The 115,343-nt window shown below is 61.3% G+C and carries 107 protein-coding genes and 1 tRNA gene (2 of these 108 cut by a window edge); 47 read left to right on the top strand and 61 right to left on the bottom strand.

The features are described 5' to 3' along the window. Together IE166_RS04795 and IE166_RS04790 are read left to right on the top strand one after the other, a co-directional pair. Positions 1–1,019: the 3' portion of a GNAT family N-acetyltransferase gene (locus tag IE166_RS04795; protein ID WP_189502076.1), read on the top strand. Its footprint begins 181 nt before the window's first position; the window shows 1,019 of its 1,200 coding nt (coding positions 182–1,200); the start codon falls outside the window, past its left edge; it ends in the stop codon at positions 1,017–1,019. 76 nt (positions 1,020–1,095) lie between these two features. Further along, a complete protein-coding gene (locus IE166_RS04790; RefSeq protein ID WP_189502074.1) occupies positions 1,096–1,524 on the top strand; it encodes an HIT family protein in 429 nt (142 codons plus the stop codon). On the opposite strand, the gene IE166_RS04785 is transcribed toward IE166_RS04790, so the two are convergent. The 4 genes from IE166_RS04785 to clpS all read right to left on the bottom strand — a co-directional run bounded on the left by IE166_RS04785 (position 1,521) and on the right by clpS (position 5,558). Then, positions 1,521–1,868 (bottom strand): AzlD domain-containing protein, encoded by a 348-nt coding sequence (locus IE166_RS04785; RefSeq protein ID WP_189502072.1) that lies wholly within the window; start codon positions 1,866–1,868, stop codon positions 1,521–1,523. The two genes, IE166_RS04790 and IE166_RS04785, sit on opposite strands and share 4 nt — an antisense overlap. After that, positions 1,865–2,602, bottom strand: a complete 738-nt coding sequence (locus tag IE166_RS04780) for an AzlC family ABC transporter permease (protein WP_189502070.1) — start codon at positions 2,600–2,602, stop codon at positions 1,865–1,867. The genes IE166_RS04785 and IE166_RS04780 overlap by 4 nt, the downstream gene beginning before the upstream one ends. Before the next feature lie 134 nt (positions 2,603–2,736). After that, positions 2,737–5,190 (bottom strand): ATP-dependent Clp protease ATP-binding subunit ClpA, encoded by a 2,454-nt coding sequence (gene clpA, locus IE166_RS04775; protein WP_189502068.1) that lies wholly within the window; start codon positions 5,188–5,190, stop codon positions 2,737–2,739. Positions 5,191–5,198: 8 nt separating this feature from the next. Continuing rightward, positions 5,199–5,558 (bottom strand): ATP-dependent Clp protease adapter ClpS, encoded by a 360-nt coding sequence (gene clpS / locus IE166_RS04770; protein WP_244641329.1) that lies wholly within the window; start codon positions 5,556–5,558, stop codon positions 5,199–5,201. Between the two features lie 319 nt (positions 5,559–5,877). Between clpS and IE166_RS04765 the strand changes: the two genes are divergently transcribed. Continuing rightward, positions 5,878–7,278 (top strand): D-alanyl-D-alanine carboxypeptidase, encoded by a 1,401-nt coding sequence (locus IE166_RS04765; RefSeq protein WP_189502064.1) that lies wholly within the window; start codon positions 5,878–5,880, stop codon positions 7,276–7,278. Positions 7,279–7,339: 61 nt separating this feature from the next. On the opposite strand, the gene IE166_RS04760 is transcribed toward IE166_RS04765, so the two are convergent. The 4 genes from IE166_RS04760 to IE166_RS20785 all read right to left on the bottom strand — a co-directional run bounded on the left by IE166_RS04760 (position 7,340) and on the right by IE166_RS20785 (position 10,489). Beyond that, complete coding sequence (locus tag IE166_RS04760) at positions 7,340–7,990, bottom strand: DnaJ domain-containing protein (protein WP_308430511.1); 651 nt, start codon at positions 7,988–7,990, stop codon at positions 7,340–7,342. Positions 7,991–8,265: 275 nt separating this feature from the next. After that, complete coding sequence (locus IE166_RS04755; RefSeq protein ID WP_189502060.1) at positions 8,266–8,697, bottom strand: DUF1489 family protein; 432 nt, start codon at positions 8,695–8,697, stop codon at positions 8,266–8,268. 73 nt (positions 8,698–8,770) lie between these two features. Beyond that, complete coding sequence (locus IE166_RS04750) at positions 8,771–10,174, bottom strand: L-serine ammonia-lyase (protein WP_189502058.1); 1,404 nt, start codon at positions 10,172–10,174, stop codon at positions 8,771–8,773. A gap of 183 nt (positions 10,175–10,357) precedes the next feature. Beyond that, positions 10,358–10,489 carry a hypothetical protein gene (locus tag IE166_RS20785; RefSeq protein WP_280514856.1) on the bottom strand — a complete coding sequence of 44 codons (132 nt, stop codon included), beginning with the start codon at positions 10,487–10,489 and terminating at the stop codon, positions 10,358–10,360. A 241-nt stretch (positions 10,490–10,730) separates the two neighbouring features. On the opposite strand from IE166_RS20785, the gene IE166_RS04745 reads away from it, so the two are divergent. Next, entirely contained in the window at positions 10,731–11,474 is a 744-nt protein-coding gene (locus IE166_RS04745) for a DUF599 domain-containing protein (protein ID WP_189502056.1), read from the top strand. Here IE166_RS04745 and IE166_RS04740 read toward each other — a convergent pair. The 4 genes from IE166_RS04740 to IE166_RS04725 form a co-directional block, all read right to left on the bottom strand. After that, positions 11,426–12,223, bottom strand: coding sequence for a YdcF family protein (locus tag IE166_RS04740; RefSeq protein ID WP_189502054.1), 798 nt, complete (start codon positions 12,221–12,223; stop codon positions 11,426–11,428). The two genes, IE166_RS04745 and IE166_RS04740, sit on opposite strands and share 49 nt — an antisense overlap. A 29-nt stretch (positions 12,224–12,252) precedes the next feature. Next, positions 12,253–13,734, bottom strand: coding sequence for an Asp-tRNA(Asn)/Glu-tRNA(Gln) amidotransferase subunit GatA (gatA, locus tag IE166_RS04735; RefSeq protein ID WP_189502052.1), 1,482 nt, complete (start codon positions 13,732–13,734; stop codon positions 12,253–12,255). A 57-nt stretch (positions 13,735–13,791) separates the two neighbouring features. Beyond that, positions 13,792–14,079 (bottom strand): Asp-tRNA(Asn)/Glu-tRNA(Gln) amidotransferase subunit GatC, encoded by a 288-nt coding sequence (gatC, locus tag IE166_RS04730; RefSeq protein ID WP_189502050.1) that lies wholly within the window; start codon positions 14,077–14,079, stop codon positions 13,792–13,794. Between the two features lie 82 nt (positions 14,080–14,161). Beyond that, a complete protein-coding gene (locus IE166_RS04725; RefSeq protein ID WP_189502048.1) occupies positions 14,162–14,863 on the bottom strand; it encodes a metal-dependent hydrolase in 702 nt (233 codons plus the stop codon). Between the two features lie 68 nt (positions 14,864–14,931). On the opposite strand from IE166_RS04725, the gene ruvX reads away from it, so the two are divergent. After that, positions 14,932–15,396 (top strand): Holliday junction resolvase RuvX, encoded by a 465-nt coding sequence (ruvX, locus tag IE166_RS04720; protein WP_189502045.1) that lies wholly within the window; start codon positions 14,932–14,934, stop codon positions 15,394–15,396. Between the two features lie 3 nt (positions 15,397–15,399). Here the strand turns inward: ruvX and IE166_RS04715 are convergent, their stop codons facing one another. Further along, positions 15,400–17,013 (bottom strand): acyl-CoA dehydrogenase family protein, encoded by a 1,614-nt coding sequence (locus IE166_RS04715; protein ID WP_189503245.1) that lies wholly within the window; start codon positions 17,011–17,013, stop codon positions 15,400–15,402. Between the two features lie 154 nt (positions 17,014–17,167). Between IE166_RS04715 and IE166_RS04710 the strand changes: the two genes are divergently transcribed. From IE166_RS04710 to rpmG, 9 genes are all read left to right on the top strand, one after another. Next, complete coding sequence (locus tag IE166_RS04710) at positions 17,168–18,127, top strand: aspartate carbamoyltransferase catalytic subunit (RefSeq protein ID WP_189502043.1); 960 nt, start codon at positions 17,168–17,170, stop codon at positions 18,125–18,127. Then, positions 18,124–19,407 (top strand): dihydroorotase, encoded by a 1,284-nt coding sequence (locus IE166_RS04705; RefSeq protein ID WP_189502042.1) that lies wholly within the window; start codon positions 18,124–18,126, stop codon positions 19,405–19,407. The genes IE166_RS04710 and IE166_RS04705 overlap by 4 nt, the downstream gene beginning before the upstream one ends. 20 nt (positions 19,408–19,427) lie before the next feature. After that, the gene (gene plsY, locus IE166_RS04700; RefSeq protein WP_189503244.1) at positions 19,428–20,039 is read left to right on the top strand and encodes a glycerol-3-phosphate 1-O-acyltransferase PlsY; all 612 of its coding nucleotides are present in this window, start codon (positions 19,428–19,430) and stop codon (positions 20,037–20,039) included. Beyond that, on the top strand, positions 20,036–21,193 hold the full coding sequence (gene dprA, locus IE166_RS04695) for a DNA-processing protein DprA (RefSeq protein ID WP_189502041.1): 1,158 nt from the start codon (positions 20,036–20,038) through the stop codon (positions 21,191–21,193). Before plsY ends, dprA begins: the two co-directional genes overlap by 4 nt. A gap of 466 nt (positions 21,194–21,659) precedes the next feature. Beyond that, positions 21,660–24,296, top strand: a complete 2,637-nt coding sequence (gene topA, locus IE166_RS04690; protein ID WP_189502039.1) for a type I DNA topoisomerase — start codon at positions 21,660–21,662, stop codon at positions 24,294–24,296. A gap of 5 nt (positions 24,297–24,301) precedes the next feature. Beyond that, complete coding sequence (gene rnr / locus IE166_RS04685) at positions 24,302–26,605, top strand: ribonuclease R (protein ID WP_189502037.1); 2,304 nt, start codon at positions 24,302–24,304, stop codon at positions 26,603–26,605. Further along, the gene (locus tag IE166_RS04680; RefSeq protein ID WP_189502035.1) at positions 26,605–27,063 is read left to right on the top strand and encodes a DUF983 domain-containing protein; all 459 of its coding nucleotides are present in this window, start codon (positions 26,605–26,607) and stop codon (positions 27,061–27,063) included. The genes rnr and IE166_RS04680 overlap by 1 nt, the downstream gene beginning before the upstream one ends. Continuing rightward, positions 27,060–27,803 carry an NUDIX hydrolase gene (locus tag IE166_RS04675; protein WP_189502033.1) on the top strand — a complete coding sequence of 248 codons (744 nt, stop codon included), beginning with the start codon at positions 27,060–27,062 and terminating at the stop codon, positions 27,801–27,803. The genes IE166_RS04680 and IE166_RS04675 overlap by 4 nt, the downstream gene beginning before the upstream one ends. A gap of 129 nt (positions 27,804–27,932) precedes the next feature. Then, the gene (gene rpmG, locus IE166_RS04670) at positions 27,933–28,100 is read left to right on the top strand and encodes a 50S ribosomal protein L33 (RefSeq protein WP_006201775.1); all 168 of its coding nucleotides are present in this window, start codon (positions 27,933–27,935) and stop codon (positions 28,098–28,100) included. Positions 28,101–28,266: 166 nt separating this feature from the next. Here rpmG and IE166_RS04665 read toward each other — a convergent pair whose 3' ends face one another. Both IE166_RS04665 and IE166_RS04660 read right to left on the bottom strand, forming a co-directional pair. Beyond that, positions 28,267–29,637: a PleD family two-component system response regulator gene (locus IE166_RS04665; RefSeq protein ID WP_189502031.1), complete on the bottom strand. Its 1,371-nt coding sequence runs from the start codon at positions 29,635–29,637 to the stop codon at positions 28,267–28,269. 21 nt (positions 29,638–29,658) lie between these two features. Next, positions 29,659–30,015, bottom strand: coding sequence for a response regulator (locus tag IE166_RS04660; RefSeq protein WP_280514864.1), 357 nt, complete (start codon positions 30,013–30,015; stop codon positions 29,659–29,661). Between the two features lie 212 nt (positions 30,016–30,227). Between IE166_RS04660 and IE166_RS04655 the strand changes: the two genes are divergently transcribed. Together IE166_RS04655 and IE166_RS04650 are read left to right on the top strand one after the other, a co-directional pair. Next, positions 30,228–30,518 (top strand): DUF3572 domain-containing protein, encoded by a 291-nt coding sequence (locus tag IE166_RS04655; RefSeq protein ID WP_189502028.1) that lies wholly within the window; start codon positions 30,228–30,230, stop codon positions 30,516–30,518. Continuing rightward, positions 30,515–31,180 (top strand): hypothetical protein, encoded by a 666-nt coding sequence (locus tag IE166_RS04650; RefSeq protein ID WP_189502026.1) that lies wholly within the window; start codon positions 30,515–30,517, stop codon positions 31,178–31,180. The genes IE166_RS04655 and IE166_RS04650 overlap by 4 nt, the downstream gene beginning before the upstream one ends. On the opposite strand, the gene lpxB is transcribed toward IE166_RS04650, so the two are convergent. The 15 genes from lpxB to IE166_RS04575 form a co-directional block, all read right to left on the bottom strand. Further along, entirely contained in the window at positions 31,181–32,347 is a 1,167-nt protein-coding gene (gene lpxB, locus IE166_RS04645) for a lipid-A-disaccharide synthase (protein ID WP_189502024.1), read from the bottom strand. After that, positions 32,344–33,240: an LpxI family protein gene (locus IE166_RS04640; RefSeq protein ID WP_189502022.1), complete on the bottom strand. Its 897-nt coding sequence runs from the start codon at positions 33,238–33,240 to the stop codon at positions 32,344–32,346. The genes lpxB and IE166_RS04640 overlap by 4 nt, the downstream gene beginning before the upstream one ends. Next, positions 33,215–34,051, bottom strand: coding sequence for an acyl-ACP--UDP-N-acetylglucosamine O-acyltransferase (gene lpxA / locus IE166_RS04635; RefSeq protein WP_189503243.1), 837 nt, complete (start codon positions 34,049–34,051; stop codon positions 33,215–33,217). Before lpxA ends, IE166_RS04640 begins: the two co-directional genes overlap by 26 nt. 7 nt (positions 34,052–34,058) lie before the next feature. Next, the gene (fabZ, locus tag IE166_RS04630; protein WP_189502021.1) at positions 34,059–34,532 is read right to left on the bottom strand and encodes a 3-hydroxyacyl-ACP dehydratase FabZ; all 474 of its coding nucleotides are present in this window, start codon (positions 34,530–34,532) and stop codon (positions 34,059–34,061) included. After that, positions 34,525–35,580 carry a UDP-3-O-(3-hydroxymyristoyl)glucosamine N-acyltransferase gene (lpxD, locus tag IE166_RS04625; RefSeq protein WP_189502018.1) on the bottom strand — a complete coding sequence of 352 codons (1,056 nt, stop codon included), beginning with the start codon at positions 35,578–35,580 and terminating at the stop codon, positions 34,525–34,527. The genes fabZ and lpxD overlap by 8 nt, the downstream gene beginning before the upstream one ends. A gap of 51 nt (positions 35,581–35,631) precedes the next feature. Beyond that, positions 35,632–37,995 carry an outer membrane protein assembly factor BamA gene (bamA, locus tag IE166_RS04620; protein ID WP_189502016.1) on the bottom strand — a complete coding sequence of 788 codons (2,364 nt, stop codon included), beginning with the start codon at positions 37,993–37,995 and terminating at the stop codon, positions 35,632–35,634. A 217-nt stretch (positions 37,996–38,212) separates the two neighbouring features. Then, positions 38,213–39,352: an RIP metalloprotease RseP gene (rseP, locus tag IE166_RS04615; protein WP_189502014.1), complete on the bottom strand. Its 1,140-nt coding sequence runs from the start codon at positions 39,350–39,352 to the stop codon at positions 38,213–38,215. Between the two features lie 88 nt (positions 39,353–39,440). Next, complete coding sequence (locus tag IE166_RS04610; protein WP_244641328.1) at positions 39,441–40,316, bottom strand: phosphatidate cytidylyltransferase; 876 nt, start codon at positions 40,314–40,316, stop codon at positions 39,441–39,443. Further along, entirely contained in the window at positions 40,313–41,032 is a 720-nt protein-coding gene (locus IE166_RS04605) for an isoprenyl transferase (RefSeq protein ID WP_189502012.1), read from the bottom strand. Before IE166_RS04605 ends, IE166_RS04610 begins: the two co-directional genes overlap by 4 nt. 41 nt (positions 41,033–41,073) lie before the next feature. After that, complete coding sequence (gene frr / locus IE166_RS04600; RefSeq protein WP_189502010.1) at positions 41,074–41,634, bottom strand: ribosome recycling factor; 561 nt, start codon at positions 41,632–41,634, stop codon at positions 41,074–41,076. Positions 41,635–41,677: 43 nt separating this feature from the next. Then, positions 41,678–42,400 carry a UMP kinase gene (gene pyrH, locus IE166_RS04595; protein WP_189502008.1) on the bottom strand — a complete coding sequence of 241 codons (723 nt, stop codon included), beginning with the start codon at positions 42,398–42,400 and terminating at the stop codon, positions 41,678–41,680. Positions 42,401–42,553: 153 nt separating this feature from the next. Then, entirely contained in the window at positions 42,554–43,477 is a 924-nt protein-coding gene (gene tsf, locus IE166_RS04590) for a translation elongation factor Ts (protein ID WP_189502006.1), read from the bottom strand. Positions 43,478–43,594: 117 nt separating this feature from the next. Continuing rightward, the gene (gene rpsB, locus IE166_RS04585) at positions 43,595–44,389 is read right to left on the bottom strand and encodes a 30S ribosomal protein S2 (RefSeq protein ID WP_189502004.1); all 795 of its coding nucleotides are present in this window, start codon (positions 44,387–44,389) and stop codon (positions 43,595–43,597) included. 210 nt (positions 44,390–44,599) lie between these two features. Next, positions 44,600–44,687, bottom strand: a tRNA-Ser gene (locus tag IE166_RS04580). A 164-nt stretch (positions 44,688–44,851) separates the two neighbouring features. After that, positions 44,852–45,409, bottom strand: a complete 558-nt coding sequence (locus IE166_RS04575; protein WP_189502002.1) for an OmpA family protein — start codon at positions 45,407–45,409, stop codon at positions 44,852–44,854. A 198-nt stretch (positions 45,410–45,607) separates the two neighbouring features. Between IE166_RS04575 and IE166_RS04570 the strand changes: the two genes are divergently transcribed. Continuing rightward, complete coding sequence (locus IE166_RS04570; protein WP_189502000.1) at positions 45,608–48,037, top strand: heavy metal translocating P-type ATPase; 2,430 nt, start codon at positions 45,608–45,610, stop codon at positions 48,035–48,037. Between the two features lie 73 nt (positions 48,038–48,110). Here IE166_RS04570 and IE166_RS04565 read toward each other — a convergent pair whose 3' ends face one another. From IE166_RS04565 to pcsA, 7 genes are all read right to left on the bottom strand, one after another. Then, complete coding sequence (locus IE166_RS04565) at positions 48,111–48,761, bottom strand: YrbL family protein (RefSeq protein WP_189501999.1); 651 nt, start codon at positions 48,759–48,761, stop codon at positions 48,111–48,113. Positions 48,762–49,003: 242 nt separating this feature from the next. Continuing rightward, positions 49,004–50,074 (bottom strand): BMP family ABC transporter substrate-binding protein, encoded by a 1,071-nt coding sequence (locus tag IE166_RS04560; RefSeq protein WP_189501997.1) that lies wholly within the window; start codon positions 50,072–50,074, stop codon positions 49,004–49,006. Positions 50,075–50,125: 51 nt separating this feature from the next. Then, the gene (locus IE166_RS04555) at positions 50,126–51,094 is read right to left on the bottom strand and encodes an ABC transporter permease (protein WP_189501995.1); all 969 of its coding nucleotides are present in this window, start codon (positions 51,092–51,094) and stop codon (positions 50,126–50,128) included. Positions 51,095–51,096: 2 nt separating this feature from the next. After that, positions 51,097–52,182 carry an ABC transporter permease gene (locus IE166_RS04550; RefSeq protein WP_189501993.1) on the bottom strand — a complete coding sequence of 362 codons (1,086 nt, stop codon included), beginning with the start codon at positions 52,180–52,182 and terminating at the stop codon, positions 51,097–51,099. Further along, positions 52,182–53,747: an ABC transporter ATP-binding protein gene (locus tag IE166_RS04545; RefSeq protein ID WP_244641400.1), complete on the bottom strand. Its 1,566-nt coding sequence runs from the start codon at positions 53,745–53,747 to the stop codon at positions 52,182–52,184. The genes IE166_RS04550 and IE166_RS04545 overlap by 1 nt, the downstream gene beginning before the upstream one ends. A gap of 132 nt (positions 53,748–53,879) precedes the next feature. Continuing rightward, a complete protein-coding gene (locus tag IE166_RS04540) occupies positions 53,880–54,857 on the bottom strand; it encodes a quinone oxidoreductase family protein (RefSeq protein WP_189501989.1) in 978 nt (325 codons plus the stop codon). Continuing rightward, a complete protein-coding gene (pcsA, locus tag IE166_RS04535) occupies positions 54,854–55,603 on the bottom strand; it encodes a phosphatidylcholine synthase (RefSeq protein WP_244641327.1) in 750 nt (249 codons plus the stop codon). Before pcsA ends, IE166_RS04540 begins: the two co-directional genes overlap by 4 nt. Before the next feature lie 251 nt (positions 55,604–55,854). Here pcsA and IE166_RS04530 point away from each other — a divergent pair, with 251 nt between their 5' ends. After that, a complete protein-coding gene (locus IE166_RS04530; RefSeq protein ID WP_308430510.1) occupies positions 55,855–57,066 on the top strand; it encodes a UbiH/UbiF family hydroxylase in 1,212 nt (403 codons plus the stop codon). Here IE166_RS04530 and IE166_RS04525 read toward each other — a convergent pair. After that, positions 57,034–57,993 (bottom strand): AEC family transporter, encoded by a 960-nt coding sequence (locus tag IE166_RS04525; RefSeq protein ID WP_189501987.1) that lies wholly within the window; start codon positions 57,991–57,993, stop codon positions 57,034–57,036. The two genes, IE166_RS04530 and IE166_RS04525, sit on opposite strands and share 33 nt — an antisense overlap. Before the next feature lie 134 nt (positions 57,994–58,127). Between IE166_RS04525 and hspQ the strand changes: the two genes are divergently transcribed. Continuing rightward, on the top strand, positions 58,128–58,460 hold the full coding sequence (gene hspQ, locus IE166_RS04520; RefSeq protein ID WP_189501985.1) for a heat shock protein HspQ: 333 nt from the start codon (positions 58,128–58,130) through the stop codon (positions 58,458–58,460). A gap of 112 nt (positions 58,461–58,572) precedes the next feature. Here the strand turns inward: hspQ and IE166_RS04515 are convergent, their stop codons facing one another. Next, positions 58,573–59,208 carry an invasion associated locus B family protein gene (locus tag IE166_RS04515; protein ID WP_189501984.1) on the bottom strand — a complete coding sequence of 212 codons (636 nt, stop codon included), beginning with the start codon at positions 59,206–59,208 and terminating at the stop codon, positions 58,573–58,575. A gap of 214 nt (positions 59,209–59,422) precedes the next feature. Between IE166_RS04515 and IE166_RS04510 the strand changes: the two genes are divergently transcribed. The 3 genes from IE166_RS04510 to lexA all read left to right on the top strand — a co-directional run bounded on the left by IE166_RS04510 (position 59,423) and on the right by lexA (position 62,744). Further along, positions 59,423–61,240 carry an extracellular solute-binding protein gene (locus IE166_RS04510; protein WP_244641326.1) on the top strand — a complete coding sequence of 606 codons (1,818 nt, stop codon included), beginning with the start codon at positions 59,423–59,425 and terminating at the stop codon, positions 61,238–61,240. Beyond that, positions 61,237–61,878, top strand: a complete 642-nt coding sequence (locus IE166_RS04505) for a DsbA family oxidoreductase (RefSeq protein ID WP_189501983.1) — start codon at positions 61,237–61,239, stop codon at positions 61,876–61,878. The genes IE166_RS04510 and IE166_RS04505 overlap by 4 nt, the downstream gene beginning before the upstream one ends. A 149-nt stretch (positions 61,879–62,027) precedes the next feature. Continuing rightward, positions 62,028–62,744 (top strand): transcriptional repressor LexA, encoded by a 717-nt coding sequence (gene lexA / locus IE166_RS04500; RefSeq protein WP_189501982.1) that lies wholly within the window; start codon positions 62,028–62,030, stop codon positions 62,742–62,744. Here the strand turns inward: lexA and IE166_RS04495 are convergent. Next, positions 62,701–64,926: a ComEC/Rec2 family competence protein gene (locus IE166_RS04495; protein ID WP_189501981.1), complete on the bottom strand. Its 2,226-nt coding sequence runs from the start codon at positions 64,924–64,926 to the stop codon at positions 62,701–62,703. The two genes, lexA and IE166_RS04495, sit on opposite strands and share 44 nt — an antisense overlap. A 351-nt stretch (positions 64,927–65,277) precedes the next feature. Here IE166_RS04495 and gltX point away from each other — a divergent pair, with 351 nt between their 5' ends. Then, entirely contained in the window at positions 65,278–66,699 is a 1,422-nt protein-coding gene (gltX, locus tag IE166_RS04490) for a glutamate--tRNA ligase (protein ID WP_189501980.1), read from the top strand. Between the two features lie 166 nt (positions 66,700–66,865). After that, positions 66,866–68,155, top strand: coding sequence for a citrate synthase (gene gltA, locus IE166_RS04485; protein ID WP_244641325.1), 1,290 nt, complete (start codon positions 66,866–66,868; stop codon positions 68,153–68,155). Positions 68,156–68,271: 116 nt separating this feature from the next. On the opposite strand, the gene IE166_RS04480 is transcribed toward gltA, so the two are convergent. From IE166_RS04480 to IE166_RS04470, 3 genes are all read right to left on the bottom strand, one after another. Then, positions 68,272–69,255 (bottom strand): DUF2156 domain-containing protein, encoded by a 984-nt coding sequence (locus IE166_RS04480; protein WP_189501977.1) that lies wholly within the window; start codon positions 69,253–69,255, stop codon positions 68,272–68,274. A gap of 69 nt (positions 69,256–69,324) precedes the next feature. Further along, positions 69,325–72,846 carry a DNA polymerase III subunit alpha gene (gene dnaE / locus IE166_RS04475; protein WP_189501975.1) on the bottom strand — a complete coding sequence of 1,174 codons (3,522 nt, stop codon included), beginning with the start codon at positions 72,844–72,846 and terminating at the stop codon, positions 69,325–69,327. 102 nt (positions 72,847–72,948) lie between these two features. After that, positions 72,949–74,961: an acetyl-CoA carboxylase biotin carboxylase subunit gene (locus tag IE166_RS04470; RefSeq protein ID WP_189501973.1), complete on the bottom strand. Its 2,013-nt coding sequence runs from the start codon at positions 74,959–74,961 to the stop codon at positions 72,949–72,951. 189 nt (positions 74,962–75,150) lie between these two features. Here IE166_RS04470 and IE166_RS04465 point away from each other — a divergent pair, with 189 nt between their 5' ends. From IE166_RS04465 to IE166_RS04430, 9 genes are all read left to right on the top strand, one after another. Further along, the gene (locus tag IE166_RS04465) at positions 75,151–76,278 is read left to right on the top strand and encodes an S-(hydroxymethyl)glutathione dehydrogenase/class III alcohol dehydrogenase (RefSeq protein WP_189501972.1); all 1,128 of its coding nucleotides are present in this window, start codon (positions 75,151–75,153) and stop codon (positions 76,276–76,278) included. Between the two features lie 2 nt (positions 76,279–76,280). Continuing rightward, complete coding sequence (locus tag IE166_RS20930) at positions 76,281–76,532, top strand: hypothetical protein (RefSeq protein ID WP_385964476.1); 252 nt, start codon at positions 76,281–76,283, stop codon at positions 76,530–76,532. 24 nt (positions 76,533–76,556) lie between these two features. After that, entirely contained in the window at positions 76,557–76,820 is a 264-nt protein-coding gene (locus tag IE166_RS20925) for a hypothetical protein (protein WP_385964473.1), read from the top strand. Between the two features lie 55 nt (positions 76,821–76,875). Continuing rightward, complete coding sequence (locus IE166_RS04455; RefSeq protein WP_189501970.1) at positions 76,876–77,646, top strand: hypothetical protein; 771 nt, start codon at positions 76,876–76,878, stop codon at positions 77,644–77,646. Positions 77,647–77,655: 9 nt separating this feature from the next. Beyond that, the gene (locus IE166_RS04450; protein WP_189501969.1) at positions 77,656–78,120 is read left to right on the top strand and encodes a YaiI/YqxD family protein; all 465 of its coding nucleotides are present in this window, start codon (positions 77,656–77,658) and stop codon (positions 78,118–78,120) included. Positions 78,121–78,176: 56 nt separating this feature from the next. Further along, positions 78,177–78,443, top strand: a complete 267-nt coding sequence (locus IE166_RS04445; RefSeq protein WP_189501967.1) for a FitA-like ribbon-helix-helix domain-containing protein — start codon at positions 78,177–78,179, stop codon at positions 78,441–78,443. Next, entirely contained in the window at positions 78,440–78,838 is a 399-nt protein-coding gene (locus IE166_RS04440; protein ID WP_189501965.1) for a type II toxin-antitoxin system VapC family toxin, read from the top strand. The genes IE166_RS04445 and IE166_RS04440 overlap by 4 nt, the downstream gene beginning before the upstream one ends. Beyond that, entirely contained in the window at positions 78,835–79,671 is an 837-nt protein-coding gene (gene fghA / locus IE166_RS04435) for an S-formylglutathione hydrolase (RefSeq protein ID WP_189501963.1), read from the top strand. Before IE166_RS04440 ends, fghA begins: the two co-directional genes overlap by 4 nt. A gap of 310 nt (positions 79,672–79,981) precedes the next feature. Beyond that, the gene (locus tag IE166_RS04430) at positions 79,982–81,223 is read left to right on the top strand and encodes a M23 family metallopeptidase (protein WP_189501961.1); all 1,242 of its coding nucleotides are present in this window, start codon (positions 79,982–79,984) and stop codon (positions 81,221–81,223) included. Between the two features lie 52 nt (positions 81,224–81,275). Here IE166_RS04430 and prfB read toward each other — a convergent pair. From prfB to IE166_RS04415, 3 genes are all read right to left on the bottom strand, one after another. After that, positions 81,276–82,407 (bottom strand): peptide chain release factor 2 gene (gene prfB, locus IE166_RS04425; protein WP_189501959.1). Its coding sequence is split into 2 segments (ribosomal slippage): positions 81,276–82,340 and positions 82,342–82,407, totalling 1,131 coding nucleotides; the frame shifts between segments, so codons are not numbered across the junction. Between the two features lie 123 nt (positions 82,408–82,530). Further along, the gene (locus tag IE166_RS04420; protein ID WP_189501958.1) at positions 82,531–84,975 is read right to left on the bottom strand and encodes a penicillin-binding protein 1A; all 2,445 of its coding nucleotides are present in this window, start codon (positions 84,973–84,975) and stop codon (positions 82,531–82,533) included. A 195-nt stretch (positions 84,976–85,170) separates the two neighbouring features. Next, complete coding sequence (locus IE166_RS04415; protein WP_189501955.1) at positions 85,171–86,403, bottom strand: N-acetylmuramoyl-L-alanine amidase; 1,233 nt, start codon at positions 86,401–86,403, stop codon at positions 85,171–85,173. A gap of 658 nt (positions 86,404–87,061) precedes the next feature. Between IE166_RS04415 and IE166_RS04410 the strand changes: the two genes are divergently transcribed. Then, positions 87,062–90,229 (top strand): ribonuclease E/G, encoded by a 3,168-nt coding sequence (locus IE166_RS04410; protein WP_189501954.1) that lies wholly within the window; start codon positions 87,062–87,064, stop codon positions 90,227–90,229. An 89-nt stretch (positions 90,230–90,318) separates the two neighbouring features. On the opposite strand, the gene IE166_RS04405 is transcribed toward IE166_RS04410, so the two are convergent. Both IE166_RS04405 and IE166_RS04400 read right to left on the bottom strand, forming a co-directional pair. Beyond that, complete coding sequence (locus IE166_RS04405) at positions 90,319–90,567, bottom strand: hypothetical protein (protein WP_189501952.1); 249 nt, start codon at positions 90,565–90,567, stop codon at positions 90,319–90,321. Positions 90,568–90,632: 65 nt separating this feature from the next. Next, positions 90,633–91,811: a pyridoxal phosphate-dependent aminotransferase gene (locus IE166_RS04400; RefSeq protein WP_244641324.1), complete on the bottom strand. Its 1,179-nt coding sequence runs from the start codon at positions 91,809–91,811 to the stop codon at positions 90,633–90,635. A gap of 99 nt (positions 91,812–91,910) precedes the next feature. Here IE166_RS04400 and IE166_RS04395 point away from each other — a divergent pair, with 99 nt between their 5' ends. The 8 genes from IE166_RS04395 (at position 91,911) to IE166_RS04360 (ending at position 98,740) form a co-directional block, all read left to right on the top strand. After that, the gene (locus IE166_RS04395; RefSeq protein WP_189501949.1) at positions 91,911–93,308 is read left to right on the top strand and encodes a M48 family metalloprotease; all 1,398 of its coding nucleotides are present in this window, start codon (positions 91,911–91,913) and stop codon (positions 93,306–93,308) included. Positions 93,309–93,345: 37 nt separating this feature from the next. Next, entirely contained in the window at positions 93,346–94,134 is a 789-nt protein-coding gene (locus IE166_RS04390; protein WP_189501947.1) for a DsbA family protein, read from the top strand. Positions 94,135–94,241: 107 nt separating this feature from the next. Next, entirely contained in the window at positions 94,242–94,679 is a 438-nt protein-coding gene (aroQ, locus tag IE166_RS04385; RefSeq protein ID WP_189501945.1) for a type II 3-dehydroquinate dehydratase, read from the top strand. A 35-nt stretch (positions 94,680–94,714) separates the two neighbouring features. Further along, positions 94,715–95,179, top strand: a complete 465-nt coding sequence (accB, locus tag IE166_RS04380) for an acetyl-CoA carboxylase biotin carboxyl carrier protein (protein ID WP_189501943.1) — start codon at positions 94,715–94,717, stop codon at positions 95,177–95,179. Positions 95,180–95,183: 4 nt separating this feature from the next. Next, complete coding sequence (accC, locus tag IE166_RS04375) at positions 95,184–96,527, top strand: acetyl-CoA carboxylase biotin carboxylase subunit (protein ID WP_189501941.1); 1,344 nt, start codon at positions 95,184–95,186, stop codon at positions 96,525–96,527. 11 nt (positions 96,528–96,538) lie between these two features. Then, complete coding sequence (aat, locus tag IE166_RS04370) at positions 96,539–97,153, top strand: leucyl/phenylalanyl-tRNA--protein transferase (protein ID WP_189501940.1); 615 nt, start codon at positions 96,539–96,541, stop codon at positions 97,151–97,153. A 160-nt stretch (positions 97,154–97,313) separates the two neighbouring features. Further along, entirely contained in the window at positions 97,314–97,940 is a 627-nt protein-coding gene (locus IE166_RS04365) for a PilZ domain-containing protein (RefSeq protein WP_189501938.1), read from the top strand. A 191-nt stretch (positions 97,941–98,131) separates the two neighbouring features. Beyond that, positions 98,132–98,740, top strand: a complete 609-nt coding sequence (locus tag IE166_RS04360) for a transglutaminase-like cysteine peptidase (protein ID WP_189501936.1) — start codon at positions 98,132–98,134, stop codon at positions 98,738–98,740. A gap of 93 nt (positions 98,741–98,833) precedes the next feature. On the opposite strand, the gene IE166_RS04355 is transcribed toward IE166_RS04360, so the two are convergent. After that, positions 98,834–99,358 (bottom strand): gamma carbonic anhydrase family protein, encoded by a 525-nt coding sequence (locus tag IE166_RS04355; RefSeq protein ID WP_244641322.1) that lies wholly within the window; start codon positions 99,356–99,358, stop codon positions 98,834–98,836. A gap of 145 nt (positions 99,359–99,503) precedes the next feature. Here IE166_RS04355 and IE166_RS04350 point away from each other — a divergent pair, with 145 nt between their 5' ends. Continuing rightward, positions 99,504–100,175: a hypothetical protein gene (locus tag IE166_RS04350; RefSeq protein ID WP_244641321.1), complete on the top strand. Its 672-nt coding sequence runs from the start codon at positions 99,504–99,506 to the stop codon at positions 100,173–100,175. Positions 100,176–100,224: 49 nt separating this feature from the next. Here IE166_RS04350 and IE166_RS04345 read toward each other — a convergent pair whose 3' ends face one another. Continuing rightward, positions 100,225–100,431 carry a DUF3126 family protein gene (locus IE166_RS04345; protein ID WP_189501931.1) on the bottom strand — a complete coding sequence of 69 codons (207 nt, stop codon included), beginning with the start codon at positions 100,429–100,431 and terminating at the stop codon, positions 100,225–100,227. Positions 100,432–100,525: 94 nt separating this feature from the next. After that, positions 100,526–101,374: a serine O-acetyltransferase gene (gene cysE, locus IE166_RS04340; RefSeq protein WP_189501928.1), complete on the bottom strand. Its 849-nt coding sequence runs from the start codon at positions 101,372–101,374 to the stop codon at positions 100,526–100,528. Positions 101,375–101,503: 129 nt separating this feature from the next. Between cysE and IE166_RS04335 the strand changes: the two genes are divergently transcribed. Beyond that, on the top strand, positions 101,504–102,304 hold the full coding sequence (locus tag IE166_RS04335; protein ID WP_189501927.1) for an enoyl-CoA hydratase-related protein: 801 nt from the start codon (positions 101,504–101,506) through the stop codon (positions 102,302–102,304). Between the two features lie 6 nt (positions 102,305–102,310). Here the strand turns inward: IE166_RS04335 and IE166_RS04330 are convergent, their stop codons facing one another. From IE166_RS04330 to IE166_RS04320, 3 genes are read right to left on the bottom strand one after another with little or no spacing between them, the layout of a single operon-like run. After that, positions 102,311–103,069: an alpha/beta fold hydrolase gene (locus IE166_RS04330; RefSeq protein WP_189501925.1), complete on the bottom strand. Its 759-nt coding sequence runs from the start codon at positions 103,067–103,069 to the stop codon at positions 102,311–102,313. Between the two features lie 19 nt (positions 103,070–103,088). Further along, positions 103,089–103,592: a DUF192 domain-containing protein gene (locus IE166_RS04325; protein WP_308430509.1), complete on the bottom strand. Its 504-nt coding sequence runs from the start codon at positions 103,590–103,592 to the stop codon at positions 103,089–103,091. Between the two features lie 32 nt (positions 103,593–103,624). Then, complete coding sequence (locus IE166_RS04320; protein ID WP_244641320.1) at positions 103,625–104,188, bottom strand: cold-shock protein; 564 nt, start codon at positions 104,186–104,188, stop codon at positions 103,625–103,627. A 261-nt stretch (positions 104,189–104,449) separates the two neighbouring features. On the opposite strand from IE166_RS04320, the gene IE166_RS04315 reads away from it, so the two are divergent. Next, positions 104,450–104,890 (top strand): VOC family protein, encoded by a 441-nt coding sequence (locus IE166_RS04315; protein WP_189501921.1) that lies wholly within the window; start codon positions 104,450–104,452, stop codon positions 104,888–104,890. A 96-nt stretch (positions 104,891–104,986) separates the two neighbouring features. Further along, positions 104,987–106,519 (top strand): acyl-CoA carboxylase subunit beta, encoded by a 1,533-nt coding sequence (locus IE166_RS04310; RefSeq protein ID WP_189501919.1) that lies wholly within the window; start codon positions 104,987–104,989, stop codon positions 106,517–106,519. 22 nt (positions 106,520–106,541) lie between these two features. Here the strand turns inward: IE166_RS04310 and IE166_RS04305 are convergent, their stop codons facing one another. Continuing rightward, positions 106,542–108,317: an SLC13 family permease gene (locus tag IE166_RS04305; protein WP_189501917.1), complete on the bottom strand. Its 1,776-nt coding sequence runs from the start codon at positions 108,315–108,317 to the stop codon at positions 106,542–106,544. A 139-nt stretch (positions 108,318–108,456) separates the two neighbouring features. Between IE166_RS04305 and IE166_RS04300 the strand changes: the two genes are divergently transcribed. Beyond that, complete coding sequence (locus IE166_RS04300; protein ID WP_189501915.1) at positions 108,457–109,452, top strand: heparan-alpha-glucosaminide N-acetyltransferase; 996 nt, start codon at positions 108,457–108,459, stop codon at positions 109,450–109,452. Between the two features lie 3 nt (positions 109,453–109,455). Here IE166_RS04300 and IE166_RS04295 read toward each other — a convergent pair whose 3' ends face one another. From IE166_RS04295 to IE166_RS04270, 6 genes are all read right to left on the bottom strand, one after another. After that, on the bottom strand, positions 109,456–109,752 hold the full coding sequence (locus IE166_RS04295; RefSeq protein ID WP_189501914.1) for a hypothetical protein: 297 nt from the start codon (positions 109,750–109,752) through the stop codon (positions 109,456–109,458). Between the two features lie 43 nt (positions 109,753–109,795). After that, a complete protein-coding gene (locus tag IE166_RS04290; protein WP_189501912.1) occupies positions 109,796–110,977 on the bottom strand; it encodes a glycosyltransferase family 4 protein in 1,182 nt (393 codons plus the stop codon). 78 nt (positions 110,978–111,055) lie between these two features. Next, positions 111,056–111,541, bottom strand: a complete 486-nt coding sequence (locus IE166_RS04285) for a DUF4112 domain-containing protein (protein WP_210312936.1) — start codon at positions 111,539–111,541, stop codon at positions 111,056–111,058. Between the two features lie 186 nt (positions 111,542–111,727). Next, positions 111,728–111,934 (bottom strand): glycine zipper 2TM domain-containing protein, encoded by a 207-nt coding sequence (locus IE166_RS04280; RefSeq protein WP_189501910.1) that lies wholly within the window; start codon positions 111,932–111,934, stop codon positions 111,728–111,730. Positions 111,935–113,329: 1,395 nt separating this feature from the next. Next, positions 113,330–114,295 (bottom strand): IS5 family transposase, encoded by a 966-nt coding sequence (locus IE166_RS04275; RefSeq protein WP_189501909.1) that lies wholly within the window; start codon positions 114,293–114,295, stop codon positions 113,330–113,332. Between the two features lie 539 nt (positions 114,296–114,834). Continuing rightward, positions 114,835–115,343, bottom strand: partial view of a hypothetical protein gene (locus IE166_RS04270; protein ID WP_189501907.1) — the 3' portion only. 16 nt of this gene lie beyond the right edge of the window; 509 of the gene's 525 nt are visible here — the last part of the coding sequence; its start codon lies beyond the right edge, outside the window; its stop codon occupies positions 114,835–114,837.

Raw genomic sequence — 115,343 nt, 5'->3', positions numbered from 1 at the left:
GTGCCACGCGCAAGACCGGTTGGCTCGGTCAACATCTGCGCCTGGAAGCACCAGACGGCACGCTACTCGGCGCCGTCGCTGGTTACTTGAAGTCCCACAGCCAGGGTGAATACGTCTTCGATCATGGCTGGGCCGACGCCTTTGAGCGCGCAGGCGGCCAGTATTATCCGAAGCTCCAGATCTCCGTACCTTTCACGCCTGCTACAGGGCCGCGCCTGCTCGTCGCCGGCAACTACGCACCGGACACGATCCAGGCAGCACTTGGCGAGGGCATCAAGGCTCTGACCGATCAGCTTGGCGCCTCATCCGCCCACGTAACCTTCGCCAACGAAGCAGACGTCGCGGTACTCGAAAGCGCCGGCTTCCTTCATCGCACAGACCAGCAGTTCCATTTCTTCAATGAAGGCTATTCAAGCTATTCGGACTTTCTCGATGCCCTCGCCTCGCGCAAGCGCAAGACGCTTCGCAAGGAACGCGAATCTGCCTTGGCATCCGGCATCTCGATCGAGTGGCTGACGGGCCGCGATCTGACCGAGCGTGTGTGGGACGATTTCTACGCCTTCTACATGGACACCGGCAGCCGCAAGTGGGGTCGGCCTTATCTCAACCGCTTGTTCTTCTCGCTGATCTCCGAGCGCATGCCGGACGACATCCTGTTGGTCATGGCCAAGCGCGACGGCCGTTACATCGCTGGCGCCATCAACTTCATCGGCGGTGATACGCTGTTTGGGCGCAACTGGGGCTGCATCGAGGATCACCCCTTTCTGCATTTCGAAGTCTGCTACCATCAGGCCATCGACTTCGCGATAAACAGGAAGTTGCGCGTGGTTGAAGCCGGCGCGCAAGGCGAACACAAGCTCGCACGCGGCTATGTGCCGGTGACCACCCATTCCGCCCACTACATCGCCCACCCAGGCCTGCGCAAAGCCGTGGGTGATTATCTTCGCCGCGAGCGTCGTGATGTGGAAGCTATGAGCGACTATCTCGAAGAGCGAACGCCGTTCCGCAAGTCTGAGTAAGCGCAAGCTCGGCGCTTTACGCTTTCGCGCTTCTTGCTTATCCCTCTTGGCCCAAGCAACAACCGAGGGCCGATCGATGACCGCCGCTTATGATGCCAACAACATCTTCGCAAAGATCCTGCGTGGCGACCTGCCGGCTCACCGGATCTACGAGGACGATCACAGCTTCGCCTTCATGGACATCATGCCGCGCGGCGAAGGTCATTGTGTCGTAATCCCCAAGGCATCGGCACGTAACCTGCTCGACATCGCCGCCGGCGATCTCGCCACACTGATCCAGACGGTTCAGCATGTCGCCAAGGCCGCCCTGAAGGCCTTCGATGCGGATGGCGTGACGATCGAGCAGTTCAACGAACCGGCGGCCGGCCAGTCCGTGTATCATCTTCATTTTCACATCATTCCGCGCTTTGAAGGCGTTGCTCTGAAGCCGCATAGCGGGACGATGGAAAAGTCCGACGTGCTTGCGGTAAACGCCGAGAAGATGATCGGCGTTCTTGGAAACTAAAGAGCGTAAAGGCCCGCAAGAAGGATTGCCTCGGCTACGATAATGCCGACGATCACCGTCTTGCGGGCTATATGATAAGCGGCGAACCCCGCCACTGCGGCTCCGATACGCAGCGCTGCCGGCGTGGATGCCAGCTCTCCTGAGGGAAACAGGATGAGATTGCCGATCACGGCCGCAACCAGCGCCGTTGCGATCGCGCGAACGAGAACAAGCATCTCGGAGTCATCGCGGATCCGGCCGCCCAGATAAACGCCGAGGTATCGCCAGGCATCGGTCGCGAGCCATCCTGCAATCAGGATGAAGAAAAACGGCCACCACCACGCGTCATTAGAGAAGTAACTCACGCCGTTCGTCTCCGATGCGCGAGACGATAGATGACATATGCGCCGATGCCTCCGCCGAACCCGGCGATCAGCAGGTCGAAGCTCGGCGCAAGGACATGCGCGATCGGGCCAAGCACGATGCCAAACACCATAGCCAGATTGGTCGCCCATTCCCGGGCCGATCCCCAAAGCGAGGTGAGGAAATACATGGGCGTCAGCATGAACAGCGCAGCCGATATCTCGCGCGGCAGTGTGTCGGCCAAGACATAAACACTTCCGACCACAACCATATTGCTGAGCGTCAGCGTCGAACCCAGGCCGAAGTAGAAGGCAGTTCGTCTGGCCGGTGGCACGTCCGGCAGCTTTGCCATGGCCAGCACCCAAGACGTGACGGCCACGAAGTGGGACAGAAGGTAAAGGGTGATCGGACGCGTTCGCGGTCCGCGCATCTCAGGGACGATCGCCACCACCATTGGCGTCAGGCGCACCGAGGACAACGCCACGGCAAAAACGGCCGCTGCCAGCGAGTTGCCGGCAATGATCGCGCCGACGAGCACGACCTGTGCAGGCAAGGCCCAGACGATCCCCGTCATGAACACGCTCGCCCACAGCCCGACCCCGGCGGCTTTGGCCAAAGCGCTGAAGCCGACGAAGGAACTCATCAGAATGAAGCCGGGGATGGAATAGGCTGTTCTTACGCCCCGAAGATACCAGCGAAAGGCGGCATCTTCACGCGCTTCGTCCAGAGCCTCCATGCCTCATCCTATATAGTTGCTTGTGGTCCTGTATGACATGTTCGTCTTCAACTGCACCATGCAGGATCGGCTGCAAAAACAAAAAGCGCGCGGTGTGATCCGCGCGCTTTGACTTTGTATAGAGGATGCGAAGCTTAGTTCTTGCGTGGAAGCTGTGGAACGAGGCTGCGCTTGCCAGGCGACTTCTTTTCGTCTTCCGGCATTTCCTGCGGGACGTCCTTCTTTGCCACAGGCTTCCTTGCCCGCTTGGGTGCCTTCGCTTCAGCTTCCTTCTTCGGCTTGACCGGCAGCTCGCCAGCCAGCGTTTCCAGCTTCAGGCTCTTCTTGCCATCGGCATCCTCGACCGAGACACGAACCGTGCCGCCGTTCTTCAGCTTGCCGAACAGAACTTCATCCGCCAGCGGCTTCTTGATGTTCTCCTGGATCACGCGCCCAAGCGGACGCGCGCCCATGCGTTCATCATAGCCCTTGTCAGCCAACCAGGCGATGGCCTCTTCCGAAAGGTCGAAGGTGACGCCACGCTCGGACAGCTGCGATTCCAACTGCATCACGAACTTCTGCACGACCTGGTGGATCACCGGCACCGGCAGCGAACCGAACGGGATGATCGCATCGAGGCGGTTGCGGAACTCCGGCGTGAACAGGCGATTGATCGCTTCCACATCGTCGCCTTCGCGCTTCGAAGAGCCGAAGCCGATCGCTGCACGCGCCGCATCAGCCGCACCCGCATTTGTGGTCATGATCAGGATCACGTTGCGGAAGTCGATCTTCTTGCCGTTGTGATCCGTAAGTTGTCCATGATCCATGACCTGCAAAAGGATATTGAACAGATCTGGATGCGCCTTCTCGATCTCGTCGAGCAACAGCACGCAATGCGGATGCTGATCGACGCCATCGGTCAGCAGGCCGCCCTGGTCGAAGCCGACATAGCCGGGAGGCGCGCCGATCAAACGGCTGACCGTGTGACGCTCCATATATTCCGACATGTCGAAGCGCAGCAGCTCGCAGCCGAGCGACGCTGCCAACTGCTTGGCCACTTCGGTCTTGCCGACACCCGTCGGACCCGAGAACAGGTAGGAACCAATCGGCTTCTCCGGTTCGCGCAGGCCTGCACGAGCAAGCTTGATCGCCGAAGACAAAGCGGTGATCGCTGTGTCCTGACCATAGACCACGCGCTTGAGTTCGACTTCCAGCCCGGCCAGCACCTGCTCGTCGTCGGCCGAAACCGTCTTGGGCGGAATGCGCGCCATGGTAGCGATCGTGGCTTCGATCTCCTTTACGGTGATCGTCTTCTTGCGCTTGTTTTCCGGTAGCAGCATCTGTGACGCACCGGTTTCGTCGATCACGTCGATCGCCTTGTCCGGCAGCTTGCGGTCGTTGATGTAGCGAGCCGACAGCTCCACCGCCGCCTTGATCGCGTCGGAGGTGAACTTCACCTTATGGAAGTCCTCATAATAGGGTCGCAGACCCTTCATGATGGCGATCGTGTCATCCACCGTCGGCTCGTTCACGTCGATCTTCTGGAACCGGCGCACGAGCGCACGATCCTTTTCGAAGAATTGCCGGAACTCCTTATAGGTGGTCGAGCCTATGCAGCGGATCGCTCCCGACGACAAAGCCGGCTTCAAGAGGTTCGAGGCGTCCATCGCGCCACCCGACGTTGCGCCAGCACCAATCACGGTGTGGATCTCATCGATGAACAGCACGGCGCCCGGATACTCTTCGAGTTCCTTCACGACCTGCTTCAGCCGCTCCTCGAAGTCGCCGCGATAGCGCGTGCCGGCCAGCAGCGTGCCCATGTCCAGCGAGAAGATCGTGGCGTCGGCAAGCGCGCTCGGCACCTTGCCCTCAACGATCCGCTTGGCAAGACCTTCGGCAATGGCCGTCTTGCCGACGCCGGGATCACCCACATAAAGCGGGTTGTTCTTGGAACGGCGGCACAGGACCTGGATGGTCCGGTTGATCTCGTTTTCGCGGCCGATCAGTGGATCGATCTTGCCGCCCTTGGCTTTCACGTTGAGGTTGACGCAGTAAGCCGTCAGCGCATCCTGCTGCTGCTTTTTCTTGCCGCCCTCTTCGCCCTCAGCACCCGGAGCACCGGTCTGCTCATCCTCGGCACCCCTAGGCGGACGCGACTCACTTGCCCCTGCCCGCTTGGCAATGCCGTGGCTGATGTAATTGACCGCGTCGTAACGGGTCATCTGCTGTTCCTGCAGGAAGTACGCGGCATGGCTTTCGCGCTCGGCAAAGATCGCAACGAGCACGTTGGCGCCGGAGACTTCCTCCCGGCCGGATGATTGAACGTGAATGACGGCGCGTTGGATGACGCGCTGGAACCCGGCCGTCGGCTTGGAGTCCTCGTCATAACCAGTAATTAGATTGTCGAGTTCGGTGTCGATATAGGTCAGCACCGTCTGCTTGAGATCGTCGACATCGACGTTGCACGCCCGCATCACGGCCGCCGCATCGCCATCGTCGATCAGCGCCAACAGCAGATGCTCGAGCGTGGCATATTCATGATGCCGCTCGTTCGCGAATGTAAGCGCCTGGTGAAGCGCCTTTTCTAGGCCTTGGGAGAAAGCCGGCATTTAGTACCTCACTTCTTCTCCATCACGCATTGCAGCGGATGCTGGTGCTGACGGGCAAAGTCCATGACCTGTGACACTTTGGTCTCGGCCACCTCGAAAGTATAGACCCCACATTCACCCACGCCGTGATTATGGACGTGAAGCATGATGCGGGTCGCCGCCTCCTGGTCCTTCTGGAAGAACCGCTCGAGAATATGGACGACGAAGTCCATCGGCGTGTAGTCGTCGTTGAGGATCAGGACCCGGTAGAGATTGGGCTTCTTTGTCTTGGCACGCGTGCGGGTAATAACCGCAGTGCTGCGACCCGGCCCGTTGCCGCTGTCTTGTGCCTGCATTCGTGCCAAACGCCGCTCGGCGTTCCCACCCATCGTCACGCGCTATGCCCCTGAGTCCTGTCTATCGCTCAATCCGAATGTAGGTGCGAAGACGTACGATTTTAAGACCTTCTTTTGCGCTGACAATACGGGCTCTGCCCCGGCGTCATGCTTCTCTGGCAGATGGCAACTCACTCCTGACACGAACAGGTCGAAACGAGGGTTGGAGCGCAATTCGACTTTAAACCGTCAGAACGCGTCAACGATCCGGTTACCCTAAAGGCTTTCGTAACCACCTGCCTCTAGCGTATTTTCTTGTGGCTGACATTTCGGCCACGCCCGCCAATCAAAAGACTAACCGAAGGGTGTATCCGTGCGTCAGACACCGGCAAGCCTCCTCTCCGCTTTCTGCCAAACTGCCAAGGCAACACTGGTCGCGTTGACCGTGCTGTCGTTGGGAGCCGCTGCTGCACAGGCTGCTTCCAATCCTCGCTATGCCGCGATCGTCGTGGATGCGAACACCGGCAAGACGCTGTATTCGTCCAGCGCAGACGGTTCGCGTTATCCCGCGTCGCTGACCAAGATGATGACGCTTTATCTCGTTTTCGACGCGCTGAAGGCCGGCCGCATTCGGCTCGATTCGCGCGTTCCCTTTTCCAAATATGCTGCTGCGCGTCCGCCCACGAAGATCGGCATCCGTCCGGGCGGTTCGGTGACAGTTGAAGAAGCGATCCTTTCGCTGATCACCAAGTCGGCAAATGACGCGGCTGCAGCCCTTGGTGAGCTGATCGGCGGCACTGAGGCGAACTTCGCCCGTATGATGACCGCCAAGGCCCGCAGCCTCGGCATGGACAACACCACCTTCCGCAACGCTTCGGGCCTTCCGGACCCCAATCAGCGCACCACCGCACGCGACATGGCGACCCTCGGCATTGCGCTGCGCGAGCATCATGCGAAGTATTACCCTTATTTCTCCACGACCTCCTTCAAGCTCGGCAAGCAGACCATCAACGGTCACAATCGCCTGCTCGGCCGCATCAAGGGCGTCGACGGCATCAAGACCGGCTACGTCAACGCGTCGGGCTTCAACCTCGTGACCTCAATCAAGGATGGTGATCGCAAGCTGGTTGCCGTTGTCATGGGCGGCACTTCTGGTGCGGCACGCGATAACCAGATGGCGCAGCTGATCAAGACCTACCTGCCCAAGGCATCAACCCGCAGCACCGGTCTTTTGGTCGCCCGTGGCAACACCGACGAACCGGTTGTTCAGGCCTATGCCGCAGCGCTTCCGCACACAGATGCGCCGATGCCCATCGATCGTCCAGGCGCCTCCGTGGTTGAGCAGGTTCTGGCGGAAGCCAAGGTGAAACCGGATCTTCAGGTTGCATCGGTGGAAACCGAAAAGACGGCTCGTTTGAAGGAAAGCGTCGCGCGTTCCGCCGCTGTCGTTGCGGCCTCGATCGACCCCGTCGCTACGGCTTCCACCTCGTCTGTGGCTTCCATTCAGGCCAACACCAACTCGCGGAGTGCCGGCTGGGCCATCCAGGTTGCCTCGCTGACTTCGGCTGGCGAAGCACAGTCGACCCTGTCGCGGATCGCCAGCAAGGCGACCGGCATCCTCTCGGCCGACGCCGCCTTTACCGAAACCTTCACCAAGGGTGGCACCACTTACTACCGCGCCCGCTTCGGCGGCTACGGTTCCAAGGACGAGGCATGGGAAACCTGCAGCGCCCTGAAGAAGAAGCAGATCCCCTGCTACGCCATCGAGCAGTAGACCCTCTTGGAACAACAGCCGGTCTGTTGCCGGCTCCCTCTTTGTATCGCGTTGATGGAATTTAGTTATGGTGAGAGAGCAGGACGTCCTTCGCTTCGTTGATCCGCGCGGCCAGGAAGGTCGAGCCGCCGCGGTCGGGATGCAGCCGCTGCATCAGGCGGCGATGAGCATGGCGGATGTCAGCCGTGGTCGCAGTCGCTTCAAGACCAAGGATCTTGTAGGCCTCCTCCTTGCTCATGGTGCCCGCTCCTGGCGTGCGTCCAGCCCGCGTGTCCATGTCCGGCTTCATGTGCAGGCGCCATGCGGCGACTCGGCTATCAAGATACGCTTCTAGAAGGCGAACGCTTTCACTGTCGCTGCGAATCTCCTTGAACAAAACAAGCAGGGCAGTCAGATCCAAAGTGCCGAGGAGCTGTCCTTCGTAGGTCCCGGCAAGCGCCTGTCCTTCAAGCGCTCCGCTATCATGATCAAGCTCCATTTCGAGCGCAGCGGTCCGGACAATCGAACGACGCCCCGTTAGCGCCTTGCGGTTTTTTCCGCGCTGGCCTGCCAGGAACGATGCGCCAGCCACCGACAGCATGATGCCGCCGGCTGCAGCACTTCCAAACAAAACCAATCCGATACCGAGGAAGGCCAGCACGGCGGGTCCGCCGATTCGGATTGCACGCGCGAGTCGACCGGCATCCGTCCGCAACAGCGTGATCGTCGTCAAGGCGAGCAAGGCGAACGCTGATAATCCGATCAAGACGCTCATAGGCATTCGATCCGCCGCAAGCGCTCAACAAGGATACCAAATCGCCCAGCGGCATCTGCAGGATCATTCGGGTCTGAACCGCCGGATGGATCAAGCTGCCAGATAGTCCCGGCCTGTGTGCTCGTGCTCATCCCCAAGAGATGAGACGGCGGGCGGCAGGAGGCAAGAGCGAGAGATCGCCGGATCGGCCCGTTCAATCTTGTTTGATCTTGGAGAAGGCAGTTCCTGGAGGACTAAAGCAGCCCCAGCTCAGCCAGCTCCAGCCGCAGCTTAGGCGGCATTTCGGCCAGCACGTTAGACCCACCGAGGTCCTCAGGCGCATCATCCGGCTTGAGATAGCGCCAGCCCTGAAATGGCCGGCGAGGCTGCCAGTGCGTGCGCACAACTTCTGGGTCGAGCATCAAGCGGCAACGGCCGATACCTTGACCATCAGTGAAGGGTTCGATGCCGACCAAGCGCTGTCGGCATTGCACGGTGCCTTTGATAACCCAGTAGATCGACCCGCCTTCAAGGATCTCCGGCTTGCGCTGGGGCACCATGCGAGTCGTATGGAAATGATGCTCGTGCCCATCGCGCGCGCGGTCGGCGCGGATGTGTGCAATCCAGGCTTCAAGGTCTTCAACCGTATCGACGCCGACGCAAAGCTTCAGGATGTGGAGAGCCATGCCGCTTCATACGCCTGCCAATTGTGGCATCAAATCGGTGGAGCAAGGTTCTCCACAGGGACGCAGCGGAAGATCAGCACTCCACCACGTTGACGGCGAGACCGCCCTGGCTGGTTTCCTTGTAGCGCTCGTTCATGTCGAGGCCGGTCTGGCGCATCGTCTCGATCGCTGCATCAAGCGGCACGAAATGCGTACCGTCGCCTTTGATCGCTAGTGATGCGGCTGTGACTGCCTTTACCGCCCCCAGTGCGTTGCGCTCGATGCAGGGCACCTGCACCAAGCCGCCCACGGGGTCGCAGGTCATGCCGAGGTGATGCTCCAGCGCGATCTCAGCGGCGTTTTCAATCTGCTCCGGCGTGCCGCCCATCACCGCAGCCAGGCCCGCGGCCGCCATGGCTGACGCGGAACCCACCTCACCCTGGCACCCGACTTCCGCGCCAGAGATCGAGGCATTGTGCTTGATGATGCCGCCCACGGCCGCCGAAGTCAGCAGGAAGGTGCGGATGTCGTTCTGATCGGCTTCGGGATAGAAGTGCAGCCAGTAGCGCATCACCGCCGGAACGACCCCGGCCGCGCCATTGGTAGGCGCAGTCACTACACGCCCGCCTGCGGCATTCTCCTCGTTCACCGCCATTGCGTAGATCGAGAGCCAGTCATTGGCCAACAGCGGGTTCGGACGATTCTGCCGCCACTCCTCTTGCAACCGATCATGCAACTGGCGAGCGCGGCGCTTCACCTTCAACCCGCCGGGCATGATGCCTTCCTTGGACAGGCCGCGTTCAATGCAGCCCTGCATTGCGCCCCAGACCCGGTCGAGCCCGTCATCCAGTTCCCCGCGCGACAGATGAATCTCCTCGTTCGTGCGCTTCATCTCGGCAATCGACAAACCACTGCGTTTGGCCATTGCCAGCATTTCGGCCGCATTGCGGAAGGGGTATGGCACGCGCGGCCCGGATGCTGAGCCGGATGTCGACTTCAAGCGCTGCAGCTCTTCTTCGGAAACCACAAAGCCGCCGCCGATCGAGTAACAGATACGCCGTAGCAACAGGCGATCATCGGCATCGAAGGCGTTGAAGGCCATGCCATTGGCATGCCCGGGCAAAGGAACCTTCTTGTCCAGAATCAGATCGGCCTTTGGGTCGAAGCGATAGCCCTCGCCGTGCCCGGCTGGATGCACACGCTTCTCGATCGCAATACGTTCAAGGACAGTGTCTGTCTGGTCGGGATCCACCGTGGTCGGAATGAAGCCGGCGAGGCCGAGAATCACCGCGCGGTCCGTGCCGTGCCCAACCCCAGTAAACGCCAGCGATCCATGCAGGCTGACCGCAAGGCGGCTGACCCTCGCGTTTGCCGGACGAGGCCAATCACCGCCCTGCAACTCATCGAGGAAACGCGCCGCAGCCGTCATCGGGCCCATCGTGTGCGAGCTCGAAGGGCCAATGCCGATTTTGTAGAGGTCGAAGACGGAAAGAAACATCGTGCCTCAATATCGTGCTGATCGCAGGCAATTGCGAGAGTGTAATGCATGCGCTCACCAAGCGCATCGCACCTTCTGCCAACCGACCTTGCATGATCCGGACGCGACATTGCCGCCGCTCAATGAAAAAGGGACGCATCGCTGCGCCCCCTTCAAAAACCGATTGCCGAAGATTTGTTGCGTTCAACCCGCTGATGCGAGCACCGATCCGGATTCCGCACCCATGATCAGCCAGCTCAAAGCCATCATCACGACAAAGCCAAGAACTGCTTTGACCGTCAGGCCCCAACAGGATTTCTGCTCATGATCGTCCATATTGATCCATGCTGTTCATCGTCGCGGAGGCACAATGGTGCTCGTCCGCCGCGTCCGATTAGCCGATCGACGACGCTATCGCAATGCACAATGAGGCATCAACAAGGCACGAATGGGTGGCTCCGTCGCGTCACAATAATCATGTCAAAGACTTAGGTCTTTCGCGGCGTTCATCATCGTCTAACGCTTGCGGCCGAATCTAGGCATCTTGGGCAGCAAACATCGTCAGATCGAAACCGTCATGCACCGAGCATTTCCCCTCACGTCCTATGATACGGCAGCGCTGCTGCTTTTTGCTGCGCTATGGGCGTTTTACGGCGCTGCGGTCGGAGGCCACGTTTTTCGCCGGTCGTCCCTTAACGTCGCCATGAACCGTCAGCGGCGGATCTGGATCGAAACCATGGCTCGGCGCGAGTTGCGCATGATCGACACCAGCATCATGTCCGGCCTGCAGACCGGAACAGGATTTTTCGCGTCGACTTCGCTTTTCGCGCTTGGCGGTTGCTTTGCACTGATTGGCCAAACGCAGCAGGTGCTGAGCGTTCTCAGCGAGATCCCCTTCATTCATGCGCCCGAACGCGGCGTGTTCGAGTTCAAGATCATCGGCTTATGCTGCCTGTTCGCCTATTCCTTCTTCAAATTCGCTTGGTCATATCGCTTGTTCAACTACTGCTCGATCCTGTTCGGCGCCGTTCCTCCGGCAATGGAGGCAGAGCATGATCGACGAGCCTTTGAGGCTGCGATCAACCGCGCGGCGCGCATCAACATTCTCGCGGGCAAGCATTTCAATGCCGGCCTTCGAGGAATCTTCTTTTCGATAGGCTATCTCGGCTGGTTCATCAGCCCGTTGATCTTCGCGCTCAGCAGCCTGCTGGTGGTCGTCGTGTTACTGCGCCGTCAGTTCTTCTCGGAAGCGCGCCGCACGATCCTGAGCGATCAAGCGGGTCCAGGCAGCGGAGAATCGATCCGACCCGAAAGCCAGTAAGCGATGAGGCCGATCCACTCACGCAACGAGATCGTGGTGGCGGAAAGCGAATCGAGCGGGTTGTCGGTGGCCAGCCCCGGCATTTCGTCACCACGCGTGCGATAATCGACCGGCCAAGGCACCACCTCGAACCCAGCTTTGCGGAACAGCGCCATCGAGCGCGGCATGTGAAAGGCCGAGGTCACCAGCAGCCACGTTTCGCTTGGCTTAGGCTGAACCATTTCGCGGCTGAACACAGCATTTTCGAACGTGTCGCGCGATCGGTTTTCGAGCACAAGTCTTTCGCGCTCTACGCCGAGACCTTCAAGCAGGCGCGGTGCCGAATCTGCATCGCCCTCGCCTTCCAGCACCAGCGAGCCGTTGCCACCGGACAGCACGATGCGCGCTTCGGGATAACGGCGAGCAAGAACGGCGGTCTCGACCAGCCTGTCGCCGCCAGCGTTCAACTCATAGCCGCCGCGTTTGAGGTTGATCGCGCCTTCCATGCCGCCGCCAAGCATGATGATGCCGGCAATTGTCTGAGGCGCAGGGTGAGGCCGCGCGAATCGATCCTCGAGCGGCCGCAGCATGACCGGTCCCAACGACGACCACACGGACAGTGCAACCACAAGGAAGGCGATGATGGTCGTGAACAGGCTGAGCCTGCGCCACCGCATGGCCATCGCGACCAACGCCAACAGAAGCAAGATGCCGATCAGATTGATCGGCTGAAGGAGGAACCAGAAGATCTTGGCGGCAAGGAAGAACATTGCCGCCCTTTATCCGACTCTGGAGCCGCTCACCACCACTTAGGCGCTTCGAACCGGCCAGCAGCCTGCTCGATGACATGCGCGGTGCGGAACAGCGTTTCTTCCTCGAACGGCTTGCCGATCAGCTGCAGTCCCAGCGGCAATCCCTTGTGGTCGAGGCCAGCCGGAACGGCGATGCCTGGCAGTCCAGCCATGTTCACCGTAACCGTGAAGATGTCGTTCAGATACATCTTCACGGGATCGGCAGCCATATCCTGATCAGCAATACCGAACGCTGAAGACGGCGTCGCCGGCGTCAGGATCGCATCCACGCCATCAGCGAAGACCGTCTCGAAATCGCGCTTGATCAGCGTGCGGACCTTCTGCGCCTGCACGTAATAGGCATCATAATAGCCAGCCGACAGAACATAGGTGCCGATCATGATGCGGCGCTTAACCTCGCGGCCGAAACCGGCGGCGCGGGTCTGCTCATACATGTCGGTGATGTCCTTGCCCGGCACACGCAACCCGTAGCGAACGCCGTCGTAGCGCGCGAGGTTTGACGAAGCTTCGGCCGGCGCCACGATGTAATAGGCGGGCAGCGCGTACTTCGTGTGCGGCAAAGTGATGTCGACGATCTCGGCGCCAGCATCCTTCAGCCAGGCAATGCCCTGCTGCCACAGCGTCTCGATCTCCTCAGGCATACCCTCGACGCGGTATTCGCGCGGAATGCCGATCTTCATGCCCTTCAGCGACTGGCAGAGTGCAGCCGTATAATCAGGCACAGGCAGATCAACCGAAGTCGCATCCTTCTTGTCCACTGAAGCCATCGACTTCAGCAGGATCGCCGCATCGCGCACATCGCGCGCGATCGGTCCAGCCTGATCAAGCGATGAAGCGAAGGCAACCGTTCCCCAGCGCGAACAGCGGCCATAGGTTGGCTTGATGCCGACCGTGCCTGTGAACGCCGCCGGCTGACGGATCGAACCGCCCGTATCCGTCGCGGTTGCACCAGCGCAGAGCCAAGCTGCAACGGCTGCCGCCGACCCGCCCGACGAGCCGCCCGGCACCAGATCCGTGTTCGAGCCCTTAGCGCGCCACGGGTTCTTGACTGGTCCGTAATAGCTCGTCTCGTTGGACGACCCCATCGCGAACTCGTCCATGTTGAGCTTGCCGAGCATCACCGCGCCGTCGGTCCAGAGATTGGCGGTCACCGTCGATTCATAACGTGGCTTGAAGCCGTCGAGGATGTGGCTCGCCGCCTGCGTGTGCACGCCTTTGGTGGCGAACAGATCCTTGATACCCAACGGAATGCCTTCCAGCGCGCCCGCCTGCCCGGCAGCGATGCGTGCATCCGACGCCTTCGCCATCTCACGCGCCTTGTCATGCGTCACCGCGACATAGGCGTTGAAGGTCTCGTTGGCCGCGTCGATCGCGCCGAGATAGGCGTCGGTCAGCTCCAGCGCGGTGAACTCGCGGGCATCAAGCTTGGCGCGGGCTTCCGCAATGGTCAGTTTGGTCAGGTCGCTCATGGATCGGTCTTTTCGGAAAGCGGTTCGGCGCGGTTCAAGCGGACGAGGTAGGTCGGCTTACTCGATGACCTTCGGCACCATGAAGAAATTCTCTTCCGTCGCCGGCGCATTGGCAACGACATCCGCAGCCTTGCTGCCATCAGTCACCGCATCTTCACGGCGGCGCATGCTGGTCGGGATCACCGATGTCATGGGCTCGACGCCGGACACATCGACCTCGTTGAGCTGTTCGACGAAGCCCAGGATCGTGTTCAGCTCGCCGGTCATGCGCTCGGCGTCTTCGGCCGTGACCGCAATGCGGGCAAGGCGTGCAACACGCGTCACTGTATCGACATCGACCGACATAACTCGTCTCCGGCGGCTGGTGTTGGAGTCTCCGCGCTATACCGGTGCAGGCTTGAGCGTGCAACCCAAGCCTGCTCAGGGATCATACCTGAACCGGCTCACCGATCATCGGGATCAGGACCGCCACATCCGAGTCGGCCATGCCCGCATCGAAAGTCTCGGCGCTTTGGTCGAGCAGCCCGAAGGTCGCGTAATGACAAGGTACGACGGTGCGGAAGTTGAAGAAGCGCCGGCAGGCCAAAGCAGCCACCGCACCACCCATCGTGAAGCGGTCGCCGATCGGTACGAGGCCGATTTCTGGCTGGTGCAGTTCGTTGATCAGCGCCATGTCGCCGAAGATTTCCGTGTCGCCCATATGGTAGAGGGTCGGCTCGTTCTCGAAATGCAGCACAAGGCCGGCCGGATTGCCGAGATAGACGTTCTCGCCATTCTCCAGCGTATAGGCCGAGGAATGCAGTGCGTTGACGAAGGTGACGGTGAAACCGTTGCAATCCAGCGTGCCACCATGATTGCCGGGATTGACGTTTTTCACGCCCTTGCTCGCCATGAAGCCGCAGAGTTCCGGATTGGCGACGAGCATCGCGCCCGTGGCATTGGCGATCTCGGCTGCATCGCCGACGTGATCATTGTGGCCATGCGTGAGCAGAACATGCGTCACACCCTCAGCCACTTCCTGCCAGCCCTTGTTCCAGGAAGGATTTCCGGTCAGGAAGGGATCAATGAGAATGCTGGCGCCGCCGGCTTTGATCTTGAAGGCCGAATGCCCATACCACGTCAGTTCCATATCACGTCCTTTGTGTCTGTGGGCCAGAAGGATAGTCGCGGGTCCAGGCGGGGCAAGAGGATGCTGTCATGCCGGTCCTGACCATCGAAGCCTTCGCGCCCCTGCATCAGCCGGGCCGCACGATAGCTGGGCTTGATCTCGGGACCAAGACAATCGGCGTCGCTATTTCCGATCGCTCGCTCGCCTTCGCGCATCCACGGAAAGTCATCACGCGCAAGAAGTTCGGCCAGGATGCGCAGATGCTGCTGGCCGCTTTCGGCGACGAGGTCGAAGCCGCTGTCATCGGTCTGCCGCTGAACATGGATGGCAGCGAAGGTCCCCGCGCTCAGGCAACGAGAGCCTTTGTCCGCAACATGGACAAGCTGACTGACATCCCCTTCATCCTGTGGGACGAGCGCTTGTCGACCGTCGCCGCGGAGCGAGCCCTGATCGGCATGGATGTGTCGCGCGCCAAACGTGGCGAGCGTATCGATTCGGCTGCGGCCGCCTTCATCCTGCAAGGTGCTCTGGATCGGCTTCAGGCACTGCTCTAGGCGTCAGCCGGCTTCCGGATAAAGCGTATCGACGATCAGCCGCGCATCATGGCGCGCGTTCAGCATGCCATAGGTGCTGCGCCATTGCCCGCCAAGCCGGGTTTCGATGAAGGCATCGGCGATTCGCCCAGCCCCCATGCGCCGCAACTCGGCCGCAGCAGCAGACAGCGCCAGCTGCTCGGCCAGGAGGCGCGCCGAGGCTTCATCCGAAAGCGCGACATGCGTGGCGGCGCGCAGCACATCGATCGTGCCCCGGCCACTCGGCCCAAGATCCCGCTCGATGCCGGCAAACACATCCTCGAACAAGGCAGGCGCGCGGCGCAGAACCCGTAGCACGTCCAGCGCCATGACGTTGCCCGAGCCTTCCCATATCGCGTTGACCGGCGCTTCGCGGTAGTAACGAGCGAGCGGTGCTTCCTCGACATATCCGTTGCCGCCCAAGCACTCCATCGCTTCATAAAGCAGCGCCGGCGCAACCTTGCAGACCCAATATTTGACCACCGGGGTCATGGCCCGCGCAAACGCCGCCTCGCCGCGATCGTTGGCGGCCTCGTCGAACGAGCGCGCCAGTCGAAACGACAGCGCGGTCGCCGCCGCCACATCCAGCGCCATGTCTGCCAACACGCGTACCATCAGCGGCTGGTCGATCAACGCCTTGTCGAACACGGTCCGGTGGCGCGTGTGATGCACAGCCTCGGCGAGCCCTGCCCGCATCAGGCCGGATGAGGCCACGGCACAATCCAGCCGGGTCAGCGTCACCATATCCATGATGGTCCGCAAACCCGCGCCCGGTTCGCCGACGATCTCGCCCAATGTTCCCGCGAACTCGACCTCCGACGAGGCATTCGACCGGTTGCCCAGCTTGTCCTTCAAGCGCTGGAAATGCAGTCCATTCGACGAACCATCGCCAAGGATGCGCGGCACCAGAAAACAGCTCAGCCCTTCCGGCGCCTGGGCCAGCATCAGGAAGGCGTCGGACATCGGCGCCGACATGAACCACTTGTGACCGGTCAGACGATAGAAGTTGCCGCCTGCCCGCTCGGCGCTTGTCTGGTTGGCGCGCACATCCGTGCCGCCCTGCTTTTCCGTCATGCCCATGCCGAGCGTCAGCCCGACCTTTCCGACCGCCGGCTTCTGCGACTGGTCATAGCGGCGCGTCGTGATGCGTGGCGCCCACTCGCGAAAAAGATCCGGCGATGCCATCAGCGCGGCAAGCGAAGCACTGGTCATGGTCAGCGGGCACAAATGTCCGCTTTCCAGCTCGGCTGTCAGGTAAAAGCGCGCTGCGCGAGCCTGATGCCGGCGACCGGCTTCTGCATCACCATTCTCCCATATCGAGGAATGTAGCCCGTTCGCCACCGAACGGCGCATCAGCGCATGATAAGCGGGGTGGAAGTCGACCACATCGACGCGCTGTCCCTGACGATCATGCGTCCGTAGCTTCGGCACCTCGGTGTTCGCCAGCCGTGCCGTTTCTTGGGCTTCCGGCGACAACACGAAGCGGCCGACCTGGTCCAGTTCATGCCGCACGGGTTCGGAAAAATCTTCCGCGATCTGCACGAGCAGCGGGTCACCGCGCCAGGCATTGCCGCCGCTGAAGATCGGGGGCTGGTTCATGTCGTCCTGAGTCACACCGGCTTCCTCGGCTATTCCAAGCGAATCTATAGCGGCTGGTGGGCTTGCGCGCGAAGAAATTCCCGGTTGAGAACCAATTGCCATGTGGATGAGCGCTTGCCGCGGGGGTAAGCCATGCCTATAGCGAGGCCTTAAGATGCCCGAAGCAGCAACCTTTCCCCTCTTTCCGCACCGCCATTTGCTGGGGATCCAGCACCTGTCTCCGTCCGACATCGTGTCGCTGCTCGACCGCGCCGATGCCGCCGTCGCCGTATCGCGGCAGTCGGAGAAGAAGACCTCGGCGCTTCGCGGTCGCACCCAGATCAATCTCTTCTACGAAGCCTCGACGCGCACGCAGTCGTCCTTCGAACTCGCTGGCAAGCGGCTTGGCGCCGACGTGATGAACATGTCGGTGGCAAGCTCTTCGGTGAAGAAAGGCGAAACGCTGATCGACACGGCCATGACGCTGAATGCGATGCGGCCGGATATACTGATCATCCGCCACGCCGCAGCCGGCGCCGCAGCCCTCCTGGCGCAGAAGGTTGGCTGCTCCGTGGTGAACGCCGGCGATGGTGCGCATGAGCATCCAACGCAGGCTTTGCTCGACGCGCTCACAATCCGCCGCGCCAAGGGCGACCTGTCGAAGTTGATCGTCGCGATATGCGGCGATGTTCTGCATTCCCGCGTCGCCCGCTCCAACATCCTGCTGCTGAATGCGCTCGGCGCTCGAGTCCGCGTCATCGCGTCCTCGACCCTGCTGCCATCAGGCATTCACCAGATGAGCGTCGATGTCTTCAACCGCATGGAAGACGGCCTCAAGGATGCTGATGTCGTCATGATGCTGCGCCTCCAGCGCGAACGCATGGCCGGCGCCTTCGTGCCGTCGGTGCGCGAGTATTTCCACTTCTTCGGCCTTGATGAAGCCAAGCTTCGCCTCGCCAAGCCAGACGCGCTGGTGATGCATCCCGGACCCATGAATCGCGGCGTCGAGATCGCGTCCGAGATTGCTGACGGTCCGCAAAGCGTCATCCAGGAACAGGTCGAGATGGGCGTTGCCGTCCGCATGGCGGTGATGCAGGCACTGCTCGATCCACGCCGGAACGAGGCCGCCGCATGACCACCACCGTCTTCACCGATGCGCGGATCATCGACCCTTCCCGCAGCCTAGACGAGATCGGCACGGTGATCGTTGCCGACGGCAAGATCCATGCTGCCGGTGCGTCGGCGCGAAACCAGGGCATTCCCGGCGGCGCCGAGATCGTCGGTTGCCGCGGCAGGACGATCATGCCGGGCCTGGTCGACTCACGCGTTTTCGTTGGCGAGCCGGGGGGCGAGCACCGCGAAACGATCGCTTCGGCCAGCCGCGCGGCTGCTGCTGGCGGCGTTACCTCCATCATCACCATGCCGGATACCGATCCGGTGATCGACGATGTCGCGCTGGTCGAGTTCGTGCTGCGTGCTGCCCGCGATCATGCAGCCGTCAATGTCTATCCGTCAGCCGCCATAACGCGCGGTTTGAAGGGTCAGGAAATGACTGAGTTCGGCCTGTTGGGTCAGGCGGGCGCCGTCGCCTTCACCGATGGCCGCCACACCATCGCCGACTCATCCGTTCTGCGCCGCGCCATGACCTATGCCCGCGATTTCGGCGCCGTGATCGCACATGAAACCGCTGATCCCCATCTTTCAGGCGGCGTCATGAACGAAGGACTTTATGCCAGCTGGCTTGGCCTCGGCGGCATCCCGCGCGAGGCCGAGATCATCCCGCTGGAGCGCGACCTGCGCCTCGCCCGCCTCACCAGCGCCAACTACCACGCCGCCAAGATTTCCACTGCCGTGTCAGCCGAGGTCGTGTCCCGAGCCAAGCAGGATGGCGCATCCGTCACGGCCGGCGTCGCGATCCACTCGCTGGCGCTTAACGAACATGATGTCGGCGAATACCGCACCTTCTTCCGCCTCGCACCGCCCTTGCGCAACGAGGATGACCGACTGGCCATGATCGAAGCGCTGAAGAACGGTACGCTCGACATCGTCGTGTCCTCGCACGATCCGCAGGACGTCGACACCAAGCGCCTGCCCTTCGCCGATGCCGCCATCGGTGCCGTCGGCCTCGAAACCCTGTTGGCGGTGGCGCTTCGCCTCCACCACAACGATCAGGTTCCGATTCTGCGCCTGATCGACGCCCTTTCCACAGCGCCGGCAAAGATTTTCGGCCTTCCCGGCGGTACGCTGAAGCCGGGTGCGCCAGCTGACCTGATCGTGGTCGATCTGGATCACCCCTGGGTTGTCACGGAAACCGATCTGCATTCACGCTCCAAAAACAGCTGCTTCGAAGGCGCCCGGTTGCAGGGCAAGGTCTTGCAAACGGTGGTGGCGGGCCGCACAGTCTTCCAGCATTAAAGGGGATCTTCGTGCCGATACTGGAACCAGCCGCTTTCACGTCTTCGCTGGCGGCCTTGGCCGTTGCCCTGCTCTTCGGTTACCTGCTTGGCTCCATCCCATCCGGCGTGATCATCACGCGCATGGCCGGCCTGGGTGACGTCCGCAAGATCGGTTCCGGCAATATCGGCGCAACCAATGTGCTGCGTACCGGGCGCAAGGGCTTGGCTGCGCTCACCCTGCTCGGCGACGCCCTCAAGGGCGCCATCGCCGTCCTGCTCGCCGCCCGCTATGCGCCGGACGCTGCCCTGGTCGCCGGCTTCGGCGCCTTCCTTGGTCACCTCTTCCCCGTTTGGCTGGGCTTCAAGGGTGGCAAGGGTGTCGCCACCTATCTCGGCGTGCTGATCGCCCTCGCTGTGCCCGGCGCGTTGGTCTTCGCGGCCGTCTGGCTCATTGTTGCAGCCATCACCAAATTCTCGTCACTCGCCGCCTTGGTTGCAGCGGTGGCGGTGCCCATTGCGCTTTGGATCCTGGGCGCACCCTATGTTGCCGAACTCTTTGCCTTGCTGACCGTCTTCGTCTTCGTCAAGCATCGCGCAAACATCAGCCGTCTTCTGGCAGGCAACGAGTCAAGGATCGGCAGCAAGGAATGACAACGGTTAAGCCGCGGCGGCTCAGCGACCGTCAGCGCCTTTCCTGGCTGCGCCTGATTCGCAGCGACAATGTCGGCCCTTCCAGCTTCCGTCAGCTCGTAAGCCGCTTCGGTTCAGCCGACGCCGCGCTGGAAGCGCTTCCCGGTCTCACCCGTCGCGGTGGCGCCAACCGCCCCCTGAAGATCACGAGCATTACCGAAGCCGAGCGCGAACTGGAACTCGCCGAGCGCCTTGGAGTCCAGTTCATCGCTATCGGCGAAAGCGACTACCCGCCGCTGTTGCAGCAGATCGATCATCCCCCGCCGCTGGTGGCGGTAAAAGGATCGACCGATGTCTTCCAGCGTCCCGGCGTCGCGATTGTCGGCGCGCGCAACGCTTCGCTTGCCGGCATCAAGATTGCGCGGATGCTCGCTACCGACATAGGCCGCCAAGGCTTCACCATCGTGTCCGGCCTGGCGCGCGGCATCGATACCGCCGCCCATGGGGGTAGCCTCGAGACCGGCACGGTCGCGGTCTTCGCCGGAGGTCTCGACAAGCCATACCCCAACGAGAACATCCCGCTCGCCAACGCGATCGCCGAGCGGGGCGGTGCCCTCATCTCCGAAATGCCACTCGGCTGGTCACCACGCGCGATCGACTTCCCGCGCCGCAATCGCCTGATCGCCGGCCTGTCTTATGGCCTCGTTGTTGTGGAAGCCGCGCAGCGCTCCGGTTCACTCATCAGCGCGCGTCTGGCCGGCGAACAAGGCCGCCTTGTCTTTGCGGTGCCCGGCTCGCCGCTCGATCAACGCAGCGGCGGCTCGAATGGCCTGCTGAAAGATGGTGCAACCCTTGTCACCGAAGCCGACGACGTCATCCGCACACTGTCGCCGCTGGTAGGCGAGCAAGTGCAGCCCCCTCGCTCCTGGCGCAAGGAAGCACTGTCGGATGCAGCCGTAGCGGCAATCGAGGGTGATGCCGAGCAGCCCGATGATGATGGCCGCAGCCGCGTGCTGGAAAGTCTTTCGCCGGTAGCAACTGACATCGACGAGATCGTCCGGCACACGCAGCTATCGACCGCGCAAGTTCAGTTCGTGCTGTTGGAGCTGCAACTTGCGGGCCGCATCGAGCGTCACTCAGGCAACGCTGTTTCGTTGCTCGAATCGGGCGTATAGATCATCCAGTCTAGGCGGTTGCTCGCCTTTGACTGTGTCGCCAGCCTGAATATAAGCCATCTCGATATAGTGGGCGACGAGGTCGTAGCGCTCGGCTTGCGCCATGCTTCTCAACTGCCCAAGCATAGACTGAATATATTCGAGAGTTTCGCTAGGCCGCCCCGCAAGACGTTCCAGATCCGCCACTCAACCCTCCCGGCATAAACAATTGTAGGGAAACTGACCGCTCCCCACAGTTGCTTACGGTAGGGACGACATCTTCTTGTCCGGCGACTATATCAGCGTAACCGTAGATTGCAACCTATGCATCAGTACACCTCAAGTTGCATCAGGTTGGATGAGGCAGGCGAGGTCCGCACTTGACCCCGGATCGATCCACAGCCATTTGACGAAGCTTGCGGCCGGTGCAACGTCGCAAGCCGATCAGCGGAACTCACCCTCCGCAGCAGAGAAAGCAAACAACAATATGGACGTCGTCGTCGTCGAGTCGCCCGCCAAGGCGAAAACGATCAACAAGTATCTCGGCAAGAACTTCAAGGTTTTGGCATCGTTCGGCCACGTGCGCGATCTGCCGGCCAAGGATGGTTCCGTTCTGCCGGACGATGACTTCTCCATGTCCTGGTCGGTCGACACGGCATCGTCCAAGCGGCTGTCGGAAATTGCTACTGCGGTAAAAGCAGCCGATGGCCTGATTCTCGCAACCGATCCGGATCGCGAGGGCGAAGCTATTTCGTGGCACGTGCTTGAAGTTCTGCGCCAAAAGAAGGTGCTGAAGGACAAACCGGTCAAGCGGGTCGTCTTCAACGCCATCACCAAGAACGCTGTCCTTGATGCGATGGCCAACCCGCGCGACATCGACGGTCCGCTGGTTGAAGCCTATCTCGCCCGCCGAGCGCTCGATTATCTTGTCGGCTTCACGCTGTCCCCGGTTCTTTGGCGCAAGCTGCCCGGCGCGCGATCTGCCGGCCGCGTCCAGTCCGTCGCGCTGCGTCTCGTTTGCGATCGCGAAGCCGAGATCGAGCGCTTCATCCGGGAAGAATACTGGAACATCGCGGCCAACCTGAAGACGCCGCGCAGTGACGGCTTTGAGGCCAGGCTGACGGGTTTCGAAGGCAAGAAGCTTCAGCGCCTCGACATCAAGAACGAAGCACAGGCGACGGACATCAAGACGATGCTCGAGGGCGCCGACTTCAAGACGCTGTCTGTTGAAGCCAAGCCCACCAAGCGTAATCCCGGTCCGCCTTTCACGACCTCGACCCTGCAGCAGGCCGCCTCGTCGCGGCTCGGCTTCGGAGCATCGCGCACCATGCAGGTTGCACAGCGTCTTTATGAAGGTGTCGAAATCGGCGGCGAAACCACCGGCTTGATCACCTATATGCGTACCGATGGCGTGCAAATGGCGCCGGAAGCCATTGAAGCGGCACGTGATGCGATCGTCGATCAGTTCGGCAACAAGTACCTGCCGGAAAAGGCGCGGCATTATTCCACCAAGGCGAAGAACGCGCAGGAAGCACACGAAGCCGTGCGCCCCACCGATTTCTCGCGGACGCCGGCATCCGTGCGGCAATATCTCGATGCCGACCAGGCGCGGCTCTATGAACTCGTCTGGAAGCGCGCGATCGCAAGCCAGATGCAGGCGGCCGATATCGAACGCACGACCGTCGAGATCGAAGCCAGGAACGGTTCGCGCGCTGCGACGCTTCGCGCCGTTGGTTCTGTGGTGCGCTTTGATGGCTTCATTGCCGCTTACACCGACCAGAAAGAAGACGACGCGGAAGATGAGGACGGCCGTCGCTTGCCCGAGATCCGCTCCGGCGAGACGATGGCACGCGAGTCGATCGTGGCCACCCAGCACTCAACCGAGCCGCCAGCCCGTTATTCCGAAGCCTCGCTCATCAAGAAGATGGAAGAGCTCGGCATCGGCCGCCCGTCGACCTACGCGTCTACGCTGAAGACGCTGGAAGACCGCGAATACATCACCGTCGACAAGCGCCGCCTGACGCCGCACTCCAAGGGTCGCATCGTCACCGCCTTCCTGGAAGGCTTCTTCGACCGATACGTGGAGTATGACTTCACAGCCGGCCTCGAAGAAAAACTCGACGAAATTTCCGACGGCAAGCTCGCCTGGAAAGACGTGTTGCGCGACTTCTGGCGCGACTTTTCCGCAGCTGTTGCTGACATCAAGGAATTGCGCGTCACGGAAGTTCTCGACGCCCTGAACGAAGATCTGGCGCCCCTGGCTTTCCCGGATCGGGGTGATGGTACGGATCCACGCAGCTGCCCCAAATGCGGTAGTGGCCAGCTTTCGTTGAAGCTCGGCAAGTTCGGCGCCTTCGTTGGCTGCTCGAACTATCCGGAATGCTCCTTCACCCGTCAGCTCGGCGATGCCGGCAATGACAACGGCTCGGGTGAAAGCGAGTCCGGTGATCGTGTGCTTGGCAAAGACCCTTACACCGCCGAGGAAATTACGCTGAAGAGCGGTCGCTTTGGCCCTTACGTCCAACGCGGCGATGGCAAGGAAGCCAAGCGCTCGAGCTTGCCCAAGGGATGGACCCCCGATTCGATCGACCATGAAAAGGCGCTGGCCCTGTTGGCGCTTCCCCGCGATGTCGGTCAGCACCCGGAAAGCGGCAAGATGATCTCTGCCGGTCTCGGCCGCTATGGCCCCTTCCTGCTGCACGACGGCAAATACGCCAACCTCGAAACGATCGAAGACGTGTTCTCCGTCGGCATCAACCGCGCCGTTTCGGTGATCGCTGAAAAGGCAGCCAAAGGTGGCGGTCGTGAACGCGGAACGCCTGCAGCGCTGAAGGACCTCGGCGAGCATCCGGACGGCGGCGGCGCGATCACCGTGCGCGAAGGCCGCTACGGTCCTTACGTGAACTTCGGCAAGGTCAACGCCACGCTGCCTAAGGGCAAGGATCCTGCATCGGTGACGGTTGAAGAAGCCGTGGCCCTGATCGCGGCCAAGGGCGGTGCCGCACCAGCCGCCCGCAAGAAAGCGCCGGCGCGCAAGGCAGCTGCTCCGGCAGCGGCCAAGAAGGCAACGACGACAAAGAAGACACCGGCCAAGAAGCCGGCCGCCAAAGCGAAGAAAGCCTGACACGAGTGGCACGCAGGATACCTGGAACAGGCAAGAAGACCCGGATAACCGAAGACGGCGCCGCCAGCGGCAACGCCTTCCGTCCGACGCGTGACCAGCTCCTGCAGTTCATTACCGAAAACCCGGATCAGGCCGGCAAGCGCGAAATTGCCAAGGCCTTTCGCTTGAAGGGTGACGATCGCATTTGGCTCAAGGATATGCTGTCCGATCTAGCTGACGACGGCCTGGTTGAGAAAAAGGCCAAGCGTCTTGCGGTAGCCGGCGCTCTGCCGCCGATCGCCGTGCTCGACGTGATCGAACGCGACCGCGACGGCGGTTTGATCGGTAAGCCCGTTGAAGGCGACGATACGGTTCGTGTGGCAATCCGCGTCGGTCGTGGCGACAAAGGCCCTGCCCCCGGCGTCGGTCAGCGCATCCTCGCCAAGATCTTCGCCAACAAGGATCGCGAAGGCCCCGCCTATAGCGGTCGCGTCGTAAAGGTTCTCGAACGTCGCCGTGAAGCCATGCTGGGCGTTGTCCGCAAGGCGCGCGATGGTTGGCGACTGGAGCCGGTGGAGCGCCGTCAGCCCGAGCTGATCATCGATGACCTCGGCGATGCACAGGTCGGCGACCTCGTGGAAGTCGAGCCCGCCGGTAACGTGCGCTACGGTCTCCCGCGCGGCCGCGTGATCTCCGTGATAGGGTCGCTGACGAGCGAAAAGGCGGTCTCGATGATCGCCATCCACGCCCATGACATCCCGCACATCTTCCCCGCTGCCGTTCTGGCCGAAGCGGCGGAAGCCAAACCGGCAACGATGGGCAAGCGCGAAGATTGGCGTGACGTGCCGCTGGTTACCATCGATCCCGCCGATGCCAAGGATCATGACGACGCGGTGTACGCTGAGCCTGACAGCGACGAAGCAAACCCCGGCGGCGTGATCGTCAACGTCGCTATTGCCGACGTCGCGGCTTACGTCCGGCCGAACTCGCCCATGGATCGCGAAGCGCTGGAGCGCGGTAACTCCGTGTACTTCCCGGACCGCGTCGTGCCGATGCTGCCGGAGCGTATCTCCAACGATCTCTGCTCGCTGCGGGAAAACGAGGATCGCCCGGCACTCGCCGTGCGCATGATCTTCGCCGCCGATGGCCATAAGATCCGGCACAGCTTCCACCGCATCATGATGCGCTCTCATGCCAAGCTCGCTTACGCGCAAGCGCAGGCGGCCGTGGATGGCGCCCTCGACGAGAAGACCAAGCCGCTGCTCGGTTCCGTCCTGCAACCGCTTTGGGACGCCTATGCAGTTCTCAAGCGCGGCCGCGACAAGCGCCAGCCGCTCGAGCTTGATCTGCCGGAGCGCAAGATCCTCCTAAAGGAAGACAGCACGGTTGATCGCGTCGTCGTGCCGCCGCGCCTGGATGCCCACAAGCTCATCGAAGAATTCATGATCCAGGCCAACGTGGCCGCCGCCGAAACGCTGGAAGCCAAGAGCCAGGCGCTGATCTACCGCCGCCACGATGCACCCTCTTTGGCCAAGCAGGAATCACTGCGCGAATTTCTGCAGACCATCGGTCAGTCCCTGGCGAACGGCGCGCAGATGAAGCCCAGCCAGTTCAACCAGATTCTCGGCCGCGTTGCCGGCACCGAGCACGAAACGCTGGTGAACCAGGTTGTGCTTCGCTCACAAAGCCAGGCGGAGTACGGTCCGGAGAACATCGGCCACTTCGGCCTCAACCTGCGCCGCTACGCTCACTTCACCTCGCCGATCCGCCGTTACGCAGACCTCATCGTCCATCGCGCGCTGATCACAGCCTTGAACCTCGGTTCAGACGGCCTGACGCAAAACGAAGTCGAGCGCCTCGGTACGATTTCCGAACTGATCTCCACAGCCGAGCGGCGCGCAATGGCCGCCGAGCGCGACACGGTTGATCGCCTGATTGCCGCCCATCTCGCGGGGCGGGTTGGCGAAAGCTTTGAAGCTCGCATTTCCGGCGTCACCAAGGCCGGGCTCTTCGTTCAACTTCCGGATCTCGGCGCCGATGGCTTCGTGCCGGTCGCAACGCTTGGTCGGGAATACTATATCTTCGATGAAGCGGCGCGGGCACTCGTCGGCGATCGCACCGGTGGCGGCTATCAACTGTCCGATGTCGTCGAGGTGCGCCTTGCCGAAGTAGCACCGCTCGCTGGCGCATTGCGGTTCGAGATGCTTTCCGAGCCAAAGGCCATGCGACAGGGTACGCGCTCGTTCCACAAGGCCAAGGTCGGCCGCGATCGCCAGCGCGCGCGGATTGGCCAAGCCAGCCGATCGCCAGGGCGCGGAAAGAGGAAGTGATGGAAAACGAAAGCGAGTTCACCAGCGGCACGCCCGCTCGTCCTGTTCGCCCTCTGATCCCGGCCATGTGGCGCGGCTTTCGCGGTCGCTGCCCGCGTTGCGGTGAAGGCAAGCTGTTCCGCGCCTTCGTCAAGGTCAACGATACCTGCCCGGCATGTGGCGAAGACTTCCATCATCATCGCGCCGATGACCTTCCCGCCTATCTCGTCGTCTTCATCGTCGGCCACATCGTTGTCGGGGCCTTCATGGGCGTGGAAACGATCGGCGACCTCGCTTTGTGGCAGCATCTCGCGATCTGGGTCCCGCTCACGATTGTCGCCTGCATCGCGCTGCTTCAGCCTGTAAAGGGCGCGGTCGTCGGACTGCAATGGGCCTTGTACATGCACGGCTTCGGCGGCCATGAAGACGAGATCGAACACCATCCGGAACTCGAAACCGCGGATGGAGCCGCCCGTTGACGGCGCTCGACGGCATCGGCCGCAGCGAACTCGATGTCAAGGAATCGCGCGACTTCGCCCTTGGTCCCGGTCCTCTGCGCCCACGCGATGCCGCGACCCTGATTCTGCTCGATCACAGCGGCGGCGAGACCCGCGTTTTGATGGGCAAGCGCGCGAGCAAACATGCCTTCATGCCGGGCAAGTTCGTATTCCCCGGCGGACGCACTGATCCAACCGACGGCCGCGTCAAAGTGAGCGGCGCGCTCCACACTGCCGTCGAGCAGCGCATCATTGGCGGCACGCGCATCACGAAGACGCGAGCCCGCGCCATCGCTCTGTCGGCGATTCGTGAGACCTATGAGGAAGCCGGCCTGCTGATCGGCACGAAAGGCGCTTTCTCCACCAACCATGAAGGCTGGCACGGCTTTGCCGAGCATGAGGTTCAGCCAAACCTCGAAAAACTCCGCTTCGTGGCTCGTGCCATCACCCCTCCCGGCCGCGTGCGCCGTTACGACACCCGCTTCCTCGCGGCCTGGCGCGACGATGTTGCAGTGGAGTTGCCCGAAGGTCCCACGCTTGAACTGGAGGAACTTGCCTGGATGTCGCTCGCACAAGCCCGCGCGACCGACTTGCCCGCCATCACGCTCAGCATTCTCTCCGACCTGGAAGAACGCCTGAAGCACGATCCGGACCTTTCCCTGGACGCTCCGACCCCCTTTTACCGAATGATCCGCAATCGCTTCAAACGAGATCTCGTCTAACCTGCATGCCGCAGTTGCGGCGCGAACGGTTGGTTCCGGCTTGACTTTCCGCCCTCACTTGGTATCAGACGGCCAACCTAGCGTCGCGCTTTGCGCAGGCGCGCTCGCTCAATTCAAACGGATACGACCATGGCAAAAGCCGCAAACATCAAGATCAAGCTTCTGTCCACGGCCGACACGGGCTTCTTCTACGTCACGAGCAAGAACAGCCGCACCAAGACCGACAAGCTGTCGTTCCGCAAGTACGATCCGGTTGCGAAGAAGCACGTCGAGTTCAAGGAAACCAAGATCAAGTAATCGCTTGATCCCAGGTTGAACGAACAAGCCGCCTTTGGGCGGCTTTTTTGTTGCCTGCGATTTGCGAGAGTTCAGCCTGAAGGTGGATCGGCAAGGACCGTCGCCCTCTCCGATGAGAAGGCGCAGCCTTACCCCAGTCATTCAGCAATGAGTCGTGCCGCGAACTTCAAGCCGCGTCCGCGACGACCCGGTTGCGTCCGGCAGCCTTGGCATCGAACAGTGCAATGTCAGCCCGCTTCAGCAGATCCTGCAGATTGTCGCCGGCTGCCATCTGCGCGACGCCGACGCTGACCGTCACATCGAGAGGCGTCCCTGCCCGGCCCACCCGGAACGCGCGATCCGCAACTTCGCCGCGGATGCGCTCGGCAACGGTCTGCGCCACATGGCGATCGGTATCCGGCATCACCACAACGAACTCCTCGCCGCCATACCGACAAGCGAGATCAATGCCGCGCACATTCTTACGCAGCCGCCGCGCGAACTCACGCAGCACGTCGTCCCCGCCGTCGTGACCGAACCGATCATTCACCGATTTGAAGCGGTCGAGATCGGTGATCAGCAGCGACAGTGGCCGGTTCCGGTTCTGCGCGCGGTCGAGCAGCGTTGCCAGATGCGTGTCGAGATAGCGCCGATTGTGCAGCCCAGTCAGAGGATCGGTCACGGCCATGACGATGGTCTGCGTCACATTGGTGCGCAGCTCATCATTGTAGCGCTTGCGCATGACCTGCGTGCGCAACCGCGCAACCAACTCCTGCCGATCAACCGGCCGCGTCAGGAAGTCGTTCACGCCGAGTTCCAGCGCCCGTACGATTCGCCCGTCATCCGGGCCATCGGCAATCAGGATAATTGGGATGTTGCGCGTGCGATCCAGCGACCGCAGCTGCGCGCATAGCCGCAACGGATCGAACTCGGCAAAACCTGCCGAAACGATGATGCACTCGTAGGGCTTCTCGGCCGCCTGAAACAGGCCGGCCTGCGGCTCGACCGAAAGATCGGCCGCGCAGGTTTCGTCGAGAACGCGCATGAGCTGCGTATAGGAAGACGGCTTCTCGTCGATCAGCAGCACCAAAGGTGGTACATCCGAATGGCTCGCGACACGGGTCAGTAAAGCGTCCATGCCGATATGGCGCGTGGTCGCTGCGCGAAGCCGAAGCTCGTCTGTCAGCGCCTTTAAGCGAATCAGGCTCTTCACCCGCGTCATTAGCGCGATTGGATCGGCCGGCTTGGTAAGAAAGTCGTCCGCCCCTGCATCCAAACCGCGGATACGGTCGGACACCTGGTCGAGCGCCGTGACCATCACCACGGGGATATGCGCCGTCAGCGGATCAGCCTTCAACCGCTGACAGACTTCGAACCCGTCCATGCCTGGCATCATCACGTCAAGCAGCACAACGTCGATCTTGTCCGTGCGGCAAAGCTCCAGAGCATCGAAGCCGTTGGTGGCAGTGACCACATCGAAGTACTCGGCCGTCAGCCGTGCTTCGAGCAGCTTCACATTGGCTGGAATGTCATCGACGACAAGGATGCGTGCGGTCATGACAGAAAACTCCGCAGCAGCTCAGGCGTCGCCGAGATAAGATTTGATCGTTTCGATGAACTTGCCGACCGAGATCGGCTTGGAAATGTAAGCCTCACATCCACCCTGACGGATGCGCTCCTCATCGCCCTTCATCGCAAAAGCGGTGACGGCGATGATGGGAATCGTATGCAGGTCGTCGTCTTCCTTGAGCCACTTTGTGACCTCCAGACCCGACACTTCCGGCAGCTGTATATCCATCAGGATGAGATCAGGACGATGGGTGCGCGCAAGATCCAGCGCTTCGAGCCCGTTCCTGGTGCGCACGGTCTCATAACCGCTGGCTTCGATCAGGTCGCGGAAGAGCTTCATGTTGAGCTCATTGTCCTCGACGATCATAACCTTCTTCGGCATGCTTTCTCCGATCCTCGCAGCGGCAGCCTCCAGCCTCCCTCCACGTGCTGCGCATCATAGGGTCAACTCGTTGATGAAACGCAAATTCTGAGACGCATACAACTCAGAAGCGAGCATTGATTTGCGCATCTCAGAGGTTGCACCTTGCGAGGGATGTCATGGCTCCGTATGCAGAGAGCAACCACGGATACAGCACCATGACTCGCGATCTTTCCTCCGCCGAATCGATTGGCGTCAGCGCGCTCGGCTTCATTGCCGCCGATCCCGAACTGCTTGGCCGCTTCCTTGCGATCACCGGCATCGAGCCTGCGCAAATCCGCCAAGCAGCCACTGAACCGGGCTTTCTGGCCGGTGTGCTGGATTTCGTGCTGGCTCATGAGCCGACCTTGCTCGCTTTCGCTTCGAGCAGCGATCTCGATCCCGCAGCCATTCTGAAGGCGCGGCGCACCCTTCCAAATGGCTCCGATGATTATGACAGGTCGATATGAGTGACGATCCGGAAACCGCGCGTCAGATCGCCGAACTGTCTTCGGACGACCGGCCGCTGCTCGTTCTCGACGTGGACGACGTCCTGCTCGAATTCCTGCGCGTGTTCCCGAACTTCCTGGATCAGCAGGGTTTCGAGCTAAAGCTGCGGACCTTCAAGCTCACCGGCAACATCGTCGACAAGCTCACCCGCGAAGAAGCCGATCCGAGCCAAGTTACCGCCATGATCGACGAGTTCTTCGGTGCTCAGGCGGATTGGCAGCCGCTGGCAGAAGGTGCCGCCGACGCGCTCGCAAGTTTCGGCGAGGCCGCCGAGATTGTGCTGCTGACGGCAATGCCGCACCGCCATCGCGACACCCGCCGCGCCCATCTCGACGCGCTCGGCCTCAACTATCCGCTGCTTACCACGGAGGCGCCGAAAGGTCCGGCCGTGCGTCGCCTTCGCGGCGAAACAAAGCGTCCCGTCGCCTTTGTGGATGACATCCCGCACAATCTGGCGTCAGTGCTGCGTGCAGTGCCGGACGCGCATGTCTTCCACATGATGGCCGACCCGGAAGTGCGCGCGTTGCTCGATCCTCTGGAAGACGGCATGCATCATGTCACGACCTGGGCCGATGCCGCGCCGCGTATCGCGGATGCCCTCGGCATTCAACGCAGCGTGTAATCAGCGACCTTGCAGAAGCTCCAACACGGCTTTTGCGGCAACCTCGCTTGACGGACGATCCGTCCGCATCCGCTCGGCGACGCTGTCCAATCCCTGAAGCTGCCAGCGCCGCGCCTCGGTATCGGCAAGCAGCGCTTCCAGCTGTCGAGCGATCAAACCCGGCCGCAGGAACTCGTTGATGAATTCGGGCACGACAAGCCGATCGGCGATCAGGTTCGGCAAGGCCGCCGTCCAGATCGTGATCAGCCGTGTGACTGCGCTCATCAGCAGATCTGTCTTGTAGCAGGAAACCATCGGCACGCGCGCCAGCGCAAGTTCCAGAAGCACGGTGCCGGACGCTGCCATTGCCGCATCGGCCGACGCAAACGCCTTCAGCTTTTCCTGCGGTCCTGACACGATCTCAGGTACAACGGGCCAGGACCGTGCTTCCTCCGCAACCAAGCCTGCAACATGCGGCACAGTCGGAATCACGACCCGGAATGCATTGCCGCGTTCGCGTAGCAGTTTTAGCGTTTCCCCAAACGGCTTCATCAGGCTCCTGACCTCGCCGCGCCGTGAACCCGGCAGAACCAGCAATGTCTTTTCGCCTTCGCCAACCGGACGGCCACGCTGCTGCTCGGTTGCATCAAGAAGGTTAGGATCGCTGGCCAGCCTGTGGCCGACATAAATTCCCTTCGGTCCCTTCAAGTCTTCCAGCACCTGTTCCTCGAATGGAAGGATGCAGAGAATGCGATCGATATAGGGCTTCATTGCCGGCGCACGGCCGGGATTCCACGCCCAGACGCTGGGGCAAACATATTTGACGATCGGAATGCCGGCATCGAGCGCCCTCACCTTCTTCGCGACGCGCAGGGTGAAGGCAGGACTGTCTATCGTGATCAGGCAGTCCGGCTTGGCATCCACAATCGCACGCGCGGTCGTTCCAATTCGATAAACCAGACGCGGCAGATCGCGCACGACGGCACTGACGCCCATCAGCGCAATGTCCCCCGGATCGAAAAGCGGCTTCAATCCCAGCGATTGCAGATGCCGTCCGCCGACGCCCACCAGTTCGACAGGCCTTCCGGATTGTTTTTCGATCGCACGAACCAGATCGAAGCCGAGCAGATCGCCCGACTCTTCGCCCGATACGACAGCAATGCGCAGAGGCTTGGCGGTCTGGCTCACGGCTGCACCTCGATCCCGCTGATGAAGAGGCCGGCCTCATCGGCCGCTGCGATGGTCTTGGCGAAGTCCAGCACAAAGGCGCGATTGGCTTCCACCGCGATGCCGCGCAATCCGGCCCGCTGTGCATCAAGAACCGTTTTGGGGCCGATTGCCGGAAGATCGGCCCGGATATCCTGCGCAGGCTTGGCGCATTTCACCAGGACGCCGCCCGTCTTGCCCGCGAGCCGCCCGTGATCGCGCAAGGGGATCATGCGCTCGAGCAAGCCATCCGTGCCCTCGATCCCCTCAAGGGCAACAGCGCGCCCCCCTATCGCGATCGCAGCTTGGCCAATATCCAGACGGCCGATCGCCTTTGCGGCTTCCAGCGCGGCCTTGATGTTGCGCTCATCCTCAGCGTTCGGCGAGACACGCGTCATTGCCCCAGTGCGCGCCAGAAGATCCGGCACGACCTGATGCGCGCCAACCACGCGAATCCCTGCATTTTCGATGTGGCGCATCACAGCGCGCAACAAGCCATCGTCGCCCAGCGCCAGTTCGACGGCGAGGCGCGGCAGAACCTTGAGTACGCGAGGCGTCCATTTCAACGACCGAAGCTTCGGGCGCCGGACCACGCCTCCAGCTAGCACAGCATGCGTCACGCCGGCGGCCTTCATGTGATCGAAGCCGACCGCTGCCGCCTCGATCGGCAGAACCACATGCTCGTAGTGTTGCAGTTCCGCGAGACGATCCGCCTCGCCGTCCAAAATGAAGATGAAGGGGTTCAAGCCGGCAACGCCCAGGCTTTGCGCCACGTTGACCGGAAGGCTGCCACTACCCGCGACGATACCGACACGACTACCCGGCGGCAGCAAGCCGCTGGGTTGCGTGTCACTCACCATCGTCGCCGCTGTCATCCCCGCGCGTACCCCGCTTCGCCGCCGCCACATAATGGCGCTTGCCGCGTTCTTGCAGGAAAGCAAGGATGTCGGCAACGGCCCGGCCATGATCACCCTCGGCCGCCAACCGTGCAACGTTCTCCGACAAAGGCGTGTCGGCTTCAAACAGCAGACGGTAAGCGCGTCGAGCCGCATTGATCTCGGCACGAGGCAGTCCGGAGCGCTTCATGCCGATCAGGTTCAGACCATGAAGGCGAGCGCGCGCACCTGATGCCAGGGCGTAAGGAATGATGTCGCCGGTCACGCCCGTGACACCGGAGACAAAGGCATGATGCCCGACCCGTGCAAACTGATGGATCGCCGCCAACCCGCCAACCGTGACGAAATCGCCCAGCTCGACATGGCCGCCGAGTGCTGCCGAGTTGGCGATGGTGACATTGTCGCCGACTTCGCAGTCATGGCCGATATGGCTCATGGCCATAAAGTAGCCGTTCTTGCCAACCGTCGTCTTGCCACGGCTGTTGTCGGAGCCGCAATGCATCGTAACGCCTTCGCGGATCTGGCAATTTTCGCCGATCGTCAGCGTCGTCCGGCCGCCTTTATGCGCCTTGTTTTGTGGCGGAGCGCCAAGCACGGCCTGAGGATACACGATGCAATCCGCGCCGAGCGTCGTCGCACCGCGGATGCTGACATGGCTGACCAGCTCACACCGATCGCCGATCACCGTATCCGCTCCCACATAAGAGAACGGGCCAACCGTCACGCCTTCGCCGAGCTGTGCTCCCGGCTCGACAACAGCCAACGGATGGATTGTGGTTTCACTCAAAATATGCGCCTCACTGCGGCAGCTTCGGGGTCATCATTGCGGACACTTCCGCTTCCGCAACCTTGACGCCATCAACCGTGGCTTCGCAACTGAAACGGAAAATGCTGCCTCGCTGCTTGGTCTTGCGAACGGCAATCCGCAACTGATCGCCCGGAACGACCGGCTTGCGGAACTTCGCATTGTCGATCGTCATGAAATAAACCAGTGACGGCTTGTCGTTGCCGCCAGCGTGAATGCAGATCGCGCCTGCCGTTTGCGCCATCGCCTCGATGATGAGGACGCCCGGCATCACCGGCTGTTCAGGAAAATGTCCCTGAAAATGCGGCTCGTTGATGGTCACATTCTTGATGCCGACAGCTGCGTCGCCGCCTTCGATCTCGACGATGCGGTCAATCAGCAGGAAAGGATAGCGATGCGGCAGAAGCTTCAGGATCTGGAAGATGTCGACGCTGTCCAGCGTGTTCGAGGCCTGAACGTCACTCACTGGCAACGGCTCCCTTCTTGGGGCGCTTCGCCAAGCGCCTGATCGTTGCAATCTCACGCAACATTTCGCCCATAGGCTGCGCGGGATAACCGCCCCATGCCTCGCCCGCAGGCACATCATTCATAAAGCCACTGCCGGCAGCCAGTCGAGCGCCCGACCCGATCTTAAGATGGTCGGCCAAGCCGACACCGCCGCCCAGCATCACGCCGTCGCCGAGCTGCACCGAACCCGAAATACCGCAAAGCCCGGCAACGATACAGCCGCGTCCGATGCGGACATTATGGGCGATCTGAACAAGATTATCGATCTTGCTGTGTTCGCCAATGACCGTATCGGACATCGCGCCGCGATCAATCGTTGTATTGGCGCCTATCTCGACATGATCCTGAATGATCACGCGCCCGATCTGCGGCATCTTCTCCGGCCCACGCGCGCTCCCGACATAGCCGAAGCCGTCCTGGCCGATGCGCACGCCTGCATGGATGATCACGTTGTTGCCGATCAGCGCATGAAGCACCGTCGCGCCCGCGCCTACATAGCTGTCGCGACCGATCTGGCAGCCAGCGCCAATCACGGCATTCGCAGCGATAATCGCGCCAGCGCCTACCGCGGCACCTCTGCCGATCACGGCACCAGCCTCGATGGTCGCGCCCTCTTCGACCACGGCATCGTCATCGATATGCGCGGCTGCGGAAACTCCGGTGCGACCGGTCACACTCGTCGGACGAGCAGCGTTCGGATACATCAGTCGGCCGACAGCCGCGAAGGCCGCTTGCGGATGATCCACCACGAGCACTGCGATGTGAGAAGGCACCTTGTCTGCGAGCTGCGCCGGAACGAACACGGCTCCAGACTGCAGGCCCGCCAAGGCACCACGATGCTTGGCGTCGACAAAGGTCACCTGCTCGCTCTCGGCCGTGTCGGCCGAGGCAATGCCGGTGATCTTGCGGCCATGAAGCTCGCCCTGCTGCAGGCTCGCTCCCGCGACCGCCGCAATCTCCGCAACGGTAAAAGCGCGCGAAGGCGCGAAGAAAACGGGAAGAGTCATCAAATGCTCCGGTTCTCCTGGCCGCAAAGCAGCCAGGAGAGAACGCGCGATTTAGAAGCGCGAGGAGATGCCGAAGTTGAAGTTCTGCTCGTCGTCGCCGTCTTCCTTCTTCACAGGAACGGCATAGTCGACGCGCAGCGGGCCGAACGGCGAGGCCCAGATCACCGACGCACCAACCGATGCGCGCCATTCCATGTCGGTGCCGGTCGCACCTGCGAGGTTGTTGCCATAAAGCGTGGCAGCATCCGCGAAGACTGCGCCCTTCAGGCCGAAGCTCTGCGGGAACACCGGCATCGGGAACTGCGCTTCCGCGCTCGCATTGAAGTAGGTCGCACCACCGAGGTGATCGCCCGTACCCGGATCGAACGGACCGAAGCCGTCGTAATCGAAGCCACGGATCATGCGGTCATTGGCGCGGAAGTAGTCGAACACACGCAGATCGCCGCCGCCGAAGCCCTCGATGTGACCGGCACCTGCCGACACGAGGCCGACGATGTCCATCTCTTCCGAGAGCGTCTTGTAGTAGGTGCCGCGACCGGTGAACTTCACCCACTCCGCATCGCCACCCAGACCAGCCGCTTCAACAGCGAAGGTCGAGAAGATACCGGCATGCGGGTTCTTCTGGTCGTCGATCGTGTTGTAGGTCAACGTCGCGCTGACAGACGACTTGATCCACGGGCTCTGATTTTCGATCGCGTCACGGATCTGCGGAGCGAGATCACAGCTCGGATCGAACACGCCATCATCGGTTTCGCAGTCGTCGTCGTACTTGTACTTTTCCTGCGTCAGATTGTACGCAAACTGCGTGCTCAACGCTTCGGTGATCGGCAGACCGAACCGGATCGTGCCGCCGTTCAGCTCGCTCTTGTAGTCGTTGTCGTATTCGCGGGTCTGGCGGAAGATGTCGAAGCCAGCAGCGATACGACGTCCGAGGAAATACGGCTCGGTGAACGACAGGTTATAGTCGCGCGTGTTCTTGCCGACGCCCACACCCAAACGGATGAACTGGCCGCGACCAAGGAAGTTACGCTCGGTGATCGAACCTTCAGCGGTCGGGCCGCCACCGGTCGAGCCGCCGGTGGTGTAACCGCCGCCAATCGAGAACTCACCCGTCGCCTTTTCAACCACGTCCACCACCAGGATAACCTGGTCCGGCTGCGAGCCAGGCTGCGTCGAAACGTTGACGCTGGTGAAGTAATCGAGGCGCTCCAGGCGGCGCTTGGCGCGCTGGATCAGAACCTGGTTGAACGCATCGCCTTCGCTGACATCGAACTCGCGACGAATGACGTAGTCACGCGTGCGGTCATTGCCACGGATCTCGATGCGCTCGACATAAGTGCGCGCGCCTTGATCGACCGAATACACAACCGAGATCGTGCGGTTGTTGAAGTCGCGGTCGCCCTGCGGCGTAACCTGAGCAAACGCATAACCGCTGCCGGCCAGACGCTCAGTCAGGGCAACGATCGTGTCTTCAACGTCCTTGGCGCTGTAGGTCGCGCCCGGCTGCGTCTTCAGAAGCGGACGCAGCGTGTCGGCGTTCACGTCCGTGATGGCGGAGTCAATCGACACGTCGCCGAACGTGTAGCGCTCGCCTTCCTGCACCGTGAAGGTGATCGTGTATTCGTTGGTTGCCGGATCCAGCTCGGCGCTGGACGACACGACCTGGAAATCGGCATAGCCACGATTGTAATAGAAGCGGCGCAGTGCTTCCTCATCAGCCTTCTGCTTGTCCGCATCATAGATGTCGTTGCGGGTCAGGAACGACAGGAAGTTCGATTCGCGGGTTGCGACCACGTCGCGCAAACGACGCGCAGGGAAAGCGCTGTTGCCGACGAAGTTTACGGCCGTGATCTTGGTGCGGTCGCCTTCGTTGATCTGGTACACAACGTTGACGCGGTTTTCACCGAGATCGACGATCTGCGCGGTTACGGTCGCATCGTTGCGCCCGATCTGACGGTAAGCACCCTTGATGCCTTCCACGTCGGCATCGACGGTTGCCTGCGAATAGCCGCTGCGGGGCTTGGTCTGAACGCCGGCGCTGAGCTGCTCGTCCTTAACCTTGCTGTTGCCCTGGAACAGAACCTGGTTGACGATCTTATACTCGACAACCTGCACCACGAGGGTGCCGCCGTTCTGGTTGATCTGGACATCGGAGAACAGCCCGGTGTCGAACAAACGCTTCACAGCGTCGTCGAGATCGGCGTTCGAAAACTGCTTGCCCGGCGTCACGCCGATATAGCTGCGCACGGTGTCGGCATCGACGCGCTGGTTTCCGCGGACCTCGATGCGGCTGACAACGGCCGCGTCGGCGACCGAAACCATGCCCAGCTGAGCGATAACAGCGCCTGGAGCGACCAGGGCGGCGGACAACGCCACCGCGGATGCGGCGCTCTTGAAACGAAATGTTGGCTTCATCGGGCCCCTAAACCTTTTACTCTCGTAGTCCCCACAGCGAGAAACCCGGCCATCGCAGTTGGTCCCACAACCGTCATAGCCGTATTTTCCCTACACGCAAGGTTTCTGGTTAATGTGCATTTACTAATCCCGCTGGCGTGTCATTCCCGACACGCAATTCGGGGCTCATGGTAAATGCTTAGTCAATATCAACCGCTTGCGACGACCTTCATCTCGTTCAGCATCCAAAAAGGTCGTTCCAGAAAACGAATCCCATGAAGCACAGCACCGCGAAGATACCCACGCGATACACAGCCTCCATCACCCGTTCCGAAACCGGACGCCGTTGAACAGCCTCAACTGCGTAGAAGACTAGATGGCCGCCGTCCAGTGGGGGAATCGGAAGAAGGTTGAGAATGCCGATGCCTACCGACAACAGGGCCGCAAGCTGGATGAGCCACTGAAAGCCCAACTTCGCCGCCTGCCCCGACATTTCCGCGATCTTCACCGGACCGCCGAGCTGGCACTTGTCTTCACGCCCGACAACAAACCTTTGCAAGAATTGACCGGTGCGGCTGATGATGTGGCCGGTTTCGACCACGCCCTGCTGCACGGCTTCCAGCGGAGAATATTCCACCATCCGGCCTTGGCCGACATCGCGGTTGTTCACCACGCCGATCACACCGGTGCGCGCGACGTTGCCTAGCGCGTCATTTTGTTCGATCAGCTCGGGCGTCGCGGTGACGGTCATGTCCTGACCGCCGCGATTGATCGTGAAGGTCAGCGGGTCACCGGCACGACCGGACACCAGTCTCTGCACATCGGCAAAGCTGTCGACCGTCGTGCCATCCACGGTCACGAAGCGGTCACCAGGCTGGATGCCGGCAACGGCTGCCGGGCTGCCGGGACGAACTTCCGCGACGGTCGGATCCAGAACAGCGCGGCCATAGATCGAGAACATCACACTGAACACGACGATGGTCAGCAGGAAGTTGAACATAGGGCCGGCTACCACGGTCAGCGCCCGCTTCCACACCGGCTGGGTGTGGAAGGCCACGCGCCGTTCCGCGTCGGTCAGCATTTCCGTTGATTCGGGGTCAGGTGTGCTCGTCGCGTTCATGTCGCCGACGAACTTCACGTAGCCTCCCAGCGGAATGGCGCACAGTTTCCAGCGCGTACCACTGCGGGCCGTGTAGCCGATCAGCTCCGGACCGAAGCCGATCGAAAAGGCTTTGACCCCGATGCCGCACCAGCGGCCAACGAGATAGTGCCCCATCTCATGAACGAAAACGACAACGAGAAGCACGAACAGAAACGGCACGAGCGTGCCCAGGATCAGGCCCTCGCTTCCGAAGATTGCGGTCAGAAACTCACCCACGCTTGTTCCGTTCACTCCGGTGCCTTGTTGCACCTGCTGTCGCTAAGCGTTCTCCCTCTTAGGAGACCGTTTGTCGGGGTTCAGCCCATCACATCACAAAGAACAAACCGCGTGATGGTTCGTGCAGACCGCCTGTCAAGAGCCCGATCAGGTACAAGGCCAAAGCGGCGGCGACAAGTCCATCGACCCGGTCCATAACGCCACCGTGACCGGGAATGAGACGGCCGGAGTCTTTTACGCCAAAGCGCCGCTTGATCGCCGATTCCAAGAGGTCGCCGATTTGCGAAACGATCGACAGCACCAGTGCCGCCACAGCGAGAAGAAAGCCGGCTTCGATCCCCATCAGGCGGCCGACCCCGGCGCCTACGATCACCGCAGCCAGCGCGCCGCCAAGCGCACCGCTCCATGTCTTGCCGGGCGAAATCGATGGCGCGAGCTTGCGTCCGCCGATTAGCCGACCGAACACATAGGCTAGACTGTCGGTTGTCCAAACCACGGTGAACAAAAAGACCATGGCCGCGAGCCCAGCCGTTCCGCCCTCGCGAACCTGATCAATCGAAACGGCGGCAAGCAGTGCATAAACAAGACCGCCACTGACCCAAATCCCCGCGCGCCCTGAAAGCCGTGCTTCATAGAGGAGGCCGACAAGCATGGCGACCAGCGCGACCGGCACCACGATGGCCGCCTTCATGTTGAGGATCAGGGGAATCAAAGCGATCGCCAGTAACAGCCACATGATCATGCGGCTGCGCTGCTGCACACGAGCGCCCGCCATCTCCAGCCACTCATAAAGAAGAGCGCAGGCGAAGAAGGCGATCATCAGGTGATAGACGATACCGCCATAATAGGTGATCGCCAGCACGATGCTGCCGAGGATCACCCCTGAGACGATGCGCAAACCGAGATTGTTGAGACGGCGCGGGCGGCGAAAGTCCAAACCGGCTTCCCGCTGATTCCTCATCATGATGCGGCTTCTCTTGCCGCGGGCCGCCCGCCATAGCGGCGCTCGCGGCCGGCAAAGGACGCGAGCGCGTCCTCAAGATGTGTCTTGCTGAAGTCCGGCCACAGCACGGGCAGGAACACCAACTCGCTATAAGCGCATTGCCAGGTCAGAAAGTTCGACAGGCGCATCTCGCCGCTGGTGCGGATCACCAGATCGGGGTCGGGCATCCCAGCCGTATCGAGCGAGCGGCTGATCAGCGCTTCATCGATGGCTTCCGGCGCGAGCCGTCCTGCCGCCACTTCAGTCGCCAAATGGCGCAGCGTGCGGGTAATCTCCTCGCGTGCACCGTAATTGAAGGCAATGACCAGATTGAGCGACCGGTTGCCGGCCGTCAGAACCTCGGCATCATCAAGCAGTGCACGAATGTCAGGCGCCAGTGCCGTACGCTCACCGATGATGCGGATCCGCACGCCATTGCGGTGCAATTCGGCAAGATCGCGGCGGATGAAAAGCTTCAGCAGACCCATCAGATCTGCCACCTCGCCCTGCGGACGCGCCCAGTTTTCGGAAGAAAAGGCGTAGACCGTCAGCCATTCGATGCCGAGGCCCGGCGCATCGCGAACGACCTGACGCAGGGCTTCAACACCGGCGCGATGCCCCATGACGCGCGGCAAACCGCGGGCCTTGGCCCAGCGGCCATTGCCATCCATGATGATCGCGACATGCGCGGGCGCCACAGCTCTTCCCTCCGATTACACCGGCCCGAAAGACCGACCCGTCAAACCTGCATGATTTCGGCTTGCTTTTCCGCCAGCAGTCCGTCGACCGAAGTGATCGTTTCGTCGGTCATCTTCTGAACGCGTTCGGACTGAGCACGAACGTCGTCCTGTCCGACATCGCCATCCTTTTCGGCCTTCTTGAGGGCGTCCATGGCATCGCGACGCACATGGCGAACGGCGACACGTGCGTTCTCGGCATAGGTATGGGCGATCTTCGCCAGTTCCTTGCGGCGCTGTTCGTTCAGCTCCGGCAGCGGAATGCGCAGCGTCGTACCATCCATGATCGGGTTGAAGCCCAGATTGGACTCGCGGATGGCGCGGTCAACCGCGTTCACCATCGACTTGTCCCAGACCGAAACCGAGATCATGCGCGGCTCCGGCACGGAGACCGTCGCGACCTGGTTGAGCGGCATGGCCGAGCCATAGGCCTGAACCTGGATCGGATCGAGCAGGTTGCTCGATGCACGGCCGGTGCGCAGCGAAGCCAGATCGTTGCGGAAAGCGTTGATGGCGCCTTCCATGCGACGCTGTATGTCCTGGAAGTCGGCTCCGTTGCTCATCATAATCTCCGTGAAACTTGGTCTAAAGGGCGCGTGCGCGAACTTAGTCGGAAACAACCGTGCAGCGGCCAGCGCCGCGCAGGATCTCGCCAAACCCGCCCTGTTCGTGAATGGAATAAACGATTATCGGAATGTTGTTCTCGCGCGCAAGGGCAATCGCGGCCGTATCCATGATCGCGAGGTCATGCTGCAGAACTTCCGCATGGGTGATGCGCTCATAGCGTGTTGCTTTCGGATCTTTCTTCGGATCAGCGGAATAAACACCGTCCACCTGCGTGCCCTTGAACAGGGCATCGGCGCCGATTTCCGCGGCGCGAAGGGCTGCCGCCGAATCGGTGGTAAAGAACGGATTGCCCGTCCCACCGGCAAAGATCACGACCTTGCCCGCATCCATATGCGACTGAGCCTTGAGCTGCGAAAAGCTTTCACAGATTTCCGGCATCGCAATGGCGGACAGCACGACGGCGTCCACGCCGAGCTTGGTCAGCGATGTGCGTAGCGCCAGCGAATTGATGATCGTCGCCAGCATGCCCATGTGGTCGCCGGTCACGCGGTCGCCGCCGGCAGAAGCAACGGCCACGCCGCGGAAGATATTGCCGCCGCCGATCACCACACCGACTTCTACACCCATCGAGCGGGCTTCGGCGATGTCTGCAGCAATGCGATCGGCCACGGAAACGTCGATACCGAAGCCTTGGCTACCCATCAGCGCCTCGCCGGAAGCCTTGAGCAGCACTCGGCGGTAGATCGGCGACTGAACAGGCATGGAGACTCCTTTGGAGATAAAGCGGCCCGCATAAGCAAAGCGGCCTGCCGATACACGAAGGGCACCGCGATGTCACGCGATGCCCCTTGTTTATTCCGGATGATCCTAATGCAGCGTTGCGTGCTGCGCCAGAACCAGCCTGTAAGACGAAGCTTACTGCTTGGCGGCGGCCGCGACTTCCGCGGCGAAATCGCTGGTCTCGCGCTCGATGCCCTCGCCGAGAGCGAAGCGAACGAAGCCGGTGATCTTGGCCGGCGCGCCGATCGTCTTCTCGGCGTCCTTCAAGGCAGCTTCCACCGTCAGGTCGGGGTTCAGCACGAAAGCCTGCTTCAAGAGCACAACTTCCTCGTAGAACTTGCGCAAACGGCCTTCCACCATCTTCTCGATGATGTTTTCCGGCTTGCCGGACTGGCGTGCCTGGTCGGAGAAGATGTCCTTTTCGCGCGCAACAACGGCCGGATCGATTTCCTGCTCGCTCAGCGACAGCGGGTTGGTGGCAGCGACATGCATCGCGACCTGACGGGCAAAGCTGCGGGCAGCTTCGGCATCGCCGGTGGTCTCGATCGCAACCAGAACGCCGAGCTTGCCGAGATTCTCGGCAACCGCATTGTGGACATAGGTCGCAACGGCGCCCGAGGTGACGCTCAGCTTGGTCGCGCGGCGGAAGCTCATGTTCTCGCCGATCGTGCCGACTGCGTCCTTGATCGTGTCGACCACGGACGACGTGCCGCCGGGATAACGAGCAGCCGAAACTTCTTCGGTCGCGCCGCTGGTCTCGAGAGCGACCTGGGCCACGTTGCGAACGATCTGCTGGAAAGCGTCGTTGCGGGCCACGAAGTCAGTCTCGGAATTGACTTCGACGAGAACGCCCGACAGGTCGTCATTGGCAACGCCGATCAGGCCTTCGGCAGCGGTGCGGCCAGCCTTCTTGTCGGCCTTGGAAATACCCTTCTTGCGCAGCCAATCGACCGCTGCGTCCATGTCGCCGGCGGTTTCGCCAAGAGCTGCCTTGCAATCCATCATACCAGCGCCGGTCATGTCACGGAGCTGCTTCACCTGTGCGGCGGAAATCGTCATCTCGAACCTCTCAAATCTGAAATGCACGGGCGCACCACCGAGGTTTCGATGATGCGCCTGGAGCGGCCAGCTTTCGCCGGCTTAAACTTGAACCCGACCAATAATCGGGTTCGCGGATCAGGCAGCCGGCGTGGCCGGTGCGTCGCCTTCCGGAGCGGCTTCAAGAGCCGGCTCGATCGGAGCCTCTTCCGAAGCGCCGATGTCGATGCCCATCGAACCCTGCTGACGCGCGATACCGTCGATGCAAGCCTTGGCAATCAGGTCGCAATACAGCGAAATAGCGCGCTGCGCGTCGTCATTGCCCGGGATCGGATAGTCGATCTTGTCTGGATCGCAGTTCGAATCGATGATTGCGACAACCGGAATACCAAGACGCTTGGCTTCCTGAATGGCGATCGCTTCCTTGTTGGTGTCGATCACGAACATCAGGTCTGGCGTCGAGCCCATGTCCTTGATGCCGCCGAGAGCCTTGTCGAGCTTCTCGCGCTCACGGTCAAGGTTCAGGCGCTCCTTCTTGGTGAAGGCGTTCGCTTCGCCGGTCGACAGCATCTCGTCGAGCTTGCGCAGGCGCTGGATCGAATGCGAGATCGTCTTCCAGTTGGTGAGCATGCCGCCCAGCCAGCGGGAGTTGACGTAGTACTGAGCCGAACGGCCGGCTGCATCGGCAACGATTTCCGAAGCCTGGCGCTTGGTGCCGACGAACAGCACGCGGCCGCCGCGGGCAACGGTGTCGGACACGACCTTCAGCGCCTGCTCCAGCATGGGAACGGTCTGGCTGAGATCGATGATGTGAACGTTGTTGCGGGCGCCGAAGATGTAAGGCGCCATTTTCGGGTTCCAGCGGTGGGTCTGGTGGCCGAAGTGAATGCCGGCTTCGAGAAGCTGGCGCATGGAGAAGTCTGGCGTAGCCATGTTTTTGTCCTTTCCGGTTGGGCCTCCACGGACCTTGACGACCAGGCCTGAACCCGCCGCCACCGGAGGTCTTTGCCGGATATCTCCCGGCAGAACACCAAAGTCCGTGTGTGGAATGCGTTGCGCCATACAGGGTGGAGGCAAGAAACGCAAGGGCTGAAGCGTGAAGCTCGCCTGCCATGCAGACGAGACGGGAGGCTTCTGAGGAAATGGCGGAGGGAGTGGGATTCGAACCCACGGTGAGTTGCCCCACGCCGGTTTTCAAGACCGGTGCCTTAAACCGCTCGGCCATCCCTCCAAGGCATGATTCGTTGGTTCATCTGGAGTGCAGCGGCCGGTTAAACTGGCCGTTGCCACCCGTTCACCACCGAACGCCTTCAGTGCTCCGCCTTTACCGCGCGTCGGATCACAGCGTCAACCTGTTCCACCACACTCGCCCGCATCCGGTGAATTGCAGGTCCGTTAGCGCACAAATTGGTCGATGCGGCGGATGGTGACGCGGCGGTTTCGCCATTCCTCGTTCTGGGTGTCCACGAGCAGGAAGTCCTCGCCATACCCGACCGTCTCAAGGATCCGCGCGGGAATCCCAAACTCGCGGCTCAACACCATCTTGAGAGATGATGCGCGACGTTCGGATAGAACCTGGTTTGCTTCGCGGGATCCGACGGCATCCGTGTGCCCTTCGATCAGGAACCGCGCTCCCCGCCGTCCGCGGGAAAGCTGGTCGAACGCATAGGCGATTTCGCGGATTTTGCGGTATTCGGAGCGTGGGATTTCCGCTGAACCGAATGCGAAGTTGATCGCCTGGATGTCGATGGATGGTGCGGCCCGTCGCATCTCGGGGCGACGGCGAAACTCCTGGATCGACATGCGATCTTCAGGGCGGATTTGTCGCTGCGCGGGCGCTTCCAGCTTCTGCATGATCTGGTCCGAGCTTGGCCCCGCGCGATCCTGAGCAAAGGCAAGGCTGGGCATGGCAACGACCGTAGCCAGCCCCACGAGGACGAAGCGGCGATTCATGGCTGTCTCCTTCTTGGTTCCCTTCAGCATCATTCACGCTTCTGCATGGCTGACAATGAAGATGAGCTGAACAGTGCATGTGCAAGAGGCAGGCTCTTGACCTTCCAGTCACAGGAACCCCTACCTCCTGTTCAAAGCCAAGCCCTTTGCGCCGCCTTTGAGGCAGCGAGGGCAATATGACGACGAGTGAGGTTTCTGATGAGTGAGCACGGCCAAGGACATTGCTGCGGGCACGGTTCTGCGACGAAGGCACCTCAGAGCGAACCCGCTAAGCACAATCTGGCGCGCGATCCCGTTTGCGGCATGACGGTCGATCCCGCTACCGCCAAGCACCAGACGGAGCATGCCGGCCAGACCATCTACTTCTGCTCGGCTGGCTGCAAAGCGAAGTTCGAGGCAGAGCCGACGCGTTACCCGCTCACCAAAGCTGAGCCAGCCGCCGCGCAGAGCCATTGCTGTGGTGGCCATGATCATCATGGCCATGCCCCCATCGACCCGGCAGATGTCCCGGAAGGCGCGCTTTGGACCTGCCCGATGCATCCAGAGGTTCTGCAGGAAGGTCCCGGCAGTTGCCCCTTCTGCGGCATGGCGCTCGAGCCCTTGATGGCGACAGCGGATACCGGTCCAAATCATGAACTCATCGACATGACCCGTCGCTTGTGGATCGGTCTTGCGCTCGCTCTGCCGGTCTTCCTCCTGGAGATGGGCTCGCACCTTATTCCGGCCGTGCACCATCTCGTGCCGCCACACATCTCCGTCTGGGTTCAGTTCGCTCTGGCCACCCCGGTGGTGCTGTGGGCGGGTTGGCCGTTCTTTGAGCGCGCCTGGGCGTCCATTGTGCATCGCAGCCCCAACATGTTCACACTGGTTGCCATGGGCACGGGTGTGGCATGGATCTACAGCGTGGTGGCCACGCTTCTACCCGGCATCTTCCCCGCCGCGTTCCGCGCCGTAGACGGTGCCGTCGCCGTTTATTTCGAAGCCGCTGCCGTCATCACCGTGCTCGTTCTGCTTGGCCAGGTGCTGGAACTGCGCGCCCGCGAGCAAACCTCAGGCGCCATCAAGGCTTTGCTCAATCTCGCCCCAAAAACCGCACGCCGCATCGGTGCGGATGGCAACGAGCATGATGTGCCGGTTGAAGACCTTGCGATCGGCGATCGTCTGCGCATCCGTCCAGGCGAAACCGTGCCTGTGGATGGCCGCGTCGAAGATGGCCGCTCGTCGCTCGACGAATCCATGGTCACCGGCGAATCGATGCCGGTGACCCGCGCCGTGGGTGACGCCGTTGTTGGCGGAACGCTGAACCAGACCGGCGCGCTGATTATCCGCGCCGAAAAGGTGGGTCGCGATACGATGCTGTCGCGTATCGTGCAGATGGTGGCCGATGCGCAGCGCTCCCGCGCGCCCATCCAGCGCATGGCCGATCGCGTGTCCGGTTGGTTCGTGCCCTTGGTAATTGCCATTGCCCTTCTGGCTTTTGCTGCCTGGGCGATTTTTGGGCCCGAACCCCGTTTCTCCTATGGGTTGGTGGCGGCTGTGTCGGTGCTGATCATCGCCTGCCCCTGCGCACTCGGGCTTGCCACGCCGATGTCGATCATGGTCGGCGTCGGCAAGGGTGCCGGCCTCGGCGTCCTCATCAAGAATGCCGAAGCGCTCGAGCAGATGGAAAAGGTCGACACGCTGGTGGTCGACAAGACCGGCACGTTGACGGAAGGCAAGCCATCGGTCACGCAAATCGTGGCGGCAAGGGGCTTCGACCAGGACGAGCTGCTGCGCTTGGCCTCAGGTGTCGAACGCGCCTCCGAGCATCCTTTGGCGCACGCGATCGTCACGGCAGCGGAAAAGAAGCAACTCGCCTCGCCAACTGTGTCCGACTTCGATTCGCCCAGCGGCAAGGGCGCAATCGGCACTGTCGAGGGCCATCGCGTCGCGCTCGGCAACGCTGCGTTCCTCCAGGAGAACGGCATCGACACCGCCGCCCTCTCTCAGGAAGCCGACACACTCCGGCGCGATGGCGCTACCGCGATCTTCATGGGTATCGACGGGCAGGCCGCGGGCGTCTTCGCCATTGCCGATCCCGTCAAGGCAACGACCGCCGAAGCACTGAAGGCCCTGCATGCCGACAAGATCCGCATCGTCATGCTGACCGGCGACAACAAGACCACGGCTCAAGCCGTCGCACGCCAACTTGGCATCGACGAGGTCGAGGCTGATGTTCTGCCGGATGGGAAAAGCAGCGTCATCGCCCGCCTCAAGGCTGAAGGCCGCACGGTCGCCATGGCAGGCGACGGCGTTAACGATGCCCCTGCCCTTGCCGCCGCTGATGTCGGCATTGCGATGGGCTCGGGCACCGATGTTGCGATCGAAAGTGCCGGCGTCACCCTGCTGCGGGGCGATCTGATGGGCATCGTCAAGGCACGGCGCTTGTCCCAAGCGACCATGCGCAACATCCGCCAGAACTTGGCTTTTGCCTTCATCTACAACGCGGCCGGCGTGCCGATTGCGGCCGGCCTGTTGTATCCGGCCTTCGGCTGGCTGCTGTCGCCGATCATCGCGGCTGCGGCCATGGCGCTGTCGTCGGTCAGCGTCATTGCCAATGCGCTGCGGCTGCGCAACGCCAGCATCTAGCGTCCCGCGAAAACACGAAAACGGGCAGCTGTTTCGCCAAACAGCTGCCCTTGGTTTTCCAAGCTGCGGAAGATCAGCCTGCCGCGTTTTCGGCGCGGCCCGCTGCGCCTTCTTGCTCGATCTTGTCCATCAGGATTTTGATATGCTTGCGCTTGTGCCACCGGTTCAACCGCCGGAACCTGCTCCGCAGCGAGAGCTGGCCTTTCTCGCCAACCCCATCCACCAGCACAAACTCTTCCACACCCGTGCCGACATCGGCATAAACGAGATTGCCGGGATGCAATTCCTTCAGCGTCAGGTCGCTGGATAGCACCCAATCAAGGAAGCGCGACAGGGCGGCTTGGTGCACCTCGTCATACGTGCCTTCCGCCAGCATCTGACGAAGCGAAGGCGCAGGCAGGCCGTCGGCGCCCTTCTTCAGCTCACACACCTCGGCCAGACCCAGATCGGTTTCAGTGAAGCCGTGGAATTTGGCGATGCGGAACGGAAGCTCGCCCAGCCTTGCGTAAAGAACGAGATGCGCGCGCATTTCGCTATAGGTGTCGGCCAGATGACGGAACAGATAGCGCCGGTGGTAGCGCGGACGTGGTCGTGTCCGCTCATCGTCGAGCACATGGCGAAGCGGGATCTTTACGACGAGGTCCGGATCTAGCGGATGTAAAAAGACAAATCTTTGTCTGCCTATCCCGAGCGGGTCGCGACCGGATAACTTTAGGTGGCTCATGAAGCTGTGGTAGCGCCGCTTCGAAATGCCTTCAAGTTTCTCGCCTTTGCTTTGATGCAACGTAAGGTCATGCCCGGTCAGCTCGACGCAAAGTGATGTCCGCTGAACTGCCCGACAAACATGCTGTCTTGTGACGACTGGCGGAGCCGTCGTCGCTAACTTTTGCAAAGGTGGCTGCGAGCTGCTGAAAATAGAAAAGGACGCCCTTGGGCGCCCTCCTCTTTCGGCTCAATCTGACCGGTTTACTGCGGCAGCTTGTCGTCCACACCCTGGACGTAGAAGTTCAAACCGGCCAGCGTCGCGTCATCGGCGCTCTCGCCAGCCTTCAGCCAGTCCGAACCGTCCTGCTTCTTGATCGGGCCGGTGAAGGGCTTCAGCTCGCCCGACTTGATCTTGGCTTCGGTCGCTTCCGCCATCGCTTTCACGTCGTCCGGCATGTTGGTGTAAGGCGCCATTTCCAGAATGCCCTGCGCCAGACCATCCCAGATGTTCTCCGACTTCCAGGTGCCGTCCATCACTGCCTTGACGCGCTTGACGTAATACGCACCCCAGGTATCCACGATGCCGGTCAACTGCGTCTGCGGTCCAGCCTTGATCATGTCGGAAGCCTGAGCGAAGGCGTGAATGCCGCGCTCAGCCGCAACCTGCATTGGCGCGGTGGAGTCGGTGTGCTGCGTAAGAACGTCGACGCCTTGATCAACCAGCACCTTGGCGGCATCCGCCTCCTTGGCAGCGTCGAACCAGGTGTTCGCCCAAACGACCTTGATCTTGAAGTCCGGGTTCACCGACTGTGCGCCGAGTTCGAAGGCGTTGATGCCCATCACGACTTCAGGAATCGGGAAGGACGCGATGTAGCCGGCGACACCCTTCTTGGACACCTTCGCAGCGATCTGGCCCTGAATGTAGCGGCCTTCATAGAAGCGCGCATTGTAGACGCCGAGGTTTTCGGACGTCTTGTAGCCGGTGCCATGCTCGAACTTCACATCCGGGAACTTGGCGGCGGCGGCAACGGTCTGGTCCATGAAGCCGAAGGAGGTCGCGAAGATGATCGCGCAGCCGGAACGCGCGAGGCGCTCGATGGCGCGCTGCGCATCCGGGCCTTCCGGAACGTTCTCGACAAACACGGTCTCAACCTTGTCGCCGAGTTCCTTGTCGACCTGCTGGCGGCCGAGATCATGCGCCTGGCTGTAGCCGCCATCGGTCTTGGAGCCGATGTAAACAAAGCAGGCCTTGGTCTTTTCCTGCGCGGACGCCGGCATGGACACGGAAGCGGCGAGTGCTGCAGCCGTCAAACCGAGAAGCAGTTTCTTCATTGTGTTCTCCTGTGGAAGGTCTGTTCTTATAAGGGCGCGCCAGCGCCGTTCTCAGCGGTCGGGCACGAAAGGTTGGCCGAGCGAAGCCGGCGTGTTCATCATGGTTAAACGGCGATTGCGCGAAATCAGCACCAGCACCAGAACCGTTGCGAGATACGGCAAGGACGACAGCAGCTGCGAGGGAATGCCGAGCCCCAGCGCCTGCGCATGCAACTGCCCGATCGACACTGCGCCGAACAGATAAGCGCCGGCCAGCAGACGCAGCGGCCGCCAGGAGGCGAACACCACCAGCGCCAGCGCAATCCACCCCCTGCCCGCCGTCATGTTCTCTACCCATTGCGGCGTGTAAACCAGCGACAGGTGACCGCCGGCGAGCCCCGCACAAGCGCCGCCAAACATCACCGCGAGATAGCGGATGCCTATCACATTCGTGCCGAGAGCATGCGCGGAGGCATGGTTGTCGCCGACCGAGCGCAGCACGAGCCCGGCCCGCGTGTGGAACAGAAACCACGTCACGCCGATCACCAGCGCAATCGAAATGTAGAAAATCGGGTCCTGCGCAAACAGCACGCGCCCGATCAGCGGAATGCCCGCCAGCAGGTCGAGCAGACCTGCCACCGGCTGACCCACCAGCGGGATTTCGGCAATGCCGTTGGCCAGCGTCGGGAGCTTCACGCCGGGCGATCCGACGAAGGCTTCGCCAATCATGCTGGACAGCCCGAGCCCCAGCAGCGTCAGCGACAAGCCCGTCGCCACCTGGTTGGTGGCGATCGTCAGCGTCAGGAACCCGAACAACAGCGAAAACAGCACGCCGGCAAGGATCGCAGCCAACATGCCGATCCACGGCGATCCCGTGAGTGCCGCAGCCGCGAAGCCGCACACCGCGCCCATCACCATCATGCCCTCGACGCCCAGATTAAGCACGCCTGAGCGTTCCACCACGAGCTCGCCGATCGCAGCCAGCAGCAGCGGCGTGGCTGCGGTTGCGATGGTGAGGAGAATGCTTTCGGCAATCAGCATGATCAGGACCGTTTCGCCGTCAGCGCGTCGTGAACGAGGCGGATGCGATAATGGATCAGGGTGTCGCAGCCCAGCACGAAGAACAGCAGCATGCCCTGAAACACGCGCGCGACCTTGTCCGACAGCCCCATCGAAATCTGTGCTGCCTCGCCGCCGAGGTAAGTCAGACCCAGCACCAGCCCCGCCGCCACGATCCCCAGCGGATTGAGCCGCCCGAGAAACGCGACGATGATCGCGGTAAAGCCATAGCCTGGCGAAATCACTGGCTGCAGATAGCCGATCGCACCCGCAACTTCCGAAATGCCGGCCAACCCTGCCAAACCGCCCGACACGAGGAAAGCGAAGAACACCATGCGCCTGGCCGAGAATCCCGCGAAACGCCCTGCCCGTGGGCTTTCGCCCAGCACCCGAACTTCGAAACCCTTGATGGTCCGGCTGATCATGAACCACACAACTACAGCCGCCACGAGCGCGAAGACGATGCCCCAATGCGCACTGCCGGACGACGGCAGCACTTCGGGCAACACCGCATCGGCATGGAAACGCCGCGTGAGCGGGAAATTGTTGCCGGCCGGATCGCGCCACGGCCCGCGCGTCAGCCAGTCCAGGAAGTTCTGCGCGACATAAACCAGCATCAGGCTGGTCAGGATCTCGTTGGTGCCGAAGCGCGTCTTCAACAGCGCCGGTATCGCACCATAGGCCGCACCGCCTAGCACACCCATCAGCAGCATCAGCGGCAGCACGAACGCATTCTGGAAGTCAGGAAACATCACCGGCAGGATCGAGCCGGCGATTGCACCCGCGATGAACTGGCCTTCCGCGCCGATATTCCAGTTGTTCGACAGAAAGCAGACCGACAGCCCGACCGCGATCAGGATCAGCGGTGCCGCCTTGATCGCCAGCTCATGCAGCGACCAGACTTCGAGCAGCGGCTCGACGAAGTAATAATACAGCCCATCCACCGGGCTCTTGCCGAGGGCGGCGAAGATGAGCGCGCCGCAGATCACCGTCAGCGCCAGTGCCAGAAACGGCGACAGCGCGCTGAACAGCTTGGAATGCTGCGATCGCTTGACCAGTTCGAAGCGCATCAGGCGGCTGCCTCATGTGCGGCATGGCCAGGTTCCGCGCCGCCCATCAACAAGCCGATCGCCTCGGACGTCGCTTCGGCCGTCGGCATCGGCTTCGACAAGCGCCCGTCATGCATGACGGCAATGAAGTCGGCGATCTCGAACAATTCGTCCAGATCCTGGCTGATCACCAGCACCGCCGAGCCTGCCCGGGCCAGTTCCACCAGCGCCTGCCGGATGCGCGCCGCAGCACCCGCATCGACGCCCCAGGTCGGCTGGTTGACGACGATCACCGAAGGCTGGCGATCAAGCTCGCGCCCGATGATGAATTTTTGCAAATTGCCGCCAGACAGTGCCGCCGCTTCCGGATCGGTCGCGCTTTTGCGCACATCCATATCGGTCGCAATCCGCTGCGATGCCTTGCGCACGGCGCCCGAAAACACCACGCCGAGGCGGCTGAAAAAGGCGCGGCGGTCGGTGCGATGGCGCGACAGAAGCAGATTTTCCGACAGCCGCATACCCGGCGCCGCGCCATGGCCGAGCCGCTCTTCCGGCACGAAGGCCGCACCCAGAAGCCGGCGCCCGGAGATCGACAGCCGTCCCGCATCGCGCCCGCGGATACGGATCGTTGATGCATCGCGCTGCAAGGCTTCGCCGGAAACCGCCTCAAACAACTCGCTCTGTCCATTGCCCGCGACACCCGCAATGCCCACGATCTCCCCGGCGTGAACGGTAAGGTCCACATCGCGCAGCGGAATGGAAAACGGCGTCGCCGGCGGCCGGCTGAGGTCGCGGATCTCAAGCAGAGCCTCGGCCTTCGCACCTGCAGCTACCGGGGTACGCGTCACGGCCTGAACGGCATTGCCCACCATCATGCGCGCCAGCGAAGCGGCGGTTTCGTCGCGCGGGTTGCAATGCGCCACCACCTTGCCATGGCGCAGCACTGTTGCGGCGTCGCAAAGGCGCTTCACCTCGTCCAGCCGGTGCGAAATATACAGGATCGACTTGCCCTCGGCGCGCAGCCGCTCCAGCGTTTCGAACAGCCGGTCGGCTTCCTGCGGCGTCAACACGGAGGTCGGCTCGTCCAGGATGATCAGCTGTGGCTCCTGAAGAAGGCAGCGGATGATCTCGATGCGCTGCCGCTCGCCGACCGACAGATCGCCCACCATCATGGATGGATCAACCGGCAGTCCATAGGCTTCAGACAGCGCCCGCGCGCGTTCGGCGATCGTCGAGACCGGCACCTTTTCGGCCAAGGACAGCGCGATGTTTTCCGCCGCCGTCAGCGCTTCAAAAAGCGAGAAGTGCTGGAACACCATGCCGATGCCGAGCTTGCGTGCTTCGCCCGGGCTGGGGATGCGTGACGGTCGCCCATCCCACAGGATCTCGCCGGCATTGGGTTCGAGCGAGCCGAACAGCATCTTCACCAGCGTCGACTTGCCGGCACCGTTTTCGCCGAGCAGCGCGTGGATCTCCCCGCGCCGGATCGTCAGGTCGATCCCGTCGCAAGCCGTCAGCTTCCCGAAGACCTTTGTCAGGCCTCGGGTTTCCAGCAATGCCGGACGGACGTCGGCGCTTTGCTGCACCAATGCTTCTTACTCCCGAAGCCGGCTTTCCCGGCTCCTCAAAGATTGTCTGAAGGCGTCTACCTAGCACTTTATCGCACGGGAACGTCGAGCGAAAGACGCCTTTGCTTCAAGAAGTCGCAGTGATTAATTTTAAGGCAGAAGGATCGTCGTTCCGGTCGTTTTGCGCGCTTCCAGGTCACGATGCGCCTGCGCGGCATCTTCCAGCCTGTAGCGCTGGTTGATGTTGATCTTGACAATACCGTTCGCAACCACATCGAACAAAGCAGCGGCGGAGGCTTCGAGTTCGTCGCGCTTGGCGATATAGGCGAACAGCGTCGGCCGCGTCAGGAAGAGCGAACCCTTTTGCGACAGCACGCCGAGATTGAACGGCGGGATCGGTCCAGACGATTGGCCAAAGGTCACGAACAACCCGCGCGGCTTCAAACAGTCGAGTGAACCTTCATACGTGTCCTTGCCAACGGAATCATAGACCGCGTCGCACTTCTTGCCGCCGGTAATCTCCTGCACCCGCGCCACGAAATCCTCTTTCGTGTAGTCGATCACATGGTCATAGCCGTGCGCCTTGGCGAGTTCGACCTTCTCGGGCGAGCCGGCCGTGCCGATCACGGTCGCGCCGAGATGCTTGGCCCATTGGCCGAAGATCAGGCCAACGCCGCCGGCAGCCGCATGATAAAGCACCGTGTCGCCGGCTTTGACCGCAAAGGTCCGGCGCAGCAGATATTCCACCGTCATGCCCTGCAGCATCATGGCCGCGCCCTGCTCGTCCGAAATCGTTTCGGGCAGCTTCACCAGCCTGTCGGCGGGGATCACGCGCTGTTCGGCATAAGCGCCGAGCGGACCGACATAGGCAACACGGTCGCCCACCTGCAAACCGTTCACACCATCGCCCAGCGCTTCCACGACGCCAGCCGCTTCGTTGCCGGGCACAAGAGGCAAACCGTTCGGCGCGGGATAAAGGCCGGTGCGGTAATAGGTGTCGAGATAATTCAGCCCGATGGCGGTATGGCGAACAAGCGCCTCGCCGGCTTTCGGCTGCTCGACCGGAGCATCCTCATAGACCAGCACGTCTGGTCCGCCATGCTCATGAATGCGGATTGCCTTGCTCATGCTGTTTCCTTCCGTCCAAGGTTCGGGAACACCTGCATCACCCCGCCGATAAAGAAGAGGTAGAGCCCGGTCACGGCCATCGCGATCTTCACCCATTCAGGAGAGTTCATGTTCTGGAGCAGCGCCAGAACCGAGATCGCGCACCACACCAGAAACACCGTCAGGTTCAGGTTGCGCAGCCGCACCACCCGCACCGGATGAAGGAAACTCATGGGAATGAAGGTGAAGATCGCCGAAAACACCACGACGGCGAAGGACACATATTCCCCGGGCTCGATCACGAACAGGGTGAACACCACCATGTTCCAGACCACCGGAAAGCCCTTGAAGAAGTTCTCCTTCGTCTTCATGCCGGTATCGGCATAATAGATCGCGCTGGAAACCACGATGATCGCGGCCGACAGGAAGGACAGTCCCTCGCCCATGAAGCCGCGCTGATAAAGCGCGAAAGCGGGAATGAGGACGTAGGTCACGTAGTCGATGATGTTGTCGAGCAGCTCGCCCGACCAGGTCGGAAGCACTTCCTTGACCTGCAGCTTGCGCGCGATCGGGCCATCGATACCATCAACGAGAAGCGCCAGACCGAGCCATAGAAACATCGCCGTCCAGCGTTCTTCGCTCGCAGCCACCAGTGACAGGAAGGCCAGAAATGAGCCGGAAGCCGTGAAAAGATGCACCGAGAATGCACGCGCCTGCGGCACGGTCACCTTCTTCGGTCCCTTCACAAATTGCTCAAGCTTCGACACGGACCATCCATCCTGTCGACGGGCAGAAAAGCCGGTCGTTCCTGGAACTCTTCATCGTGGCCGTCACTCTTCTGCCGCTGCTTTTCCGCTCGGGGACGCGCGCGACACTAGTTTCAGCGCTTCTGCCAAACAAGACCAAACAGGCAGTGGTTCACCACTGTTGACAGCTTCCACACTGTTGAAGGGCGCTGCGTCGCATTGCAGCCGCTCCAGGAGAGCGGATAAACAGAGCGCAACCTAAGGATACGGCCATGACGGATATGCTCGCTCCCAAGACGATTCTCGTTGCCGGCGCCGGACCTGCCGGGCTCATCGCCAGCCTCGCAATGGCAAAGGCGGGCTTCGATGTCAGCCTGATCGGTCCTGAAGCCGGCGCGAGTGACGCGCGCACCACCGCAGTGATGGTGCCGGCACTCGATTATCTTGCTGAGCTCGGCATCGATACGAGTTTTGAGGGCAAGTCTGCGCCCTTGCGCACCATGCGCATCATCGATGCCACTAAGCGCCTCCTGCGCAGCCCGACCGTCACCTTCCATGCCAGCGAGATCGACCGCAACACTTTCGGCGCCAACATTCCCAATGCCGTGCTGGCGCGGACCCTGTCGGAGGTTGTCGCCAACCAGCCACGCATCACGCGCCATCTCACCACCGTCCAGAACTGGGTGCCGTCATCCGATCGCATCACCGCCGTGCTGGACGACGGCATGCGGCTCGAAGGCGCCTTGGCAATTGCGGCCGATGGGCGTGGTTCCCCTGCGCGCGATGCCGCCGGCATCCGCACAATCGGCCATCCCTACCCGCAGTCGGCGCTCGTTCTGTCCTTCAGCCACACCCGCCCGCACAACGACACTTCGAACGAGTTTCATACGGAGACCGGCCCGTTCACCCAGGTGCCGCTGCCCGGCGACAAGTCCAGTCTGGTCTGGGTGGTCTCCCCAGCTGAAGCCGAAATGCTGACCGCGCTGGACGATGCCGAGCTTTCCCGCCGCATCGAAGTCCGCATGCAGTCCATGCTCGGTTCGGTCACCGTTCTCCCCGGCCGGCAGATCTATCCGCTGTCAGCCCGTATGCCGCTGTCCTTCGCCCAATCGCGCATCGCGCTGGTCGGCGAAGCCGCCCACGTTTTTCCACCCATCGGCGCGCAGGGCCTCAACCTCGGCATTCGCGATGTGCAGACCATTGCCGGCCTCGTGGAAGAGAACCTCAGCGATGCGGGCGCCGATAGCGTTCTGCGCAGCTACAGCCGTCGCCGGACGCCCGACATCTTCGCCCGCAACAGCGCGGTGAACCTGCTGAATCGTTCGCTTCTGTCCGGTCTCCTGCCGGCTCAGATGGCGCGCAGCGCGGGCCTCAGCCTGATGGAAAAGCTTCCGCCGGTGCGCAGCTTCTTCATGCGCGAAGGCATGTCGCCGGGCAGCGGTTTCCGCGGCCTATGGGAAAAGGTCGGGCGGCAGGACGCCTGATCGAATTAGATAAAGCAGCGCCGTTACGGTGGCGACTGAGCCTGTCGTCGTCACCAGGATGCTGGCCGAAGCCCGTTCCACCCAGACGCCGTACTGCGCCGCAATGATATAAACATTGGTGGCCGTCGGCAGCGACGCCAGCAGCATGGCGGTCCACACCCACACGGTCGGAAAATCGCCGATCAGGCTGAGCATCGTGTAGCAAAGCAGCGGGTGCAGGAAGAGCTTCAACAACACGATCGGCCCAATCGCCGTCGGCATCCGCCGCAACGGTCGCAGAGCCAAGGTCACGCCCATCGCAAACAAGGCACAAGGTGCAGCCGCCCGCGACACGATCTCCAGCAGGCGGTCCAGCGCACCCGGCGCACGGAAATGGAACGCCGCTGCCAGCACGCCGAGGATCGTCGCGACGATAAACGGGTGCAGCAGGATCTTGCGGCCAATATCGAGCGCCAGGCTGCTTGCACCCGGGCTGCGCTCGCCCGATAAAGCCATCAGGGTCGGCGCCAGCACGAAGTGCATGACGTTCTCGAAGCAGAAGATCAGCGCCACCGGCACCGCCGCTTCCTCGCCGAACGCAATTAGTGCCAGACCCGGTCCCATGAAGCCGATGTTGCCGTAAGCGGCCGCCAAAGCCTTGATCGTGCTCTCCGGTACGTTGCCGCCGAACAGAAGTGACCCGGCGAACATGGCCGCAAAGATCAGGAACGTCGCCAGCATCGACGCCAGAATGAACGAGATCTGCGTGAGCTGCTCGATCGGCGTCTTGGACAGCAGCTGATAGAAGAGCGCCGGCAAGGCGATGTAGAGGATGAACACATTCATCCAGGCCAGGCCTTCGACCGGATGCTTCATCAGCTTCGCGACAACGAAGCCGAGCAGGATCATGCCGAAAAACGGCAGAACCAATCCGACAACATCCGCCATGGTAAAACTCGCTTGGGCTTTGGAGGCTGGCCCGAAGGCCGGCAAAGAGCGTCCCGCGGCGCTAACCGCCACAGCCACCTGCGTCAAGCATTTGCGGGATTGAACAACGCCGGCCCTGCGGCCAAATAACAGGCATGACAGACACACGACATGCCAAGTTCCAGATCGGTCAGGTGGTCCGGCACCGGGTCTTCCCGTTCCGCGGCATCATCTTCGACGTCGATCCCGAATTCGCCAACACCGAAGAATGGTACGAAGCGATTCCCGCTGCCGTGCGGCCGAGCAAGGATCAACCCTTTTACCATCTGCTCGCCGAGAACGAGGACAGCGAATACATCGCCTATGTGTCCGAGCAGAACCTGCTGGAGGATTCGGACGGCGGTCCTTTGCGTCACCCGCAACTCAACCAGATCTTTGCCCGCGATTCGGCAGGGCGATATCGACTGCGTGGCCAGCCGCATCATTGACCGCAAAAAACGGGAAAGAATTTAGAAAAAACCGGAAAAAATGGCCTTCAAATAGGAAAAAGGCGGAGCCTTCACCCCGCCTTTTTCCGGTTTTTCCGTCGATTTTCCGCCTTTAGTTCGCGGTTTTCGCCTTCTGCTGCTCGTCCTTGAGCTTCTTCGCGAAGTCGTCATTGTTCTTGTTCACGAAGGCTTCCAGCTTCTTCTGGCGGTCTTCGAGGTCCGACTGCTGCAGCGGAGGACCGTCATATGCCCCGGTGAAACCGCCGAGCGAAACCTTGATCGGGTTCGGCTGATTCTGGAAGTTGACCGAGGTCAGCGTCAGGTTCGTGCCCTTCTTGAAACCTGCAACCAGCTGATCGTTCAGCGGCGCTTCGGCGACGCACCGATCGGGGAAACAGATAACATAATCAAGCTTCTGCGCCTTGTTGTTATCGACCTGGAGGCCAACACCTGGAGGCAGCAAACGGCCGGTCGGCACGGTGACCTGGAACACGCGGCGGCTCACCTTGCCCTTAACCTCGACGAGGCTAACGGCGGTGATCAACTGGCCGGTATTGGCGGTCATGATCTGCTGAACGTTGCAGATTTCGACGTCCTGCTGCTTCTGGCAGGCCTTGAACCAACCCTTGGGCGGAGCCGCAGGGTTCTGCTCCTGCGCAGATGCTGGCGCAACACCACCGGCAACCACAGCAGCGAGGCCTGCCGCAACAAGGGCAAGTCGCGACGTGTTGAGGTTCGGAAACTTCATGGGTCGGTTATCCTCTTGAATGGATGGCGGTGAGCGCTACCCAGCCGCTAGCCGGCGTCAGTGTTGCTTAAATAAGGCAACAGGATGACTGTTGGCGGCCTGTTACACCGGCTTGTTCCCGGAATCCAGCTTGGCGAAGGCCCGGAAACACATCATTGCGCCGCCATTCCCCGCGACTGTGATATTTCCGTCGGCCGAATCGGAAAGACTGCCTATGCCCACCAAATCCCTGCTGCTTGCCTGTTCGATGCTGATGACGGTTGCCTTGGGCGCTCCCGCGGCACGCGCAGAGCCGGCACATGCTATTGCCATGCAGGGCAAACCCGCTCTCGCCGCAGACTTCCAGCATATGCCTTATGCCAACCCGGATGCGCCCAAAGGCGGTCGCGTGGTTTACGCCTGGCAAGGCAGCTTCGACAGCTTGAATCCCTTTATCGTTCAGGGGGATGGCGCACGCGGTTTGTTCGATACCGACTTCGGCAACAACGTCTTTGAATCGCTGATGTTGCGCTCACGCGATGAAGCCTTCACGATGTATCCGCTCATTGCCGAGAGCGTCGAGACCGATGACAACAGGACCTTCGTTACCTTCACGCTGAACCCGAACGCCAAGTTCTCCGACGGTCAGCCGGTCACTGTCGATGACGTCATCTTCTCGCTCGAGCTCTTCCGCGACAAGGCGCGCCCGATTTACCAGCGCTGGGTCGGCGTCATTGATCGCATGGAGCGCGTTGGCGAACGCGGTTTGAAGCTCGTCTTCAACGACAAGGCCGACCGCGAATCGCCGCTGCTCCTGGCCGGCATCCCGATCCTTCCCAAGCACGCCGTCGACCGCGAAACCTTTGATCGTACCAGCCTGAAGCCGATGATCGGCTCGGGCCCTTACATCATCGACAATGTGCGCCCTGGGGAACAGGTTACCCTGAAGCGCAACCCGGAATACTGGGCGAAGGACCTGCCGACCAAGCGCGGCTTCGACAATTACGACGAAATCCGCATTACCTATTTCCGCGATCCGAACACGATGTTCGAAGCCTTCAAGAAGGGGTTGGTCGACGTCTTCCTTGAAGACCAGACCGGCCGCTGGGCGACCGGCTATAATTTTCCGGCGGTCAGTGATGGCCGGGTTCGCAAGGAAACCTTCGACAAGCAGACGCCTGCGGACATGCTCGGCTTCGTCCTCAACACGCGCCGGCCTGTGTTCCAGAATCGCGATGTACGCCGCGCGCTTGCCGGGTTGTTTGACTTCGAATGGAGCAACCGAAACCTCTTCAACGATGCCTATCAGCGCACGACGAGCTACTTCGATGGCTCCGAGCTTTCTTCAACCGGCCGTCCCGCCTCTGAGGTCGAAAAAAACCTCCTCGCGCCCTACTCCGATGCCGTGCGCCCTGACATTCTCGCGGGAACATGGACGCCGCCGAAGTCTGACGGAAGCGGTCGTGATCGGGAGTTTTTGCGGCAGGGGTTCGAAGCCCTTAAGGCTGCCGGCTATGCCATGAAGAACGGCCGCATGGTGGATGCCAGCGGCACACCGCTTGCTTTCGAGATCCTGCTCAACGGCAAGTCGAGCGAGCAGATCAGCATGGCCTGGCAGGGCACCCTCGCCCGGCTTGGCATTAGCGTGACGGTCCGCTCCGTCGATGCCGCGCAGTATCTTCAACGCCAGCGGACCTATGACTTCGATGCCATGCTGATGCGCTACACTTCCTCGCTTTCGCCCGGCGTGGAACAGCAGTTCCGCTGGGGTTCGGCCTCCGCCAGAGCGCCCGGCACCTACAACTTCGCCGGCGTCGCCGAGCCTGCAATCGATGGGCTCATCAACAAGATGGTGAATGCGCGAGACCGCGACGAGTTCGTAACGATCGTGCGCGCCTATGACCGTGTTCTGCTGAGCGGCGCCTACATCGTGCCCTTGTATTATCAGCCGCAGCAATGGGTGGCGAGCTGGAGCCATATTCATCGGCCCGAACAAACCTCGGTTTACGGCTACCAGCTGCCGACATGGTGGTCGGAGGGCGCCGCACGATGAGCCTGAGCATTGATGTTGTTTCGGACGTTGTTTGTCCCTGGTGTTTCATCGGGCAAAAGAAGCTCGATCGCGCTTTGGGCATGGTTCCAGACATCGATGTAACCCTGAATTGGCGACCCTATCAGCTCGATCCGACCATCCCCCGTGGAGGCACGGACCGCCAGGCCTATATGCTGGCGAAGTTCGGCGGTCAGACAAAGATAGATCAGATCCACGCCCGGATCGAAGCGACCGGGCAGGAACTTGGCATCGCCTTCGATTTTGCCGCCATCAAGGTCGCTGCCAACACCCTCGATGCGCATCGGCTTATCCGCTGGGCGGGCGCAACCGGTCCTGAACTGCAGGGCCGCGTAGTGCGCAACCTGTTCTCGGCCTATTTCGAGCAAGGTCGCGACATCGGCGATCCCCAAGTCCTGGCCGATCTGGCGAGAAGCAGCGGCATGGACGCGGCTGTTGTTTCAGCCCTGCTTGCAACGCCTTCCGACATCGAAGCCGTGCAGCAGGAGATCGCAACGGCCACCACCATGGGCATCACCGGCGTTCCCTGCTTTCTGCTTGATGGCCGCTACGCCCTCATGGGCGCGCAGGAGCCTGAGATCCTCGCGGATGCAATCCGGCAGGTGGTGGAGCAGAGTTAAACGCTCAAGCGACTGCTTTTGATTCAAGTTGAGCACCAACAGCGTACCCGTTTCGTTTCACGAATGGATAGACTTTTAATTGTTGCAGAACACATGCCGAACAGATACGGTCTGTTCTGGGTTTGTTTTTTGATTCAGAGGGTCTTGGGATGCTGACGCGCAAGCAGATGGAACTGCTTTCCTTCATCAATCAGCGGATGAAGGAAAGTGGCATCCCACCTTCCTTTGACGAAATGAAAGAGGCCCTGGATCTTGCCTCCAAGTCGGGAATCCACCGTTTGATCACGGCTTTGGAAGAGCGCGGGTTTATCCGTCGTCTTCCGAACCGCGCCCGAGCCCTGGAAGTGATCAAGCTGCCGGAGTCGCTGTCGCCGGCACTTGGACCTAAGAAGTTCTCGCCAAGCGTGATCGAGGGTAGCCTCGGCAAGAAGCCGCCGGAGCCTGCCAAACCTCAGCGCAGTGCCTCGAATGACGACGATGCGAACGGTATCTCCGTGCCTGTGATGGGCCGGATCGCGGCTGGTGTGCCGATCTCGGCGATCCAGCACCCCACCCACTCCATCACCGTTCCGCCGGATATGCTGACGGGTGGCGAGCATTATGCACTGGAAGTGCGTGGTGATTCGATGATCGAAGCCGGCATCTTCGACGGCGATACGGTTGTGATCCGCGATGGCAGCACGGCCAACCCTGGCGACATCGTGGTTGCCTTGGTGGACGATGAGGAAGCTACGTTGAAGCGCTTCCGCCGCAAGGGTGCGTCCATCGCCCTTGAGGCCGCAAACCCCGCTTACGAAACGCGTATCTTCCCGCCACACCGCGTCAAGGTTCAGGGTCGTCTGGTTGGCCTGATCCGGAAGTACTAGGCGGCTCTTCAGCCGGCACTCCTGCTGGCGGTTTCGTCTGCTCAGGTGGCTTCGAGGCCGCATCACGCGGTTGGCGCTTGTAGGGCGCCATGCCGCGAGCCTCGCGCGCGAAGCGGCGATGGTGGTGCCATGGTCGGTAAGGTCGAGCCAGTGCATGCTGAACGGTCGGCTTGCCGCTCTCGGGATCAATGGTGATTGTGGCGCTGCCCTTTTGCGCAAGGTCGCGCTTGGTGAGCACCACTTGTTTTGAGCCGCGGCAAGCACGGCTGTTCACGGTTGCATCGTCGATGACGATCACAGCGGCGTCGGTGCAATGGGCTTTCAGGTCTCTGCCTTCGGGAAGAGACATGATGCTCCCGCCGCGGGAATGGTTGATGGTACAAACGTCATCTATGCACAGGAAATGGTCTGAGGGCGCGGCGTCTACGCCCTTGCCAACCTCTGGCTTCACCAAAGTCATTGCGGAAGCCGCGCGTTGCCAATCTTGCGTCGTGAAGGCGTTGGGGCGTGTTCGATTGACCGCAAGCCTCCCCGTTTCGGTCGCCACCGCGATCAGTCGAGCATCCTCGGAAATGTAGAGGTCGGGAACCTGCCGCCCGGCAAAAGTGAGGGTTCCGGCAAAGAGAAAGGGCAGCGCAAGAAGGCGTAGCCTGGTTGTGGTGAAGCAACCAACCACAAGCGCGATCGTAAACAGAGTAAGGGTGGAAGCCGGCACGATGCCGACCGCATCCAGGGGTGAGCGCTCCGCCAGCCAGTGCGCCACACCCAACATGAGGTCTAGGCCGAAACCCATCACCATCAAAGGCAGGGCTTCCAAGCCGAGCGGCATCAAGGCGACAGCCAGCACGGCTGGCGGCATGATCAGGATGCCGATGATCGGCATGGTCGCAAGATTTGCCAAAAGCGTGAGGGGTGACACCCGCTGGAAATGATAAGCGCCGAAAATGCTTGTGGCGCTGCCGGCGAGAATGGACGTCGCGACCGATCCCGCGATGAGAACGACGAGGTAGCGCAGGATGCGAGCCAGCGGCGACCGCGATGTCGGTGGTGTGTGGCGCCTGGATTTCGATCGCCATTGCTTCCAGCCGGCGTAGCCCGCGATCAGCGCAGCCGTTGCCGCAAAGGACATCTGGAAGCTTGGCCCCATTACCTCATGCGGTGTGATCAGGAGAATGATCAGTGCGGCGATGGCGAGATTGCGCATGCTCAGCGCGGCGCGATCAAACAGGATCGCGGTAAGCATGACCGCGACCATCAGAAAACTTCGGTTTGCTGCAACCTGATCGCCGGCGAGCAGGAGGTAGAACCCCGTGCCCGCCAAGGCGACGAAGGCGGCGACCTTCTTCACAGGGTATCGGGCCGAGAAGCCTGGAAACAGAGCGAACAGCGCGCGCATGGAGCCCATGATCGTGGCAGCGGCGAGCGCCATATGCAGGCCGGAAATAGAAAGCACATGCGCCAGGCCGGTAATGCGCAGGTCCTCGTTGACGGCCTCCGGAATGCCGGCGCGCACGCCCGCAATCAGCGCCGCGGCGATCTCGCCGGATGCACCCGGGATGACCGCCCGGATCTTGTCCGCTATGGTCATCCGCAAGCGCTCGACGCTCTGCGCCAGGCTCTGTGACCAAGCTGGTTCAGGACCACTGCCTGCTCGAACGGGGTTGCGCAAGAAGAAGCCGATCGCGCCCAGCCCGTCGAAGTAGCTCTGGAACGCGAAGTCATAGCTCCCCGGTCGCACCGGTCCGGATGGAGGCATCAGCCTCACCACACCACGAACCACCTCGCCCGGCAGCAGCTTGTCCGGGACCTGCCGCGCCGTCGCGCGCACACGATCAGGCGCATAGCGAAGCGTCGGCCGTGCCGTCGAAAGAACGTCCAGCGTCAGCCGCGTTCGTCCGCTTTCCTGCAGTTCCACCAGCACGACGCGACCCGTGACTTCGGTGGCAATCGGCGAGCCCAGGATCGGGGTTGCCTTGCGTTCTGTCTCGATCTTGGCGGAAGCGACACCTACGAGCATCGCCAGCATGGCCAGAGCAACAAGATGCCAGGTGTGATGCCTACGCAGGAGGAACGCGAGCAGCGCTACGCACAATACCGAAGTCACCACAAGGACGCCGGATGGCTCGAAAGGCAGAAGGAAGTAGCAAACGGCGCCACCACCGATCAGCGGCGGCAGGCTCAAGAAGCCAATGCCGCGCGACCATTCCGCCTGCCATGCTTGTTTCCACCCATCCGGCTGTTGAGCGAGCCATCGAAGAAGTCGCCCAACGAGATGCGACCCCGTCTGGCCACGCGCGTGATCTTGCTCCGGCCACGCGTCATCAAACGCGGCCTCACTGCCCTCGCTGACGAAGAAAGCCCGTTCGCTGTGCCCGGACGCAGCCGTACTGATCGTCGCCCCCTTCAATCCCCATATGATGCAAAACTTGCACCTGCCCGCACCTATGCTACACGGGCGCGCGTCCTGTGCCAGCCCGCCTGAGGCTTGGCCAGCGAAATGCGCCGCATTGAGACTTTATGATCGGATCTCCCCATGTCGAAGCCCATCGTCACCCGCTTCGCGCCCTCGCCCACGGGCTATCTGCATATCGGCGGCGCGCGCACGGCCTTGTTCAACTGGCTTTATGCCCAGCACACCGGCGGCACGATGCTGCTGCGCATTGAAGACACCGATCGCGAGCGCTCGACCGATGCGGCAACGGCCGCTATCCTCGATGGCTTGAAGTGGCTCGGCCTTACCTGGGAAGGTGAGCCGATCTCGCAGTTTGCCCGCGCCGAGCGTCACCGCGAGGTCGCCGAGGAGTTGGTTGCCAAGGGTGCTGCTTACCGCTGCTACGCCACGCCGGCCGAACTCGACGAGATGCGCGAAAAGGCCAAGGCCGAAGGTCGCCCGCCGCGCTATGACGGCCGCTGGCGCGACCGCGATCCGTCCGAGGCCCCTGCCGGTGTGAAGCCCGCAATCCGGATCAAGGCGCCGCGTGAGGGTGAAACCGTCGTCATGGACCGTGTGCAGGGCGAAGTGCGCTTCCCCAACAAGGATCTGGACGATTTCATCATCCTGCGTTCGGACGGCAACCCGACCTACATGCACGCCGTCGTGGTGGACGATCACGACATGGGCGTCACCCATATCATCCGCGGCGACGACCATCTGACCAACGCCGCGCGCCAGACGGTGATCTACCAGGCGATGAACTGGGAGGTGCCTGTCATGGCGCATATCCCGCTGATCCATGGTGCGGACGGTGCCAAGCTGTCCAAGCGCCACGGCGCGCTCGGCGTCGAAGCCTATCGTGAAATGGGCTACCTGCCGGAAGCTCTGTGCAACTATCTCGCGCGTCTCGGCTGGAGCCATGGCGACGACGAGATCATGACCATCGAGGACATGGTCCGCTGGTTCGAGATAGAGGACGTCAACAAGGGCGCGGCGCGCTTCGACTTTGCCAAGCTGGAAGCCGTAAACGGCGTCCATATGCGGCGCATGGATGATGCCGCCCTCACTGCGGCCCTCATCGACACGCTGCCTTATCTGCCGAACGGTGAAGCCACTCTGACTAAGCTGGATGATGGCAAGCGCGAACAGCTCAGCGCCGCCATGCCGGGCTTGAAGGAACGTGCAAAGACGCTGTTGGAGCTCGCGGATAGCGCCGGCTACCTTTTTGCCACCCGTCCGCTTCCACTCGATGAAAAGGCGGCGCAAATCCTTGATGCCGACGCACGCAAGGTGCTGAGCGACGCGCACGATGCTTTGTTGTCCGTTGAAGACTGGTCGGCGGCATCCGCGGAAGCTGCCGTGCGCGAGGTTGCTGAAAAAGCAGGCTTGAAACTCGGCAAGGTCGCGCAGCCACTCCGCGCCGCTTTGACCGGCCGCAGCACGTCGCCTGGGGTGTTCGATGTCCTGGCTGTGCTCGGAAAGCAGGAGTCGCTAGGCCGTCTTTCTGACCAAATCGGTTAGGGTTGGAACAACTCAGTTGCAGTGCACTTATGGCAGTGCAACATTAGATGCCGGAATCCTTGGCACGCCCTGCTGAATACGATAGCACTGCCCTGCCTGCGGGTTTTCGCCACACTTCGGCAATTTTTCCGCCATGGCGTCTTCCAGTAATGAGAAGGACTTTGCGATGACCGACGCGAACGCTGATTTTAGCCTCAACGGTAAATCTATTAATTTGAAGGTCCGAAAGGGCTCGGTCGGGCCGGACGTGGTCGATATCGGCTCCTTGTACAAGGAAACCGGGGCTTTCACCTACGATCCCGGTTTTACTTCAACCGCATCATGCGAGTCGGAAATCACCTATATTGATGGTGATGAGGGCGTGCTCCTGCATCGCGGCTACCCTATCGAACAACTGGCTGAACAGGGCGACTTCCTGGAAGTCTGCTATCTGCTTCTTTACGGCGAACTGCCGACGCGCACGCAGAAGGAAGATTTCGACCTCCGCGTCACGCGCCACACGATGGTGCATGAACAGCTCGGCTGGTTCTTCCGCGGCTTCCGTCGCGATGCGCATCCGATGGCCGTCATGTGCGGCGTGGTTGGCGCGCTGTCCGCCTTCTACCACGACTCGACCGACATCTCGGATCCGCAGCAGCGCATGATCGCCTCGATCCGCCTGATCGCCAAGATGCCGACGATCGCGGCGATGGCCTACAAGTACCATGTCGGCCAGCCCTTCGTTTATCCGAAGAACGAGCTGAACTTCGCGGCGAACTTCCTCCACATGTGCTTTGCGGTCCCATGCGAGGACTACAAGGTGAACCCGATCCTGGCGCGCGCCATGGAGCGGATCTTCATCCTGCATGCCGATCACGAGCAGAACGCCTCGACTTCGACCGTGCGTCTTGCCGGTTCCTCGGGTGCCAACCCCTTCGCTTGTATCGCTGCCGGCATTGCCTGCCTGTGGGGTCCGGCACATGGCGGCGCCAACGAAGCGGCGCTTAACATGCTGGGCGAAATCGGTTCGGTCGACCGCATTCCGGAGTTCATTGCCCGCGCCAAGGACAAGAACGATCCGTTCCGCCTAATGGGCTTCGGTCACCGCGTCTACAAGAACTACGATCCGCGCGCCAAGATCATGCAGAAGACCACGCATGAGGTTCTCGGCGAGCTCGGCATCAAGGACGATCCGCTGTTGGACGTCGCGATGGAGCTCGAAAAGATCGCGCTGACCGATCCGTACTTCATCGAAAAGAAGCTCTACCCGAACATCGACTTCTATTCGGGCATTACGCTGAAGGCGCTCGGCTTCCCGACGACCATGTTCACGGTGCTGTTTGCGGTTGCCCGCACGGTCGGCTGGATCGCCCAGTGGAAGGAAATGATCGAGGATCCGAGCCAGAAGATCGGCCGTCCGCGCCAGCTTTACACCGGCCACACGCAGCGCGATTACACACCGATCGCCAAACGCTGATCGGCTACGAACACAAAGAAGCCCGGCCTCAACGCCGGGCTTCTTTCGTTATGTGCGTCAGATAATCGACCTGGCTCCGCGAGTGTCGGACGCTCAGGCGTCATCTTTCTGACGGATCAAATGATTCGACAGGCGCGCAGAAGCTTTAACAGCCGCAGCACCGCAGGCAACCGATTGAAGGCGACGTAAACCAGACGCTGCTGCCCACCATAGATGTCCTTGTGCTGCGACAGGGAGCGGACAGGGTACAAGAAGCGATTGGTGAAATCGTTCGTATAAAAGAAGCGAAAGCCGCGCCGCGTCACCCAGTTCTTGTTGAACTCCTTGTCCTCAATCAGGTGAAAGGGCGACAGGCCGAGATGCAGGTCGCGAACGCCTTCAGCCTGAAAAGTCTCTATCGCGGTACGCATCAGCAGATACCCGGCCAGCGGATCGGTATTGGGCAGCCATCGCCGTGTTGCGGAGAGATAACCGACGACCTGCCCCTGCTCGTAAACCGGATCGAAGAAGGCAAAGCCCTCCGGCTCCCCTTGCGCGTTGAACAGCACGAACTTGCGTGCGCCGGGTTCATCGTCGAGCACGACCGGTCGCACGAGGAAGCGCAGTTCTCTGCTCTTCGTGGCCTTAGACCGCCGCCAAGCGTCGGATACCGCCTGCAGCTTTTTTGCCATATCTCCCGCGAGCGGAACCTCGCGCACGGTGTGACCGCTGGCTGCAAAACGGTTTGCGGCCGTTCGAAAGCTACGGCGCGACGGCCCCTTGAACGAGAAGCTGCGGAGGTCGACGACAGTTTCCGACCCGAATGCATTCACGAAGAAGCCGCGCGCGTTGAGCAACGCGGCCGTGGCATGCGAGATCTGCCAGAAGCTGACATCCCGGTACTTGGCCATGAAAGCATCGATCAAGGCGCCGTGGTGCTCCGTCGGCGCAACGGGATCGGCGAGCACGAAAGCGGTGCCCCCAACCATCTTGTAGCTGAGAAAGCCATTCTGATCGCCGAAATACAGCAGATCAGGCTGGAACGCAGCGGAGTAGGCAACGGGGAAGCGTCCGTGCTGTTCGAGCAGCGCGCGGCGCTTGGATTCGGGATGTGCATTCATCCCGGCGACAGATAGGAAAACCCTGTGCTCGAACAGAGGCAAAACGCAGAAAAAAGCTGCGTCGGCCTTTTAAACGAGTTCGACTTCGAGCACCCCCGGCACTGCCTTGATGGCTGATGCCATGCGGGGCTCGATCCGGTATCGGTCCTGCAACTGGACCTCGATCTCGCCCTGCCCGCCATCCTTGACCACGACGAAGCTGACTTGGCCCTCGCCGCGCGTGTTGAGCTGGTTCGACACGATCTGGATGGGAGCGGCATCGCGCACGAAAACGCGCAGTGCCTTCTGCACGCGGCTGGCTTCCTCATCGAGCGACTGCACCGTCTGGATGCGCAGGTTGACACCCTCCGGCCTGTCTTCGGCTGCTACGGTAATGACCAGCGAAGTGCCAGGCTCCAGGAAATCGCGATACTGCGCCAGCGCCTCGGAAAACAGCACGGTCTCATATTGCCCGGACGAGTCGGACAGCATGATGATGCCCATCTTGTTGCCGGTGCGGGTGCGCCGCTCCTGCTTGGAGGTCACGGTGCCGGCTAACCGACCGGCCGTCGCACCCTTCTTAACCGCTGCCTGGAAGTCGCTCCAGTTCTGGACGCGCATCTTTGCGAGAACACTACGATATTCATCGAGGGGATGGGCCGAAAGGTAGAAGCCGATGGCCTGGAACTCGCGCTGCAAGCGGTCGGCTGGCAGCCACGCATCTGCAGGCGGCAGATAAAGCTTTTCGGGCTGTGCTGCTGCCCCGCCGAAGATGTCGCCCTGCCCGCTGGCAGCATTTTCCGCGGCGCGCTGCGCCATGCCCATCATGCGCTCGATGCCGGCCATCAGTGCCGAACGGTCATAGCCGAAGCAATCAAACGCGCCCGCCTGGATCAGGCTTTCGAACACACGCTTGCCGACGATCTTGCAGTCGATGCGGGTGCAGAAATCCTCAAGCGAGCTGAATTGGCCTTCCTTGCGCTTCTCGACAATGTGGTCGACCGCATGTTCGCCAACGCCTTTAATGGCGGCAAGCGAGTAGAAGATCTTGTTCTCGCCGACTTCGAAGATGCGGTGCGAGGTCTTTACCGATGGCGGCACGACTTCGATGCCGAGACGCATCGCATCCTGCCGGAAGTCTGACAGCTTTTCCGTGTTGTTCATGTCGAGCGTCATGGACGCTGCCAGGAACTCCACCGGGTAATGCGCCTTAAGATAGGCGGTCTGGTAGGAAACGATCGCATAGGCAGCGGCGTGTGACTTGTTGAAGCCATAGTCGGCGAACTTGGCGAGCAGGTCGAAGATGAAGTCGGCTTGCGGTTTTGTCAGCCCGTTTTTCACCGCGCCTTCCACGAAGCGCACGCGCTGCACTTCCATCTCGGCGCGGATCTTCTTGCCCATCGCGCGGCGCAGCAGATCGGCTTCGCCCAGCGTATAGCCGGACAGAACCTGCGCGATCTGCATGACCTGCTCCTGGTAAACGATGACGCCTTGCGTCTCCTTCACCAGGTGGTCGATCATGGGATGGATGGAGGCGATCTCCTCCTCGCCATGCTTGCGCGCATTGTAGGTCGGAATGTTTTCCATCGGACCCGGGCGATAAAGCGCCACCAGCGCGATAATGTCCTCGATCCGGTCGGGCTTCATGCCGATCAGCGCCTTGCGCATGCCGGCCGATTCCACCTGGAACACGCCGACGACCTCGCCGCGCGACAGCATCTCGTAGGTCTTCTGATCGTCCAGCGGCAGGCGTGGCAGATCGATGTCGACGCCGCGCCGCTTGATCAGCTGCACCGCGTTTTCGAGCGTGGTCAGCGTCTTCAGGCCGAGGAAGTCGAACTTCACCAGGCCGGCCTGTTCGACATACTTCATGTTGAACTGCGTGACCGGCATGTCCGAGCGCGGATCGCGATACATCGGCACGAGTTCCGACAGCGGCCGGTCGCCGATCACGATACCGGCGGCGTGCGTCGACGCGTGGCGGAACAGGCCCTCGAGCTTCTGCGCGATGTCGAGCAGTGTTTGCACGATGGGCTCGCGCTCGATCTCTTCCTGGAAGCGCGGCTCGCCTTCGATGGCCTTGGCCAGCGTCACCGGATTGGCGGGGTTCGCCGGCACCATCTTGCAGAGGCGGTCGACCTGGCCATAGGGCATCTGCAGCACGCGGCCGACGTCGCGCAGCACGGCGCGGGCCTGCAGTGTTCCAAAGGTGATAATCTGGCCGACCTGATCGCGGCCATACTTGCCCTGAACGTAGCGGATGACCTCTTCACGCCGGTCCTGGCAGAAGTCGATGTCGAAGTCGGGCATCGAAACGCGGTCGGGATTGAGGAAGCGCTCGAAAAGCAGCGAGAAACGCAGCGGATCGACGTCCGTAATGGTCAGCGCATAAGCGACCAGCGAGCCTGCGCCCGAACCGCGGCCCGGTCCGACCGGAATGTCGTGCGCCTTCGCCCACTTGATGAAGTCCGACACGATCAGGAAGTAGCCGGGGAACTTCATGCGCTCGATGATGCCGAGCTCGAATTCCAGCCGTTCGGAATATTGCTCGGGCGTGTAGCCCGGCGTGATGCCGAAATGCTCGAGGCGGTAAGCCAAGCCTTCGCGTGCTTGACGCTTCAGCTCGTCGGCCTCGGCTTTCACAGCCTCCTCGGCATCCGCCACGTCGCCGCCCGTGAAGCGCGGCAGGATCGGCTTGCGGTTCTTCGGGTAATAGGAGCACCGCATCGCGATCTCGACCGTCGAGTCAATCGCTTCCGGCAAGTCCGCAAACAACCGGCACATATCCGCCTGGCTCTTGAGGTAATGGTCCGGCGTCAGGCGGCGACGATTGTCTTCCGCCACGACCGAGCCTTCCGCGATCGCGACCAGCGCGTCATGCGCATCATAATCATCGCGCTTGGGGAAATAAGCCTCGTTGGTCGCTACCAGCGGCAGGTCGTGCGTGTAAGCGAGATCGATCAGCCCTGCCTCAACCTGGCGGCTATAGCCTTGCTGGCGCTGCAGCTCGACATAAAGCCGATCGCCGAAGATCGTCTTCAGCTTCTCCATGCGCGCTTCGGCTAAAGGACGCTTGTCGGCCGCTAGCATGGAGCCGATTGCCCCGGCGGGTCCGCCGGTCAGGCAGATCACGCCGTAGGCCAGTTCCTCCATCCAGTCCATCAGGATATGCGGTGCGACCACATCCGGATGATTGAGGTAAGAGCGGCTGACCAGCCGCACGAGATTGGCATAGCCGCCTTCGGTCGCAGCGATCAGGATCAACTGATAATAGGTCGGGCCGTTCTTGCGCGCAGAGCGCGAGGTGTCCGGCTCCTCGTCATCGAAGCAGACATCGAGCTGGCAGCCGACGATCGGCTGCACGCCTTCCTTGGTGGCCTTCTGGGCAAATTCCAGCGCGCCGAACAGGTTGTTGGTGTCGGTGATGGCGATGGCAGGCGCAGCATCCTTGACAGCATGCCCGACGATCTTGCCGACCGGCAAAGCGCCTTCCAGCAGCGAATAGGCGGAATGCACGCGCAGATGTACGAAGGGACGCGCAGGCGTCTCCGGCAATGCGGCCTTGACCGCCGCTTCGCGCTTCAGCGGATCGCGTGGAAGTTTGTCGCTCATAAGGATTCCGGCTGCCGGCAGGACTCAGATGTCGTGCCGGCATTGTCCGGGATCAAGGCCGCAGGGTCGAGTCAAAAGCGCTGCGAAACCACAGCCGCTGCGTCAGGCGAACTCCATGATCACGGCATCCACAGCCAGACTGTCGCCGGCCTTGGCGTTGATTTTGGAGATCGTCAGATCGCGCTCGGCACGCAGCACGTTTTCCATTTTCATCGCCTCGACCACCGCCAGCGTTTCGCCGGCCTTGACCTCCTGCCCTTCCTCGACTGAGACCGACACGACGAGGCCCGGCATCGGACATAGCAGCATCTTCGACGTGTCCGGCGGCAGCTTCACCGGCATCAGCTTTTCGAGTGCGGCAATGTTGGGCAGCATCACCCTGGCGACGACGGCCTTGCCGTTCCAGGCGATGCGGGTGCCGTTCAGCACCGGTCGGATCTGCGCCGAGACCGCCTTCCCCCCGACTTCGCCCTTCCAGACAGCATCGCCCGGCCGCCAGTCGGACGTGACGGTCACCGGTTTGCCGCCGGCAATCGCGAGATCGACTTCGATCGGGCTGGAGATCATGCCTTCAACGATCGAGACATGGAGATAATCATCGCCGATGCGCACGACCCAATCCGGCTTCATCGCACCGGAATGGGGTGCCAGGCGGCCGACATGGCGGTCGAGGCGATCGCGGCGGAGGAGTTCAACCGCAAGCGCCACGGCTGCGATCACGCGCTGCTCGTTCGCCTCGGGCAGGCTCGGCGCAAAGCCGTCCGGATATTCCTCCGCGATGAAGCCGGTCGACAGGCGTCCTTCCCGCCAGCGCGGATGCTGCATGAGGGCGGCGAGGAACGGGATGTTGTGCTCGATGCCATCCACCACGAACTCATCCAAAGCCACAGACATCGCGTCAATTGCTTCAATGCGCGTGGGTGCCCAGGTGCAGAGCTTGGCGATCATCGGATCGTAGAACATCGAGATCTCCGAACCCTCCGTCACGCCCGTATCGTTGCGGACGATGACGTCGCCGCTCTCACCCTCTTCCGGCGGCCGGTAGCGGGTCAGACGGCCGATCGAGGGCAGGAAGTTGCGGTAGGGATCTTCGGCATAGAGTCGGCTTTCCACCGCCCAGCCGTTGAGCGTCACATCGTCCTGCTTGATCGTCAGCGGCTCGCCGGCCGCGACGCGGATCATCTGCTCCACCAAGTCCACACCGGTCACCAGTTCGGTGACGGGATGTTCGACCTGCAAACGCGTATTCATTTCAAGGAAGTAGAAGTTCTTGTTCTTGTCGACGATGAACTCGACCGTACCGGCGCTTTGGTAATCCACCGCCTTAGCCAGCGCGACGGACTGCTCACCCATCGCGCGGCGGGTTTCCTCATCCAGGAAGGGCGACGGCGCTTCTTCCACGACCTTCTGGTTCCGGCGCTGGATCGAACATTCGCGCTCGCCAAGATAGATGACGTTGCCGTGAGCATCGCCGAGAACCTGGATCTCGATGTGGCGCGGATCGACCACGAACTTCTCGATGAAGATGCGGTCATCACCGAACGAGCTTTTCGCTTCGTTGCGGGAGGACTGAAAGCCTTCCCGCGTTTCGCCCTCGTTCCAGGCGATACGCATGCCCTTGCCGCCGCCGCCGGCCGAGGCCTTGATCATCACGGGATAGCCGATCTCGCCGGCGATCTCGACCGCATGATCGGCATCGCGGATTTCACCGAGATAGCCGGGTACTGTGCTGACCTTTGCGGCATTGGCGAATTTCTTGGACTCGATCTTGTCGCCCATGGCCTTGATGGCCTTCGGCTTGGGACCGATGAAGATGATCCCCTCGGCCTCAAGCGCTTCGCAGAACGATGCGCGTTCGGACAGGAAGCCGTAACCGGGATGGACCGCCTGCGCGCCTGTCTGCTTGCAGGCTTCGATGATCTTTTCGGGCAGGAGATAGCTCTGCGCTGCGGGCGCCGGTCCGATATGCACCGCTTCGTCCGCCATCTCGACATGCATGGCGTCGCGGTCGGCATCCGAATACACCGCGACCGTCTTGATGCCCATCTTGCGTGCAGTCTTGATGACGCGGCAGGCGATCTCGCCGCGATTGGCGATCAGAATCTTATCGAACACTTGCTAGATCCTCCTCAGCCTGTTCCTTTTATGGTGTCCATCACGCTCGTCAAGCAAGCCTAACGAATGTTTGGTCACCATCACTGCGTAGACCTCTACGCGAGAACAAAGCCAAGAGCGTTCATCGGGCTTGATCCTGATCAGGAAACCTGAGACCTCTGCCGTCAAGAACCGTTCGGAGATACGCTCATGAAGACCCGCGCCGCCGTTGCCATTGCCGCTGGAAAGCCGCTGGAGATCATGGAAGTCGATCTCGAAGGTCCTCGCGAAGGCGAAGTCCTCGTTGAGATCAAGGCGACCGGCATCTGTCACACGGATGAGTTTACGCTTTCCGGCGCTGATCCCGAAGGCCTGTTTCCTGCCATTTTAGGCCATGAGGGCGCTGGTATCGTGGTGGATGTCGGGCCTGGCGTGACCTCGCTGAAGAAGGGCGACCATGTCATTCCGCTATACACGCCGGAATGCCGCCAGTGCCCATCCTGTCTGTCGCGCAAGACCAATCTCTGCACCGCGATCCGCTCGACCCAGGGCCAGGGCGTTATGCCGGACGGCACCTCGCGCTTCTCGATCGGCAAGGACAAGATCTTCCATTACATGGGCTGCTCGACCTTCGCGAACCACACGGTTCTGCCGGAGATCGCGCTGGCCAAGGTCAATCCCGACGCGCCCTTCGACAAGATCTGCTACATCGGCTGTGGGGTGACCACCGGCATCGGTGCGGTGATCAACACGGCCAAGGTCGAGGTCGGCGCGACCGCGATCGTCTTCGGTCTTGGCGGAATCGGCCTCAACGTCATTCAGGGCCTGCGGCTAGCCGGTGCCGACATGATCATCGGCGTCGACCTCAACAACGACAAGAAGGAATGGGGCGAGCGCTTCGGCATGACTCATTTCGTCAATCCGAAGGAAGTCGACGGCGACATCGTGCCTTACCTCGTCAACATGACCAAGCGCGGCGCCGATCAGATCGGCGGTGCGGATTATACGTTCGACTGCACAGGCAACGTCAAGGTCATGCGCCAAGCCCTTGAAAGCGCGCATCGCGGCTGGGGCGAGTCGATCGTCATCGGCGTTGCGGGCGCGGGCCAGGAAATCTCGACGCGTCCCTTCCAGCTGGTTACCGGCCGCACTTGGAAGGGCACGGCCTTCGGCGGCGCGCGCGGTCGCACGGACGTGCCGAAGATCGTGGACTGGTACATGGAGGGCAAGATCGAAATCGACCCGATGATCACGCACACGCTGTCGCTGAACGAGATCAACAAGGGCTTCGATCTCATGCATGCCGGCGAAAGCATCCGCTCGGTCGTGGTCTACTGATCATGGCCGAAGTCGTCGCGGTCTGTTCCTCGTCGGAGCACAGCTTCAGCAAGCCGGTCCGCGACGTCATTACCCTTGAAGCGGGATTGGGCGTGGCAGGTGATGCGCATGAGGGCGTCACCGTCAAACATCGCTCACGCGTAGCCAACGATCCCACTCAGCCGAACCTGCGGCAGGTCCATTTGATCCATGCCGAGCTGTTCGACCTGCTTCGTTCGAAGGGCTACATAGTCACCCCCGGAGAGTTGGGCTAGAACGTCACGACAATCGGCGTCGATTTGCTGATTCTGCCGACCGATACGCGGCTGGTCTTCGAAGGCGGTGCGGAAATCGCGATTACCGGCTTGCGCAATCCGTGCGCGCAGATCGAGCAGCTTGGGCGTGGCCTCACTGCCGCGGTTCTCGAGCGGCACGAGGATGGCAGTCTTGCACGATTGGCCGGCGTCATGGCTGTCGTCCTTTCCGGCGGAGAGATCCGATCTGGCGACCGGATCACCGTCAAGCTTCCGGCCGAACCGCATCAACCTCTCGAATGTGTGTGATCCTTCTCGCCACACCTCACTTGATGTTGCAGCTACAGCCGCCACATTGCGGCGCATGAACAAGCTCATCCTGACCACTGCCACCGCTTTGTCCCTGTTCCTCGTCGGCTGTTCCGACGATCAGGCCGCCGAAGCCATCCCACCTGCAAGCGAAGCGCCGGCAGAGCCAAGCAAGACGCAGCAGGCGCTCGACCGATTGAAGGAAGCCGCCGACCTTGCCGGCGATGCGGCACGCGAAGAAGCCGTGAAGCTGCGCAAACAGGCACAGGATGCGCTGGAAAATAGCGGTCCTCTCCTGGATCAGGCACGTGACATGGCCAACCAGTTGCGCGGTCGCCTCGACACCTATGCTGATCAGGCAGCCAAGGACCTCGGCGCGGCCGGGCAGGATCTGGAACGTCGTATCCGCGAAGCGACCGGCACGCCGGTTCCGCCCACCAGTCAGCCCGAGGCGGTGCTTTCGCCACGTGACAAACTGAATGCGGACACGCGCGCAGCTGCTACGCCGCGTCCCGGTGGGGCTGCCCCGGACTATGTCGGCGTATGGGCACAGTCGCCTGCTGCCTGCGCCAAGATCGATCAACCGGACGCCACCAACTTCGCGGTGATCACGCCAACCACGATCCGACGAGAGGCCAGCGTGTGCAACATGGCCGATCCAAGCCTGGTCGATGGAAGGGCAACGGTTCAGGCCTCCTGCTTTGCCGACGGCAAGGAGATCGAGGAGGAGATCCGTCTTGCGCTGCCGTCCCCGGAAACGCTTCGAATTGCGACGGCGGCTTCCTCGGACAGCGCAGCCTTGACGCGCTGCCACCTTCCGGATTGATCACTGGGCATGAACGAGACCGCACCCACCCAGATCTTCGTCGATGCCGACGCCTGCCCCGTCAAGGATGAGGTTGTGCGCGTGGCGGAGCGCCATGGGCTGGTCGTCACCTTTGTCTCCAATGGCGGCTTGCGACCCTCTCGTGACCCCATGATCCGTCATGTCGTCGTACCGAAGAGTGCCGATGCAGCCGACGACTGGATCGTAGACAACAGCCATGCAGGCGACATCGTCATCACGGCCGACGTACCCTTGGCAGCGCGCTGCGTCGAGCGCGGCGTGCATGTGCTTGGTCCAACCGGTCGCCCATTCACGCCGGAATCGATCGGCATGGCGGTGGCGATGCGGGATCTGAAGCAGCATTTGCGCGAGACCGGCGAAATCCGCGGCTTCAATCCAGGCTTTTCGGCCAAAGATCGCTCGGCCTTCCTCAGCGCGCTAGATCTGACCGTACGGCGCGCAGCAAAACGCTAGCAGTCTTGCTGCGATAAGGTGTCAATGCTAGCATCATGATAGCAGAGGAGACTATCATGCCGAGCATGTTGGTCAGGAACATCCCAGAGGACGTGCTGGAGGCCTTCCAGCGGCGCGCCAAAGCGGCAGGCAAGTCCAGCGAGCAGTTTGCACGAGAGGCGATCCTGGAGCGGGCGGCCATGACGGTCGAGGAAGCTTGGGCTAAGATCGATGCTCAACGCGCGAGCATGCCGCCCCTCACCGGCGGTGAGTGGGAAGCGATCTGGACGCAGGCACAACGCGAACGGGACGAAGACGCCGTCAGCACCAACGATCGCCAATGATCATTGATGCAAGCGTAGCCATCCCGTGGCTGATCGAGACGCCATTCTCTTCGGCAGCATGCGCCTTCAAGCCGCTTATGCCGACGGCTCCCGGTCTGCTGATGCTGGAAACCGCAAACGTGCTTCTGAAGTACCAGCGGCAAAGTCACCCAACGCTCGACATCGTCGAGACGATGAAGCTGCTGCGGATCATCATTCCGAACTTGGTTGACGACCAGCTGCTGCTGCCTTCTGCCATAAAGATAGCTGAACCAGCCGGTCATAAGCTATACGATTGCCTGTACCTTGCCCTCGCCTTGCAGACCGCTCAGCCGCTTGCGACGGCGGACAAGCGCCTCGCGGTAATTGCTGAAACTCTGTCGATCAAAGTTCACCTCATAGAAGCGAACGCATGAAAACCATCTCCACCGCAAAGTCGCACGGCGGCATCCAGGGCGTTTACGCGCATCACTCCACGGCTTGTGCCTGCGAGATGACGTTTGCCGTGTTTCTCCCGCCGAGGTCCGGCGCGAAGCCGCTACCGGTGTTGTGGTATCTGTCCGGCCTCACCTGCACGCATCAGAACGTCATGGACAAAGGCGAGTATCGCCGGCTGGCAGCCGAGCTGGGGATGATTATCGTCTGCCCGGATACGAGCCCGCGCGGCCAGACGGTTCCGGATGAGCCTGACAATTGGCAGTTTGGCTGCGGTGCCGGCTTTTACCTCGATGCCACGCAGGCTCCATTCAGCGCCAATTATCGCATGTATACCTATCTCACCGAAGAGCTTCCGGCCCTGATCGCGTCCGAGTTCCCGGTGGACATGGATCGGCAAGGTATCTTCGGCCACTCCATGGGCGGCCATGGTGCCCTCACCCTCGCTCTGAAGAACGCCGGTCGCTTCCGCAGCTGCTCGGCTTTCGCGCCCATCGTGCATCCGAGTACGGCCCACTGGTCCACCGACGCTTTCACCAAGTATCTGGGCGAAGATCAGGCCGCCTGGCGCATCTATGATGCAGTGTCACTGATCGAGGACGGCAAGCGCTTTCCGGAGTTCCTGGTGGATCAGGGAAGCGCCGACAGCTTCCTCGACAATGGCTTGCAGCCTTGGCTACTGGAAACCGCCTGCAAGGATGCCGGCATACCGCTCACGCTTAACATGCGGGAGGGCTATGATCACTCCTACCACTTCATCTCGACATTCATGGACGATCATCTCAACTGGCATGCGCAGCGGCTTGCTGTTTGAGGAGGTGGTCTGATCCTGGGGAACTTGCGGGCTGTGAGCACGTTCAACAAACGACACTCACTGATCCGCTTATAAAGGAGATCGCTATGTTTCGTGGTATCGCGCTTTGGCTGCTGGGAATTCCGATCCCGATCATCATTCTGCTGCTGATCTTCCTGCGCTGAATCACTCGTAGCGTTTTAACGAAGGGCTGGCCATGTGCCGGCCCTTTTGCTTTTCGCGTCACTGAGCAGGCATGTGAAAGGTTCCTTAACCTTAACCGAGTGTAATCAGGCCACCTCTTTCTGTGATCTCGACAGGTGTCTGGCTCGTGCAAAGCACATCCCAATCGGCCGTACTTGGACGTCGCAAAGAACCGCACACGATCATCATAGCCCGGGGTGAGTCGATCCGGCACTTCACTTTCCACCCCTGGGTTGCCGCGCTTCTCGGTTGCTGCTTAGCGATCATTGCGGTGGGCTATCTCCTTGCCACCAGCTATCTCGTTCTTCGCGATGATCTCATCGGAGCCAGCGCCGCGCGGCAGGCTCGCATGCAGCAAGCTTACGAGGATCGTATCTCCGCCCTGCGCGCGCAGGTCGATCGCATCACCAGCCGCCAGCTTCTCGATCAGCAACTGATGGAGAAGAAGGTCGGCGAACTGATCGAGAGGCAAACGACACTCACCGAGCGACAGGGCGTGATCGCCCCTATTCTGGAGCGTGCCGGTGCACTGCCTGCTCCTGAAAAACCGGCGTCCGCGCTCAAAAAAGCGGAGCTTGGGACGGTTTCGCCGGAAGAATCCGGCTTCAAAGCCTCGCAAATTGCCGCTTTATGGAAGACCCGCACCGAAAATCTGAACAAAACGCCGGCCGAACAAGCCGATCTGGCCTTCCTGACCATCACCAAATCGCTGCGCAGCATTGAGGACGATCAGCTCAAGCGCCTGGAAAGCCTTGCCGAAGATGCCTACCAGACGGCCGACACCATTTCGGAAGCGCTGGCGTCAGCGGGTCTTGAGATCGACGTCGATTACGGAAAGGCAGATGTCGGCGGCCCTCTGGTGGTGCTCGACAAGTCTCAGGTATTCGACGCGAGGGTGCGCGAACTGGACGCCGCCTTGCGCATGCTGGACACCGTCAAGGGCCAAGCGCGCGGGCTGCCAATTTCCAACCCGGCGCCGGGACGCCCGGTTTCCTCCAGCTTCGGCGTCCGGCGCGATCCGATCATCGGCACGGCGGCGCTGCATTCCGGGATGGATTTTCGCGCTGGGATCGGCACCGCGATCCGGGCAACAGCTTCCGGTACGGTGGTCAGCGCCGGCTGGGCGGGTGGGTACGGCCGGATGGTGGAGGTCGACCATGGCAAGGGCTTCACGACGCGCTACGCCCATATGAGCGAGATCCTGGTAGCGCCGGGCGACAAGATCGAGCGCGGCGCGATCGTCGGAAAGACCGGCAGTTCCGGCCGCTCGACTGGTCCGCATCTTCACTATGAAGTGCGTAAGAACGGAACAGCGCTCGACCCGCTACGCTTCATCAAGGCCGGCAAGCAGGTTCAGTCTTACCTCTAACGAAAATGGCGGCCGAAGCCGCCATTCTGAAAATCATAAAACGAGTGTCCGATCAGTCGATGTCGGCGACCGGCTCTGCGGCTCCGCCATTGATCTTGGCCGAAAGCGACGCTTCCATGAAGTCGTCGAGTTCGCCGTCCAACACATCGGACGGGCTGGTGCTCTCGTGGCCGGTGCGAAGATCCTTCACGAGCTGATAGGGCTGCAAGACGTAGGAACGGATCTGGTGGCCCCAGCCGATCTCGGTCTTCGACGACTCAGTCGCGTTCGCCGCCGCTTCGCGCTTCTTCAGCTCTTCTTCGTACAAACGCGACCGCAGCATTTCCCAAGCCTTGGCGCGGTTCTGGTGCTGCGAACGGCCCGCCTGACACGCCACGGCAATGCCGGTTGCCAAATGGGTGATGCGAACGGCCGAGTCGGTCGTATTGACGTGCTGACCCCCAGCGCCGGACGAGCGGTAGGTATCGATGCGCACATCGGATTCGCTGACCTGGATCTCGATCGAATCGTCGATCACCGGGTAGACCCAGACGCTGGCGAAGGACGTGTGGCGACGCGCATTGCTGTCATATGGCGAGATGCGCACGAGGCGATGAACGCCCGACTCGGTCTTTGCCCAGCCGAACGCATTGTGCCCCTTGATCAGCAGGGTCACGGACTTGATGCCGGCTTCTTCGCCGTCATGCAGTTCGAGGATCTCGACCTTGAAGCCACGGCGCTCAGCCCAGCGCGTATACATGCGCATGAGGATGGAGGCCCAGTCCTGGCTCTCGGTGCCGCCAGCGCCTGAATGCACTTCGAGATAGGTGTCGTTGGCATCGGCTTCGCCGGACAGCAGCGTCTCGATCTGGCGTGCGGCGATCTCGCCCTTGAGCGAGCGAATGGCGGCCTCGGCTTCTTCAATCACCGAGCTGTCGCCCTCTTCTTCGCCGAGCTCGATGAGGCCGACATTGTCTTCCAGACCCTGGCTGAGGCTACGCACAGCCTTGATGCTGTCGTCGAGCGATTGGCGCTCGCGCATCAGCTTCTGCGCTTCCTGCGGGTCGTTCCACAGCGCCGGATCTTCGGCGCGCATGTTGAGGTAGTCTAAACGCTTGAGGCCTTGATCCCAGTCAAAGATGCCTCCTCAGCAGGCCAATGCCCTGCTTGATTTCGTCGACAATCGATTGCGTTTCCGCACGCATGAAGTTCCACCTGCAAATCGTTCGGGGATGATTGGGCGGGACCATAGGGAGGCGTCCGGCGCCTGTAAAGAAAAAGGCGCGCCGGTTAAGCGACGCGCCTGCTTCCAGTGAGATCGTGCCGGCTCAGTAAAGACCGCCAGCACCCGATGTGATGGCACGATTGGCCGATGGCGAGATGGTCTCGCGCGACTGCTCCGCGCCGCCTTCATCCATGCCGATGACCCAGTAGCTGTCGGCCGGGCCGGTGCCGGGCTTGAACGCTTCCATGATCGTGCCCTGCTGGCCTTCGGCCGCACGCATGCCGGTTTTACGGTCGATGGCAATCAGCTTCATGCCTTCCGGCACGCGGAAATCGACGATCGGCGTGTCTTTCAAAGCCTCGGCCATGAACTCCTTGAAGATCGGAGCCGACAAGCCACTGCCCGTGGCACCTTTGCCCATCGGACGCGGGTTGTCGTAGCCCATGTAAAGGCCGACCACGAGATCAGGCGAATACCCGACGAACCAGGCGTCGCGTTCATCATTGGTGGTGCCCGTCTTACCAGCGAGCGGCCGTCCGAGTTCGGCGATCGTCGTGGCCGTACCACGCTGGATCACGCCTTCCATCATCGAGGTGATCTGATACGCGGTCATCGGGTCAAGAACCTGCTCGGAATTGTCGATGATCGTCGGCTCAGGCTGATTGTCCCACTGCTGCGCATTGCAGTTCTCGCAGGTGCGCTCTTCGTGACGGAAGATGGTGCGGCCGTAGCGATCCTGAACCCGGTCGATCAGCGACGGCTTGATCGACTTGCCGCCGTTTGCCATCACCGAATAGGCCGAAACCATGCGCATGACAGTGGTTTCGCCCGAGCCGAGCGAATTCGAAATATGCGGCGCCATCTTGTCGTAAACGCCAAAGCGCTCGGCATATTCGGCGACGAGCTCCATGCCCATGTCGTTGGCCAGACGAACCGTCATCAGATTACGCGACTTCTCGATGCCGGTGCGCAGCGTCGAAGGACCGCCGGAACCACCACCGTAGTTCTTCGGCTCCCAAACGGAGTTGCCGACCTTGATGCTGATCGGACCATCCATGACCACGGATGCCGGCGTGTAACCATTATCCAAGGCCGCCGCGTAGAGGATCGGCTTGAAGGACGATCCGGGCTGACGCATCGCCTGAGTAGCGCGGTTGAACACGGAATTAGAGTAGGAGAAGCCGCCCACCATGGCCAGCACGCGGCCGGTATGCGGATCCATGGCGACCATGCCGCCCTCGATCTGCGGCGGCTGACGCAGGATCAGGTTCTTGGTGTCGCCACCCTTGGGCTCGACAAACACGACATCGCCGGGACCAACGACATCGGCCGGCGACTTCGCCGTCACGCGCTTGCCATTGGCGACATGGCGCATCGCCCACTTCATGTCGGCTGCTGAAACGAAGCCTTCGTTGCGCTCAGCCTTCAGATCGCCCGACACCTCACGGCCGGGCTTCAAGCCAACAGTCAGCCCATCCTTGCCGGCCTTGAGCACGACAGCGAGCTGCCATTCCGGCACGTCGTCCAAGCCTTTGACTTCGCCCAGCGGCTTACCCCAGTCGCCCGCGACATCGATGGACGTCACTGGGCCGCGATAGCCGCGAAGCGTGTCGTACTTGATCAGGCCGTGCTGCAAGGCGCCGCGCGCCATACGCTGCATGGTCGGATCGAGTGTGGTGCGAACCGACAGACCGCCTTCGTACAGCGTGTCCTCGCCGTACTTTGCGATGATCTGACGGCGCACTTCTTCTGTAAAATATTCGCCGGCGAAGATGTAAGTGCCGCCGCGTCGCGGCTTGACGCCAAGATCGGTTGCCCTGGCCTTGTCGCCTTCTTCGCGCGAAACGTAGCCGTTCTCGACCATCTGGTCGATCACCCAGTTGCGGCGCTCAAGCGCGCGCTCGGTGTGACGGAAGGGATGGTAATTGGTGGGTCCCTTCGGCAAGGCCGCGAGATACGCGGCTTCCGCAACGGTTAGCTCGTTCACCGACTTGTCGAAGTAAGTCAGCGCAGCACCAGCGATGCCGTAAGAGCCGAGACCGAAGAAAATCTCGTTGAGATAAAGCTCGAGAATGCGGTCCTTCGAATAAGCCTGCTCGATGCGGAAGGACAGCACGGCTTCCTTCACCTTGCGCTCCATCGTTTGCTCATTCGTCAGCAGGAAGTTCTTGGCGACCTGCTGCGTGATGGTGGAGCCACCTTGCGTCGGACCTCCCTTCATCGCCACGAGCACGGCGCGGCCGACGCCTTCGATGTCGATGCCGGGATGCGTGTAGAAGTTCTTGTCCTCGGCCGACAGGAACGCTGCCTTGACACGATCGGGGATAGCCTGGATCGGCAGGTAAAGGCGACGCTGGCGAGCAAACTCCGCCATCAGCGCACCGTCCGAGGCGTGAACGCGCGTAGTTACGGGCGGCTCATACTTTGCGAGCACCTCGTAATCCGGCAGATCCTTGGCAAGGCTCGTGATGTAGAGGGCGACGCCTCCGGCAGCCAGCAAAGCCAGCGCTACGCCTACACCAAAGAAGTAGCCGATCAGCCTAATCATTCCCACTCCAGTCCAAGGATACCGCGAAGCGCGTCGGCGCAAACCGAGCAGAATCGTGCGACGCAACACTCGGTGCGCCGATTAACCCGGCCGATATGGGCAAAATACGGCAAAGTCGTTCTTGCCGCTGCCTTCCCGGATTAATCGAAACGGTGTGCTTTCGCGGCAACCCTATATCATAGGCTGGATAGGAATCTAACCTCTGCTGCCGATGCGGGGTCCTGCAAACTGCACAACGGCATCCACGATGCCCTTGGCAGCCTTGGAACGCCACTCGCTGTCCAGCAGGTGCTTCTCGTCGCTCTCGTTCGAGAGATAGCCGAGCTCGATCAGCACGGACGGCACATCCGGTGCGCGCAGAACCCGGAAACCGGCCATGCGGTGGGGATTGTTGATCATCGTCACCGACTGCTTCAATTCCCCGACCAGGGTCTTCGCAAAGCTCATGGAAAAGGAGTGAGTCTCGCGCCGGATGAGGTCGACAAGGATGTCGGCGATCTGATGATCCTCGTCCTCGATCTTGATGCCCGCAAGCTGGTCGGAAAGGTTTTCGCGCGTGGCCAAGGCCGCCGATGCGGCATCGGATGCGCGATCAGAGACCGTATAAACCGTCGCGCCGCTGATCCCTTTCAAGCGGATCGTGTCGGCATGAATGGAGATAAACAGGTCGGCATTCTTTTCGCGAGCAAAGCGAACACGCTCATCCAGCCGCAGGAACTGGTCACCGTCGCGGGTCAGGATGATGTCGAGATCGCCAACTTTTGCCAGCTGATCCCGAAGCTCCCTTGAGAATGCGAGCGTGATGTCCTTTTCTACCGTGCCGGACAGGCCGTTCGCGCCGCCGTCGATGCCGCCATGTCCGGGGTCGATCACGACGGTGAACCGCTTTTCAGCCTTCTGCGTTGTCTGTTCTTCGGCGTTCTTCGGCAGCGACGGTGTGGTCGATCCGGTTGATGTCGCTTGTTCAGCCAGAGCGGCATCGAAAAGCTGCTCGGATGCGGCTTCGAGATCGAGCACCATTCGGTTGCCGGCCTTTTCTTCATTGGCCAGCATGTTGAAGTCGACGATCTTGAACGGCCCTTTGGCGCTAACCACGATCCGCGACATGCCCTCGCCGATCGGACCATATTTGATGCCGGTAATGAGACCGCGGGGCTTCAGGGCCTTTTCATCGAAGCGAAAGCGGGCTTCCGGCAGATCGATCACGAGGCGGTGCGGCGAGCGCAGCAGCATCAGCTTGGGCTCGGCTTCGACATCGAGGCTGAACAGCATGCGTGTTTTCAGCGAATCGCCGGCGATTGCCAGGTCGCGCAGTTCCAGCGGCTTGGCAGTAGCCGGCTGCGCTATCGACAGCGCCAAGCCCAGTCCCAACGCAAGGACTGCGCCGTTGAGAGTTGTTCGGACACCCTCGAAAATGCGGAAGTTCATACACCCCTCGTCGCCTGCCGCAGGTAAGGCTGGAGCCCTCGTTGAGCCTGAAAACGGCACCTTTGAGGCTGGCTTTGACCCATCGATAGTTAAGCACAGGTAATCGACGATGGTTAAGCGAGCGTTGCCGCTGTATCGATGCGTGCCCATATGAAACAGGTCGGCGAAAAAGGTTGCTTTAGGACAACCCAAATCATACAAGCGGGACTGGGTGACAGCAATGTCGGTCCTGTTTTGGACCTGATGGTAGCTAGGTTCGCGTGACGTACACGCTTCCGTCGTACGCCGCGAGCCACGCCGCAAGGCGGGCAACAGGCGTCGTTTTTGCCCCAACGTATTTCGGCTCGGCATCTCGATTTTAATGAGGCCGGGTTTGAGGAAAACGGCCGGATTTTTCTGCGCCGGCTCATTTGAGCGAACAAGCTGGTCCGGCGCCCTGCCGGGCTCGATTTAATCTTTTCGCGAGGAACGCGATTGGTCAGCGCATATCAGGTCCCCTCCAATGGAAACCGCGCCGCGTTGGCTGCGGTTGGAGCCGACCATGCGCACCGGTTGTGGATCGCGGACGTGACAATATCCGGCACACGCGTGCCGTCCAGCCAGGAAGATCCGCCTTCGAGGGCGTCCCGGTGGCCGGTTGCCGGGGAGATCTTTGATTATGCCCAACAAGATGCTGATAGACGCCTCCCACCCGGAGGAAACACGGGTCGTCGTTACCCGCGGTAATCGGATCGAAGAATTTGATTTCGAATCCCAGGACAAGAAACAGCTTCGCGGAAACATCTACCTCGCCCGCGTAACGCGGGTGGAGCCGTCGCTCCAGGCGGCTTTCGTGGAGTATGGCGGCAACCGCCACGGCTTCCTCGCTTTCAGCGAAATCCATCCCGACTACTACCAGATCCCGCTTGCCGATCGTCAGGCCCTGCTGCGAGCAGATGCCGAAGCGGCTGAAGCCGAGGAACAGGAAGAGGAAGAGGAACGCTCCGGCGGACGTCGCCGTCGCGGCCGCAACGGGAAGAACCGTCATCGCGAAGACGATCGCAAGGCTGCTTCCTCGGAAGGCGCCAAGGATGAAAAGGCCGATGGCGAGTCGAACGGATCGAACGAGACGCTCGCCGAAATCGAGCCGTTCGAAAGCGCGTCCTTCCTGTCGAACTCCTTCAGCCCGGCCGCATTAGCGGAAGCGGAAGAGAACGCTGCGGCTGACGAGCGCGATGCTGCCGAAAACGGCGACGAGCCTGCTGCACTTCAGGAAGACACCGCTGCTGGCCAAAACAGCGACGAAACGTCGGAAGAAGACGACCAGAACGACGACGAACCATCGAAGGATGGTTCAGGGTCGGCCATGCCGGCTGTCATTGAAGGCGAGGTCATTTCGGAAGAGCTGACGGAAACGTCCGACTCGGAAGCAGACGACCGTGAGCCCGCAGCACCTGGCAACGCGGAAAGCGACGAACCGGCTTCCGACGACGCCGAACAGGATCACGAGGATCCGGCGGATGAAGTCGAGTCGGTCGGCGCCGAAGATGCGATTGAGGAAGCGCAGCCGCGTCGCCGTGCCAACCGCCGTCAATACAAAATCCAGGAAGTCATCAAGCGCCGGCAGATCCTTTTGGTTCAGGTCGTCAAGGAAGAGCGCGGCAACAAGGGTGCTGCACTCACCACCTATCTGTCGCTGGCTGGCCGCTATTCCGTGCTGATGCCGAACACCGCACGCGGAGGCGGCATTTCGCGCAAGATCACCAACATCCAAGACCGCAAGCGCCTGAAGGATGTCGTCAAGGAGCTCGAAGTGCCGCAGGGCATGGGCGTGATCCTGCGTACAGCCGGGGAAAGCCGCACCAAGGCCGAGATCCGCCGCGACTACGAATATCTGATGCGCATGTGGGAGAATGTCCGCACGCTGACGCTGCAGTCCACGGCCCCTGCCCTCGTTTACGAAGAAGGCTCGCTGATCAAGCGGTCGGTGCGCGACCTCTACAACAAGGACATCGACGAAATTCAGGTGGCTGGCGAACAAGGGTATCGCGAGGCCAAGGACTTCATGCGCATGCTGATGCCGAGCCACGCCAAGGTGGTTCAGCCCTATCGCGACACCGTGCAGATCTTTGCCCGCAACGGCATTGAGGCGCAGCTGGATCGTATGCTGCAGCCGCAGGTGAACCTGAAGTCGGGCGGCTACATCATCATCAACCAGACGGAAGCGCTGGTTGCGATCGACGTGAACTCCGGCCGCTCCACCAAGGAGCATTCGATCGAAGACACCGCGCTCCAGACCAATCTGGAAGCAGCCGACGAAGTCGCGCGCCAGCTCCGTCTGCGCGATCTCGCCGGGTTGATCGTGGTCGACTTCATCGACATGGAGGAGAACCGCAACAATCGGGCCGTCGAGAAGCGCATGAAAGATGCGCTGAAGAACGACCGTGCCCGCATTCAGGTCGGCCGGATCTCGCATTTCGGCCTGCTGGAAATGTCGCGTCAGCGCATTCGCGCCAGCGTGCTGGAATCCACGACTCAGACCTGCCCGCATTGCGGCGGCACGGGTCATATCCGTTCCGAGTCGTCGGTCGGATTGCATGTGATCCGCGGGATCGAGGAGTATCTCCTCAAGGACAACCGCTCGCACATTACGGTGCGTACGCCGGTTTCTACCGCGCTCTACGTGCTCAACCACAAGCGTTCGACGCTGGTGGAGATGGAAAAGCGCTTCGGCGTCACCATTTCGCTCGAGGCGGACGAAACGCTGGGCACGCAGCATTATGCGATCACTCGCGGTGCCGCTGTCGAGAACCCGGTGATCATTGCGCCGCCGAGCTACGAGCCGGTTGTCGATGAGCTCGACGACGAGCCGATGCAGCCTTTCGATGACGAACTCGACGAGGAGGTCGTGGAGACCGAGGCGGAAAGCCAGGACGAAAGCGAAGCGAAGGAAGGCGAGCGCGACAGCGATCGAAAGCGCAAGCGCCGTCGTCGCCGTCGTGGCGGACGCGATCGCGATGCCGAGCACGTGGTGACGCCCGCCGTCACCGGCGATCATGGCTTGGCTTCCAACGCTGATGAAGCGCCGGCTGCCGATGAGGATGCTGAGATCGGTGCTGAGCCTGTTGAACCCGACGCGGAAGCCGAGGGTGACAACAAGAAGCGTCGTCGCGGTAAGCGCGGCGGTCGCCGCAATCGTCGTGAAGACGGCGAGACAGGTGATGAGGCAGTTGCAGCGCAGGATGGTGACGAGGGTGAAACGGCCGCCGCACAGGATGCCGAGCAGTCCCACCTCACCGAGGTAACGGCTGAAGCCGCTGCCGGGATCGATCCGGAAGGCGAGGTTCCATCTGCCGAGGAAGTCGTGACAGACTCGACGCAGGAAACCGCAAAAACGCAGCCTCTTGCGGTCGATCTGCCGACCGAACAGGCCGCCGCAGAAGCCTTAACGGGCGACGCGGTCACCGCTCCCGAAGAGGCCCCCGCTCCGGCTAAGCGTCCACGCGCACGCCGCAGCAAGAAGGCGATTGCGGCTGAAGAAGCAGCGGCGCCGGCCGAAAGCACTTCTGAGAATGTGGTTGCTGAGGCGCAGGCTTCGGGAGCGGCTGCTGAGCCAGAACAGGCGCCGGAGGTGAAGTCTGCTGCATCTGCAGAACAGGCTGAACCGGACGCTGCACCGCAGGCGGAAGAGTTCACGGAGGAGCCCGTTCGTCGGTCGCGCCGGCGGACAACCGGGTCGGACGAGCAGGCTGAACCTGTTGTGACATCGACCGGTTCGAGCGATGCAACGGAAGAAGCGCCGGCGCCGCGCAAGGGCGGCTGGTGGCAACGCAAGAGCTTTTTCTAAGCGGTTGCGACGCGGAACGCGTGTTTCGCGGCACAGAAACAGCGAATGGCCGGGGCATTTCCCGGCCATTCGACTATATGGCGGCGCTTCTAGCGATAGACGACGAAGCCGCCGGGATAAATCATCGGCCAGGGGTCGTAGCGAAGCGCTTCGCGTCGTGCATCACGACGGTCGAGTTCCAGTCGCTGGAGGCACTCGGCGAAAGCATCGTTGCGCTTGGTAAAGCCATAGGAGCGGCACTCCGCCTCGTCACGAGCGCGACGTTCCTCGGGCGTGATTGTCTGGCAGCCGGCGGCGACAAGAGTTAGACCTAGCATCATCCATATACCCTTGCGCATCGCCATCTCCCACATTCGATCAAGCATGATCTGGGGAGATTCCGCGGCTCAGGCAAGTGCGGGGATCAGCTTCGCTCAGCGAGCCAGCGTTCGATGCGGGTCGTGGCTTCGATCATCTCGTCCATGCTGCCGGCATAGGAGAATCGCATGGTGCGGTATCCCTCGCCGGTGTCGAAGTCGATGCCAGGCGTGGCGGCGACATGAGCCTGGGCGAGCATCGACCTGGCAAAATCCATGCTGTCATTGGTGTGACGCGATACGTCGCAATAGGCGTAGAACGCACCATCCGGCGGGGCAGCGATGCCGAAGCCGAGTTCAGGCAGCCGCTTGAGCAGATAGGCGCGGTTGGCTTCGTAGCGCGCCTTGATCGGCTCTAGAACATCTTGCGCGGTCAAGGCCGAAACGGCTGCGATCTGCGAGAGCTCGGGCGCAGAAATATAGAGGCTTTGCCCGATCCGCTCGATCGGCCGCACCAGATGTTCAGGCAGAACCATCCAGCCGATGCGCCAGCCGGTCATGCAATAGTATTTGGAAAACGAGTTGATAACGGTGACGTTGGGATCGAAGGCGAGAGCCGTCACATCGGGGCCGGTATAACAAAGCCCATGATAGATCTCGTCCGAGATCGTCGAGATCCCCAGCTCCGCTGCCGTTTGAACCAAGTCGCGCAGCGCATCTGCTGGGATTACGGCGCCGGTTGGATTAGCCGGGCTTGCGAAAAGCAGACCGTCGAGGCGGCTCTCGGCATGGACGGCACGCAGACGCTCGGCCGTGAGATAAGGCTCGTGGCCGAGCGAAATCTCGGTGACTTCAAGCCCCAATGCGCGAAGAATGTTGCGATAGGCCGGATAGCCGGGCGCAGTGATGGCTACGCGATCACCGGGATCGAACATTGCCAGAAATGCAAGGTTGAAGCCGGCTGACGAGCCGGTGGTGACGGCGATGCGTTCCACCGGCACGGACACACCGTAGTGGTCAGCATAATGCCGGCTTAGGCCTTCACGTAGCGTCCGCAGACCGAGCGCGTCGGTGTAGCCGATGCGCCCGTCCTTCAAAGCACGCGCTGCGGCTTCGCGCACGATCTCCGGTGCTGGATCGGACGGCTGACCGACGGCCAGCGAAATAACGGACGTTCCGGCCGCGCGCAGACGATTCGCTTCCGCCAGGATATCCATGGCATGGAAGGGCTCAACGGCGCTGCGAAGCGAGGGCGAGCGGGTGAAAGGCTTTGGCGACTCGATCATAACGCCGCACAATTGCCGGAATGGTATGAGGATCACAAGTTCACGAGCAACCGCAGCGTGCCTTTCTTTCCCTCGCATCCTTCGTTACCAGCATCGATCATGATCCGAGCCAGTCTGCAGCGATTGAAGTCTTCCAGGCGCGGTGCCATCGCAGGCCTACTCGGCGCTGCGCTGGTTCTTCCGGGCATTGCGCCTGCGGCCGCGCAAAGCCGGAACGTGCCAATCGTGCGCGACGCCGAAATCGAGGCCTTGGTCGCCGAATATGCCAAGCCGATCCTCAAGGCAGCAGGCCTGGGAAACTCCGGCATTCGCATCGTTCTGGTCAATGATCCGAGCTTCAACGCCTTTGTCGCCGGCAATCGGATCTTCGTGAATACCGGCGCCTTGATGACGGCGGAAACGCCCAACGAGATAATCGGCGTTCTTGCCCACGAATCCGGCCACATTGCAGGCGGTCATCAGCAGCGTTTGCGTGATCAGATCGCGCGCGCGCAGACGGCAGCCGTAGTCGCCGGCATCCTTGGCATGGGCGCAGCTGTGGGTGGCGCGGTGTCGGGAACAAACGGGCTCGGCCAGGCCGGCATGGGCGTTGCGATGGGCAGTTCCGAAGTGGCCCGCCGCAGCGTGCTTGGCTATCAGCGCACGGAAGAAATCACCGCCGACCGTTCCGCCATCCGCTACCTCGAGGCAACCGGACAGTCGGGCAAGGGCATGCTGTCGACGTTCCAGCGCTTCCAGAACGCTTTGGCGCTCGCGGGTACGCGTGTCGATCCTTACCAGATCAGCCACCCGATGCCGCGTGATCGCATCGCCAACCTGACCGAACTCGCGCAATCCAGCCCTTATTTCAACCAGGTGGACGCGCCGGAACTGCAGCAGCGGCATGACCGCATGCGCGCAAAGATCGCCGCTTACACGCGCGACCAGGGTGCGGCGGGCCGCTTGTTCAAGGGCGACCGCAACAACCCGGCGACAGCCTATGGCGACGCCTTCACGACCTTTCTTTATGGCAGCCCCGCCAACGCGTTGCAGAAGGTCGACGCGCTGATCAAGACGATGCCGAAGAACCCGTACCTGCATGAGCTGCGCGGCGAAGTGCTAATGCGCGCCAACCGGCCGGGCGAGGCAGCAACGGCATTCGCAACCGCCGTCAAGCTCGACCTCAATCGCTCCGGCATTCTGCAGGTCGCCTACGGCCAGGCGCTTCTTGCGACCGGTAAGCCGGACGCCTTGAAGCAGGCAACAACTGCCTTGCAGCAGGGCCTCGACCGAGACCGCGAATATATCAACGGCTACAAGTTCCTGGCTCAGGCCTACGGCCAGACAGGTGCTATCGGTGAAGCCGAGCTGGCGACTGCCGAGGGCCACTATTATTCCGGCAACTACAAGGACGCGATGATCTTCGCCGCGCGCGCCCAACAGCGGTTGAAGCGAGGATCGCCAGGCTGGGTCCGCGCTCAAGACATCATTTCTTCGCGGACCAAGCTGAAGAATTAGCGGCTCGCCCGCACCACGAATCTTGAAGGCTCAAACTATGCAGAAGATCATTCTGGGACTGACCGGCACCGTGATGGCGCTTGCCTTGCTCGGCGGCGGCTATGCGGCCGGTCGGGTTCATGCGTTTTCGACAGGAGAGCCTGCCCCGGCCGTGGCGCAGGTGGACAACCGTGCGCAAACCGAATCGATTATCAGGGATTACCTGCTTTCCAATCCCGAAATCCTGGTGGAAGTTCAGACTGCCTTGAACGCGCGCGATCAGGAAGCGCAGCAAAAGCAGCAGGCGGACGTTCTCAAGAGCGAGAAGGCCGCGATCTACCAATCGGCCAATGATGCAATCATCGGCAATCCCAAAGCGACCAAGACCGTCGTCGAGTTCTTCGATTATAATTGCGGCTACTGCAAGCATGCGCTGGCCGACATGCAGGCCATGGTGCAGGACGATCCGGATCTTCGTTTCGTGATGAAGGAATTCCCCATCCTCGGCCCGGATTCGCAGCAGGCCCATATGGTTGCCGCGGCCTTCAAGCGCGTGGCACCTGAGAAATATGCCGAGTTCCATATGCGCCTTCTCGGCGGCAGCGGTCGCGCCGGTGAAGCCTCGGCCTTGCGTGTGGCCAGCAGCATGGGCGTCGAAGAGGCCACCTTGCGAGAGGCTATGAAGGACCCGGCCATCATCGAAGAGTTCACGCAGACATTCGAGCTCGCCAACAAGCTCTCCATCAGCGGAACGCCGGCTTATGTTATCGGCAACGAAGTCGTTTCGGGCGCAATCGGCGCCGATGCGCTGAAGAGCAAGGTCGAAGCGGCAACGGTGATCAACTAAGCCATCGCTCTTGAACGGGAAAAAGCCCTGATCGCTCTTTTCGATCGCGGTGCGGGCCCTTATAGAGGGCGCGGTTGTGCCTGCAAACGCGGGCGCCGGGAAACGTGATGTCGAAGCCGATCTTTGTTCTCAACGGTCCGAACCTCAACATGCTGGGCAAGCGCGAGCCCGGCATCTATGGCGGCAAGACCCTGGGTGCGATCGAGGCGGATTGCAGCGCCGAGGCGCAGGCGCTCGGCCTCATCATCGACTTTCGGCAAACCAACCATGAAGGCGTTCTGGTCGATTGGATCCAGGAAGCTGGCGACACTGCCGCCGGCATCGTGATCAATCCGGGCGCTTACAGCCACACTTCCATCGCCATCCATGATGCGCTCCGCTCGATCGGTGCGCTTCCGGTTGTGGAGGTCCATCTTTCCAACATCCATGCCCGCGAAGCCTTCCGTCACACTTCCATGGTGTCGCCGGTTGCCTTGGGCGTAATCTGCGGTCTCGGACCGATCGGCTATCTGCTGGCGCTCAGAGCCCTGGCGGCACGGTCATGAGCGACGCAGAGACTATGACAAAGGACACAACGGACATGGCGAACCAGCCAAACGGCATCGATCAGCAACTCATCCGCGATCTCGCCGGCATCCTGAACGACACAAACCTCACCGAGATCGAAGTTGAATTCGGCGAGATGAAGGTGCGCGTGGCGCGCCAGACTCAGGCCGTGCAGGCTTATGCGCCGGCCCCAATCGCTGCGGCGCCCGCCCCTGTCGCAGCTGCAGCCGCGGCAACTCCTGCGGCCTCCACCGGCGATCCGCTGAAAAACGCCGTGAAGTCTCCAATGGTTGGCACGGCCTATCTTTCGCCAGCTCCTGGCGCACGCTCCTTCATCGAGGTCGGCCAGACCGTTCGCGAAGGCCAGACGATGCTGATCATCGAAGCCATGAAGACCATGAACCAGATCCCCGCTCCGCGCTCCGGCACCGTAGTTGCCATTCTGTGCGAGGATGCGCAGCCGGTGGAATTCGGCGAGCCGCTGGTGGTGATCGAGTAAATCCATGTTCCAGAAAATCCTCATCGCGAACCGTGGCGAGATCGCGCTTCGCGTTTTGCGCGCCGCGAAGGAACTCGGCATCCAGACGGTGGCCGTGCATTCCACCGCGGACGCCGACGCCATGCATGTGCGCCTCGCCGATGAAAGCGTTTGCATCGGACCGCCGCCGGCGCGCGACAGCTATCTGAATATCCACCAGATCGTCGCCGCCTGCGAGATCACGGGCGCCGATGCCATCCATCCGGGCTACGGCTTCCTGTCGGAAAATGCGAAGTTCGCCGACATCCTCGCTGCACACAACATCACCTTCATTGGTCCCTCGGGTGATCACATCCGCATCATGGGCGACAAGATCGAAGCCAAGCGCACCGCTAAGCGTCTCGGCATTCCGGTCGTGCCGGGTTCGGAGGGCGCGATCACCGATGAGGTTGAGGCCAAGCGGGTCGCCGCCGAGATCGGCTATCCCGTTCTCATCAAGGCTTCGGCCGGCGGCGGTGGTCGCGGCATGAAGGTCGCGCGCACCGAAGCCGACCTGTCGGAAGCGCTGTCGACCGCACGCGCGGAAGCGGGTGCAGCCTTCGGTGACGATGCCGTTTATCTCGAAAAGTATCTGGAAAAGCCGCGCCATATCGAAGTCCAGGTCATGGGCGACGGCAGAGGCAAAGCAATCCATCTTGGCGAACGCGATTGTTCGCTTCAGCGCCGTCACCAAAAGGTCTGGGAAGAGGCTAACTCGCCTGCCCTGAACGCTGAACAGCGCAATCGCATCGGCATGATCTGCGCCAACGCCATTGCCGATCTCGGTTATTCCGGTGCGGGCACGATCGAGTTCCTGTATGAAAACGGCGAGTTCTATTTCATCGAGATGAATACGCGTTTGCAGGTGGAGCATCCGGTCACGGAAGCGATCACCGGCCTCGATCTCGTGCATGAGCAGATCCGCGTCGCAAGCGGCGGCGGTCTTTCGCTGACCCAGGATGAAGTGCGCTTTTCCGGCCACGCCATCGAGTGCCGCATTAATGCCGAGGACGCGCGCACCTTCGTGCCCTCGCCTGGCTTGATCACCCATTTCCATACGCCGGGCGGCCTTGGCATTCGTGTCGATTCCGGCGTTTACAGCGGCTATCGCATTCCGCCTTACTACGACAGCCTGATCGGCAAGCTGATCGTGCATGGCCGCAATCGCGTGGAATGCATGATGCGCCTCCGCCGAGCTCTGGACGAATTCGTGGTGGACGGCATCAACACGACCCTGCCGCTATTCCGCGACCTGGTGGGCAATCCGGACATCGCCAATGGCGATTACGACATCCACTGGCTCGAAAAGCACCTCGCTGCCGAACACTGAGTCGTAACCCGGTGGCCCGACCCTTTGCACCTGGCCACCGGATTCCGCCGGACCTCCTGCTGCGCGCTTACGCGTCTGGCGTTTTCCCCATGGCCGAAGAGGCCGATGACCCGGAAGTCTTCTGGGTGCGGCCCGAACAGCGCGGCATCATTCCGCTGGACGCTTTCCACGTCCCGAAAAGCCTTCGCAAGGTCATTCGGCAAGAGCGGTTTGACGTCCGCTGCGACACGACCTTTTCAGGTGTGATCGATGGCTGCGCGGAAAGCAGCGAGGGCCGCGACAAGACCTGGATCAACGCGCCGATCCGGGAAGCGTATGGCGAGTTGTTTGCGCGGGGCCATTGCCACACGGTTGAAGCCTGGAGCGATGGACGGCTTGTTGGTGGGCTCTATGGCGTGACGCTCGGCCGGGCTTTCTTCGGTGAAAGCATGTTTTCACGCGAAACCGACGCGTCCAAGGTTTGCTTGGCTCATCTCGTCGAGCATCTTGTCGAGCGGGGGTTTGAATTGCTCGACACCCAGTTCAATACCGATCATCTCAAGCGCTTCGGCGCGATTGACGTTCCGAGAAGTCGTTACGAACGCCTTCTTGCGAGCGCTCTGGAAAACGAACCTGCACAATTCTGAAGAAGATCTTCGTTGATGCTGTTGATTTGACATCAAAACAAATCAACCCGATCAATCCGTGGAAAGCCGACTTTTAAACTTACCGCTTCTTAATTTATGCTCGCATAGGTTTTTGTCGTGCATCTTCACTTCAGAAGATTCTCCTTTTGGAAGGGCGATTATGAGCTCAGCGGCGATCGAGGGGGCGGCGCCTTATGAAACGGAACGTCGCAACTTCCAGCGGATGAACGTCAAGCTCTACGGGCGCTACATGCTCGCGGACCGTTCCGAATATCCCTGCCAGATCCTCGATATGTCTCCCGGCGACGCGGCCCTGCGCTGCGAACATCCCGGTGAGCCCGGCGAAAAGGTCATCGCCTATATCGATCATATCGGCCGCGTCGAAGGCGTCGTGATCCGCACCTTGCCAGATGGGTTCGCGATGACGGTGGTAGCATCGGAGCGCAAGCGTGACCGGTTGGCGGCACAGCTGACCTGGCTGGCGAACCGCCATGAACTCGATCTGCCGGAAGACCGCCGTCACGGGCGCGTGGCGCCCGAGAACCCGGTAACCTTCCTCAAGCTGAGCGACGGCCGCGAATATCAGTGCCGCATCATCGACCTTTCGCTGTCCGGGGCGGCGGTCGAGATCAACGTCAAGCCGGCCGTCGGTATCCAGGTGATGCTCGGCACAATGCGCGGTCAGGTCGTGCGCCATCTGGATGATGGTGTCGCCGTCGAGTTTGCCAGCCTTCATCCGGCCGATGCGGCTGAGCCGCAATTCAACAAACTGGCTAACGGTCTCTGAACCGATCATTCGTCGCGGGTTGCGATATTTTCTGGAAAGCCCGTAAAGCTTAGCTCCCGCCGCCTCATGGTTAAGAGCACCCGAACAAAAGCTTTACACTTCCCGACTGATTTCACTTAAAAGCGCCAGCCGACCTTCGATCAAGATCAATGCGTCCGTGTCATTGTCTCTTCCAACGGGGAGACGAAATTATGACGCTCTGGAAGGTTTTTATACTTTCAGCAGGATTAATGATCCAGATGGCTACGGCAGCAACTTCTGCTCAAGCTGGTTCTTTCATGCCGACGGGTGGACGTTCGACGCAGCCGATCGGTCATTACGAATTCTGCCAGACGCACGCCACTGAGTGCGGCAAGAATGCATCCTATTCGGGGCCGGTCGCGCTGACCCGCGAGGTCTGGGCGGCCATCGTCGATGTCAACAATGCCGTCAACACGATGGTGACGCCGATGACCGACATGGAGATCTGGCATCGCGAGGAAGTCTGGTCCTACCCGACATCAGGCATCGGTGACTGCGAGGATTATGCGCTGGAAAAGCGCCGCATGCTGATGAGCCGCGGCATTCCTGCCTCTAACCTCCTGATGACGGTGGTGCGCCAGAAGAACGGTGCCGGCCATGCCGTGCTGACCGTCCGGACCTCGCATGGCGACTTCGTCCTCGATAATCTGGAGACCCGTGTTCTGTCCTGGGATCAGACGGATTACGTCTACCTCAAGCGTCAGTCCGAGCGCCATGCCGGCATTTGGGTGTCGATCGAAGACGGCCGCGATGTTCTGGTCGGCAGCTTGAAGCAGTAGCTCACGCAACAATCCGGTCGAGTCCCAACCTCCCCGTCCCCGACGACCGGGTTCAGGAGCCGGCCCTTCCCCAGGGGTCGGCTCCGCTGCTTTTCAGCCTTCCGCTTTGAGACCGGCTGCGAAGCGGCGTGCATTATGCTGGTAATTGACGGCGCTCTTGCGCAGACCTTCGATCTGTTCATCCGTGAACTCGCGCACTGCCTTTGCTGGCGATCCGACAATGAGGGAGTTGGGCGGAAATACTTTGCCTTCGGTGACTAGCGCGCCTGCGCCGACCAAGCTGTTCTCGCCAATGACCGCACCGTTCAAGATGATGGCGCCCATGCCCACCAGGCTGTTGTCGCCGATCGTGCAGCCATGAAGGATGGCGCGGTGGCCGATCGTGCAGCCCACACCAACCGTCAGCGGGAAGCCCATATCCGTGTGCATCATCGTGTGCTCTTGGACGTTGGAACCATCACCGACGGAAATTAGCTCATTGTCGCCGCGCAACACAGCGCCGAACCACACACCGACATTGCGTCCGAGATGAACCTTGCCTAGCACCACCGCATTGTCGGCGACCCATGACGTGTCGCTGATTTCCGGCGCAACATTATCCAGTCGATAGATCGGCAAACTGTCCTCCCGCACTGCATTTACCCGGCCTTTACCATAGCGACGCATGGTTGCCTCAGAAAGATCGCGCCGGTGCCGATCCTCAGCAAGCTCAGGTTTCATGGAAAGCCAAGCGCCCGTCAGCCGCAGCCTCTTCGATGCACGGATGAGCAAACGCCTTATCGCGCTGATAGCGGTTTTGGCAGTGCTGGCTGTGCTGATCAGCTTGGGGGGAGCATGGCTTGGCCGCTTCCTCGCCCTTGGTGGTCTTACAGAAGACCAGACGCTGCGGGAAATCGTGATCGGCAACAATGTGCTCTCCGTTCCCTCCAACACCATCCGCTTTGCCGAATCGCGGGTCGACGGCGTAGCGGAGCGCCTCGACATCTATCTGCATTGGCCGGATCTAGACGGCTACACGGCGGCGACCCGCGATTCGTTCAACAATGCCAAGGGTGACAAACGCATCCTCTTCCTCGCCTTCGAGGAAGCCACCATGTCACGCGACATGACGGGACGGTTTGAGCCGATCTACAGGCAGCTTGTCGAGCAGAGCGGACGCGAACTGGGAGATGGCCTGACAGCCTACGCTTTCAAGGAAGCGTCCGGCTACCGCGATGAAGAACTGGTGGTGGGTCTGGGCGCATCGCCCTTTGTTGCGCGCTGCCTGATGGGACAGGCTGCAAAGGGCTCGCTGGCGCCTTGCGAACGCGACATTCGCTTAGGCGAAGAGCTCAGCCTGACCTACCGCTTTCCTCGCGATATGCTTTCGCAATCAAGTGAACTCGATCAGGCAGTTCGCGAGCGAGCGCAGTCGCTTCTGCGCACGCCAAACTGACACGAGGTCAGCTCTCACGGGGGTTAGCCCTCAGCTCGAAAGGCTGAGATCACAGGTCAATGTCGAGGATCGCCATGGAGAAGTTGTAGGACAGTTCGCCCTCTTCGTCGTCCTTGAAGACGATGCCGAGGAACTCGTCGCCCATATAGACTTCGGCCGAATCGTCCTTGCGCGGGCGGGCCTTCACCTGAAGGCCAGGGTTCTGGAAGACCCGCTTGAAATAAGCGTCGAGCTTCTTGATCTCGTCGGGTTTCATTTGCGGATACTCCTGAGGCTTCAAAAATAAGGAACGCGCTTCTGACACGGGGCCGGAAGCGCGTAAACCCATATAGGGCAGTGACGATACGTCGTCAGATGTCGAATGACTGGACGTGGTCCATCGAGACCGAAGGCAGCGCCTGATCCATGGCACGCGCCGGCTGGGCGCAGCCCGCCTCACCGACGATCCGCGCTGGCACGCCGGCAACCGTCTTGTTGTTCGGCACAGACTGGAGAACCACCGAGCCCGCAGCGATCTTCGAGCAATGGCCGATTTCGATATTGCCGAGAATCTTCGCGCCGGCGCCAATCAACACACCGTAGCGGATCTTCGGATGGCGGTCGCCGCCGGCCTTGCCGGTGCCGCCAAGGGTGACGCCGTGAAGCAGCGAGACATTGTCCTCGATCAGCGCCGTTTCGCCGACAACAAGCGCTGTCGCATGGTCGAGGAAGATGCCGCGACCCAGCCGGGCAGCCGGGTGGATGTCGGTCGAGAACACGGCAGATGAGCGGCTTTGCAGGTAGAGCGCGAAGTCCTTGCGGCCTTGCGTCCAGAGCCAATGCGCCAGGCGATGCGTTTGCAGCGCGTGGAAACCCTTGAAATAAAGCACCGGCATCAGGAAGCGGTCGCAGGCGGGATCACGATCGTAATAGGCCTGTATGTCGATGCGGACGATCTCGCTCCACTCGGGATTTTCCCGGTTCATCTGGATGAAGGTCTGCCGGATGAGGTCGGCGCCGAGATCCTGATGATGCAGCAGTTCGGCAACCCGGTGGATCACCGCTTCCTCTAGGGAAGGCTGGTTCAAGATGGTCGCGAACAGGAAAGCAGCCAGCAGCGGATCGCGTTCGACCGCATCGGCTGCTTCTTCGCAGACGGCGTTCCAGATCGGATCAACGGGAGCAACGACGCTTGGGCGGATCGCGCTGCGGATATTCATGAACTTACACTCCAAGTCCCTGATCTGCGAGCCAGTGCGGCTGCAGCTTGGTTGGTGCCGGAACCTATGTCAAAAGCCTGCGCAACTGAAATGAATTTTCGGCGACACAGCTTCAATTGGAACTGATGAATGGACGATCAAGCCGAGGGTGGAACGCAGGCGATCTCGCTCAGCGTGGTAAATGGCGTGGCAACGATCATTATCGATCGGCCGGCCAGGAAGAACGCGCTCACCGCCGCAATGTGGGCAGCGCTGATCGATGCGGTGGAGCAGGTCGACGCACTTCCGGAGGCCAGGGTTCTGATTGTCCGCAGCGGAGGCTCTGACTTCTCCGCCGGCGCCGACATCGCCGAGTTCGAGACGGTGCGGCGCGATGCGGACACCGCGCGCAGCTATGAGGCTCTGAACGCCAAGGCTTTCGCTGCTCTCCGCAACGTGCGGGTTCCGACATTGGCCGCCATCCGTGGTGCATGCCTCGGTGGCGGCTTCGGTCTCGCAATCTCCTGCGATCTTCGGCTGGCTGCGCCGGATGCGCGCTTTTCCATTCCGGCAGCCAAGCTTGGCCTCGCCTATCCAGCCGAGGGCATTCGCCATATCGTGTGGGCGGCGGGGCCGCAGCTGGCACGCTATCTCGTTTACTCCGGGCAGCAGATTTCCGCAGCGCGTGCGCTGGATGCCGGGTTGCTGCTGGAAGTCGTTGAGGATGACGCACTTGATGCACGGGTAGAAACGCTAGCGGCCACCATCGCCGCCAATGCTCCTTTGACGAATCGTGCGACGAAGCAGGCGATCAACGCGATCCTGTCCGATGATCCCCTCATGATGCGCGAAGCAGAGCGCCTCGGCGACATGACCTTCATCAGCGAAGACTATGCGGAAGGGCGACGGGCTTTTCGCGAAAAGCGCAAGCCAGTGTTCACCGGCCGCTAGGGCGCGTTAAAGCGGGTTGGCCTGGAGGAAATCCAGAACCCGGGCCTTGAAGGTGCGGTCGCCCACCGAAAGCATGTGGTCGCGGCCCTCGATCGCAAAGGCTTCGCCATGCGGCAGCATGGCTGCCAGTCGCTCGGGTGACCCGCCGATGTCGTCCTTGGTGCCGACGGCAACCAGCGTCGGCTGCTCGATCCGCGCCATGTCGGCCTGGCTGAGTTCGGCGCGGGACTGCGCGATGCAAACGGCGAGCGCCTTGCGGTCGCTGCGGGTTTGATCGGCAAAAGCGCGGAACATCTTGCCGCGCGGATGGGTGATGGTGGCCGGATCATCCGCTGCCAACGCTTCGGCGATCGGGTCCCAATCGCCCACGCCGTCCACCATGCCAGCGCCGAGGCCGCCAAACACGAGCGTCGCGACCCTGTCCGGCGCTTGCAGCGCCATGAAGGCCGACACGCGGGCGCCCATTGAGTAGCCCATCACATGCGCGCGCTCGAGACCGAAGTGATCCAACAGCGCCACGGCATCCGACGCCATCCCATTCGGATGGTAGGCATCGACGTCGTAGCTCTTGGTGGACGCGCCGTGACCGCGATGATCGAAGGCCAGCACGCGATAACCTGCACTGCTCAGCGTCTTCACCCAACCCGTATTGATCCAATTCAAGGCCATGCTCGATGCGAAGCCATGCAGCAGCAAAACGGGTTCGCCTTCGCCCTCGTCGATGAAGGATAGATCGAAGCCGTCGTGAAAGAAGGTCTGGGTCATGTCAGATGTAAGCTCAGTTTTAGCGCGAAACCGCATCGATCACCGGATGGCTCAAGCGGTCGCCTTCCTTCAGCCCGCGCCTTGCCGCTGTGCCAGCTTTCAGCTCAAGCACGAAGCGGATGGGCGCCGGCGTAGAGACCACTGCTTCAGAGAATGGCTCTGCCTGCTGGATCGACGCGATCGTGCCATCGGCTCGGATGAACACCATGTCGAGCGGCATCGGCGTGTTCTTCATCCAGAAGCCGACGGGTCGGCTGGCCTCGAACACGAACAGCATGCCGCGATCATCCGGCATGTCCTTTCGGAACATCAAGCCACGCTCGCGCTCCGTGCCATCATCGGCAACTTCGATCGAGAACACCTGCTTGCCGGAAGCGGTATTCGCCACCAAAGGCGTACCGTCGACCGGCAGCATCATCGCTTTGGAGTCGCGCGCCAATGCAACATTGGTGAAGGCTGCACTTGCGCCGGTCAGGGCAAGCGCCAGACCGATGGCGCGGAAAGTGGATGTCGGAAAGCTCACGCAAGACCTCGCTGGGTTCGTCCGGCGATTATCTAGTGCGCGACCGGCAAAGTTCCCACATCCGGATGAATTTCGGCGGCCATAAGGCCCTTGCCGCTGCGGCCGAAGCGCACCAGCACCACCTGCCCTGGGCGAAGCTCGGTCAGCCCGTAGCGCCGCAGGGTTTCCATGTGGACGAATATGTCTTCCGTGCCCTCACCGCGGGTCAGGAATCCGAAGCCCTTGGTGCGGTTGAACCACTTGACCAGCGCGCGCTCGATCCCGCTTTCGGCGGCAACCACGTTGTGGGTGCGCTGCGCCGGCTGCTCGGACGGATGGACGGCGGTTGAAAGGTCGATGGAAAGAACCTTGAAGGCCTGCAGCCCGCGCTCGCCCTGCTTGACGAGGCAAACAACGCGTGCGCCTTCAAGCGCGGTCTGAAAACCGTCGCGCCGCAGACAGGTCACATGCAGCAGGATATCGCCCAAACCGGGAACATCCGGCAGAATGAAGCCGAAGCCCTTCGCGACGTCGAACCACTTGATCGAACCAGCGACTTCAAGCACGTCCGTGCTTTCGATGGTGTCGATCGGTGCCCCGCTGTCGGCGTCAGCCATGCCGGCTTCATGCCGGTCGGATATGGCCTTTTGCCCCATTATTCGCGAGCCCCTTCGCAACACCAAATCACTGATTCCGAGGGCAAGATAGCATCGGTGACTCCTGCTTGCGCAAGACCCGCACACGACTTTTTAACACTTGCTTACAAGCTGCAATGAGCAGCTGTGTACTATGAACAACACTTGGATTCACAAGCCCGCCTTGCATGGCGGGAGGGACGCGCCATATCACCCTCTCCTCCAAACAACCGGGATGATTCCATGCGTTACCTCCACACCATGATCCGCATCCGCGACATCGACGCGTCGCTCGATTTCTTCGTGAAGAAGTTCGGGCTGGTGGAAGTCCGACGCATGGAGAACCAGCAGGGTCGCTTCACGTTGATCTTTCTCGCAGCACCCGAAGACGAGCACCGCGGCATCACGGAAAAGGCGCCGCTGCTGGAACTCACCTATAACTGGGATGCCGAAGATTATGCCGGCGGCCGCAACTTCGGTCACCTCGCTTATGAAGTCGACGACATCTACGCGACCTGTCAGCGCCTGATGGATAGCGGTATCACCATCAACCGCCCGCCCCGCGACGGCAACATGGCCTTTATCAAGTCGCCGGATGGGATTTCTATCGAGCTTCTGCAGAAGGGCCCAGCGCTCGAGAAAGCAGAGCCTTGGGCATCCATGGAAAACACCGGCACCTGGTAGGCCGATCACCGCTTTTCTTCCGGTTGATCTCGCCATTGGACATGGCTAACTGTCAGCCGAACAAATGTTTGGCTGACAGTTAGGGAGAGAGCCGGAATGAAGGACGTGCTGGTCGAACTGGAACGCCGCCGCGAAGTTGCCCGTGCAGGCGGCGGCGCCGATCGCATCGCAGCCCAGCACAAGCGCGGTAAGCTGACCGCGCGCGAACGGATCGAAATTTTCCTCGACGAAGGCTCGTTCGAAGAATTCGACATGTTCGTGGAGCATCGGTCCACCGACTTTGGCATGGAAAAGACTAAATATGCCGGTGATGGCGTCGTCACGGGTTGGGGCACGGTCAACGGCCGCACCGTCTTCCTGTTCGCCAAGGACTTCACAGTGTTCGGCGGGTCGCTGTCGGAAGCGCATGCCGAAAAGGTCATCAAGGTCCAGGAGATGGCGCTGCGCAACCGCGCGCCGATCATCGGAATCTATGATGCCGGCGGCGCGCGTATCCAGGAAGGCGTTGCGGCCCTCGGCGGTTATGCCGAGATCTTCCAGCGCAACGTGCTGGCATCCGGCGTCATCCCGCAGATCTCGGTTATCATGGGTCCATGCGCCGGTGGCGACGTGTATTCCCCGGCCATGACCGACTTCATCTTCATGGTGCGCGACACGTCCTATATGTTCGTGACCGGGCCGGATGTGGTGAAGACGGTGACCAACGAGACGGTCACGGCCGAGCAGCTCGGCGGGGCATCTGTCCACACCACCAAGTCGTCGATTGCCGACGGCGCTTACGACAACGATGTCGAAGCGCTGCTGCAAATGCGCCGCCTGATCGATCTTCTGCCGCAGTCGAATACCGGTCCGGTGCCAGAGATCGAGAACTTCCAGAGCGTCGACGATGTCGACCTCTCGCTCGATCGGCTGATCCCCGACAATGCGAACAAGCCCTATGACATCAAGGAACTGATCCTGAAGACGGTCGACGAAGGCGACTTCTTCGAAATCCAAGAGAGCTTCGCCAAGAACATCGTTACCGGCTTTGGCCGCGTTGAAGGCCGCACCGTCGGCTTCGTTGCCAATCAGCCGATGGTGCTAGCCGGCGTGCTAGACTCCGATGCCAGCCGGAAGGCCGCGCGCTTCGTGCGCTTCTGCGACTGCTTCAACATCCCGCTCGTGACCTTCGTTGATGTGCCGGGGTTCCTGCCGGGTACTGCGCAGGAATATGGCGGCCTCATCAAGCACGGTGCCAAGCTGCTCTTCGCCTATGCCGAAGCCACCGTGCCGAAAATCACCGTCATCACACGCAAAGCCTATGGCGGCGCCTATGACGTGATGGCGTCCAAGCATCTCCGCGGCGACATGAATTATGCTTGGCCAAGCGCACAGATCGCGGTGATGGGTGCCAAGGGCGCGGTGGAAATCATCTACCGCAAGGACATTGGTGACGCCGAAAAGATCGCCTCGCACACCAAGGCCTATGAAGATCGCTTTCTATCGCCCTTCGTGGCGGCCGAGCGCGGCTATATCGACGAAGTGATCATGCCGCACTCGACCCGGCGTCGGATCGCAAGGGCGCTTCGCATGCTGCGCAACAAGGATCTCAAAAATCCCTGGAAGAAACACGACAACATCCCGCTCTGACCGGAATGTTGTTGTTTGCGTATTAATTGAGCGGCCAAATCAGCATGAGCATGGGCACCGCGACCAGCACGACGATGATCGACAGCGGCAAGCCCAAGCGCGGATAATCGCTGAATCTGTAGCCGCCGGGACCCATCACCAGCGTGTTGCACTGGTGACCGATCGGCGTCAGGAAATCACAACCCGCACCGATCGCAACTGCCATCAGGAAGGCGTCAGGCTTGAAGCCGAGGCCGCTTGCATAGCTCGCGGCAATAGGCGCCATGACCAGTACCGTTGCGGCGTTGTTGAGGAAGGGCGTCACCGCCATGGCGGCAAGGATCACCAGCGCCAAGGCACCATAAGCCGGAAGCATGTGGCCAATCACAACCAAGCCGCTGGCGATCAGCTCGGTTGCGCCGGTTTCACGCAGTGACTCCGACACGGGGATCAAGGCCGCCAGCATCACGAGGATTGGACCGTCCATCGCGCCATAGACTTCGCGCGTGGGCACGACCTTGAACAACACCATGCCCACCGCCGCAGCGAAGAAGGCGACTGCAACCGGAACCGTGCCTGTCGCGGTCGCACCCATGGCCACCAGCAGGATCGCCAGCGGCACCAGCCCGCGCCGCACGCTTCCCAGCAGGATCGAGCGCTCTGCCAGAGGAAGGCAGCCGAACTCGCGCAACACGCCGGGCAACGCATCCCGTTCGCCTTGCAGCACGATAACATCGCCAATGCGGAACTTCACCTCGTTCAGCCGCTCCGTGATGCGGCTCCCCTTTCGGCTGACGGCAAGCAGATTGGTGTTGTAGCGATCAAACAGCGACAGTTGCTTGGCAGACCACCCGATCAGCGGCGAGTTTTCCCCGATCACCGCTTCGATCGCGGCAATTTCGGACGCGGGCCGTGCGCCTTTCACGTCGCGGTCGCCGGTGACCGACAGTCCCTCCTGAGCCACCAAGCGGTCGAGCGCTTCCGGATCACCCTCCAGCACAACGATATCACCATCGCGCAACACGACGTCGGGCAATGGTGTGACGCGCGTGCCCTTGGCGCGAAGCACGGAGGTAACCGTCGCTCCGCCGGCAGCAGCACTCAAGAGGTCAGCAATGGTCTTGCCGAGCAGAGCCGATCTCGCGGTAATCCGCGCTTCCGACACATAATTCTTGATGTCGATCGCTTCATCAAGCGTGGCGGTCTCACGGGTTCGCTGAGGCAGCAGACGGTAGCCAAAGGCCAGGAAGATGACCCCGACAACTGCGAGCGCGCCGCCCACCGGCGTGAAGTCGAACATCGTGAAGGCCGTACCGGTAATTTCTTCCCTCAGCCGCGACACGATGATGTTCGGCGAGGTGCCGATCTGGGTCATCAACCCGCCGAGCAAGGAACCGAAGGCCATCGGCATCAGGAACACCGATGGCGATACGTTGCTGCGCTTGGCGAACTGGAAAGCGATCGGGATCATGATCGCGAGAGCGCCGATATTCTTCACGAAGGCCGAAAGCAGCGTAACGATCACTACGAGAACAATGAGCTGAATTCGGACGCTCGTGACCTTCGGAAAATAGCGCTGGATCAGGAGCTCCATGATGCCGGATCGAGCGACGCCGGCACTCACTAAAAGTGCGCTACCTACGATGATGACGATATCGTCGCTGAAACCGCTGAAGGCTTTGTCTGGCGCCACGATGCCGAGGGCAATGGAAGCAAGAAGGGCAATGGCTGCAATGAGATCATAGCGGAAGCGACCCCAGATGAAGGCGACCATCATCAAAGCGATGACGGCAAAGGAACAGATTTGCGGAAATGTCATGAAGGTAAGCAATCCTCTGGCTCGCCAGAACGTGCTTAGGAGAAAAACGTTTCGCTCGCCTGATGAAAGTTCTCGATCAGGCGGATCCGGTGCTTTGGCGCTATCTTCTCGATGACGGTTGCGGCAGAACTGGCTGATCATGACGCATGATTTGACCACCGCCCGCCCCGCTTCCAATCGCATCCGCGCCATCGATGTGGCGCGCGGCCTCGCGCTGGTTGCGATGGCAATCTACCATTTCACATGGGATCTGGAGTTCTTCGGCTATGTCGAGCCAGGCCTGACGGCGTTTGGCGGCTGGAAGATCTTTGCGCGCTGCATCGCGTCGAGCTTCCTGTTTCTGGTCGGGGTCAGCCTTGTGCTGGCGCATGCGCGCGGCGTGCGGTGGCGGCCGTTTCTGATCCGGCTTGCCCAAGTTGCCTTGGCAGCGGCTGCGATCTCGCTCGTGACCTGGCTGGCCGTTCCTGGCGGCTTTATCTTCTTTGGCATCCTGCATCAGATCGCGCTGGCAAGCCTGCTTGGCGTATTGCTGCTGCGCGTGCCTGCACTGGTACTTGCGGCGCTCGCAGCTTTGGTGATCGCCGCGCCGTTCTTCCTGCGCTCCGAGGTGCTCGACACACCCTGGCTATGGTGGGTTGGTTTGTCGTCGGTGAACCCGCATTCGAACGACTACGTGCCGCTGTTCCCTTGGTTCGGCGCTGTGCTGCTGGGGATGGCCGCCGCGAAACTGGCGCAACGGTTCGGCATCTTCGAGCGCATGCGCTCGTGGTCACCTCCCCGCCCGTTGCGCGTCCTGGAAGCTGGCGGACGGCACAGTCTGGCTTTCTACCTGATCCATCAGCCGGTGCTGATTTCGCTGGTCTGGATAGCGGCCCAGCTCGCTCCGCCGCCTGCTCCTGATCCGCGTGTCGGGTTCAGCAGGGCCTGTCAGGCTCAGTGCATCGAGGTGCGCGATCAGGCTTTTTGCAGCAGCTATTGCGGCTGCGTGATGGAAGGCGTGGCAGAGCTTCCGGGTGGTATTGCTGGTCTTGATCGCAATTCGGGCGACGGCAGTCAGCAGACCCGACTGCAGGAAATCGCCGCCATGTGTACCGGCGAGACCGATCTCCAGCAGTTGGACAGTCCGGACGAATAGGGTTTAATCGCCTGGATCGTTCTCGAAGGTCGCGTCATCCGTGCCGGTCGTGACACGCGGGCTGGCGCTGGTGACGCCGTTGTTTTCGCGGCCGTGTTCGGACTGCACGAACTGGCCGCGCGCGTCCTTTTCGACGGAAGAGCGATCATTGCCTTCGCCGCGCTCTGTATCGCGCGACTTCAGAGGCGATGACTGCTTGGCGTCCTGCGCATGCGACTGCAGGTTCACGCCCGCACCTTCGCTGTTGGCTTCGCTGAGGCCGTTGGGAGCGCTGCCTGGGGAGTAAGGGGTTCCAGCCATGATGTTGGTCTCCTTCCTTGTTTCGGGCACGTCGTGCCCACCCTCACAGCAACCCAGCAGGCTTTTGGTTGTTCCGCGCGTTCATGCGTTTTGCCAGATGCTGGATCGAATGATTCCAGGTCCAGTTCGCAAGGACCGTCTCGCGGGGGTTCATGGTGTTGGCCCGAGCAAGCAGCGCATCGATGCCTTCATGGAAGCGATCAGGGTCGGCTGTCATGCCGGTTTCCGGTATGATGTATTGCAAACCGCAGCGAAGGCCGGCATTGGCGAGAACGGGCAGACCGGCCAGCATGTATTCGGTGAGGATGGCGGGCGCGCCGTCATCGATGCCGCAGACCACGCCGATGCGGGCTTGGTTCATCAGGCGGTTGACCTCTTCGAAGGGAACCCCGGGAGGTCCGACGAAGGTTACGTCAAGGCCGCGCTGGGCTGCTTGATGACGGAGGTCATCGGCCATCTCGCCATAGCCGAAAACGCACAGCGCTCGCGTGCCTGGGCGCTGTTCGAGGGCGTCGAACAGGATGTCGTGGCGCTTGTAGCCCTGAGCGGCTGCGACGTAGATGACGTCGTGGGGCTTTTCCGTCGCCAGCGGACGGAAGGTTTGCGGGTCGGCAAAGTCCGGGCCGATCGGGAGGACGAGGCACTCCATGTCGGGCAAGCGCGCGCGCACTTCCTCGCTTTGCCATTCGGCGCCGGTAAGCACGAGATCGAAGTGACGGCCGACTTCATCGGGGATGCGGAAGGCGGGGGCGTCGATCGAGTTGTAGATCTTGAAGCTGTCTCGGCAGGCTTCGAGGATATGCTCGTCCACGCCGAGGCCCCACACGCAGAGGATCTTCGGCGCGCCATAGGCTGCGATGAAGCCGAGCATGTCGGTGGAGCGGAACGGCGCGTCCTCGCCGTCGAGATGGAAGGCGCGGCGGGCAAGAAGCTGGTGGTCTTCCGCATAAGGCGGCGGCGAGGATGGGCGCCAGTGGTGCCAGATCTCGACGCGTCCCGCGAGGCCGGACTTGACTGCGGCGAGAGGCAGTCGTTCGAGGTAGCCGCCGGTGACGGAGAGTGCATCGCGCTGTGATGGCGTCGCACTCTCGCCGGGCGGCGGGCCGCGCCGGCCATCCAGCCAGCGCTCCCTAGCTGGCTCTTCCGAGCCGCCGATCGGTTCGGGCGGCCAGCCATCGCGAAAATCGGAGATGACGACGATGGTGTCAGAGAGCGAAGGCGGCATGCGATGCTTTGAACTCGTTGAGCGAGTACAAGCTACAAAGCTGCCGCCGGTTCCAAGGCTCCTGCCATGGCCCGCAGGTCAGGCGGGGTTGCGCACCCAGTCGCCGTCGATGATGGGAGCGCCATGCTGGGGCGACGCCGGTTTTGCGCGATGGGTTCCGGCTCGCTCATGCAGATGCGCCTTGAGCAGCGCGACATTGCGCAGGTTGGCGCGGAAGAAGGCGTCACCCACCCAACCTGCCAGTGGCACGATGCTGATGCCGAAGTCGATTCCGAGATTGGCAAGCATCCGGCCGAGCACGCGCTTTGGCACGCCGAGGCGATGCGCTTCCCAGATGATGTAGGCGGTCAGCGACTTTGCGACGATCAGGCCGGCGCCGGGAATGAAGTTCAGCAGCGCATCGGCACCAATACGGGTGCCGATGATCGGCACGCGAAAGGCGCTGTCGAGGAAGATCGACAGACGATCGAGCCGCGCGATTGCGGCAGCGTCGCTTTCCGCGCTCGGCTCCTGCCGCGCGAAAAAGCCTTTCTGGCCAAACATCATGTCTTGAACAGTGGGCATCCCAAATCCTCTCAATGCAAACCCGCCGGATCGCCGGTTCGTTTAGTGAGAGGGTCCGACATCGCTGCGGTTTTCGCCGCAACCAGAGGGGCCCGGACCCCGACAACCAAAATATTGTGATGGTGGGGCGGGTACACAAGACCCCTCCCCACCATCTTTGAAGCCACGTGTTTTATGCGTTTCGGACTAGAGGTTGCGGCCGATCGCGCCGCCGGCCACTGCGCCGCCCACGCCGCCAATCACGGCGCCGCCGGTTCCGCCGATCGAGTTGCCGACCACCGCGCCGCCAACACCGCCCACGGCCGCGCCGCCGAGCGTCTTCTGGTTCGTGCTGCATCCGGTGCTCGCGAGTGCGGCACCGAGGATGGCAACGGCTGCAATCATTCTGGTCATTGTCTGCATCCTATTGTTGATGAAAAGCAAACACCTCGGGAGGTCTTCTGTTCCCGTTTGCCGGCGTTTGATCCTGATGCGTTATAGCCGTCGGTGCAGCTTGCCTGCATTCAAGGCACGGCTACTCGCCTTCCCGCCGTGCAAGGTTCGGGAAGCGGACGCAAGGTTCCGCGCCAATGATTAGGTTTATGTACGGCGCGGAAACACTCGCGTCCGTCGGTGCTCTTGCCGCGGCACCGGGGGGCTGATCGGATGGCTTTCCCCCTGGAAAGGTCCGAAACAGCGCTGAACCGGCTCGTGGCCCGGGCTTGAAGAGGACTGATTACCTCCAGATCGCGCTACCGCAGCGCAACCAGCCCGGACACCGCCGCCCTCCTCTGATCCCCGGTGCGCACCAGAGTTCCCAACAAGGGCGATGGGTGAAGGATAGGCGGACAGGTTGGGGGCGTGGATAAGTTTCTGATCGAAGCGCGGAGTTGAACGGACTTGGCGCCATTCCTCTCCCTCACTTCGTGGGGGAAGAGGTGGCACGGCAAAGCCGTGACGGTGAGGGGGATTAGCTCCGGGTTCGGCGAGTGCAGCGGCGGCGCCAAGGTCGCTCCCCCTCACCGACCCTGACGGGCCACCTCTCCCCCGTTCCGGGGGCGAGGAAAGGCGCCAGGTTCTGCAATGTCGCGCGTCTCTCGCCGCTTCGTCATCCTCGGGCTCGACCCGAGGATTCATGCCCGGACAAGCAAGGCAGCACGATACGCCTGACCATTACCGTTGGCCCAGCACGGCACCGTTCAGGCATGGATCCTCGGGTCTGCGCCTGCGCTTACGCTCCAGCTCCGCCCAAGGATGACGAAGAATGTGTGTGGTCGATAAAGGCGCGGCCTTCGCCCCTTGTGGGAGAAGGTGGATCGACGCGTCAGCGGCGAGACGGTTGAGGGGTGATTGCCCTGTGGGTGCCAGGCTGGAACACCCTTCATCCGACTTCGCTGCGCTCAGCCACAGCCCTGGGCGAGCCACGGGTCTCGCCCGCCCTTCAGGCCCCACAACGGGAGAAGGGAAGGCTGCACCCTCGCCGCTTCGTCATCCTCGGGCTCGACCCGAGGATCCATGCCGGAACAAGCAAGGCAGCGCGACACGCCTGACCATCGCCACCGGCGCGATACGGCACCGTTCAGGCATGCATCCTCGGGTCTGCGCCTCCGCTGACGCTCCAGCTCCGCCCAAGGATGACGAAGAGTGTGTGAGGTCGATGAAGGCGTGGCCTTCGCCCCTTGTGGGCCTGTTGCGCAAATTTGGGCTCTGACTGGCCAACGCAAGTTCGGGCGAGTTCCGGCTGCTTTTGCAGGCTTAATGGGGTTCAACCCTGAGCATTTGCGCTTGCTTGGCTGCATGCAGACGCAGCTATGGCGTAAGGGCGGCCCATTTGCGCATGTTGAAGGCGATAGCTGCGAGCAGAACCTGCGCCGTTGCCTTGGCCAGCCCGACATAGCGGATGCGCACGAGCCGCATGCGCTGCTTGAGCGTAGCGAAGGTGGTTTCGATCGTGGCGCGGCGACGCGAAACCAGAAGGTTGTAGCGCTTCAGCCTGTTAGAGAGCGCATGGTGACGATTCGGCCGGCGTGCGATACGAGGCTTTACACCGGCCGCTTTCAACGCGGCCCGGCGGGCATGGGTATCGTAGGCGGCATCGGCATAGACAATCGTTTCATCGCCGCGGATGAGCGCATCGGCGGGCACCGTGTCGTTGACGTTGGCCGGCGTGGTGATCACCGTGCGGATCAGACCCGAGCCCTCGTCGACGCCGACATGAGCCTTATAGCCGAAGGTGTGGCTGCCGCCCTTGCGCCGCACGCCGCCGAAGCTTGCATCCGGGTCTACCGAGCCCTTGCCGCCCGGTCCCGGACCGGGCTTCGACACCGCGTCGATCAGCGTAGCGTCGAGCATCGTGCCGCGCCTGACCATGACCCCTGCCTTCTCCAGCTGCCGATCGAGTTCAACAAACAGCGTGTCGAGCAGACCCTGCGCCACCAGCGCATTGCGGAAGCGGTTCAGCACTGTGTGGTCAGGCACGCTTTCCTCCAGGCCCAGCCCGACGAAGCGGCGAAACGACAGCCGGTCGCAAAGCGCTTCTTCCACTTCACGGTCCGACAGCCCGTAGAGCGACTGCACCAGAAGCGCCTTGAACAGGACCAGCGCCGGCCATCCGGGATGACCGGCCCCACCATGGTTGAAGGCGGCGAGCAACTGCTCAAAGCGATACCACTTCACCAGTCCGCCGATCCGATCCAGCGCCCCCGATGCGCCAACCGTGCCGCCGCCCAAGAGCGCTTCCGCAAGGCTCAGCTGACCCGTCTTCTTCACCGCCATCGCCGATCTCCCACTGTGCGATCAGCAGTGAATCACACGCAGGAAATTACGCAACAGTCCCCTTGTGGGAGAAGGTGGATTGACGCGTCAGCGGCGAGACGGTTGAGGGGTGCGGGCGGGTGGCGCCAAGCTGGAACACCCGTCATCCGACTTCGCTGCGCTCAGCCACCTTCTCCCACAAGGGGAGAAGGGAAGGCTTCATCGCCCGCTTCGTCATTCTCTGACTCGACCCGAGGACCAAGCCTGAACAAGCAAGGCAGCGCGACACGCCTGACCATCGCCACCGGCGCGACGCGGCACCGTTCAGGCATGGATCCTCGGGTCTGCGCCTTCGCTTACGCTCCAGCTCCGCCCAAGGATGACGACGAGTGTGCGTGGCTGATGAAGGCGTGGCCTTCGCCCCTTGTGGGAGAAGGTGGATCGACGCGTCAGCGGCGAGACGGTTGAGGGGTACGGCGCAGGCGGTGCCCAAGCTGGAATACCCCTCATCCGACTTCGCTGCGCTGCCGCTCACCCAGGAACATTACCTTGTACGCCCGTTAAGACGTGACGTTGCCTTGGTTCTGCTTTTCTAACGCACCAAGGTGATCTGGCTCAACATACTGGCCATGAACGCCGAGGAAAGAACCTTTGGGATGATACCTGCCATCTGAACCTAAGAATGATCCAGCAAGGTGGTACCGCCCGTCGGAACCTAAAAATGATCCGGCCAAGTGATAGCGACCATCTTTTCCAAGGAAAGAGCCTTTAGGATGATAACGGCCGTCGCTTCCTAGGAAAGAACCTTCGATGTGATACTTTCCGTCGCTCCCTAAGAATGATCCAGAAGGATGATAAGCCCCATCGCGTCCAACAAACTGACCGCTGGGGTGGTATTGCCCATCATGCCCCAAGAAAGAGCCTTTCCGATGGTACTTCCCATCACTTCCAAGAAAGTAGCCAGCCGGATGGTAACGCCCGTCGACACCAAGGAAAGAACCTTTCGGATGATATTTCCCGTCCACTCCCAGAAATGAGCCGGACGAATGGTAATTACCATCAACTCCTA

The sequence above is a fragment of the Tianweitania populi genome (assembly GCF_014652875.1).
Lineage (GTDB): Bacteria > Pseudomonadota > Alphaproteobacteria > Rhizobiales > Rhizobiaceae > Tianweitania > Tianweitania populi.
This window is presented reverse-complemented; position numbering and strand designations above follow the sequence as displayed.

Bases quoted from the DNA above. Each gene is read 5' to 3' on its own strand.
- gatC (WP_189502050.1), bottom strand. From the start codon at position 14,079: ATGTCGGTCGATGTCGATACAGTGACGCGTGTTGCACGCCTTGCCCGC.
- frr (WP_189502010.1), bottom strand. From the start codon at position 41,634: ATGAGCAACGGAGCCGACTTCCAGGACATACAGCGTCGCATGGAAGGC.
- IE166_RS04705 (WP_189502042.1), top strand. From the start codon at position 18,124: ATGACCACCACCGTCTTCACCGATGCGCGGATCATCGACCCTTCCCGC.
- IE166_RS04350 (WP_244641321.1), top strand. From the start codon at position 99,504: ATGAGCAAACGCCTTATCGCGCTGATAGCGGTTTTGGCAGTGCTGGCT.
- IE166_RS04725 (WP_189502048.1), bottom strand. From the start codon at position 14,863: ATGGAACTGACGTGGTATGGGCATTCGGCCTTCAAGATCAAAGCCGGC.
- IE166_RS04305 (WP_189501917.1), bottom strand. From the start codon at position 108,317: ATGACATTTCCGCAAATCTGTTCCTTTGCCGTCATCGCTTTGATGATG.
- IE166_RS04640 (WP_189502022.1), bottom strand. From the start codon at position 33,240: ATGACAGCGGCGACGATGGTGAGTGACACGCAACCCAGCGGCTTGCTG.
- IE166_RS04315 (WP_189501921.1), top strand. From the start codon at position 104,450: ATGCGTTACCTCCACACCATGATCCGCATCCGCGACATCGACGCGTCG.
- clpS (WP_244641329.1), bottom strand. From the start codon at position 5,558: ATGGGTGGGAACGCCGAGCGGCGTTTGGCACGAATGCAGGCACAAGAC.
- fghA (WP_189501963.1), top strand. From the start codon at position 78,835: ATGAAAACCATCTCCACCGCAAAGTCGCACGGCGGCATCCAGGGCGTT.
- IE166_RS04525 (WP_189501987.1), bottom strand. From the start codon at position 57,993: ATGGCGGATGTTGTCGGATTGGTTCTGCCGTTTTTCGGCATGATCCTG.
- IE166_RS04310 (WP_189501919.1), top strand. From the start codon at position 104,987: ATGAAGGACGTGCTGGTCGAACTGGAACGCCGCCGCGAAGTTGCCCGT.
- tsf (WP_189502006.1), bottom strand. From the start codon at position 43,477: ATGACGATTTCCGCCGCACAGGTGAAGCAGCTCCGTGACATGACCGGC.
- aroQ (WP_189501945.1), top strand. From the start codon at position 94,242: ATGTCGAAGCCGATCTTTGTTCTCAACGGTCCGAACCTCAACATGCTG.
- IE166_RS04750 (WP_189502058.1), bottom strand. From the start codon at position 10,174: ATGTTTCTTTCCGTCTTCGACCTCTACAAAATCGGCATTGGCCCTTCG.
- IE166_RS04550 (WP_189501993.1), bottom strand. From the start codon at position 52,182: ATGCGCTTCGAACTGGTCAAGCGATCGCAGCATTCCAAGCTGTTCAGC.
- lpxD (WP_189502018.1), bottom strand. From the start codon at position 35,580: ATGACTCTTCCCGTTTTCTTCGCGCCTTCGCGCGCTTTTACCGTTGCG.
- IE166_RS04445 (WP_189501967.1), top strand. From the start codon at position 78,177: ATGCCGAGCATGTTGGTCAGGAACATCCCAGAGGACGTGCTGGAGGCC.
- IE166_RS04540 (WP_189501989.1), bottom strand. From the start codon at position 54,857: ATGAGCAAGGCAATCCGCATTCATGAGCATGGCGGACCAGACGTGCTG.
- IE166_RS04680 (WP_189502035.1), top strand. From the start codon at position 26,605: ATGGAAAACGAAAGCGAGTTCACCAGCGGCACGCCCGCTCGTCCTGTT.
- IE166_RS04610 (WP_244641328.1), bottom strand. From the start codon at position 40,316: ATGATGAGGAATCAGCGGGAAGCCGGTTTGGACTTTCGCCGCCCGCGC.
- IE166_RS04480 (WP_189501977.1), bottom strand. From the start codon at position 69,255: ATGAATGCACATCCCGAATCCAAGCGCCGCGCGCTGCTCGAACAGCAC.
- IE166_RS04510 (WP_244641326.1), top strand. From the start codon at position 59,423: ATGCCCACCAAATCCCTGCTGCTTGCCTGTTCGATGCTGATGACGGTT.
- IE166_RS04345 (WP_189501931.1), bottom strand. From the start codon at position 100,431: ATGAAACCCGACGAGATCAAGAAGCTCGACGCTTATTTCAAGCGGGTC.
- clpA (WP_189502068.1), bottom strand. From the start codon at position 5,190: ATGCCGGCTTTCTCCCAAGGCCTAGAAAAGGCGCTTCACCAGGCGCTT.
- IE166_RS04780 (WP_189502070.1), bottom strand. From the start codon at position 2,602: ATGGAGGCTCTGGACGAAGCGCGTGAAGATGCCGCCTTTCGCTGGTAT.
- cysE (WP_189501928.1), bottom strand. From the start codon at position 101,374: ATGAATATCCGCAGCGCGATCCGCCCAAGCGTCGTTGCTCCCGTTGAT.
- IE166_RS04650 (WP_189502026.1), top strand. From the start codon at position 30,515: ATGAGTGACGATCCGGAAACCGCGCGTCAGATCGCCGAACTGTCTTCG.
- IE166_RS04530 (WP_308430510.1), top strand. From the start codon at position 55,855: ATGACGGATATGCTCGCTCCCAAGACGATTCTCGTTGCCGGCGCCGGA.
- IE166_RS04515 (WP_189501984.1), bottom strand. From the start codon at position 59,208: ATGAAGTTTCCGAACCTCAACACGTCGCGACTTGCCCTTGTTGCGGCA.
- IE166_RS04365 (WP_189501938.1), top strand. From the start codon at position 97,314: ATGAGCTCAGCGGCGATCGAGGGGGCGGCGCCTTATGAAACGGAACGT.
- IE166_RS04455 (WP_189501970.1), top strand. From the start codon at position 76,876: ATGAACAAGCTCATCCTGACCACTGCCACCGCTTTGTCCCTGTTCCTC.
- IE166_RS20930 (WP_385964476.1), top strand. From the start codon at position 76,281: ATGGCCGAAGTCGTCGCGGTCTGTTCCTCGTCGGAGCACAGCTTCAGC.
- ruvX (WP_189502045.1), top strand. From the start codon at position 14,932: ATGCCGGTCCTGACCATCGAAGCCTTCGCGCCCCTGCATCAGCCGGGC.
- dnaE (WP_189501975.1), bottom strand. From the start codon at position 72,846: ATGAGCGACAAACTTCCACGCGATCCGCTGAAGCGCGAAGCGGCGGTC.
- IE166_RS20785 (WP_280514856.1), bottom strand. From the start codon at position 10,489: ATGGACGATCATGAGCAGAAATCCTGTTGGGGCCTGACGGTCAAAGCA.
- IE166_RS04560 (WP_189501997.1), bottom strand. From the start codon at position 50,074: ATGAAGAAACTGCTTCTCGGTTTGACGGCTGCAGCACTCGCCGCTTCC.
- IE166_RS04505 (WP_189501983.1), top strand. From the start codon at position 61,237: ATGAGCCTGAGCATTGATGTTGTTTCGGACGTTGTTTGTCCCTGGTGT.
- IE166_RS04335 (WP_189501927.1), top strand. From the start codon at position 101,504: ATGGACGATCAAGCCGAGGGTGGAACGCAGGCGATCTCGCTCAGCGTG.
- IE166_RS04290 (WP_189501912.1), bottom strand. From the start codon at position 110,977: ATGCCGCCTTCGCTCTCTGACACCATCGTCGTCATCTCCGATTTTCGC.
- gltX (WP_189501980.1), top strand. From the start codon at position 65,278: ATGTCGAAGCCCATCGTCACCCGCTTCGCGCCCTCGCCCACGGGCTAT.
- IE166_RS04275 (WP_189501909.1), bottom strand. From the start codon at position 114,295: ATGGCGGTGAAGAAGACGGGTCAGCTGAGCCTTGCGGAAGCGCTCTTG.
- IE166_RS04575 (WP_189502002.1), bottom strand. From the start codon at position 45,409: ATGAATCGCCGCTTCGTCCTCGTGGGGCTGGCTACGGTCGTTGCCATG.
- bamA (WP_189502016.1), bottom strand. From the start codon at position 37,995: ATGAAGCCAACATTTCGTTTCAAGAGCGCCGCATCCGCGGTGGCGTTG.
- IE166_RS04330 (WP_189501925.1), bottom strand. From the start codon at position 103,069: ATGACCCAGACCTTCTTTCACGACGGCTTCGATCTATCCTTCATCGAC.
- gatA (WP_189502052.1), bottom strand. From the start codon at position 13,734: ATGAGCGACCTGACCAAACTGACCATTGCGGAAGCCCGCGCCAAGCTT.
- IE166_RS04410 (WP_189501954.1), top strand. From the start codon at position 87,062: ATGCCCAACAAGATGCTGATAGACGCCTCCCACCCGGAGGAAACACGG.
- IE166_RS04565 (WP_189501999.1), bottom strand. From the start codon at position 48,761: ATGAGCCACCTAAAGTTATCCGGTCGCGACCCGCTCGGGATAGGCAGA.
- IE166_RS04745 (WP_189502056.1), top strand. From the start codon at position 10,731: ATGCACCGAGCATTTCCCCTCACGTCCTATGATACGGCAGCGCTGCTG.
- IE166_RS04665 (WP_189502031.1), bottom strand. From the start codon at position 29,637: ATGACCGCACGCATCCTTGTCGTCGATGACATTCCAGCCAATGTGAAG.
- accB (WP_189501943.1), top strand. From the start codon at position 94,715: ATGGCGAACCAGCCAAACGGCATCGATCAGCAACTCATCCGCGATCTC.
- IE166_RS04360 (WP_189501936.1), top strand. From the start codon at position 98,132: ATGACGCTCTGGAAGGTTTTTATACTTTCAGCAGGATTAATGATCCAG.
- gltA (WP_244641325.1), top strand. From the start codon at position 66,866: ATGACCGACGCGAACGCTGATTTTAGCCTCAACGGTAAATCTATTAAT.
- IE166_RS04420 (WP_189501958.1), bottom strand. From the start codon at position 84,975: ATGATTAGGCTGATCGGCTACTTCTTTGGTGTAGGCGTAGCGCTGGCT.
- IE166_RS04320 (WP_244641320.1), bottom strand. From the start codon at position 104,188: ATGGCTGACGCCGACAGCGGGGCACCGATCGACACCATCGAAAGCACG.
- lexA (WP_189501982.1), top strand. From the start codon at position 62,028: ATGCTGACGCGCAAGCAGATGGAACTGCTTTCCTTCATCAATCAGCGG.
- topA (WP_189502039.1), top strand. From the start codon at position 21,660: ATGGACGTCGTCGTCGTCGAGTCGCCCGCCAAGGCGAAAACGATCAAC.
- IE166_RS04400 (WP_244641324.1), bottom strand. From the start codon at position 91,811: ATGATCGAGTCGCCAAAGCCTTTCACCCGCTCGCCCTCGCTTCGCAGC.
- IE166_RS04570 (WP_189502000.1), top strand. From the start codon at position 45,608: ATGAGTGAGCACGGCCAAGGACATTGCTGCGGGCACGGTTCTGCGACG.
- IE166_RS04790 (WP_189502074.1), top strand. From the start codon at position 1,096: ATGACCGCCGCTTATGATGCCAACAACATCTTCGCAAAGATCCTGCGT.
- IE166_RS04415 (WP_189501955.1), bottom strand. From the start codon at position 86,403: ATGAACTTCCGCATTTTCGAGGGTGTCCGAACAACTCTCAACGGCGCA.
- rpmG (WP_006201775.1), top strand. From the start codon at position 27,933: ATGGCAAAAGCCGCAAACATCAAGATCAAGCTTCTGTCCACGGCCGAC.
- IE166_RS04465 (WP_189501972.1), top strand. From the start codon at position 75,151: ATGAAGACCCGCGCCGCCGTTGCCATTGCCGCTGGAAAGCCGCTGGAG.
- pyrH (WP_189502008.1), bottom strand. From the start codon at position 42,400: ATGCCTGTTCAGTCGCCGATCTACCGCCGAGTGCTGCTCAAGGCTTCC.
- IE166_RS04395 (WP_189501949.1), top strand. From the start codon at position 91,911: ATGATCCGAGCCAGTCTGCAGCGATTGAAGTCTTCCAGGCGCGGTGCC.
- accC (WP_189501941.1), top strand. From the start codon at position 95,184: ATGTTCCAGAAAATCCTCATCGCGAACCGTGGCGAGATCGCGCTTCGC.
- IE166_RS04390 (WP_189501947.1), top strand. From the start codon at position 93,346: ATGCAGAAGATCATTCTGGGACTGACCGGCACCGTGATGGCGCTTGCC.
- hspQ (WP_189501985.1), top strand. From the start codon at position 58,128: ATGACAGACACACGACATGCCAAGTTCCAGATCGGTCAGGTGGTCCGG.
- dprA (WP_189502041.1), top strand. From the start codon at position 20,036: ATGACAACGGTTAAGCCGCGGCGGCTCAGCGACCGTCAGCGCCTTTCC.
- IE166_RS04295 (WP_189501914.1), bottom strand. From the start codon at position 109,752: ATGGCTGGAACCCCTTACTCCCCAGGCAGCGCTCCCAACGGCCTCAGC.
- IE166_RS04555 (WP_189501995.1), bottom strand. From the start codon at position 51,094: ATGCTGATTGCCGAAAGCATTCTCCTCACCATCGCAACCGCAGCCACG.
- IE166_RS04440 (WP_189501965.1), top strand. From the start codon at position 78,440: ATGATCATTGATGCAAGCGTAGCCATCCCGTGGCTGATCGAGACGCCA.
- IE166_RS04710 (WP_189502043.1), top strand. From the start codon at position 17,168: ATGCCCGAAGCAGCAACCTTTCCCCTCTTTCCGCACCGCCATTTGCTG.
- IE166_RS04405 (WP_189501952.1), bottom strand. From the start codon at position 90,567: ATGCGCAAGGGTATATGGATGATGCTAGGTCTAACTCTTGTCGCCGCC.
- IE166_RS04285 (WP_210312936.1), bottom strand. From the start codon at position 111,541: ATGCCCACTGTTCAAGACATGATGTTTGGCCAGAAAGGCTTTTTCGCG.
- IE166_RS04450 (WP_189501969.1), top strand. From the start codon at position 77,656: ATGAACGAGACCGCACCCACCCAGATCTTCGTCGATGCCGACGCCTGC.
- IE166_RS04300 (WP_189501915.1), top strand. From the start codon at position 108,457: ATGACGCATGATTTGACCACCGCCCGCCCCGCTTCCAATCGCATCCGC.
- IE166_RS04655 (WP_189502028.1), top strand. From the start codon at position 30,228: ATGACTCGCGATCTTTCCTCCGCCGAATCGATTGGCGTCAGCGCGCTC.
- IE166_RS04755 (WP_189502060.1), bottom strand. From the start codon at position 8,697: ATGGCTCTCCACATCCTGAAGCTTTGCGTCGGCGTCGATACGGTTGAA.
- IE166_RS04280 (WP_189501910.1), bottom strand. From the start codon at position 111,934: ATGACCAGAATGATTGCAGCCGTTGCCATCCTCGGTGCCGCACTCGCG.
- rpsB (WP_189502004.1), bottom strand. From the start codon at position 44,389: ATGGCTACGCCAGACTTCTCCATGCGCCAGCTTCTCGAAGCCGGCATT.
- IE166_RS04740 (WP_189502054.1), bottom strand. From the start codon at position 12,223: ATGTTCTTCCTTGCCGCCAAGATCTTCTGGTTCCTCCTTCAGCCGATC.
- IE166_RS04715 (WP_189503245.1), bottom strand. From the start codon at position 17,013: ATGAACCAGCCCCCGATCTTCAGCGGCGGCAATGCCTGGCGCGGTGAC.
- IE166_RS04660 (WP_280514864.1), bottom strand. From the start codon at position 30,015: ATGATCGTCGAGGACAATGAGCTCAACATGAAGCTCTTCCGCGACCTG.